Here is a 109,901-nt window from a genome sequence, read left to right as displayed (position 1 = left end):
TCGTACCGGGCAGGTTTCCTGCCGTGGGATCTGACGGGTCACCATGGGTCAGTCACGGTGAAACAGGGGGTCCATCCTGCCCGGATCGGGTTGCCCCTGCTTGTCCAGCAGATCCCTGGCCAGCCAGCGGCGGGTATCGAGGCCAGGGGCCTGATCCGGCGCCCACTCCCCCGCGAGACGGGCGAGCTGGCCGAGGCCGAGACCGGACTCGAAACAGGAGGAGACGATCACCTTGAGCTTCAGTTCGCGAGCGCGGGCCACCAGGGCTTCGCTGTTGGCCAGGGCGCCGAGCAGGGTCGGCTTGAGCACCAGGGCGCGTAGTTGCGGGATGGGCTCCCAGGGCTTGCCCTGGGCCAGCAGTTCGTCCAGCGCCACCGGCATGCCGGTGCGGCTGGCGACGAAGGCGATGTCCTCGAAGTCGGCGCACAGATCTTCGAGGTATTCGATGCGATTCGGATCCAGGTGGCCGCAGAAGGCCCAGGCCTCCTCGCGGGTCCAGCCCTGGTTGGCGTCCAGGACCAGTTTGAGATTGGGGCGCCGATCGAGCAGCAGCCGGATCAGCGCCAGCTCGTCGCGCATGGGGTAGCGGGCTACCTTCAGCTTGGCCTTGAGGGGGGTCTCGTGCAGCCACTGCTTCCAGTTCTTGAGCAGCTCCTGGGGGGAGCCCTGGATCAGCGGATAGGGCTCGGGCAGGGGGGCACCCTGCTCGGGCCAGCTACGACGGGCGCAGTCGAGCCCGAACTGCACCGAGGGCAGCTGTGGTGTCGGGGTCTGTCCCCGCGCCAGCTGCGCCAGACAGTCGAGGGCCTCGGCCTGGGCGTCGGCCAGGGTCTCTGTGGAAAATCCTGGCAGGGGGGCTATCTCCCCCCAGCCATCATCGATGCGTACCAGCAGGCCCTCGCGCGCTACCTGCAACTGACCATGAAAGGCCAGGGGCTGGGTAAAGGGCAGTTGGTAGCGGTAGAGGGCGAGTGTCATCAGGGATTCCGCTTGTATTTGGAGAAGTCGGGACGGCGTTTCTCGTTGAATGCGTTGCGCCCTTCCTGACCCTCTTCGGTCATGTAGAACAGCATGGTGGCATTGCCTGCCAGCTCCTGCAAACCGGCCTGGCCGTCGCAGTCGGCGTTGAGGGCCGCCTTCAGGCAGCGCAGGGCCATGGGGCTGTGTTGCAGCATCTCGCGGCACCAGCGCACGGTTTCACGCTCCAGCTCGGCCAGGGGCACGACGGTGTTGACCAGCCCCATGTCGAGGGCCTGTTTGGCGTCGTAGAGGCGGCAGAGGAACCAGATCTCCCGAGCCTTCTTCTGGCCGACGATGCGGGCCATGTAGGAGGCGCCCCAGCCGCCGTCGAAGGAGCCCACCTTGGGGCCGGTCTGGCCGAACTGGGCGTTGTCGGCGGCGATGGTCAGGTCGCACATCATGTGCAGCACGTGGCCGCCACCGACGGCGTAGCCAGCCACCATGGCCACCACGGGTTTGGGGCAGGTACGGATGTCACGCTGGAAGTCGAGCACGTTGAGGTGATGGGTGCCTTCATCGTCCTTGTAGCCACCGTAGTCGCCGCGGATCTTCTGGTCGCCGCCGGCGCAGAAGGCCTTCTCGCCAAAGCCGGTGAGGATGATGGAGCCGACCTTGTCGTCGTAGCGGGCATCGGCCAGGGCTTGCAGCATCTCTTTCACGGTGCGGGGGCGGAAGGCGTTGCGCACCTGGGGACGGTTGATGGTGATCTTGGCAATGCCCTCTGGGGACTTGTGATAGAGGATGTCCTCGTAACCGGCGGAGCAGTCGTGCCACTCGACAGGGGCATAGAGCTCGGCTTCCGTCATTGCTTCAATCATGGATCTTCTCTTCTGGTTGGTGAGCCCACTCCCGCAGGAGCCGGGCAAAGGTATCGGGCTGGCTTGTGTGCAGATTGTGTCCGCCATCCAGAGCCAAGTGTTTGATATTGCAGCCTTGCTTTACCAACTGGCAAGCGAGGGCATGGAATTTGTGATCCCGGTTGCCTGAGATCCACTGCACCGGCAGCCGGGTATCCCGAAGCCAGGGGGCGAGATCCGGCTGCCGCCCCAGGGACGTGGCCCTCAGCATGGCGGCCACGGCCTTGCCGTCGTTGCCAAGGCGGCGTGCGGCCTGGCGGGTGCGGGCATCGTCGTCCAGGTCGGCGAAGACGCCCTGGCGGTACCAGTCGGCAAGCACCCAGGTCAGGGGCTCGCACTCGAAACGCCGGGCCCAGGCTTCATCGTGAGCGATGCGGGCCGGACGTTCACCGGCAGGCAGCCCGGGGTGGCAGTTCTCCAGCAGCAGGGCCTGCAACCCCGCCGGGGTGTGGCTGGCGTGATGAAGCGCGAGCCGCCCCCCCAGCGAATACCCCACCAGCCGGTAGTGGGCGATATCCCGTGCGGCCAGCTCGGCGCAGAGCCAGCGATGGGCCTCGTCAAAGCCGCTCACCCGCAGTGCCCGGTTGCGGCCGTGGCCCGGCAGATCCAGGGCATGGCACGGGACGCCGGGCAGGGCCTGGATAACAGGTCGCCAGTCGTCGGCGTCCCCCAGCAGGCCGTGCAGCAGCACCAGTGGTACGGCGGGATCAGAGACCACGGATAGCGGCTCCCAGTGCCTTGAGATCCTCGGCGACTTCACTGCTCGGTACCTTGATTTCAATCAGGGTTACCCCGTTTTTCAGGGCTGCGGCATAGTCCTGCTCAAATGCGTCGAGGGTGGTGGGGGCCCGGTAGTGCAGGCCGAACATGGCGGCGGCGTGCTCGAAGTGCAGGCCGTGGGGCAGGCAGTAGTAGGTCTCCAGCAGGGCGTCCTGGGTGGGCACAGGCAGCATGCGGAAGATGCTGCCGCCGTCGTTGTTGAGCAGGATCACCACCAGGGGGCGGCTCCCCTTGCCGAGCAGCGCCAGGCTGTTGAGGTCGTGCAGGGCGCTGAGATCCCCGAGCAGCAGGGTGGTGGGCTCGCGACTGTCAGGCGGGACCGACTGTGCGAAGCCGTATGCGGTGGCGATAAGGCCATCGATGCCGGAGGCGCCGCGGTTGGTCATCACCCGGCTGGGGCCCTTGCCCACCTCGCCCAGCATGTCCATCAGCCGGGCCGGCATGCTGTTGCCGACGAACAACTGACCCTGGATGAGCTGATTCAGGCGGTGGCACACCCCGAGCTCCGAGAAGCGATCACAGGCGGTGCGGATCTGCTGGCTGATAGCCTGCTGGCGCGCGGCCAACTGGTGCCAGGGCTGCTGCGAATGGGGGATTGGATGGGTAGCCGCAAAGGCGGCGGGGTCGCACACCAGGCGACGGCGCAGCCGGTAGTCGGGGTCGAGGCGTGCCGGCTGCGGGTCCACCAGCCAGTAATCCTGCCAGGGGTGTTGTTTGATGAACTGGCCGAGGCGCTTGGAGATGAGGCGGGCGCCGAATTGCAGCAGTACCTCGGCGCGGGCCAGCTCGGCCACGAAGTCGCTGTGTTGCAGGGCGAGATCCGTGTGGACGAGGTTGCGATCATCGAAGCGGATCTGGCTTTGCAGATCCGCCAGCAGGGGCCAGCCGAGGCGGTCGGCCAGCTCGGCCACCGCCTTGCCTTGCACCGGATCCTGGATGCGTCCGGCGACGATGACACCGCGCTTGCCCTTCAGCTCCTCCCAGTCCGGCTGGGCGGGGCAGCCCGGCTCGCCCGCCAGCCAGGGGCTCCAGGGCTTGGCCGAGTGCAGCCAGTCGCCGAGAGGCGCCAGGTAGTCGGCAAAGTCCAGATAGTGGTCGCCGGGGTAGAGGGGCTCGGGGTACATGCAGTTGAAGTGCACCGGCCCCGGGGTGTGCGCCTGTCGGGCCAGGGCCTGATCCACCGAGCTCAGCACGAAGGCCGCCGGAATGGTGGGAGTGGGGCTCGGCAGATTTTGCTGATAGACGGGGTAGCGACCGAAGATCCCCGGCTGATCGATGGCCTGGTTGGCCCCGTTGTCGATGAGCTCGGGTGGCCTGTCGGCAGAGAGAATGATGAGCGGGACCCCGGTGAGCTGGGCTTCCGCCACCGCGGGCCAGAGGTTGGCCACCGCGGTGCCCGAGGTCATGATGACCGCCACCGGGCGGCCGCTCCCCTTGGCCAGCCCCAGCGCCATGAAGCCCAGACCCCGCTCGTCGAAGTGCAGGTGGCGGCGAAAGCCCGGGTGGGCTGCGGCGGCCATGGTGAGCGGCGCCGAGCGGGATCCGGAGGCCAGGGCGATGTCACGCACGCCGAGGCGAAAGAGCTCTTCCAGCAAGAGGGAGGACCAGACATGGTTGAAGGTGGCGTGATGGCTGGCAAAGGCGTGATGCGCGGACACGTGGCTGGCGGACATGAAGCTCTCGCAGTGAGGAGTCGGTAAGAAACGCTATCCCAGCAGGGAGAGCACGTTGGCGATCTTGTTGTCGAGTTCGGCCCACTCGGCGGCGGGCTCCGATCCCGCCACTATGCCGGCACCGGCGAACAGGCTGATGCGCGGGCCCCTGATCCGGGCGCTGCGAATGGCGACGGAGAACTCCGAGGTCTCCCGGCTCAGCATGCCACAGGCACCGGCATACCAGCCGCGATCATGGGGCTCGCATTCACGGATGAAGGCGAGCGCCGCCTCGCGGGGGGCGCCCCCCACGGCGGGGGTGGGGTGCAGGGCAGCCAGCAGTTGCCAGTCGCAGACGCCGGGTTTGAGCTCGGCCTCGATGTCGCACTTGAGGTGTTGCAGCAGCCGCAATTTCAGAATGCGCGGCTCTGTCAGGGTGGCATCGGTCGTGAGGGGGGCCAGGCGGCTGAGAATGTCGGCGTGAACCAGCCGGTTCTCCAGCCGGTTCTTGCTGTCGGCCAGCAGCTCGGCGGCCAGGGCCGCGTCGGTCGCCTCATCCCCGGAACGGCGAATGGTGCCTGCCAGCGCCTCGGTAAAGAGGTGGCCCTTCTCCCGGCGGTAGAGGCGCTCGGGGGAGCAGGAGATGAAGCTCTGCTCGGGGGAGAACTGGAAGCCGAAGTGGAAGCACTCCTGGGCGTGGCGAGCCCACTGTGTCAGCAGGGACCAGGGGCAGAGGGGCGCATCGTGCGCCTCGCTCTGGAGCAGGCTCTCCCGGGACAGTACCACCTTGGGGGTGCGGGCCTGGAAGTCGGGGGCCGTGACCTGCTCCACCAGGGTCTGCCACTGGGCAGGGCCCGGCAGGTCCTGGCGCTGCCATGGCCGCTTTTGCAGGGCGGGCAGGGGGGCCTCGGGTTGCAGGGCATCGAGCGCCGCCTCGGCGGCGCAGAGTTCGGCTTCGAATGCGTGACCCTCTTCCCGGGCAGGCAGCCAGAGATTGAGGCAGAGGCTGGTGCACTCCCCCCGGCGTACCAGTTCGATGCGGGGCAGCACGAAGCGGCAGGGGCCAAAACCCTGCCAGCCGGGCAGATCCGGGTCGAACGCCAGACCGCCGTAGTAGCGAGGGCTGTCTTCACTGGCCGTGCCGGCAAGGTCGCAGACCCGCTGGATATCCTCCGGCCGGGTCAGTTCGTGGATGGCGCCAAGCGCCACGTACTCCGGGCTCTGTTGCCCTCTGGCGTGCCAATAGATGCGGGGGTAGAGCGTCTGGGCCGCCAACCAGCCGGGAAAGACGTCGACGTGAGCGGCCACGCGCAGTCGCACGAAACCGCTGACAGTGCTGTGACGCAGGGCGTCCAGTTGTTGCTTGAGGTGGGTCTGAGCCAACATGGATGTCTAGTCTGAGCCGGATAATCGCGATCGCTCCGGGGGAGGATGGCGCAGGTTGATGCCAAAGGGCGACGATTTCCTATATATTATCTGCCCATTCGTCCATGTAAATTGCCCGGGGGAGCCGACGCCCCCGCGCAGCCAAGTATACCTAAATCCGGTTCGATAACCCTTAACACGATCAATATCTGATTGTTTGGCCATCACAATATGACAAATACCTTCTCTGTTTGGTTGCTGGCGGCGCGTTTGCGAACACTGCCCCTGGCGTGCTCCTCCATCTTGCTGGGCTCGGGGCTGGCAGCCAGCCGGGGAGCGTTTGACGGCACCATCATGGGGCTCTCCCTGCTGACCGCCATCCTGCTGCAAATTCTCTCCAATCTGGCCAACGACTATGGCGATGCGGTCTCCGGAGCCGACAACGGGGAGCGGATCGGTCCCCAGCGCGCCGTGGTTTCCGGCCTCATCACCCGGCACCAGATGTGTGTGGCCATGGGGCTGACCGCCCTGGCGGCCGTGGTGAGCGGCCTCTCCCTGCTGGTCTGCGCCTTCGGGGAGGCGTGGCAGCAGATCCTGACGTTCATCCTGCTGGGGGGAGCGGCCATCGTCGCGGCCATCACCTACACGGTGGGCAAGAGCCCCTACGGCTATCGCGGCTTCGGGGACATCTCGGTGTTCCTGTTCTTCGGCCTGCTGGGGGTGCTCGGCTCCTACTACCTCTTCACCCATAGCCTGGAGTGGGACCTGTTGCTGCCCGCCACCGCCTGCGGCCTGCTGGCGACTGCCGTGCTCAACATCAACAACGTGCGGGACATCGAGACCGATGCCGCCAGCGGCAAGATCACCCTGGCGGTGCGCCTTGGCCGCAACCGTGCCATCGCCTATCACTGGGTCTTGCTGGGGGCGGCGCTGCTGGCGACCATCGCCTTCCTGCTGACTCAGCCTGCGAGCCTCTGGCCCTGGATCTTCCTGCCCGCCATGAAGCCCCTCACCGATGCCGCCTGCACCCTGCGAGAGAGTTTCGATGGCGAGGTGCTGACCGGCGCCCTCAAGAAGACCGCCATCAGCGCATTTCTGTTCAGCCTGCTGCTCTCTGCCGGGCTGGCGCTCACCTGAGGCCGACGCGTTTGGCAATGAAAAGGGCTCCCGAACGGGAGCCCTTTTTGCTGATGTGTCGATGCGTTGTTGTTTCATCAGACCGATGTGATGATCGCCAGGGGAGGAGCATGCCGCCAGGCGAAGGATGGTGCCAGGTGATGCAGACGACGAGGGCCCCCGACAGGGAGCCCTCGTGTGCATGAGGCGTGCTTGCCCCTGGATCAACTTGCCTGGGCCACGGCCGTGCGGCGAGAGAAGAAGAGACTGTCCAGCAGCCAGATGACGACCATGGAGGCCCCCACCAGCGGGAAGCAGATCCCGAGCACGACCAGCACCGCGATGGCACCGCCCATGGGAGGCAGCTTGGCGGGCAGGGGCGGGGCGGCGAGGCGACCACTGGGACGGCGGCTCCACCAGATCCAGAGCCCGCTCACCGAGCTTGCCAGAATCATCAGGCAGATGAGCAGCATGACGAGCTGGTGCGGCCAGCCGTAGAGCTTGCCCATGTGCAGCATGACGCCGGTTTCCACCGTCTTGGCGACCGGGCCGTAATCCTGCCAGCGCACGTCGACCAGCACCTTGCCGCTGTATTGGTCGATGTGCAGGGTGGCGTCGTTGCGGGGATCATCGGCAAAGATGGCGATGGTATAGACGCCGGTTTCACCGACCGGGGGGGTGATGCTGTAACCCGGGCTGACCCCACGCTCGCTGGCGATGTCGACCACCTGTTGCAGCGGAATGCGATGGCTGGCCATGACCATGCCCTCGTGTCCGCCGCCATGGGTCATGGCGCTGTGATCATGGCTCTCTGCCGTGGGTTGGGAGCTCGGCATGGGCAGGGTCTCGGCCCCCCAGGAGACGGTCTGTTCGTGAGCCTGGTTGAGGCTGCGGGTGAGGGGGGCCGACTTGGGCACCTCGTTCCACATGGCCGCAGGGAAGCGGTTCCAGACGTCGGCGAACTGGCCGCCCCAGAAACCGGTCCAGGTCATGCCCGTCAGCAGCAGCAGCAGCAGGAAACCTGCGCCCCAGAAGCCGACCACGGCGTGCAGATCACGCCACCAGAGACGGCCGCGCTGGTGCATTCTCGGCCAGAGGATGCCTCCCACACCCGGTCCCTTGCGGGGCCACCAGAGATAGAGTCCGCTGACGAGGAGCACGATTCCCCAGCCTGCGGCCAGCTCGATCAGGCGATCACCCGTGGTGCCAAGCATCAGCTCCGCATGGAGAGCACGCGCCACCGCCTGCAGGTTCCACTTGTTGTCCATGGTGCCGAGCAGGGCGCCGTTCGCGGGATCCATGAAGAGGGTCAGCTCCTGCCCTTCACGCATCACGACTATCTGGGCGCTCGCGTCCGCTGCCACCGGGGGCAGGTATTTGCGCAGGCTGGCGTCCGGCATGGCGATGGTTGCCTTGGCCAGCAGCTGGTCGGCACTCAGGGTCTGGGTGGCGGGCGTCACCTTCATCAGCTGGGGGTAGAGCAGGTTGTCCAGCTGCGGCTTGAACAGGTAGACGATGCCGGTGAGGGAGAGCAGGATCAGGAAGGGGGCGACGAAGAGACCAGCATAGAAATGCCAGCGCCAGATCCGTTGGTAATAACTTGCGTCTTGTTGCTTCATCGTTGTTCCCTGGGTGAACGCCAAAAGGTTTCAGTAGGTGGAATGTTTTGAGTGGCGCGGATAATAGCAGCAACGTTTTGTTAACTGCAACAGAACATGTCGAAGAAATGTACATTCCGCCACCGGGGTAAAAACGGGGGTTGAATGGAGCTTTCCGTTCACAATGCGGGGAGCTTCATGGACTTTTCGGGGATAAATTCTTACTTTGTGGCAACACAGGGCATATCAGCCGCAGCGAAGGACTCAAGGCAGGAGGTGAACGTGCAAGCACACGGCCATTTTGAGATGCAGCGACAAGGGCAACTGCTGATCTGTCGGCCGAGCGGCCCTTTCAACCTGGCAGGCGCCATGGCCTATGAGGGCAAGTTCAGCCAGCAGATAAGCCGTTTGCAGGGAGCCCCCTGGGGCATCGTCGAGGTCGCGACCGAGTTCGAGGCCGCCGGCCCCGAGGTGCTGGCCCGTTTTCGTCGCCAGTTCAACTGGTGCGCCACCCATGGCTGCGCCTTTCTGGCGGTGGTCATGATCGGGGATTTCAAACGTTATCTGGCGGATCACGTCTTCAGCGAGCTTCCCTTTCAGGAGGTGCGCTATTTCGAGGAGGAAGCACAGGCCATCCACTGGCTGACACAGCGCCTCGAGGGGCTGCAAGGCAAGGAGATCCACGTCAGCACGGGTTGAACTTCCCGTTCATTCTAGCCTGATGAACCACTTGTCCCGCTCGTCGAGGCAGTCGGGCTCCCCCATCTCGAATTCACGGCAGATAAGCGGCCGCACCTCGTAGATGCGACACATCATGGTGTTGCGGTCGAGGGCGGCGCACCAGCCATCTTCCAGTCTGTGCATCACGGGCACTTCTCCTTCCCGTTCCTCGATATAGCGGTCCGGCACGCCGGTGTCGGTGAAGAGCATCACCTCGAGGCGGCAGCAGCAGGCTTCGCAGTTCTGGCAGCTCACATCGCTCTGGATTGCTTGGGTCATGTCACCTGTCTTGCCGCATGGCGGCGAATGATATGAAACAGGCGCCTGTCAGGCGCCTGTGGTCTGGCCGGGCGTGTGAAATACCTTAGCCCAGTTTGCGGGCACGGTAGCTGCGCCCCTTGATCTTGCCTTCCTGCAACCGCTTGAGGGCGGCGCTCGCCACCTGGCGCTTCACCGCCACGTAGGAGTACTGCTCGGAAATCTGGATTTTGCCCACATCGGCCCCGGCAATGCCGCCTTCGCCGGTCAGGGCGCCGAGGATGTCACCGGCACGCACCTTGCTCTTGCGGCCCGCATCGATGGAGAGGGTCACCATCTGCGGCGCGATCGGCTTGATGTCGCGGCCGATCCCGGCCAGGTCGCCCTGGGGAATGGGGGCCTGCTGGTACTCCTCGATGAAGTTGACGCGCTGGGCCTCGTTCGGCTGGTAGAGGCTCAGGGCCAGGCCCTGCTGGCCGGCGCGGCCGGTACGGCCGATGCGGTGCACATGCACCTCGGGGTCGTAGGTGAGCTCGTAGTTGATGACGGCGCCCAGCTCCTTGATGTCGAGGCCGCGGGCCGCCACGTCGGTGGCGACCAGTATGGTGGCGCTGCCGTTGGCGAAGCGCACCAGCACCTGATCCCGCTCACGCTGCTCCAGATCGCCATTCAGCGCCAGCGCCGAGAAGCCCTTGGCGGCCAGGTGATCAGCCACGTCGTTGCAGGCGCGCTTGGTGTTGCAGAACACCACGCAGGAGCCCGGTTGGTAGTGGCTGAGCAGCCAGGTGAGGGCATCGAGGCGCTGGCCGGCCGGCACTTCATACAGCTTCTGTTCGATGGCGCTCTCTTCATGCAGGGACTCCACGCTCACCTCCACCGGGTTGCGTTGCACGCCGCGGCTCATCTGGGCGATCCCTTCCGGATAGGTGGCGGAGAACAGCAGGGTCTGGCGATCCCGCGGGGCGTGGCTGATGACGCGGTTGATGTCTTCGCCAAAGCCCATGTCCAGCATGCGATCCGCTTCGTCCAGCACCAGCGTCTTGAGGTCGTCGAGCTCAAGGGTGCCCTGCTCCAGGTGCTTGAGGATCCGGCCCGGGGTGCCGACGGCGATGTGGGCGCCAAATCCCAGGGTGGCGGATTGCGGTGCGGTCGGGGTGCCGCCGCACAGGGTCACCAGCTTGACGTTGGGCAGGGTGCGGGCAAGACGGCGGATCTCGGTGGCCACCTGATCCGCCAGCTCGCGGGTCGGACAGAGCACCAGCGCCTGCACGGCCAGCCGGTTGACGTCCAGCTTGGCCAGCAGACCCAGGCCGAAGGCCGCGGTCTTGCCGCTGCCGGTTTTCGCCTTGGCGATCAAATCTTTGCCGTCGAGCACCAGGGGCAGGCTCTGGGCCTGGATCGGGGTCATCTGCAGATAGCCCAGGCTGGCGAGGTTGTCCTGCAGGGCGGAGGAGAGGTTCAGGCTGCTAAATTCGCTGTTGTTCACAAAAGGACTCTATGTCGGAAAATCAGAAATGGGGGTGCGCGGTGCGCAAGGGGGCGCATCATACCAGAATGTGCCGCCGGATGCGGTGAATATTTGAACGGTTGGTGTCATGGGTTGCCGATGGAGGCTTCTGTCTGCGTTGGCGGGCTTGCGGTATGTAAAAAGAGCACAATGGAACAGGGTGGTCATGGCCAGATCATGATGAATGGCGAGAAAACGTTTTTAATTAAACATGTCCTGGTGATGATAAGTCATCGGAGGATGCCATATGGGATATAGCCGTTATGAAATATATATACGAATGAGGAATAAAATTAATGAAATAGCATAACTTATTGTTTTTGATTTATTTTTAAGCTTTCTCAATGACGATTAATAATCATGTGTCTTGGCAATTAATTTAAAAACGTTTGTATTATTTCGCATGCATATTTTTACCGCGGATTGTGATGATTCTCTGATTTTTAAATATGCAGTTCTTTATGATGGCGCCGGTCAAAAATAACAATTCAATGGGTGCTACTGGTATGGAATACGTTCATTTCTTGCTCGGACTCGTGATGGTCCTGGCATTGGCGTTGCTGGCAAACCGCCGCAACTGGAAACAGATCAAGCTGCGTTACATCGGCCAGCTGCTGGTGGTCGAGCTGGCGCTCGCCTGGTTCATGCTCAACTCCGAAGTGGGTCTGGCGGTGGTGGGTGGCTTTGCCGCCGGCTTCACCAAGCTGATGGAGTTTGCCAAGCAGGGGACCGACTTCGTGTTCGGCGGTCTGGTCAACGAAGGGGCCTTCTCCTTCTTCCTGATGGTGCTGATGCCCATCGTCTTCATCTCCGTGTTGATCGGCATTTTGCAGTACATCCGTCTGCTGCCCATCGTCATTCGTGGCATCGGCACCGTGCTGGCCAGGATCAACGGTATGGGCAAGCTGGAGTCCTTCAACGCCATCAGCTCCATGATCGTCGGTCAGTCCGAGAACTTCATCGCCCTCAAGAACATACTGCCGCACCTGAACGAGAAGCAGATGTACACCCTGGCGGCGACAGCCATGTCCACCGTCTCCATGTCCATCGTCGGTGCCTACATGCAGCTGATCGAACCGCGCTACGTGGTGGCCGCACTGGTACTCAACATGTTCAGCACCTTCGTGGTGCTCTCCCTCATCAACCCCTACGAGCCCGACAACACCGTGACCGATGCCAAGGCGCTGGCCGAGGGTGACGAGCACCACACGCCGAAGAAGGAGAACTTCTTCGAGATGCTGGGGGAGTACATCATGGCCGGTTTCACCGTGGCGGTGATCGTCGGTGCCATGCTGGTGGGCTTCATCGCCCTGATCGCTCTCATCAACTACCTGTTCGAGGCGGCGTTTGGCGTCAACTTCCAGCACGTCATGGGCTACATCTTCTATCCCGTTGCCTGGATCCTGGGCATCCCGGGCAGTGAAGCGCTGCAGGCCGGCTCCATCATGGCGACCAAGCTGGTGACCAACGAGTTCGTGGCCATGATGGATCTGGGCAAGATTGCCGCCGAGCTCTCCCCGCGCACCGTCGGCATCCTCTCCATCTTCATGGTGTCGTTCGCCAACTTCAGCTCCATCGGCATCATTGCCGGTGCGGTGAAGGCGCTCAACGAAGAGAAGGGCAACATGGTTTCCCGCTTCGGTTTGAAGCTGGTCTATGGCTCCACCCTGGTGAGCCTGCTCTCCGCCGTGATTGCCGGTGTGATGATCTAGGTCCTCCCCCCGCGCTGCTCATGACGACCCCCTGCCTTGGCAGGGGGTCTTTTTTTGGGCAGATGAGCGGGTGAACAGAGGAGGGGACTGGTCGGCAGCCCGGCCATCAAGCGCGGGGGTCTTCCACCTTGATGTTGGCGGGGACCCGCTTTTTGCCCAGCACCATGGCGCGGACCAAATCGCTGCGGGTGAGGCGATCGGTCAGGAGTACCACTGCCGCATGGACGCCAACGGCGGCCATCAGGGTGTTGGCGATGATGCCGTGCAGCTCCTCCAGCCACTCCTCGCCCCAGAAGGCATCCCAGGTGGTGAGCCAGCCGGTGACGACGGTCCCGACCAGGGACAGCAGCAGCAACCAGATCATCAGGGAGCCGACCGGATTGTGGCCGAGGTAGTAGGGGTGGCGCCCCTGGGCGAGCTGACGCAGGTAGTAGCGGACCCGGGCAGGAGTTGGCCACCACTGGCCGAAGCGGGCGTAATAGGGGCCGACCAGCCCCCACAGCAGGCGGATGATGAGCAGGATGCCCACCGCGTAGCCAGCATATCTGTGGGGTTTGCTGCCCTCTTCCAGCACGAAGAAGTTGAGCAGGCAGAGGGTGACGGTCGCCCAGTGAAACACCCGGATGAGGGGATCCCAGACTTTCACTTCAGAGGCAGGTGTCATGGCAAGGCTCCATGGTGGGGGCCGGGGGAAGACCGGCCCGGGGCGGCGTTACTCGTCGATCTCTTCTTTCACCTTTTTCAGGTCGGTCGGGTCGAAGTAGATCTCGACCTTGCGCTTCTCCTTGTCCCAGCCGTAGATCTCGTAGCAGCCGGTCTTGGTGGCCTTGAACTTCTTGATGTCGTAGCCCATCGCCTTGATCTGCTGCTGGGCGTCGGCTTCGCTCATCCACTTGCTCTTGTCGGCCTGGGTGCATTGGGGGTCGGCCAGGGCTGCGCCGCTCAACAGGGGGATCAGTAACAACAGGGGGGTCAGTTTCATTGCTTGCTCCTTGCGGGTGGTTGGGTCAACAGTCGCAAGGCTAATCAAGGAGCATTAAGGAAGAATTAAGGGAAAAGGGAAATGAATGGCTCTCCCCGGCAGGGGGCCGGGGAGAGGGTGATCAGCTCAGCTTGCCCCTGACCAGCCACTTGTCCAGCGCATTGGCGAAGCGCTGCTTGTCGGCGGCGTTGAAGGGCGCAGGGCCACCGGTCTGGACGCCGGCAGAGCGCAGCTCCTCCATGAAGTTGCGCATCCCGAGCCGTGCCTGGATGGTCTCCCGGGTGTAGATCTCACCCCGGGGATTGAGCGCCTCGCCCCCGGCGTCGATGACCCAGGAGGCGAGGGGAATGTCGCCGGTGATCACCAGGTCGCCTGGCTTGACCTGCTGGGCGATGACATGATCTGCCACATCGAAGCCCTTTTCCACCTGCTGGGTCTTGATGAAGGGGGAGGGGGGGACTCTGAGCCCCTGGTTGGCCACTAGCGTGGTCACCACCTGGGCGCGGTGGGCGGCGCGGTAGAGGATCTCCTTGACCGGGATGGGGCAGGCATCGGCATCAACCCAGATGGGCATGGCATGGCTTCCTGTGTCTGGAACGGGTGGCGCATCTTAGCATGGCTGGTGCGGGGCGGCTGCCCCGGGGCTGAGTCGTCCCCGCCTTTGGTGTAAGCTGGGGCCTGCACATGAAACGAGAAGGAGACGAGATGGATCGGGTGCCCGGTGACGTGATTTATGGCCTGACCCTGGACGGCAAGGGGGGCATGACCCCGCTGGCCGAAGGTAGCGAGATCCCCTGTACCCAGCCCGGCTGGCTGCATCTGGACTACGGCAACCCGGAGTCGGCGCGCTGGCTGCTGCAGACGCCGCTGCTGGGGGAGGCGGCCCGGGAGGCCTTGCTCGGCCAGAGCAATCGTCCCAAGCTGGTGCGGATGGGGGAGACGGTGCTGCTGATCCTGCGCGGCATCAACCACAACAAGGATCACAGGCCTGAAGAGATGGTGGCCCTGCGGATCTTCATCACGCCGGATCTCATCATCAGCAGCCGACGTCGTCCGCTGCTCTCCGAGAAAGATGTGTTCGAGCAGCTGTCGCTGGGGGGCGGTGCCGACACACCCGCCGACTGGCTGGTGGAGATATGCGACGCCCTGACCGACCGGGCCGGGGAGTTCGTCGAGGAGCTGCACGACCAGATCCTGGATCTGGAGGAGATGGTGCTGATGCGCGACCTGCCCGCCAACGGTCGGCTTGCGCGCATCCGCAAGCAGCTCATCATGATCCGTCGCTACCTCTCCCCCCAGCGGGATCTGGTGGCGCGCCTGGCCAACGAGAAGATCAGCTGGCTGGACGAAGATGACAGGCGACGCCTGCTCGACATCGCCGACCGCTTGCGGCGCTGGCTCGACGATCTGGATGCCGGGGTGGCGCGCACCGCCGTGCTGGCGGACGAGATCAACAACCTGATGGCGGAGGCGACCAACCGCCGTGCCTACCAGATGTCGGTGATGGCGCTGCTGTTCCTGCCCGCCAGCTTCCTGACCGGCCTGTTCGGCATCAACCTGGGGGGGATCCCCGGGGCCGAGAGTCCGACCGCCTTCTGGGTGTTCTGTGGCTTCCTGCTGGTGCTGGCGACCGGACTGGCGGTCTGGCTCAAGCACAGGCGCTGGTGGTAAGGGGTGAACATGACGACATGGGAATCTTTTGGCGTGACCCTGCTGCTGTTGCTGGGGCACACCCTGGTGCGCGGCCTCATTCACAAGAGCCTGATGGCCCTTGGCCAGAGCCGGCAGGTGAGCGAGAACCGGGTACTCTACGTGGAGCACGTATTCCACTTCCTGCTGGGCTGCGCCACCCTGCTGATCCTGGCCGGGGTCTGGGGGCTCGACTTCTCCCGGCTGGTGGTGCTCGCCTCCTCCTTCTTCGCGGTACTGGGGGTCGCCATGGTGGCCCAGTGGTCGATCCTCTCCAACATCACCGCCAGCATCACCATCTTCTTCGCCTTCCCCTACAAGATTGGCGATCGCATCCGCATCCTCGACAAGGATGACTCCGTCACCGGCATCATCACCGAGATCGGCCTCTTCTACGTGCGGGTGCGGGATGACAACGGCGATCTGGTCACCTATCCGGCGAACCTTATTCTGCAAAAGCCGGTGAGGCGGCTGGAGGGAAAGGAGGCTGAGTCCACGCAGCCGGAATGAGAAAAGGCTCCCTCGGGAGCCTTTTTCGATGGCTGTTCAGCGTTCGAAGAAGCGGTAGAGGTGCTCGACCTGGACGGGGCAGTCGGCCACCAGGTGGATGTGGTCCCGTGCCTCCTCGGTGGACGAGAAACTCATGGGGCACCCCAGGGTGTCCGTCATCACGTAGAGGTGGCCGTCCTGCCCCCTGAACTCCACGATCCAGCCGGGGGAGACGATGTCGTGCATGATCTCCGCCTCCTTGAACCTGTGCTGCTGGTGAAGCGCGCGCAATTCACTGACTGTCATGACATCCTCCTATGACTCATGGCGCCACCCTCAAGTCTAGTTCTCCTTCCCGTTGGCGCCGTCATCGGATCAGGGCCCCGTCGCCCCCTCACGGGGCGGTTGCAGGGCGATCAGCAGCTCCCCGGGCAGCGGCGTGACAGGGCCGGTGACCACCCTGGGTCTGGCCTTGGCATCCAGCACGAACAGAGGAATGGCGCCGGGATTGGCCTCCTGATACTGGTCCCAGTCGAAGGTGTCGCTCAGGCGGGTCGCCTTGATCTGCCCGCCCCGGCTCAGCAGGCCGCTCAGCCTGGCGAAGTTGATGTCGGCGCCGAACAGGTTCTGGCGGGCACGGAAGGTGGCGCTCTCCCGGTTGGCCTTGCCGTGCTGTTCGCTGGAACGCAGGGAGTGGACCTTCTCCTCCCCGTAGAGGTGGGCGAAGTGCAGCACCCCGAGGGCGTTGTTGTGGCGGCTGGGAGAGAGCGCCAGCACGGTGCTGATGCTGGTGAGGGGCAGGTGCCGCTCGGCGTGCTCCGACTGGGGGTTGCCGAAGTAGCAGGGCAGGCCGCTCATGCGGGCCAGCTTGCAGTGCTCCCAGGCAGGATCGGAGAGCTGCACCGGGATCCCCTGATCCGCCAGCGCCTTGCCGATGGCCCGGGCAACCGAGTTGGCGCCGATGAGCAGCCAGACATTGGGGGCGCTCTGGCGCATGTCGAGCAATCTGGCCAATGGCGTGGCCGTCAGGCTCTGCAGCACCACGGTGAAGATGATGACCGCAAACACCAGGGGCACCAGCTTGTCGGCATCCTCGATGCCGGCCTCATGCATGCTGATGGCGAAGGAGGCGCTGACCGCCGCCGCCACTATGCCCCGGGGGGCTATCCAGGCGAGCAGGGCGCGGGCGCGCCAGGGCAGGTCCGACCCCCGGGTCGAGACCAGGATGCAGAGCGGACGGGCCACGAACTGCACCACGCACAGCAGGGCCAGAACCATGGGGCCGAGCTGCCAGAGCTGGGCCAGATCGAGGCGGGCCGCCAGCAGGATGAAGAGGGAGGAGATGAGAATGACGGCGAGATCCTCCTTGAAGGCCAGCACCTCCTCCAGATCCAGCCCCTCCTGGTTGGCGAGCCAGATGCCGAACACCGTCACCGCCAGCAGGCCGGATTCGTGACTGAGCCAGTCAGACAGGGTGAAGGTCACCAGCACCAGCGCCAGTACCCCGAACTTGTGCAGGCTGACCGGCAGCCAGTCCTTGCGGATGAGCAGGGTGGTGAGCCAGCCGGCACCGACCCCGATGAGCGACCCCACTCCCACCGTCTTGGCCAGGGCCAGCAGGGTATGACCGACCAGATCTCCCTGGCTGCCGAGGCGCACCGCCTCGAACACCAGTACCGCGAACAGGGCGCCGATGGGGTCGATGACGATCCCCTCCCAGCGCAGGATCTTGTCCACCTCCCGGACCGGGCGGATCACGTTGAGCATGGGGGCGATCACCGTGGGGCCGGTCACTACCAGCACGGCGCCGAGCACCATGGCGACCCGCCAGTCCAGCCCAAGCAGGAAGTAGCTGGCGGCGCCGATGACGGCAAAGCTGGTCACCATGCCGGTGGAGCAGAGGTTGCGTACCACCTTGCCGATCCCCTTGAGTTCGGTCAGGTGCAGGGTCAGCGCTCCTTCAAACAGGATGATGGCGACCGAGAGGGAAACCAGGGGAAACAGCAGATCCCCCAGCAACTGATCGGGATCGAGCAGACCGGTCACCGGGCCGAGCAAGAGGCCGCTCAGCAGCAGGAACAAAATGGCGGGAACGCGCACGGACCAGGCAAGCCATTGGGCGAGCAGGGAGATGAGGGCTATTCCGGCGAGGGAGAGAGCAATCATGCCAACCTCGTACAGGTGATGGGGTTGGACCTAGTGTAGCGGGGAAGGGGGGCAAGATGACACCCGCCAGGCGTGCAGGGGAGAGCCACTCAGATCAGATGGGGCTCTCTTTGTGGAGTTCGGTGACGCAATCGGTCACCGCCAGCACCAGGGCGGAGCGCACCATCTGATCGAGCCGGTTGAGCTGCATCTGGTAGAGGGGCCAGTCCTCCTCGTTGGCCGGGGGATCCTGCGGCATCATGCTGCCCTGCTGGATGGCATTCAGGCGCTCGAGCAGATCGCGGACCGGCTTGTCGCTGAAGCGGTAATCCTTGGGGTCGCGTACCAGAAAGTCGCGGATCTTCAGGTATGCCTCGAGATCCTGATAGCGCTCGAGGGAGATGAGGCCGAGGGCGAAGATGAGCTTGAGGCGCACCTCCAGCTGGCCGAGGGGTCCGCTCTGGTTGAGCAGGGGTTCGATGGCGTATTTGACGGCATACTCCTCCTGACGAAAGGCTCGCCGCATCAGGGAGTCGACCGCCTCTTCCAGGATGGTCACGACCTCGAGAAAGAAGCCGCGGGGGCCATCCTGCTCGTTCAGTCGCTCCAGTACTTCATCTTCCTGGTGTGTGGTCATAAGTGCTTCGGGTCCGGCTGACAGGGGGAGAGCAGGCCCTCCCCCGGTTTGTATCGTATGGGGTCCGTCACGGGCGGTGTGACGCCACCCCATCAGGTCACTTCAAGTTGTTGTAACGGGCGACGATGGTGCGTACCACATCGCTGTGCTCATCCAGGCCGGTGACGCGGGCCAGTGTCCGTGCCGGACCAAGTTCCGCCAGCATGGCCTGCAGCTCCACCGCCTGGGGATCGTCCTCATTGCGGTAATGCAGTGCGGCGGCGATGCCCTCCTGCAGGTGATCGCTCGGCAGGCCGTACTCCAGGGTGCCGAGCAGCGGCTTCACCAGCCTGTCCCCCGCCGCCAGCTTGCGCAGCGGCTGGCGACCGACCCGGTCAATCTCGTCCACCAGGTAGGGGTTGGCGAAGCGGGAGAGGATCTTCTCGATGTAGGCGGCGTGCAGGCGCGGGTCGAAGCCGTAACGTTTCACCAGCACGGCCCCGCTCTCCTCCATGGCGCGGCGTACCTTGCTGCGGATCAGCGGATCCTCGATCGCCTCGCGCACGGTGTGATAGCCCCTGAGCTTGCCGAGGTAGGCGGTGACGATGTGGCCGGTGTTGAGGGTGAACAGCTTGCGCTCGACGAAGGCCATCAGGTTGTCGGTGGGCTCCATGCCTGCCACCTGGGGCAACTCCCCCTTGAACTGGGTCCGATCGACGATCCACTCGCTGAAGCTCTCCACCGTCACCTCCAGGGGATCGTCGTTCGCCGCGGCGGGCGGAACGATGCGATCCACCGCCGAGTCGACGAAGCCGACGCACTGCTCGAGGGTGGCATGATACGCGACCGGCAGGTACTTGAGTACCTCCTCCTTGAGGTGACTGGTGCCGCGCACCATGTTCTCGCAGGCGATGACGTTGAGGGGAGTCAGGTTGCCGGCATCGAAGCGGGCCTGCAGCCCCTTGGCCAGGGTGCTGGCAATCTTGTCCAGGATGTTGGGGCCGACCGCCGTGGTGACCAGATCGGCGGTGATGATACGGGCGATCACCTCGTGTCCGGCCGAGCTGACGGCGGCAACGTTGCGCACCACGTCCAGCTTCTGATCCGTGCCCACCACGTGCACCTTGTACTCCTGGCGGTGGTTGAGCTGGTCGATCAGGGTCTCGTTGACGTCGGCGAAGGTGACCTGATGGCTGGCGTCAGCCAGCAGTTTCCCGATGAAGCCCCGACCGATGTTGCCGGCACCAAAATGCAATGTTTTCATGATATTAACCTCTACAACCAAAGACGATGACGGATGATAACGCGGCCTGCTCGGCCCCCAGCAGATCCAGGAACTCCTGGGGATCCTGGGTGCTGGCCAGACGGTCGACGAGACCGGGCTCATCCAGTGCATTGGTCAGGCGGGTTATGACCTGTATGTGTTCATCGTTGCGGGCGGCAATGCCGATGACCAGGCGCGCTACCTCATCGGCGCCCTCGCCGAAGGCGACTCCGGCCGGGTACTGGCAGATGACGATGCCGGTACGCTTCACGTGCTCCTTGGCGGCGATGGTGCCGTGGGGCACGGCGATGGATTCGCCGAGGTAGGTGGAGACCAGCTGTTCGCGCTCCAGCATGGCGTCGACGTAGTCCGGTGCCACATAGCCTCGCTCGGCCAGCAGCTTGCCGGCGGTCACGATGGCCGCTTCCTTGCTCTCGGCCTTGAGGCCCAGGTGCACGTCCTGCAGGCTCAGGGTGAAAACTTCCGGCTCCTGCGGCTCGTAGCTGTCGTCGTTGGCCGCCACCAGCAGTTGCGGGTTGGCGACGTCATCGTTGGCCGCGTTGGCCAGGCTGAGGTTCTGCACCAGCTCCTGATAGAGGGCGTTGTCGAGGAAGTTGGTCAGCGAAATGTGCTGTGCATGCGGCGCATGGCGACGGGCACGGTCGGTGAGATCCTTGTGGGTGATGACCAGATCCACCTGATCGTCCAGGTTGTTGATGGCACGGTTGGTCACGCTGATGTCGAGACCGGCGGCCTGCACCCGCTTGCGCAGCATGCCGGCGCCCATGGCGCTGGAGCCCATGCCCGCATCGCAGGCGACGACGATGTTGCGCACTGCGGTCAGCTCGGTTTCCGGCTTCTTGGCGGCGGTGGTCTCGGGCTTGGCACCCTTCATGGCTTTCATCTTGCGGGTGGCTTCACCCAGGGCATCGGCCTCGTCGGCTTCCGGCTGCTGGGCACGGACGAACACGGCAGCGACCAGGAAGGAGACGGTGGCGGAGGCGACGATGGAGAGCAGCACCCCGATGAGGGAGGCTTTCGGCGTCATCAGCAGCACGGCGAAGATGGAGCCCGGGGAGGCGGGGGAGACCAGACCGGCGTTGAACAGGGTCAGGGTGAAGACCCCGGTCATGCCGCCTGCGATCACCGCCAGGATGAGGCGCGGGTTCATCAGCACGTACGGGAAGTAGATTTCGTGGATGCCGCCGAAGAAGTGGATGATGGACGCACCGGCTGCGGACTGCTTGGCGGCGCCACGGCCGAACACCATGTAGGCCAGCAGCACGCCCATGCCCGGACCCGGGTTCGCTTCGATCAGGAAGAAGATGGAGCGGCCCTGTTCGGTGGCTTGCTGGATCCCGAGCGGCGAGAAGATGCCGTGGTTGATGGCGTTGTTCAGGAACAGGATCTTGGCCGGCTCGACGAAAATGGAGGTCAGCGGCAGCAGGCTGTGGGCGACCAGGAAGTCGACACCACCGGCCAGGGCGCCGGAGAGCACCTTGACGAAGGGACCGATGACGAAGAAGGCGAGAATGGCGAGCAACATGCCGATGATGCCGGCGGAGAAGTTGTTCACCAGCATCTCGAAGCCGCTCTTGACGCGACCTTCCATCGCCTTGTCGAAGCGCTTGATGGCCCAGCCACCCAGCGGGCCGACCATCATGGCGCCCATGAACATGGGGATGTCGGTCCCCACGATGACGCCCATGGTGGTGATGGCACCGACCACGCCGCCGCGCTCACCACCCATCAGCTTGCCGCCGGTATAGCCGATGAGCAGCGGCAGCAGGTAGGTGATCATGGGACCGACCAGCTTGGCCAAGGTTTCATTGGGCAGCCAGCCAGTGGGGATGAAGAGGGCGGTGATGAAGCCCCAGGCGATGAAGGCGCCTATGTTGGGCATGACCATATTGGACAGGAAGCGTCCAAAATTCTGTATCTTGACTTTGGTATCCGGTGATAACATGTCGGGACCCCGTTTTAAGCCTGTGTGATTAAAAGTGGTAGTCGGGATGACGAGTTTTGCCGAACTCCCATCCCAGTCGTCTAAGCAACTTCAATCTACCAGCTTGTGATCAAATTAGGCTGAAAACGGGGTGTCTTGTGACCTGGATCTCAAATACCCCGACCTCCCCCCTCCCAACATAGTGATGACGATCACAGTCAGTCGCTGTATTTCGGCTACATTTCGATCTTCTCGCCTCTGGGTGTCAATTTTTTGTGATTTACGTCTCGTTTTGTGGTTTGCGCAAATACGGTGTCAACGTGACTATCGTCACAAAACCAAACTTTGCACTCAAATGAGTCATGGTTTGTCGCCTCGTATTCGCAAGTAATGACGATGGATATGCCGCAGTTCATCGTTAATCACCAATGAATCATTTATTTTGTAACCCACTTTCAGTTTTTCCCCCGAGAGGATCGGTTCTGAAAGGGCCTCTTGTGACGCCCGGGTGGCGGATCCTGATCCGCTCCCGTCTCGCTCCTCCCTGCCGGTCGCGACGCAGGCAGGGGCCTGCGAGCGGGTCTCCCATCCCGTCTGCCCGCGGAGCGCAGCCATAAAAAAAGCCCGCAGGATGCGGGCTTTTGCAGAGCAGACAAGCAGGGGGATCACTGCGCCTTGGGGGCCTCGTCGGCAGGCGCGGCATCGGCCTCGCTGGTCGGGGCGACCGGTGCCGGACCCGGCACCAGATCCACCGCCGGCTTGGCGATGAGGGAGCGGGTCTCTTCCACCGCCTCGGTCAGCTTCACCTCGATGATCTGGCCGAGCTCGTAGACCACCTCGGTCTTGTCCAGATAGACGCGACCGTTGTCCCAGTTGCACTCCAGCCGATCCTTGTTGTCCAGGATATGGCGGGCGGGCATGAACACCACGGCGCCGTTCTCCTGCAGGCGCAGCTTGAGGCCGGCGCGCATCACGTCGATGATCTCGGCGTTGAACACCTTGTCGGTGCCCGCATCGGCCTTGAGGTAGCGCACATAGAGCCAGTCGCCGATGTCGCGCTCCACCATGCGGTGCAGGCGGCGGCAGGCGGTCAGGTGCTCGGTCAGCTCCAGGCTGGGGCGCTCACCCGGGGTCTTGCCGGCGATGACCGCCTTGAGCAGGCGATGGTTGACCATGTCGCCGTATTTGCGGATGGGGGAGGTCCAGGTGGCGTAGGCATCCAGACCCAGGCCGTAGTGGGCGCCCGGTTCGGCGGACATCAGGGCATAGCTCTGGAAGCGGCGGATCTTGCCGTCCAGCCAGCGGGTGTCCAGGTTGTCTATCCAGCGGCGCAGGGCGCAGAAGCCGGAGAGACTCGCGATCTCTTCCTTCTCGAACGGGGCCTCGGCGGTCTTGAGCAGCTCGATGGCGCCGTCCAGGGACTCCTCGTCAAAGCCGGTGTGGACGTTGAAGATGCCGTAGCCGACCTCTTTGCCCAGCACGCGGCCAGCGCAGATGTTGGCGGCGATCATCGACTCTTCCACCATGCGGTTGGCGATGCGGCGCGGCTCCACGTGGATGGCCAGCACTTCGCCGTCTTCACCCAGCTCGAAGTCGTAGTCGGGTCTGTCCGGGAACACCAGGGCGTGCTCGGTACGCCACTTGATGCGGGCCTCCGTCATCGCCTTCATCAGGGGCAGCTGGGCCAGGACGCCGGCGTCGATATCCAGCGCTTTGCCGTGCTCGGCCCAGTCGGAGACGTCGTCATAGCTGAGACGGGCATGGGAATTGATGCGGGCGGCGAAGAACTCGGTCTCCTCCAGCAGCAGGCCATCCTCGGCGATGAGCAGACGGGCGCACAGGGTGTTGCGCTCCTCGCCCTCTTTCAGGGAGCAGAGCTCGTCGGAGAGGGTGCGCGGGATCATGGGTACGTTGCGTCCCGGCATGTAGACGGTGAAGGCGCGCTGGGCGGCCTCCTTGTCCAGCTCGCTCCCCTCGGCCACATAGGCGGTCGGGTCGGCGATGGCCACCAGCAGCTCCCAGCCGTTCTCCAGCTTGGTGATGGCCAGGGCATCGTCCATGTCCTTGGTCTTGGCACCGTCGATGGTGAAGAAGGGAACCTGGGTCAGATCCCGGCGGGGCAGCTCTTCCTCTTCGATCACCTTCCACTCCGGCAGGTCCGCCGGTTCAATCTGGGCCAGGTTGTGGCGTGCCAGCACCACCCACCAGGGCACGTTGTGATCTTCCTGGGTGGCGATGAGCTGGGTGATCTCGGCGGAGAAGTTGCCGTCCACCAGGGCATGGCGCTTGAGGGTGGCGACCACCCAGTCCCCTTCCTTGAAGGATTTCTCGTCCAGACCCTTCTTGGCGCGGGCCTTGATGGCGTCCTTGATGAGGGGGTGGTCGGGCACCACGTTGAGGCGGTCGCGGAACATCTTGACGCGGCCGACGAAGCGGGTGACGGCCTGCTCCAGCAGGGCATCCGGCTCGGCCACCTCTTTCTCTTTTTCAGTGCGGATCAGGGCGCTCACCCGGTCACCGTGCATCACCTTCTTCATGTAGGGAGGCGGCACGAAATAGCTGGTCTTCTCATCGACCTCCAGGAAGCCGAAGCCCCGATCGGAGGCGCGGATCACACCCTCTTTCTTGGGGATGTTTTCGCGGATTTGTTGCTTGAGCTGGGCCAGCAGCGGATTGTCTTGGAACATAAATGGGGAACCTGAGTGGAGACCTGATGGTTAATCGCCCAGCACTATACGTTTTTACCCCCCCAAAGCCAAGGTGAATGGCCCCCTCAACGGGGTTGCAGTGCCCGTCGCCCCTGCTGGATCAGGCGCTGGGATATCTGCTTGTGCAGCCCCCGCTCCAGCACCCAGCGGTGCCAGTAGAGCTGCTCGACCAGGTGGTGATCCGGGTTGAGATCGAGCAGGCGCCCCTCTTCCAGTTGCTGGCGGATCTGCAATTCCGGGATGAGGCAGCAGGCCAGCCCCTGCTCCGCCATGGCGACGAAGGCCTCGGAGGATCGCACCGTGTGGCAGGGGTAGCCACCGGGGGGGAGGGCGAAATGACGGGCCATGTAGCTGATGTGCATGTCGTCGCGCTGATCGAAGGCCACCGCCGGCGCCTTGGCCAGGGCCGCCGCCGTGAGGCCGTTCGGGAAGTGGCGGGCGACGAAGGCGGGGCTGGCGGTGAGCAGATAGCGCATCTCGCCGAGTTCGTCGACGCAGCAGCCCGCCAGCGGCTGGGGTTGCAGGCTGACGGCGCCGAACGCCTGCCCCTCGCGCACCCGGTCCAGGGTGCGGCTCTCGTCATCCACCAGCAGGTTCAGCTCGATGGGGTATTGCTCCAGCAGTGGCGCAAGGGCGGGCAGGAACCAGGTGGCCAGGCTGTCGGCATTGACGGCGATGCTGACCCGGATGGGGGCCCTGGGCTCGTCGGGGGAGAGCTCGCCGGCCAGCTCCAGCTCCAGCTGGCGCACCTGGCGATAGTGGGCCAGCAGCTTCTGGCCGAGCCCCGTGGCCTGCAGCGGCTGGCTGCGGATGATGAGCGGCTCCGCAAACTGCTGCTCCAGCTGCTTGATGCGCTGGGAGATGGCGGACTGGGTGATGTGCAGGCGCTGGGCGGCACGCTCGAAGTTTTGCTCCCGGATCACCGCGTCCAGGGCCAGCAGCAGCTTGTAGTCCAGCGTCTTCATCAGCATTCCTTATGAAAAAAGGGAGTTCAGCAAGAATGCTACTCAAGGGAGCGCCAGAGGACAACCTGACCGCCCCCATGGAGGGGGCCCGTGCCCGGGGCCGCCCCTGTGAGATGTGACAGTAGTCCTGGTATGAGATTCATAAGATACTCATCCGGTCCGTTTTTGCATGGGGTGGAAACGGACCATAGCGAGCGTCTTGAATCCCGGGCCGGTCCCGGGACTTTTTTTGCTCAGATGACGGCGAGCAGTGCATCCCCCGCCGGCCGGTAATGGCCCTGCAGGGGGCGATGCACGGCGCGGTCGAAACGCTCGTCCAGGTGGAAGCGGATGCCGACCCCGCGCACGGCCCCCAGATCCACCGCCTGGCGATGGCCGAGGCGCTCGATGGGCAGGCCGAGGCGGCGGAAGATGCGCTCCACCGGCAGGCTGACCACGGCCACCAGCTCGCGGATCCCCTGCTCCCTGGCGAAGGCCAGCACCTCGCGGAAGATGACGCAGGTGAGTTCGCTGATGCCGTTCTCCAGGCGAGGGGCCCGGTCGGCGTCGATGGCGAGGCGGGTCAGCTCCCACACGTCGTTGCCGCGCGGCGGGGCTTCGCCAGCGAGGGCGGTGGGGAAGATGCTGGGCAGCATGTAATCCTGGGCGCAGCTGAGCAGGCGGATGCAGCCGCACAGCCCCTGCTTGTCTTCAATCAGCACCCAGTGGGTGTCGGGCTTGTCGAAGTTGTCCCGCTCCAGGCCACGGCGGGATTCCACGTCCCAACCGAGTCGATCGGAGAAGACGCGGTTGCGAAATCGGTAGAGCTCGTTTTCGACCTCCCATCTGGGGTGTTCTTTCAATTTTCCTTTGAAAACAAGCATTCATGTCTCTCCATTTCATGGTTAGGCGCTATAATCCAAGGCCTTGGCCAGGGGAGGCTTGCCTATGACACGCGACCAACTGCTTGAGTACCTGGAACATTTCACGCTGGTGACCGATGGCAACCGGTTGTCCGAGCTCATCGGCCGCTTCACCCTGGGAATGGGTTACGACTACTACCGCTTCGCCCTCATCCTGCCCATGTCGATGCAAAGGCCCAAGGTGGTGCTGTTCAACCAGTGCCCCGACTCCTGGGTACAGGCCTACACCCTGAACAACATGCTGGCCTGCGATCCCATCATCCAGCTCGCCCGCAGGCAGACCCTGCCCATCTACTGGAACCGGCTGGACGAGAAGGCGCGCTTCCTGCAAGAGGGGAGCATGGATGTGATGGGGCTGGCGGCGGAATTCGGGTTGCGCAACGGCATCTCGTTCCCGCTGCACGGGGCGGCGGGGGAGAACGGCATACTCTCTTTCATCACCCGGGAGCGGGCGTCGAGCGATCTGATGCTGGAGTCCTCGCCCATCCTCTCCTGGATGTCCAACTACATCTTCGAGGCGGCGATCCGGATCGTGCGCCAGAGCATGAGGGAGGACGATCCCCAGGAGCCCCTGACGGAGCGGGAGACCGAGTGCCTGTTCTGGGCCAGCGAAGGGAAGACATCGGGGGAGATCGCCTGCATCCTCGGCATCACGGAGCGCACCGTGAACTACCACCTCAATCAGGTCACCCGCAAGACGGGGTCGATGAACCGCTACCAGGCCATCGCCAAGGGGGTGAGCAGCGGCATCCTGCTGCCGAACCTGGAGCAGGTGGTGGTCACCAACTTCCCCTCCCTGCTGCAGTGAATACAGGCCCGGCGGCACCGGCTCGTCGCCTGGCATCCCCTCTGTCGCCATCACCGCTGTCCTGCGCCGTCCCATCCTGCCGCCGATTCTCGGGGCGGGGCTGTGACCCCACAATTGTCAGATCCTGCAATTGACAACCTTCTTTGTGTGGTTTCGGCCCGGTTTTCATCAGTTTTATGAATGCATCAGAAAATGAATGAATTTCTCTGATTACCCGCGCCCCCTTATAGTGCGTTTCTCTCTTTCACAGGAACGCATCCCCATGTTCGCCACCACCCTGCAAGGCTTTACCCTCGGTCTTGCCATGATCATCCCCATCGGGGCCCAGAATGCCTTCGTGCTGAGCCGGGGCATTCACCGCAATCACCACCTGCTGACGGCGACCCTCTGCTGCCTGTGCGATCTCGTGCTGATCGGCATCGGGGTGTTCGGCGGGGCCAACCTGCTGGCGGCCAGCCCGATCGGCCTGGCCCTGCTGACCTGGGGCGGCGTGCTCTTCCTCGGCTGGTTCGGGGTGCGCTCCCTGCGCAGTGCCTGGCGCGGCCAGGAGGCGGCCCTGGCGGACTCGCCCCGGTTGATGGGGGTGAAGAGCGTGCTGGCCATGACCCTCGGAGTGACCCTGCTCAATCCCCACGTCTACCTGGATACCCTGATGCTGCTTGGCTCCTTCGGCAGCCAGTTTGCCGAGGAGCTCAGACCCGCCTTCGCGGCGGGGGCCATGCTGGCTTCTCTGGTCTGGTTCTACGGACTGGCGTTCGGGGCGGCGGCACTCTCCCCCTGGCTTGCCAGGGGCCGGGTGCAGCAAGCCATTGATCTTGTTGTAGGTCTCATCATGCTGGTGCTGGCGGTCAAGCTGGCATTGGGTGCCATACCGGCCTCATGAGGCTATTTTTGTGCCGGGCTTCATAAAAATGAGTCCCGGTGCCATCTGCTGACATATTCGTCTGTTAAATTCCCGGCGCTGGTAAAGCGTTACTCATAATAAAAGGGAAAAAACAGTGAATAACACCATGAAGCTGGGGGCTATTGCCGCCATCGTGCTGCTGTCTGCCTGCAGCAACGAGAATGACAGCAAGGCGCAGCCGGGGACCGTCTCCCTGCGCCTGATCCAGACCTCTGATATCCACTCCAACGTGCTGGGGTACGACTACTACCAGAACAAGGAGGATCGCAAGTTCGGCCTCTCCCGCACCGCCCTGCTGATCCGCGCCGCCCGCGCCGAGAACCCCAACAACCTGCTGCTCGACAACGGTGACCTCATTCAGGGCACGCCGCTGGCGGACTACATCTTCGAGCAATCCGGTGCCGGCTATCTCGAGAAGCAGGCGCACCCGGTGTTCAAGGCGATGAACGAGCTGGGCTACGACGCGGGCAACCTGGGCAACCACGAGTTCAACTACGGCCTGGACTACCTTGGCAAGGTACTGGCGGGAGCCGACTTCCCCTATGTGAACGCCAACGTGTTCGAGGCGGGGGCCTTCAAGCGCGATGCCAAGGGACAGATTGACTGGAGCGGCAACAAGTTCACCCCCTATCTGCTGCTGGAGCGCGAGGTGACCGATGACAAGGGCCAGCGCCAGCGCGTCAAGGTGGGCATCCTGGGTCTGACCCCGCCCCAGGTGCTGCAGTGGGACAAGCGTCATCTGGAGGGCAAGGTGGTGGTGGCCGACATGGTCGAGACCGCCAATCACTATGTGCCCGAGCTGCGCGCCAAGGGCGCCGACATCGTGGTGGTGGTGGCCCACACCGGCATCAATGCCAGCAGCTACGAGGCCATGATGGAGAACTCCGCCTGGCATCTGGCCAAGGTGAAGGGGGTGGACGCCCTGATGCTGGGCCACGCCCACAAGAACTTCCCCGGGGACTTCCCGGATCTGCCGGAGGTGGACAACCAGGCCGGTACCCTCAGCGGCATCCCCACCGTGATGCCCGGTTACTGGGGCAACCACCTCGGCATCATCGACCTCAAGCTGGAACAGGTGGACGGCAAGTGGCAGGTGAAGCAGAGCCAGGCCAGCCTGCGCAAGATAGACGCCAGCGAGGGCAGTGCGGTGGATCAGCGGGTGGTGGACCTGGTGCAGGCGGATCACGACGCCACCAACCAGTGGCTGGACGAGCCGCTCGGCAAGATCACCTCCCCCATCCACAGCTTCTTCGCCCTGGTGCAGGACGACCCCTCGGTGCAGCTGGTGAGCGATGCCCAGCGCCGCCACGCGGAGCAGTTGCAACAAGACGGCCTGCTCAAGGAGTCCTACCCCATCCTGTCGGTGGCGGCCCCCTTCCGTGGCGGTCGCAACGGCATCAACGACTTTACCTACGTGGCCCAGGGTGACATCTCCCTGCGCAACGTCTCCGACCTTTACATCTATCCGAACACCCTGCAGGTGGTCGAGGTGAACGGGGCCACCGTCAAGGAGTGGCTGGAGATGAGCGCTGGCCAGTTCAACCAGATCGACACCGGCAAGACCGGGGTGCAGTGGCTGGTGAACGAGAGCTTCCCCACCTACAACTTCGATGTGATTGACGGGGTCAACTACGAGGTGGACATCACCCAGCCGGCCCGCTATAGCAAGGACGGGGTCAAGGTGAGCGACGGCCAGCGCATCAGCGGCCTCACCTTCAACGGCCAGCCCGTGGACCCGGCCCAGAAGTTCTACGTGGTGACCAACAACTACCGCGCCAGCGGCGGCGGCCACTTCCCGGGCATCGACGGCAGCAACATCGTCCATGAAGATCCCTTCGAGACGCGGGAGATCATCGCCCAGTACCTGAAGGCCCAGTCTGCGGACAACCCGGCTGGCTTCAGCCCGGCGGCCAACAACAACTGGCACATGAAGGCCCTGCCCGCCAACGTGGACGTGCGCCTCTACTCCTCGCCGACCGACGAGGCCAAGGCCCTGGCGGGGGTGGATCTGTCGTACCAGTCCACCCTGCCGATGGATGACGCCAAGCACCCCGGCTACGCCATCTACCGCCTGATCCGCCAGTAAGGCAGACGCTGGCAGCCAACAAAAAAGCCCTCGCAGTGCGAGGGCTTTTTCATGGGGCGCGGTGCCATCCTGCCCTGTCGTCTGGACTTGCCCGGTCGACGGGGCGGGAGGGCATCAGTAGTAGCCGGGATCGTCCGGATTGGGGCGGGTCTTGAAGCGGCGGTGCAGCCACATGTACTGCTCCGGCGCCTTGCGCACGGCGGCTTCAATTTCGCGGTTGGCGCGGCTGGCATCCGCCATGTCGTCACCGCTCGGGTAGTCCGCGAGCGGGGCCCCGATATGCAGGGTGTAGCCCTCCCGGGTGCGGATGTTGTAGCAGGGCAGGGTGACGGTGTTCTTCACCCGGGCCAGGGTGGCGGTACCCGTGATGGTGGCGGCCTGCTCCACCGCGAAGTAGGGCACGAAGACGCTGGCATGGCTGCCGTAGTCGTGATCCGGTGCATACCAGAGGGCGTCGCCGTTGCGCAGCGCCTTGATCATCCCCTTCACGTCCATCCGGTCCACCAGGTATTTGTTGGAGGCGCAGCGACCGTGGTACTGGGCGTACTCCAGCACCGGATTGGTGTTGGGGCGATAGACACCGACCCCGGGGCGCACCAGGCCGAAGCAGCGGGCATTGAGCTCAAGGGTGAGGAAGTGGCAGGAGAGCAGCAGCATCCCCTGGCCCTTCTCCATGGCGTTGATGACGTGCTCTTCCCCTTCCACCTTCATCAGGCGGCGCATCCGCCAGTCTGGCCAGAACCAGGCCATGCCCACCTCGAAGATGGCGCAACCCACGCTCTCGAAGTTCTGCACCAGGAGGGCTTCGCGCTCATCCCGGCTGAGCTCGGGCATCGCCAGCTCCAGGTTGCGGCGGGCAATCTTGACGCGGGATTTCAGCAGTTTGCGGGCCAGGGTGCCGAGCTGGCGGCCCAGCCACATCTGGCTGCGCCAGGGCAGCAACACCAGCAGCCAGAGCAGGGAGAGGCCCAGCCAGCTCCCCCAGTAACGGGGATGGAACAGACGGGGTTCGAGGCGGGGAGCGTGTTCTTGGGCCATGAAGAGTCTCTTGTTCGCAAAGGCAAAGGGGGGAGTCCGACCGAACCGGGGGGCCTGTGTGGGGTGGCCCGGCGCGGATGCGGTCACTCGCATGTCGAGGATTCTATCCGAAAAGCGGGGGCGGGCGCGAATCGCCGTCATCTGGTCAGAGGGGGCATCAGGGCGCAGGGCCGTGCTTTTTTCACGCCCCGGAAAAGAGTGTGATAAAATCGGCCGCTGAATTTTTCAGGTTTTGAGAGCCGATACAGATGAAAATCACCCTGCCCGAGTTTGAAAAAGCCCGCATCCTGGTCGTTGGCGATGTCATGTTGGATCGCTACTGGCATGGCCCTACCGGCCGGATCTCCCCCGAGGCGCCGGTCCCCGTGGTCAAGGTCGAGCACATCGAGGAGCGTCCGGGTGGCGCCGCCAACGTGGCGCTCAACTCCGCCGCCCTCGGCGCCCAGGCCGTGCTGCTGGGCCTGACCGGTCAGGATGAAGCCGCCGATGCCCTCGCCAGCCAGATGGCCGGGGTCAAGGTGGCCTGTGATTTCGTGCGCCTGACCGACTATCCGACCATCACCAAGCTGCGGGTGCTGTCCCGCAACCAGCAACTGCTGCGCCTCGACTTCGAAGAGGCCTTCCACGACGTGGATGCCAGCCTGCTGATGGGCAAGGTGGAGCAGGCGCTGCCCCAGGCGGACGTGATGATCCTCTCCGACTACGGCAAGGGCGCCCTCAACGATGTGCCCGGCATGATCCGGCGTGCCCGCGCCGCCGGTATCCCCGTGCTGGTTGACCCCAAGGGGACCGATTTCGAGAAGTACCGCGGTGCCACCCTGCTGACCCCCAACATGTCCGAGTTCGAGGCCGTGGTGGGCAAGGTGAAGGGGGAAGAAGACCTGGTCGCCAGGGGGCTGGAGCTGGTCAAGCGCTTCGAGCTGGACGCCCTGCTGGTCACCCGTTCCGAGAACGGCATGACCCTGATCCGCGAAGGGCAGCCCGAGCTGCACCTGCCGGCCCAGGCCCACGAGGTCTATGACGTCACCGGTGCCGGTGACACCGTCATCTCCACCCTGGCGACTTCCCTTGCCGCAGGCAAGAGTCTGGATGAGGCCTGCGCCTTGGCCAACACCGCCGCCGGCATCGTGGTCGGCAAGCTGGGGACCTCCACCGTGAGCCCGGTGGAGCTGGCCAACGCCCTCTACACCGAGCAGGAGACCGGTTTTGGCGTCATGTCCGAGGCCCAGCTCAAGGTGGCCGTCCAGGCCGCCCGTCTGCGCGGCGAGAAGGTGGTGATGACCAACGGCTGCTTCGACATTCTGCACGCGGGTCATGTCTCCTATCTGGCCAATGCGGGCAAGCTGGGGGATCGCCTGATCGTGGCGGTGAACACCGACGAGTCCGTGCGTCGCCTCAAGGGGCCGGGTCGCCCGGTCAACCCGACCGAGCGCCGTATGACGGTGCTGGCGGCCCTGGGTGCCGTGGACTGGGTGGTCCCCTTCAGCGAAGACACTCCCCAGCGCCTGATCTCCGAGATCCTGCCAGACCTCCTGGTCAAGGGGGGCGACTACAAGCCCGAAGAGATCGCCGGTTACGCCGAGGTGACAGCCAATGGCGGCGAGGTGCGGGTGCTGAACTTCGAGGACGGCTGCTCCACCACCGACATCATCAAGACCATCCGCGAGCGCGGATAAGCGTAAAACCCGGCCAAGGCCGGGTTTTTTGATGGGGCTGCCGGGTCGGTGACATGGCCGCTGCCTGGCAGGCCCCGACCAACGCACTTCCAGCGGCGAACAGAGATGAAAAAGGCGACCCCGGGGTCGCCTTTTCTCATGGTGTGCGCCTGACTCAGGACTTCTTGGTGACCTGGGCGGCGGGCATCAGACCCTGGTTCACCTCTTCCAGATCCTTCTGCTCCAGGATGCCGGCGGCCTGCTTGAGGGAGAGGATGCTGAGGATGTAGTTGTAGCGGGCCTCGGAGAGCTTCTGCTTGGCCTGATACAGCTTGCGGGTGGAGTCCAGCACGTCGACGATGGTGCGGGTACCGACCTCGTAACCGGCTTCGGTCGCTTTCAGGGCGCTGTCGGCGGAGATGACGGACTGGCTGTAGGCGCGGACCGAGCCGATGCTGGCGTTCACGTTGTTGTAGGAGGAGCGGACCGTGCTCTGCACCGAGCGGAAGCTGCGCTCGAGCTGTTCGCTGGCGGCCACGTAGTTGAACTGTGCCTGCTTGACCTGGGAGGTGGTGGCCCCGCCGGTGTAGATGGGCAGCTTGAAGTTCAGGCCGATGTTGCCCTGATTGCTGTTGCTCTCGGGGTTGCGGATCTCGTCCTTGTAATCGTTGTAACCGGCGTTCAGGCCGGCGCCCAGATCCAGGGTCGGTTCATGACCGGTCTTGGCCAGATCGATCTGCTCCTTGGCGATGTCCTTGCCGATGCGGGCGCTGTGCAGCTCCAGGTTCTTGTCCAGGGCCAGTTCCAGCCACTTGTCGGAGTTGAACGCGGTCTTCTGCGGGCTGAAGCGATCGGTGTTGAGCACGTCCAGTTGACGGTGGTCGATACCGGTCAGCTCGCGCAGGCTCTCGTAGCTGTTGTCCAGGGTGTTCTCGGCATTGATCTCGTCCGCCAGCGCCTGATCACGCTCGGCCTCGGCCTCGTGCACGTCGGTGATGGCGGTCAGGCCCACTTCGAAGCGCTGCTGGGTCTGTTCAAGCTGACGCTCGACCGCGGTCTTGTTGGCACGCACGAATTCCAGGGTATCCATGGCCTTGAGCACGTCGAAGTAGGCCTGGGCGGTACGCAGCATCAGGTTCTGGTACTCGAGGTTGTAGGCCACGTCGGACTGGGTGGCGCTCTTCTCGGTCAGATCCAGGTTGACCCAGTTGCTGCGACGGTAGATGGATTGATCCAGGGTCACGGAGCCGGTAGCGCCCGTGTTGGTCATGGTGTCGTTCTTGTTTTGCAGGTAGTTCAGGCCGGCGCCCAGGTTGATCTGGGGCAGCAGGGCTGCACGGGATTCGTTGATCTTCTCGAAGGCCTGGTCCCGCTTGGCCTTGGATTCCAGCAGCTGGGTGTCCTTGATCTGGGCCTGTTGGTAAATATCGAGCAGGTTTTCGGCATGAGCGGCGCCGCTCACACCCAGCATCACCATGACTGACAAGAGTGTTCTTTTCATATGATAGTTTTAACCTTTTGTATCAACCCAAAGCTGTCCGCTGGATGAAGGGGGGATTGTCACCGACCAAGCTTGATTTCAGCTTAACCACTCTACTATAAGCAGATTTCATTGCGAACTGTCTCTTTTCCAGCTGCGGAAACGTCAAGGTCCGGGGCGAGTTTTCTCGGCAACGCGCCTAGCCAAATGCCCTGTGGCTGCTAAAATCCTTCCCTCATCGTCGGCGAGAGCGAGTGAATGAATGTTCATTCATGCCCCCGAATATTATGGTCAAACCAAGCCAAGTCAAGCTGGCAGGAGTCTCGAATGTCACAGCAAGCCTTGCCTCAAACCTGCCACTACTCCAGCGATGATGTGAAAATCATTGAAAAATCAGCTGGATATAATGGCTTCTTCAAGGTGAATGTCTACCGCCTGCAACACAGGCTGTTTGCCGGTGGCTGGAACGCCCCCATCGTCCGGGAACTGTTCGAACGTGGCCATGCCGCCGCCCTGCTGCCTTATGATCCGGTGCGGGACGAGATCGTGCTGGTGGAGCAGTTTCGCATCGGCGCCATGGAGACCAGCGCCACCCCCTGGCTGCTGGAGCTGGTGGCCGGCATCATCGATGAAGGGGAGACCGCCGAAGCAGTGGTGCGGCGCGAAGCGGTGGAAGAGGCAGGGATCGAGGTGGGACGCTGCGAACACGCCATCAGCTATCTGGTGAGCCCGGGTGGCAGCACCGAGCGCATCGAGGTGTTCGTGGGCGAGGTGGATTCCAGTCAGGCCAAGGGGATCCACGGTCTGGCGGAAGAGGGGGAAGACATCCGGGTCCACGTGGTGAGCCGCGAGCAGGCCTATGCCTGGCTCAAAGAGGGGCGCATCGACAATGCCGCCTCCGTCATCGCCCTGCAGTGGCTGGCCCTGAATCACGGCGAGCTGCGGGCACGCTGGCTGGCGGGGCGCTGAGGTGACGCTCGTTCAGACCCGGGTCAGGTGCCCTGTGTCCGACTGGAACACTGTGCAGTGGGTCCACCCTTCATGGACCCTGATTGAGGGAGCCGCGACATGTCATTAGTCCAGAGCCCGATGAAGCGCTATGTGCCTGATTTGATGTCCTTGCAGCGTACCTGCGAGGTCAATTACATGGCGCTGATGAAACTGTTGCCGCCCGGCGGCAGCGTGGGTGCCGAGCGCCGCTATCAGGTCGGCAACGGCCTGCAGTTCCAGCTCACGGTGACCGAGGAGAGCCGCTTCACCAGCCAGGTGATCCTGGCCCAGCACAACCCCGAATTGCCGAGCTACTTGCAAGCCCGGATAGAGATTCGTTTGTATCATGATGTGCGAATGGCGGAAGTGTGTGCGGCGCAACAGATTTCAATGTTGCAACCACGTTATGATTATCCCAATCAAAAAATGCATCACAGGGATGAAAAGGAGCAGGTAAATCTATTCTTGGCCGATTGGTTGAGATTTTGTCTCAAACACGGCACCAGCCTGATTAACATCCTCTAGTCGAACCCATAAAAAAGAAGCGTGATTTTGGAAACAGAGCTACCTCAGGCGCCGGACGGCAGTGTGCGCCTGTTACAGATTACCGATACCCATCTCTTCGCCAGTGCCGAGGGGCGGCTGCTGGCCGTGCCCACGGCGCAGAGTCTGGCCGCCGTGCTGGAGCGGGTGCAGGCCAACGAGCACCCGTTCGATCTCATCCTCGCCACCGGGGATCTCTCCCAGGATCACAGCCCGGAGTCCTACCAGCGCTTCGCCTCCATGATGGCGCCCCTGGCTCGCCCCATCTACTGGTTGCCCGGCAACCACGACGACGGCCCCCTGATGACCGAATACCTCCATGCGGCCGGCATCAGCGAGGCCAAGCAACTGGTGGGGGATCACTGGCAGGTGATCCTGCTGGACACCCAGGTGCGCGGCAAACCCCACGGGGTGCTGGGGGATCACCAGCTGGCGGCCCTGGATCAGGCCCTGCGCCAGCATCCCGAGCGCCACGCCCTGATCGCCCTGCACCATCAGGCGGTGCCGGTGGGCTGCGCCTGGCTGGATCAGCACAACCTCAAGAATGCCGACGACCTGTTCGCCGTGCTGGCCCGCCACCCGCAGCAGAAGACCATCCTGTTCGGCCACGTCCATCAGGAGTTTGACGAGGTGCACCACGGAGTGCGGCTCATCGCCAGCCCCTCTACCTGCATCCAGTTCAAGCCGCTCTCCGACGGTTTCGCACTGGACGAATCCGGCCCGGGCTGGCGCTATCTCACCCTGCACCCGGATGGCCGGGTGGCGAGTCAGGTGTGGCGCCTGCCGCTGGGGCAGTTCGTGCCCGACCCCAATGCCACCGGTTACTGAGGCGTTGCCATGAAGCCCGTCCTGCTCTATCTGCACGGTTTCAATTCATCCCCCGGCTCGGCCAAGGCGCAGCAGATGGCGGCCTGGGTGGCAGAGAACAGGCCCGATATCGAGGTGGTGATCCCGGCCCAGCCCAACACCCCGGCGGCCGCCTGGGCTGCCATCGAGCAGGCCATCGCCGACCTGAAGGCCCGCCACGGCAGCGCCCTGCGACTGGGCGCCGTGGGCAGCTCCCTCGGTGGCTTTATGGCAACGCGAGTGAGCGAGCGATACGGTTGCCGCGCCGCCCTCATCAACCCGGCGGTGCGCCCCCACGAGCTGCTCTGCGACTACCTCGGCCCCCAGACCAACCCCTACAGTGGCGAACGCTATGAACTGTTGCCCGGACACATGGACGAGCTGAGAGCGCTGGCGGTGCCGGTGACTGCTCCCGAGCGGCTCTGGGTGCTGCAACAGCAGGAGGACGAGGTGCTCGACTATCGCAAGGCGCTGGACGAATACCGCTTTGCCCGTCTCTCCCTGGAGTGCGGCGGCGATCACGCCTTCACAGGCTTCGAGCGCTACCCCGCCCAGATCGTCCGTTTCCTCGGGCTCTAGCCGTGCAGCCGCCGTTGGCCGCCTTCCTCGAACAGGTGCTGGCCACGGCCCAGGCGGGGCTCACCTATTCCCGCGATCCCTTCGACATCGCCCGCTTCGAGGCGCTGCGAGCGGCCACGGTGACGCTCATCGCCAGCCAGAGCGAGCTGGCCCCCGACGCCATCGGCGACTGGATTGCCCTCGACAGCGGCTATCCCACCCCCAAGCTCGATGTGCGGGCCTTCATTCAGAACGATGCGGGCCATGTCCTGCTGGTGCAGGAGCGCAGCGACGGCTGCTGGACTCTGCCCGGTGGCTGGTGTGATGTCGGCGATTCGCCGGCGGGGGCCGTGGTGCGGGAAGTGAGCGAGGAGACCGGCCTCGCCTGTCGGGCGGTGCAACTGCTGGCCCTGTTCGACAAGCTAAAGCACCCCCATCCCCCGCAGTTGCCCCACGCCCACAAGGCCTTCTTCCTGTGCGAGGTGACGGGGGGCGCTCTGCTTACCGACACCGATGAAACCAAAGGGGCGGGGTACTTCCCCATCGACGCCTTGCCCGAACTCTCCCGCCACCGGGTGGTGGCGTCCCAGTTGCGCACCCTGCATGACCATCTGTCGCAGGGGCGGGGGGATACCCTGTTCGATTAACCGGTTCGCAGCCTGACACTGCGGCAAGGAGGCAGCATGATCACACGCATCGGCAATACCCCCATCCAGAAGAAACACAAGGCGAGCTGCCACTGCGGCGCCGTGGTGCTGGAGCTGACCCTGCCGGATGGCGTGGTGGATCCGCGCCGCTGCGACTGCTCCTTCTGTCGGCGGCGTGGGGCCATCGTCGCCTCGGTGCCGCTGTCCGGCATCCGCATCCTGCAAGGGGAGGCGGCGCTTCGCTGCTACCAGTTCAACACCCGCACCGCGAAACACTACTTCTGCAGCGTCTGCGGCATCTACACCCATCACCAGCGCCGATCCAATCCGGCGGAATATGGCTACAACCTCGCCTGTCTGGAGGGGGTCAACCCGTTCGATCTGGGAGAGGTGCCGACCCGGGACGGGGTGCATCACCCGGCAGATACCGTAACCGATTGAACGCGAGGTGACTGCCCCGACGGGTGGCGGGAGGACGGGCGAGGCGTTGTCGTGCCACTCCCGTGACGACGCCTCAGGGGGTCATCTGCTGGTGTAGCCCCCGCCATGGCTGTGTTAACCTTGCCCTGTCCGTCTCCCGGCGGACCCCGGCCTCTCTCTTCATTTCATCTCTGCCAACAGGGGGCACACCCGTGACGACTGCTTCAGCGCTGCCGGATCTGATCCTCGGGGCCTCGCTCTACTTTCCGCCCCTGTTCAAGGCCGTGCTGCTCGGCCTGCTGGGCTGGCTGCCGCTGCACCATCTGCTGCGGGACTGGCTCTACGGCGGCGAGGTCTGGCACCCCCTGCTGATGGATCTCTCCCTCTTCATCCTCGCCGTCAGCGGCGCCCTATGGATATTGCTACATGGCTAAATCACCCCTTGCGACCCTCAAATACTTCTCCACCCTGCTGGTCTTTGCCCTGGCGCTGGTGTCGCTCTGGTGGCTGTGGAACGACTACATGCAGGGGCCCTGGACCCGGGATGGCAAGGTGCGGGCCGAGCTGGTCAGCATCACGCCCCAGGTGTCGGGCAAGATCGTCAGGATAGGGGTCAAGGACAACCAGCTGGTGAAGGCGGGGGACCTGCTCTTCACCCTGGATCCCGAGCCCTATCGCATCGCGCTGGACAACGCCAGCGCGGCCCTGGCCAAGGCCAGGTCGGATCTCGACAAGGCGGAGCACGAGGCGAACCGTCGCCAGAGCCTCTCCCGCACCGTCATCTCCGCCGAGGCGGTGGATGAATCCAGGCTCAATGCCCAGGCGATGAAGGCGGCCTATGAGGTGGCCCAAGCCAATCTGGAGCAGGCCAGATGGTCCCTTGCCCGGACCGAGGTCCATGCTGCGAGCGACGGCTACATCACCAACCTGCAGGCCAGGGTCGGCAACTACGCCACCGCCGGGGTGCCCCTGGTGGCCCTGATAGACACCCACTCCTTCTATGTGCAGGGCTATTTCGAAGAGACCAAGCTCAGGCACATCGCCCCCGGCAAACCGGCCGAGGTGGTGCTCTACAGCGGGGATCGGGTACTCAGGGGGGAGGTGGAAAGCATAGGGCGCGCCATTCACGATCAGAGCCTGGAAGGCAGCGAGGGGCTGCTGCTCGACGTCAAGCCGAACGTGCCCTGGGTGCGCCTGGCCCAGCGGGTGCCGGTGCGGATCAGGCTGCTGGCGATTCCCCCGGATCTGGTCTTGATCGCGGGCACGACCTGTACCATCACCATAGGGGACTAGAGTGATCCCCTCGCTCTGGCGCCAGACCCCCTGGGGCAAGGCCAACGGCGGCCAGTGGCGCTACGCCCTGCGCAATGCCCTGGCCATGTGCCTGTCGCTCTGGCTGGCGTTCGTGCTGCAACTCGACTCTCCCTACTGGGCCATGACCTCCGCCGCCGTGGTGAGCTTTCCCACCGTGGGGGGCGTCATCAGCAAGAGCCTGGGGCGGGTGGTGGGCAGCCTCATCGGCGCCATGGCGGCGGTGATGATCACCGGCCTTGGCATCGGTGATCCCTGGCTCTTCAGCCTGCTTATCGCCCTCTGGCTGGGGGGTTGCACCTACATCTCCAACCACCATCAGAACAACGTCTCCTACGGTTTCGCCCTGGCGGGCTATACCGCCGCCATCATCGCCTTCTCCTGCGTCAACCTGACCGACCCGCAACATATCTTCGACATCGCCCAGGCCCGGGTGAGCGAGGTGATCGTCGGCATCCTCTGCGGCGGCCTGATGATGATGATCCTGCCGAGTTTCTCCGATGGCGAGACCCTGCTGGACTCCCTTGGCAAGAGCCAGACCCGGCTGCTGGAACATGCCCAGCTGCTCTGGCTCGGGGAGACGGGCGCCGATGTGCGCACCGCCCACGAGGGGGTGATCGGTCAGATCCTCACCCTGAACGTGCTGCGCATCCAGGCAGTCTGGAGCCACCACCGCCTGCGCCGCCACAACCAGTTGCTGAACTATCTGCTCCATCGCCAGCTGAGGATGGTCAGCCTCATCTCGGGGCTGCGCCGCATGCTGCAACACTGGCCAGAGGACGCCGTCGACCCGGCCCCCATGCTGGCCGCCGTGCTGCGGGAGCTGGGACAGGGGGGCTGCGACAAGCTGCGCATTGCCCGCCTGATGGCGCCCTTCGTGGCCCGTTCGGGGGATGATTATCGCTGTCAGGCCTTCTGGCTGCGGCTGCGCCACTTCTGCTGGAGCTACCTGGAGTGTCAGCGCTGGCTGGAAAGGCTGGCCCGCCACGATGGCCAGGAGTGGCCGGCGCCGCCGCGCCACAGCTCTCTGACCAGCCACACCGACGGCCTGGAGGCGGCCTACAACGGGGGGCGTACCTTCCTCTGCGTGATGCTGGGCTGCACCTTCTGGATCCACAGCCAGTGGGATGCGGGCGCTGCGGCCCTGACCCTGCTCGCCATCTGCTGCGTGCTCTATTCCGCCACCCCGGCCCCGGCGAAGGGGGCCCAGACCATGCTCAAGGCCATCGTGCTGCTCAGCTTTATCTGCTTCGGGGTCAAGTTCGGGCTGATGATCCGCATCGACGACTTCTGGATCTTCTGCGCCCTGCTGTTCCCCGCTCTCATCACCCTGCAACTGCTGAAATTGCAGCGACCCCAGGGGGCGGCGCTCTGGGGCCAGCTCATCGTGCTGCTCGGCTCCTTCCTCGCCATCACCAATCCGCCGAGCTACGACTACCTCGCCTTCGTCAACAGCAGCCTCGCGCAGGCATTGGGGGTGATGAGTGCCGGACTGGCGTTCCAGCTCCTGAGGCCCAGCTCGGATCGGCGCAAGAGCCGCCGCCTGATGCATCGTCTGCGGCGGGATTTCGTGGACCAGCTGGCCCCGGCCCCGCATCAGAGCGAGGGGGAGTTTGAATCCCGGGTCTATCACGCGGTGAGCCAGCTCAGCCAGAGTCAGGATCAGGGGGCCCGGCTCTGGGTGCTGCGCTGGGGCGTGGTGCTGCTCAATTGCAGCCATATCGTCTGGCAGCTCAGGCTTTGGCGCAGCCGGGATCCGGCCCTCTATCTGGTGCGGGACGGCTGTCTGCGCTGCCTGAAAGGCATTCTGACCGAAGGGGGCGTGCAGCACGAGACCCTGGGGCGCACCCTGGCGGAGCTGGACCGCATCAGCCAGGGGCTGGGGGAACATGCAGACCCGGCGGCCCGGGCTCTGGCGGGGCTGGTGTGGCGACTCCACTGCTCCCTCTCCCAGCTTGTGCAGGCCCTGCCCGGGGAACCCGCCTGATCCCGGGCGGGGAGGCCGGAGCCCCTCTGGATCACCCTTTGCGAGCGCCCCATTTGTCCCGGGCCCTCCCAGCGAGTAAGATTCCCCCCAAACGTCAATTCGCAAGGCCCTCCATGTCCACTCAATACAATGCGGATGCCATTGAGGTCCTCAATGGCCTTGAACCGGTGCGTCGCCGCCCCGGCATGTACACCGACACCACCCGGCCCAATCACCTCGGCCAGGAGGTCATCGACAACAGCGTCGACGAGGCGCTGGCGGGTCACGCCCGCAATCTGGAGGTGATCCTGCACGAGGATCAGTCCCTCGAGGTGATCGACGACGGTCGCGGCATGCCGGTGGACATCCACCCGGAGGAAGGGGTCTCCGGCGTGGAGCTGATCCTCTGCAAGCTGCACGCGGGGGGCAAGTTCTCCAACAAGAACTACCAGTTCTCCGGCGGCTTGCACGGGGTGGGGATCTCCGTGGTGAACGCCCTCTCCGATCGGGTCGAGGTGACGGTGCGCCGGGACGGCCAGGTCTATGACATCGCCTTCGAGCGGGGCGACAAGGTGTCTGATCTGACCATCACCGGCACCTGCGGACGCCGCAACACTGGCACCCGGGTGCGCTTCTGGCCAGAGGCGCGCTACTTCGATTCGCCGCGCTTCTCGGTCTCCAAGCTGGAGCACCTGCTCAAAGCGAAAGCCGTGCTCTGCCCGGGCCTCACCATCAAGTTCCTCGACAAGAACACCGGCATCAAGCTGGAGTGGTGCTACGAAGACGGCCTCAAGGATTACCTCATCGATGCGGTCAAGCAGTTCACCTGCCTGCCGGAGCAGCCCTTCGTCGGCTCTTTCAGCTCCGAGCAGTCGGCGGTGGACTGGGCCCTGTGCTGGTTGCCGGAAGGGGGCGAGTGCCTCGCCGAATCCTATGTGAACCTCATTCCCACCGCGCTCGGTGGCACCCATGTCAACGGCCTGCGCCAGGGGCTGCTCGACGCCATGCGCGAGTTCTGCGAGTTCCGCAACCTCTTGCCCCGCGGGGTCAAGCTGACCCCGGAAGACATCTGGGATCGCTGCGCCTACATCCTCTCCATCAAGATGCAGGACCCGCAGTTTGCCGGCCAGACCAAGGAGCGTCTGTCGTCCCGCCAGAGCTCGGCGTTCGTCTCCGGCGTGGTGAAGGATGCCTTCAGCCTTTACTTGAACAGCAACACCGAGCTGGCCGAACAGCTGGCGGAGCTCTGCATCTCGAGCGCCCAGCGCCGGATGCGCGCCGCCAAGACGGTAGTGCGCAAGAAGATAACCCAAGGCCCGGCCCTGCCCGGCAAGCTGACCGACTGCGGCTGCGCCGACCCCATGCAGGGGGAGCTCTTCCTGGTGGAGGGTGACTCCGCGGGCGGCAGTGCCAAGCAGGCGCGGGATCGCGAATTCCAGGCCATCATGCCGCTTCGCGGCAAGATCCTGAACACCTGGGAGGTGGAGGCCGGTCAGGTGCTCGCCTCGCAAGAAGTACACGACATCTCGGTGGCGATCGGGCTCGACCCGGATTCCGACGACCTCAGTGGCCTGCGCTACGGCAAGGTGTGCATCCTCGCGGATGCGGACTCGGACGGTCTGCACATCGCCACCCTGCTCTGCGCCCTCTTTGTGAAGCACTTCCGCACGCTGGTGGAGAAGGGCCATGTCTATGTGGCCATGCCGCCCCTCTATCGTATCGACATCGGCAAGGAGGTCTTCTACGCCCTCGACGAGGACGAGAAGAACGGCGTGCTGCAACGGGTCGAAGCCGAGAAGAAGAAGGGCAAGGTGATGGTGACCCGATTCAAGGGGCTGGGTGAGATGAACCCCAAGCAGTTGCGGGAAACCACCATGGATCCCAACACCCGCCGCCTGGTGCAGCTCACCATGGGCGCGGAAGGAGGGGCAGAAGGGGAAGATGGGGACGAGACCCTGCAACTGATGGACATGCTGCTGGCCAAGAAGCGCGCCGGTGATCGCCGCGAATGGCTGGAAGAGAAGGGCAACCTCGCCATCATCTAAAGCGAGTCGCAAGTACCCCGGCCCTCCCCTTCGCAAGGGGAGGGGGCCAAGCCTCTCCTCCCCCTCATGGAGGGGGAGGTTGGGAGGGGGTCTTGTGATTCACCGTCGGCCCCCTGCCGACCCGCATTTCCGGCGCGCCCTCTGAGGGCGTGCCATAGCAAGAGAACAACCTTATGAGTGATGCTATCGAGCTCAGTCTGTTGGATGAAGTAGAGCGCCAACCAGCTCCCGAACCGAAAGAGAAAATCACATGAGTGATGCCATCGAGCTCAGTCTGGACGGGGTCGAGCGCCAGCCAATGCGCACCTTTACCGAACAGGCTTACTTGAACTACTCCATGTACGTCATCATGGATCGGGCCCTGCCGCATATCGGCGACGGCCTCAAGCCCGTGCAGCGGCGCATCATCTACGCCATGAGCGAGCTGGGTCTGTCGGCCCTCTCCAAGCACAAGAAATCCGCCCGTACCGTGGGTGACGTGCTGGGTAAATATCACCCCCACGGCGACAGCGCCTGTTACGAAGCCATGGTGCTGATGGCCCAGCCCTTCTCCTACCGCTACCCGCTGGTGGACGGTCAGGGCAACTGGGGGGCGCCGGACGATCCCAAATCCTTCGCCGCCATGCGTTATACCGAGGCGCGCCTGTCACGCTTCTCCGAGCTGCTGCTCTCCGAGCTCGGCCAGGGCACGGTGGAGTGGACGCCGAACTTCGACGGCACCATGAAAGAGCCCGTGGTGCTGCCCGCCCGCCTGCCCCACATCCTGCTCAACGGGGTGACCGGTATCGCGGTGGGCATGGCGACCGACATCCCGCCCCACAACGCGCGGGAAGTGGCCCACGCCTGTGTGGAGCTGCTGGATAATCCCAACGCCGGTTTGAACGATCTGATGGCCCATGTGCAGGGGCCGGATTACCCGACCAATGCCGAGATCATCACGCCGCGCGACGACATCCGCAAAATCTACGAGACCGGCAAGGGCTCCATCAAGCAGCGGGCGGTGTGGAGCGAGGAAGATGGCGACATCGTCATCACGGCGCTGCCTCATCAGGCCTCCGGCGCCAAGATCATGGAGCAGATTGCCGCCCAGATGGTGGCCAAGAAGCTGCCGATGGTGACCGATCTGCGGGATGAATCGGACCACGAGAACCCGACCCGTCTGGTGATCGTGCCGCGCTCCAACCGGGTGGACGTGGAGGGGCTGATGGCCCACCTGTTCGCCACCACGGACTTGGAGAAGAACTACCGGGTCAACCTCAACATCCTGGGTCTGGACAACCGGCCCCAGGTGAAAGACCTCAAGACCATCCTCACCGAGTGGCTGAGTTTTCGCCGCGAGACGGTGCGCCGCCGCCTGCAGTATCGCCTCGACAAGGTGCTGGCTCGCCTGCACATCCTCGAAGGCTTGCTCATTGCCTACCTCAACATCGACGAGGTGATCGAGATCATCCGCACCGAGGAGGAGCCGGGCCGGGTGATGATGGAGCGTTTCAATATCAGCGAGACCCAGGCCGAGGCGATCCTCGAGCTCAAACTGCGCCACCTGGCCAAGCTCGAAGAGTTCAAGCTGCGTGCCGAGCAGAATGAACTGGCGGAAGAGCGCGACAAGCTGGAACTGATCCTGGGTTCCGAGCGCCGTCTCAGCACATTGCTCAAGAAAGAGATCCTGGCGGATGCCGAGAAGTACGGCGACGATCGCCGCACCCCGCTGGTGGAGCGCGCCACCGCCGTGGCCCTGACCGAGAAGGAGCTCACCCCGAGCGAGCCGGTGACCGTGATCCTCTCCGACAAGGGGTGGGTGCGCGCCGCCAAGGGCCACGACGTGGACGTGGAGGGCCTCTCCTACAAGGCGGGGGACGGTTATCTGGCCCACGCCCATGGCCGCAGCAACCAGCAGGCGGTGTTCCTCTCCACCCTGGGGAGAACCTACTCGCTGGAGGCCCACACCCTGCCCTCTGCCCGCAGTCAGGGCGAGCCGCTCACCGGTCGCTTCGCGCTGGGGGCCGGTGAAGAGGTGCGCCATCTGGTGATGGGTAACGAGGGCGAGCCGTACCTCGTTTGCTCCGACGCCGGTTACGGCTTCGTCTGCCAATACGATGACCTGACGGCCAAGAACAAGAACGGCAAGGCGCTGCTGACCGTGCCGGAAGGGGGCTTGGTGATGGCGCCCCAGAGGATAGGCGCGCCGGACACGGATCTCTGCATGGCCATCTCCAACGAGGGTCGCATGCTGCTGTTCCCGCTCAATACCCTGCCGGTACTCGGCAAGGGCAAGGGCAACAAGCTCATCAGCATCCCGTCGGCGCGGGTCAAGGCGCGGGAGGAGTTTATGGTGATGGCGGCCATTATCCCGCAGGGCCAGTCGGTCACCCTGTTTGCCGGCAAGCGCAAGCTCACCCTCAAACCGTCTGACCTTGACTACTACCGTGGCGAGCGCGGCCGACGTGGCGCCAAGCTGCCCCGTGGCTTGCAGCGGGTGGATCGCATCGAGATTGAACCCGTCGCCGGCGCAGAACCGGTAGCCGGGGAAAATCAGGAAGGGTAATTAATAAAGAAGGGCGCGAAAGCGCCCTTCTTATTAATGAGCGCTTAAATAAATGGTAGATATTATTCTTCGTTGGCAGCTGATTTCTCTACAGTCTTCTCTTTCACTATTCCGTCATCAGTTTTAGGTGTAGGTATTTTCTTGTTTAGCTTGGTGCTTTCAGCGAAACGGCCAGCCTCTTTTGCAAGGGATGGAACCATGTCGATAGCTTTTTTAAAAGCTTCTGAATCTATGAATTCATGCCATGGACTATTGTAGTCTTTTCCTGACACCAATCTCAGTGGCATCTCATCAAAACGATCTAATGTAGAGTTGAAAAGTCGCTCGCTTGTTTCTTGATTGAAGTCTTCGGATATTTTCCTAAAGCCAGTAAATGCTTTTGCAACAGTTGCTTTATAAGAGTAATCTTCTGATAATTTAAATCTGTGGTTGATTTGTTGTGTTGAAATCCAAGCAAGCCACAGTGGACCGCCAATAGAGAATATCGAAATAATAGTATGTAATATCGCTTGACCAGCCGTTAAATCGCCCTTTAATGCCTCTGTAAAATCAGCAACTCGACTTGAGCCGATGCCAATGCCAAAAGCAAGGGCAACTAAAAGACCAATAATCCAAACCCAGATAGATTTTTGAAGCTCCTTTGCTTTTTGATCGAAACCAGCAGCAAGCCCCTGAGTTGTTGTTATCTGTAATGCATCATCACACTGTTCAACTAGGCTAGATGCACTTTGGGCATAAGCATTAGTGTTTGCTAATAATGTTTTTATTTTATCACGCATGGATATAGACTCTGATTGAGCCACGCCAATATATGCTTTGATTTCACTTATCTCATTTTTATATTTATTAATGTCATCTCTAGTTTCTTTTATTGTGGATGTTAGTTTTTCTCTGGCATCATTCAGATCTTGAATTACAGCCGGTAATGATTCTGCAGCTTCATAAGCACTATTTATAGTTTTAACCTTAACGTCAATTTCACTACAGTCGCTATTTAGGTCATTAAGCTGTGAATCTAAGGCTCTAAGTCTGTTTTTAAGGTTTTTAGGGACGAGTTTATTACTGTTTATGCTATCCCATGAAAATAATTCAGTTTCGATTTCGTTATTTACTATCTGTAAGAGAAATAAAATCGATGGAACTATGGCGGAAATTCTTCCTGCATCATCCAGAAGGTATGATGTAACATCGTCAGTCTGTTTGTTTATACTTTCCGTTAGTTCTCCAATTGTTTTACTTAATCCTTCTGGAATTTCTGATGCTGCATATTGATTGAGCCTCTTTATTATGTTTGAAATTGTGTTTGTTATATCTACAGGGGGAATGTGAAGGTAATTCCAACCATATTTTGTATCAAAAGTTTGGTCTGGTAGATTGCATTGAGATATAGAGGTTGATAAATTTCCAAGCGACGTTATCAATGCTGAAATTTTAATGTGCATTCATTGTCCTTAATAAATGAAACGGTTCTGGAACTATATGAAGCCAAATAATGAAAGCGAAACTATATAGTTCGTCAGACAGATTAGCTGCGTTTAACGAAGCCCAACAATTTAAAAAATCCATACAACAAGCAGCTTAACAGAACTGGATCGCTATTTATTGTGATTCGAGCCAGTTTTTACCAACGTGGTTGTGTGATGGTATTTACCGGTAGGGCCGTAGGTCTGATTAGCGAAGCGTCATCAGACGTTCGCGAAAACAGGCTGCCGCCATGCTGCGGGCACGCCTACGGCTCTCTCTATCCATGGCCAGCCTGTGTATTGCGTGCATCAGGTGCCTGTGTGGCTGCCAAGCAGCATCAGGCTAAACAGCAGCCAGTCATTGATGATGTGTGAGCCGGTCGATACCCAGATGTTTTTGGTGATGATGTAGCCACTGAGCAGCACGATGCGGGCCGTGCCGATCACCAGAAAACATTGCAGAAAATTCCAGTCATAAGTGGGCAGGTGCAGGGCTCCGAAGATTAGAGCCGTCGATAGCCAGGCGATGAGGATGGCGGACTTGCGGGGCAGGCCGAGCTTCTGGTGACAACACCAGAGGATGGCCAGAAAAGGCAGGATGGAGATCACCTCCTCGCCGAAGAGCTGGGGCGCCGTCTTGAGATAAAAGAGGATGCGCGCCGTATTGGACGCCTCTGCCAGCATGGCGTTGACCGGGTTTGCATTCAGCTGGAACAGGTGCTGCATGGCCATGGCAACGGCGATTGAGACCAGTATGTTGATGCCGGTAATCGCCAGCATCAAGAGACAATCCCGCCGCGTCGGCGTTCGAAACAGTGAGCGCCACCCTGTTCCCGCCACCATGGCGAGCACGGCCAGAGGAATGAGAGGAAACAGGAGGGCGGGCACAAAGCCCCCTGAGGTGGTCTTGAAAAAGTCGATGGGGGCGGAGAGTGCCGCAAACCCCAGGATGACCCCCAGCAGGATGAGAGCCCAGCCACGGGCAGACGGGGTGTGAGGATCCTGGCGATAGAGGGGGAAATCCCCGGCGCTCTTGCGCTCGAGCCCGAGGCGCTCACTGTCATTCAATACCGGCATTGCTGTAGGTTGATGCTCACCCATGGTGATCCTCGGGATGTCTATCCGTTGCTGTGCAGACAACCCTACACCAGAAAGGGGGGAAAGGGGCGCCGCTGGGTACAACACGCCAGGGGAATGGCAACGCCGCCAATCAGTTGTCGAAGTTCCACTCGATGGGCAGCTCAAGATCGAAAACGAGCTGATCCCCGTCGAGGGTGAAGGCCACGCTGGTCTGGTGCTGGTCGTATTCGTCGATAAGGCGGCAGCTCTCGGAAAAGTTGGATTCGTAGCCGAGGCGGGCAGTGCCGCCGGTGCGAGCCTCGTCGAGTTCCACCCCCAGCACCCGCAGGGGATCCTTCTGGCTGAGCTTGACCCGGCTGTCACCCACATCCACCAGCCGCTCCAGCAGGGGGAAGAAGTCCTGCTTGTTGGCCTCGATGGCCCGGGCGATGACCTGCTCCAGTTCGGTGGCGCTGGCAAGGGCGGGATCCAGCGTGTAGCGGGTCTGGATGCTTTCCTGAGTCATATTGTGCTCCTTGGGGCAATGAACCTGCGTCGGCCATCAGCACGATAGGCGGTGAACAAGGTGTGCTTAGCCATTAAATAAGGTGGTGATTCATTCTGGTGGATAAAACCATCATAAAAAACCGATGAAGGCAGCATATTGCTTCTCGTCAGGCGGGAATGCGGCCATTGCGCACCAGGGCCCGGCGGATATTTTTGCACATCTTGCCGAAGCGGTTGAGCTCGTCGAAGCTGGGCGGGATGCCGCGATCGATCTGATATTGCCAGTAGCAGAGGTCCGTATCCACCAGCTCCATCAGCTTCTTGGGGCAGCCGATGCAGGTGTTGTCCGGCCCGCATTTGAAGGTATCCGGTTGATAGAGCGGAAATTCCGCCTTCACGGCGTCGATGATCTGCTGCATGGCTGTCATGCGGTCCGGCTTTCTGCTCACGGCTCGTTCCCCGGCGGCTTGTATGGGGGAGTCATTATATCCTTGACAAAATGTGGGCCAATGACGCTTAGGAGGTAGTCCGCCTTGCGTGCACGCCACCGCACCCCGGATCCTGCGCCTGCTTTCCCCCTGGTGGCCTCTTCTGTCTGGCGCCGTTTCGGGTCATGATGAAAGCCCCGAACGAACCACTTTTTGACTGACCCCTCTGGAGGTGCGATGAGACCCTGTGCCCTGCTGTTGCTTTTTCCACTGGTGTGCCAGGCCGAGGCCAGTCCGAGTGAACCCGTGCAGGAAGGTACCCTGGCCAATCAGCAGCTGATCAGGGATGCCATGGTGGGGGTCGCATCCTGGGTGGCCACCAAGGGGTGTGACGCGCCGGAGCGCTTCGTGCCCGTGGTGTTGCAACTTCCCGAGGGGGAGCCGGGCAGTCGCCACTGGCAGGAGCGCTGGACGGTGACGGGCTGTGACAACGTCTATCCCGTGGTGATCGATTTTCGGGAGACCGGGATGCAGAGCGCCATGTGGACCATTGCCAGATAGGGTCGGCGCCGCCATCTGCGAGCTGCAAAAATGACAACGCCCGGCAAGCCGGGCGTTGGAACAGCGTGAAGGGGAAAGCCCGTCATCAGAAGTCGTGGTAGAGGGGCCAGCCGAGCAGGGGGTGGCGGATCCCGGCGCGCATCTCCATGTTGTCGAGCTTCTCCGGCGAGGCGTCCTCTTTTTGCAACTGCTGGTACTGGCGCACAAAGCCGAGGGTGTGGAGGAGGTTGGGCACAAAGCCCGGGCTCAGCTCCTGACGCAGGGCGGTGGCCATGTCGGCGGGCAACGCGCTCAGCATCAGGGTGAGCTGGGCGGCGAGGTAGTCGGTGTCGTACCAGCGCTCGTCGAGCTCAATCTCCCGCGCCAGCTTGCGCTTGAGATCCTGCTTCACCTTGAGGGGGGCGGCGCCACTGCCCTTGCCGCAGAGGATGCGGTAGAGCAGCGCTTCGGCCAGCTTGTCCTCCATGGTGGGGTGGTCGCTCTCGCAGGCGAAGAAGTGCTGGTCGATGAGCTCCATCAGGCGGCTCTTGTTGTGCTCGGTCAGCGCCTTCTCGTACTCCTGCCACCCTTGCCACTCCTCCACATCGGGGGGGCTGGAGATCTTGTCCAAGAGCCGCGCATCCACGTCACCGTAGAGGCTGTTGCCAGCCTGCTTGGGGCTGACAGTGATGAGCATGGACCAGCCCTTCTGGAACGGCTTGATGGGGCCTTCCGGTGCCTGCAACAGGGCCAGGGCCTTGGCCGGATCCCGTTGGGATAGCTCCTGCAGACCGAGGCTCACCACGCCGATGACGTCGTGGGCCGCCTGCTCCAGCAGGTGCATCTTGTACTTGTTGTAGTACTTGTCGGCGAATTTGAGGCTCATCAGCACCGCCTTGCCCTTGATGGCGGCGAGCTGTTGCTCGGTCAAACGTTCATTGTCGCGGCCAAAGCGCAGCACCTGGGTCAGAAAGGGGCCCTGGTTGGCATCGCGAATGACTAACTGCATGAATGGGCTCCTTAATCCAGAAAGCTGAACATGTCGTCGACGTCACCGTACTCGTCTTCCTCGACCTTGTTCTTCTCTTTGGCCTGCATCACCAGCTCGGCGGCAAACTTGTTGATGATGCCGTCCCAGGTGGAGTGCTCGTTGCGCAGCAGCGACTTGATGGATTTTTCCACCTCGGGGGCCAGCTCGCGAATGAGCATCAAGAGGCTGCGCGGGTCGTCCAGCGCATAGTCGTGGCTGTCTTCGGCCTGCTGGCGCTCGCTGTAGCGCAGGGACTCTTCGAGATCTTCCTCTTCGGCGTGCAGCACGTCGCGATAGCCCTCGTCCTCTTCATAGCGATCGCCGCGATAAAACTCGATAAAGGGGATGGCGAGGTAGAAGAGGCCGGCCGGATCCTCGGCCACGCACTCGAGGATCTCCCGCTGCTTGGTCTCGCTCTCCTGGGTGCGGATCAGGTAGTTGAGGAAGTCGAAGGTGTGCTGTTGCAGTTCGTCGGCGTTGTTCTTGATCGCCTCTTCCCAGTAGAGGGGCTGCTGGCAGACGATGTCGCGGATCCGCTCCGGGGTCATCAGCTCGGAGATGATGGAGGGGAAGGAGATGTCGTGCTGGCCGTTGATCTGGGTCAGGGTAACGATATCAATATTTTCAATCACTTCTGCCAACTGGTCGTCAGACATGGTCTTGGCGATCAGCTCGAACTTCTCGCTGGCCTGCTTCGGCTCGATGACGGCCAGCTCTTTGATCTCGATGGCGGTAATTTCTATCAGACTGTTGCTCATGCCTTGCCCCAATTAGAAACGGACTTCGTCGTACATATCCTGATCGCCGTCGTCATCACCATAGCGGTCACTGCCGCCGTGGTAGTCGGCGTCGGCATCTTCCCCGTCTTCCTCTTCTTCGTCCCGCAGCTCATAGTCGTCATCACCGCGGTGGCTGCCGCGCGGCAGCGGGTTGTCGAGCAAGAACAGCACGGCGCAGGCTTCCATCAGCTGATCTTCGCTCTGGGCCCGCACCGCCTTGACCAGCGGCAGGATGGCGTTGTTGAAACCGACGCTCACCTTGAACTCGTCCCAGGAGGGCTGCTCGCCGCTGGCGAGCCACTTGTTCCACTGCGACTTGGCCTTGGGCGGGAACTGCACCCGGCCATAGAGGGCAAGCGGCAGGTATTCGGGCATGAACTCCAGCATGCTCATGTCGGCCAGCAGCAGGGTCTTCATCTGGTCGGTGAACTGCTCGAGACCCTTGGGGTCGTCCTGATCCCGGTAGGATTCGATGTTCTCGCTGGCATCGCTTTGCAGGGCCTTGAGCCGTGCCTGGTCCCATTTTTTTTGCATAGTCGCTCTTCTTGCCTGGTGGCTCAGGGGTAGAACTGGTCCCACATCTCCTGCATGGCAGCAGCGGGATCGGTCACGATGACGTTGTTGAAATCCTTGATAAAGGCGGCCCGCTGTTTCGGATCGGACAGCACTTCATAAGCCTGCTTTACCTGGTGCAGCCGGGCGGCTGCCTGCTCTTTCTCTTCTTCGCTCGCCCCGTGCAGCTTGTCGGGGTGGTACTGGTTCGACAGCCGTCGATAGGCTTTTTTGATGTCGTTTTCACTGGCGTTGGACTTGACGCCCAGCACCCGGAAGTAGTTGTTCATGACGGATCCTGCCTCACTGGCATGGTGGAATTCATCCTGTGTCGACCTGGTGGCGCAACGTCGGCAAACCAGGCTCGGCAAAAACCGGAGATTTTAACGGAAAGCCGGCGCCTCTGCCATGAAAGTGCGGTCTTTCTGTACGAAAAGAGCGGGCGGTGCGAGATGGCGGCGGGGCTACACTGGCAGAGGGGGGCGGCAGGCCCCGGCGTTGCCCGACCCCCTCTTGTCCGAACCATCCGGATTCTGCCGTCACAAGGAGTCATCGCCATGGTCAAGTCCGCGTTTTTCGTGCTCGCGCTGGCAGGCAGTGCCGCCTCTGCCAGCGACATATTGCCCGTCTCGCCGCTGATGGGGGATGTCACCAGGGCCCAGTTCATGGAGCGCGCCGCCCAGCGCTTTGCCCTGCAAGACAAAAACGGTGACGGCGTGCTGTCGGTTGCCGAGAAAGAGGCCAACCTGGCAAAGCTGGCTGGTGTGATGCAACAGGCTGGCAAGCCGGTCCCGGAGCGGATGAGCCAGCTCAAGCCGTCGCGGGAGACCACCAGGGCCCAGTTCATGGCGCGGCAGGAGGCGCTCTTCTCTCGCCTGGACAAGAACGGTGACGGGGTGATCGGAGAGTCTGAGCGTCTCGACATCAAGGCCAATCTGGAGAAGCGGGCGATGGAGGCCGCCCAATAGGACGGGTTGTCAGCCCTCTGATGAAAAAGAGCCCGGTAGCGATACCGGGCTCTTTGCATCTCTGGCATGAAGGGGACTACCAGCTTGCCCAGAGCAGCCGCAACCTGAGCCCCCAGGCGCTGCTCCAGCCGGTGGTGCTGCTCACCAGAGCCCCATCCTTGATGACGAGGAAGGTTGGTGTCACCCCCACCTGCCAGCGGGCGGCCAGATCCCCGGACTCGTCGTTGTGGGTGGGGAAGGTCAGCCCCTTCTTCGCCATCCCGGCGCGCAACGGCTCATCGCTGCCGGAGCGCAGGGCCACCGTCAGCACATTTTCGCCCTCCTGCCAGAGCTGCTCCACCGTGGGAGTGGTGAAGCGGCACACCCCGCACCAGCTGGCCCAGTAGTAGACCAGCAGGGGCTTGCCGCGGCTCTGCTCGGCCAGCGTGGTGGTGGTGCCGTCCTGCAGGGTGAAGGGGGCCTCCATGGCCCCCGCCGGCAGCGTGGGGCTGCGCCACAGATCCACCAGGGTGGTGATGACGAGCGCCATCAGCAGCAGCCAGAGCGCCTCCTTGCCCCAGCGGCGCCAGCGGGGGGCCTTTATGCCTGCATCCTCGGCCATGGCTTAGCTCCGCTTGGCCAGCTCGGCTTTGACCAGCTGCTCCAGCTCGTCATAGGGAATGGCACCCGGCACCAGCTGGTTGCCGATAAGGGTCGCCGGGGTGCCTTGCACGCCGAGCAGGGTGCCGATGCGCAGGCTGTTGCGCAGCTCTTCGGTGGCCTTGCCTGCGGGCTTGAGGGTCAGGTTGTCGGTGGCGGCCAGCGCCTTGTTGATGTCCGTCTCGGTCAGCATCCCCTGCTTGCTCATGAGCTTGTCGTGCAGGGGGAGGAAGCGGGCAGGATCCTGTTGCCACAGGGTCAGGCTGTACTGGGCCGCCTTGGCGGAGGTCTGCCCCTTGAACGGCAGCAGCTTGATCACCAGCCCCAGATCGTCCGGATAGGCCGCGAGCAGCTTGGCGACCGCCGGGTCGAACTGCTTGCAGTAGGGGCAGTTGTAGTCGGTGAACAGCACCAGGGTCAGCTTGGGATGCTTGGCGCCGAGGCGCGGGCTGGTGGGGCTGTTGAACAGCACATCCTGGTTGCCCTTGATGAAGTCACCCATCTGGGCCTGCTGGGTCGCGGCGTTCTGTTTCTCCCAGGATTCGGCTGCCTCGTCGAGGATCCCGGGGTTGGCGATCAGGGTCTCGCGAATGAGCTCCTTGATGCGGGCCTCCTGCTCCGGGGTGAAGGGGGCGGCGTGCAGCGTGGGGGTGCTCAGGGTGGCGGCGACCAGGGCAGTGCAGAGGGTCAGGGTTCGCAGTCTCATGGCATTCTCCTTAGAAATGGGTGGCATCGGCCTGAACGAGGCCGGCCTTGTGCAAGCTGTCGAGCAAGTCGGCCTTGTCCAGCAGGGGAGAGAGGACCTCCCCTTCCGGCAGGCCGGGCCCGTAGATCTGGTTGAAGGGAACGGCGGCGGCGCCACGCTGGCGCAGGAAGGCGGAGATGGCATCGCTCGGCCGGCTCCAGTCGCCGCGAAGGGCTAACACGTCCGGGGCCGACAGGGCGCGCTGCACCTCGTCACGCAGCAGCACGTTGTATTTGTTGGCCTTGCAGGTGACGCACCAGTCGGCGGTCACATCCACGAAGACCCGCTTGTTCTGGGCCAGGGCGTCGGCGATGGCCTGCTCGGAGAGGGGCTGCCAGGCGATGCGATCGACGCTGCCACTCCCTTTCACCGTGAGGGCGCCCCCCAGCAGCAGGGCGCCGCCGATGAGTGCCGAGAGGGAGAGGGCCAGGGTGAAACCGCGCAGACCATAACGCCAGAGGATGCCCATCAGCAGCGCCAGCACCATGGCGGCCATCAGCCAGCCGGTGGCCGTGGTGCCCAGATGGTTGCCAAGCAGGCTCGCCAGCCAGAGGCTGGAGCCCAGCATCATCAGCCCGAGCAGGATGCGCAGTTGCCCCATCCAGCGCCCCGGTTTGGGCAGCCAGAGGGCGAGGCGCGGCAGGGCCGCCACCAGCAGCCAGGGCAGGCTCATGCCAATGCCGAGGGCCGTGAAGATGAGCCAGAGCTGGCCGAGCGGCGCCGCCAGGGCAAAGGCCACCGCGGTGCCGAGGAAGGGGGCCGAGCAGGGAGTGGCCAGCAGGGTGGCGAAGCTCCCCTGCAGGAAGTGACCGCCGAGCCCCTCGCCGCCGCGGGTGGCGAGGCGAGTGTTGAGATCGCTGGGCAACCTTATCTCGAACAAGCCCAGCAGGTTGGCGCAAAACAGCAGGGTGACCAGCACCATGAAGCCGATGAAACCGGCGCCCTGGAACTGGATCCCCCAGCCGACCGCCCCTTGTGTGGCGCGCAGCAGGCTGCTCATGGCCGCCAGCACCCAGAAGGAGGTGATTATCCCGGCGCTGGCGGCGAGGAACTGTTTGCGCACGCCTCCTTGTTCGCTCTCTTGCTGCTGCAACACGGTGCCGAGTTTCAGGGCCAGCACCGGCAGCACGCAGGGCATCAGGTTGAGGATGAGACCGCCGAGCAGTGCCGCCCCCAGCAGCCAGAGAAGTGGCTGCCCCGGGGCCGGCAGGGCGAGGGGATCGGCGATGGTGGCGCGGGTCTGCCAGGCCTGCTCGCCATTGGTGAGCAGCAGGCCGAGGGATTGGCCGCGCAAGTCAGGGGCATCCCCCTGCCAGCCGTCGCTGACCGGCACCCGGGCGATCAGGGTGGTGCCGCTTACCTCGAGCGCGGGCTTGCCGAACTCGGCCCCCTCCAGCGCATCGATGAAGAGCGCAGGTTCCTGCCAGCCTTCTGCCCGCTCGGCCCGCAGTTGCAGCTGGTTGTGCTGGTAGCCGAGCTCGACCCGGGTGTCGGCGGGCAGCGTCTGTGGCAGGGTGCTCATGGCCCGGGCCCAGGCGAAGTCGAAACCGGTCGGCGCCTGCCCATCCGCCGCCAGGGTGAAGGGGTAGTCGGTCAGGATGCAGACATTGCTGCAGGTGGAGAGGCGCAAGGTGCCCTTGAGCGGCTGCCCGGCCGGGTAGCCCAGGCTCAGGGGGAAGCGTACCTGCTCCTGATAGCCCTGGGTGCTGAGCCCGGCCACCTCGAAGGGGCGCGGCGTGGGCCAGTGCCACTGGAAGTCGCCGACCGGCTCATCCCACAGGATCTGGGGCGCTATGCCCCCTTCACCCGGGCTGTGCCAGTAGGTCTTCCAGCCTGACGCCAGCTGGACATCGAGCAGGATGCGGGTCTGATCCGGGACGCTGCGGTCGGCTTGTAGCCTGACCTTGGCGTGACTGTTCTGGGGGCGGGTGAGCCACCCCGTATCGCTGGCCAATCCGCTGGATTGCCACAGCAGGCTGCCCAGTAGCAGGGCCGCCTTGAAGAGATTCGACATGTGTTGGGTCTCGCAAAAAATGAGTGACAGCAGGCTGAAAAAGCGCGGCTGAACTCATTCCCGCCAGACGCAGAGGGTGAGGTGCAGTCGCCGCTCCGGCGGCGAGACATTGATGGGGGGAGGCAGTGCCGGTGCGCGCCGTGACAGGGGCACCAGCAGGGCAATCACGAAGGCGATGGCGAAGAAGAGTTGCTCCACGCACAGCAGACTGGCGGCGCTCAGCCACTTGCCGTTGAGCTGGCAGCTATTGGGCTGCACACTGGCGGGCGTGCTCTTGTCGGCCTGGTCGTCGGCCGAGGCGAACTGGGGCTGGGTCTGGCAACTCACGGCGTGATCGAGCAGGGCCAGCCGGGCCAGCGGCTGGGCCGCGCAATTGAGCACCAGCAGGCAGACCAGCAGCAGGAGTCGTGTCGCCGCGCGTTGTTGCAAAATCATGCTCGCCCCGTTCATCAAGATGGCCACATCCTAGCGGGCAATGGCGGGTGGGGCAAGCCGGGGTGGCCGGTGGCGTCCGGGGCTGGTCGGTTCTGTCTGGCGAACGCTTGTTCGCTAAAAGGGGGACCAGTATACTGCGCCGAGTCAAATTCCGAGGTGTTCGATGCTCAAACTTGCCCGTGTGCTGCTGCTGGCACTGCTGCTCGTATTCTGGTTCCTGTTCGGCCTGTTGCTTTGTCTGGTGCGCCCGCGCCACCCGAACAACGTCTATGTCTTCGCCCGCATGTATCATGCGGTCTGCCCGCTGATCGGCCTCAAGGTCCGGGTGACGGTGGCCGACGAGGTCAAATCGGTGGGGCCTGCGGTCTATGTCTGCAATCACCAGAGCAACTACGACATCTTCACCGTGACCGGCGCCGTGCAGCCCGGCGTGGTGGCGGTGGGCAAGAAGAGCCTGCTGTGGCTCCCCTTCTTCGGCCTCATCTTCTGGCTCTCCGGCAACGTGCTGATCGACCGCTCCAACCGCTCCCGCGCCATCGGCACCATCGGCCAGGTGGTGGATCGCATCAAGCATCGCGGCACCTCCATCTGGATGTTCCCGGAGGGGACCCGCTCCCAGGGGCGCGGTCTGCTGCCGTTCAAGGCGGGGGCCTTCCACACTGCCGTCCAGGCCGAGGTGCCCGTGGTGCCCATCGTCTGCTCCAGCTACTTCGGTCAGGTCGATCTCAACCGCTGGGACAACGGCGAGGTGCTGCTGGAAGTGATGGCCCCGGTGTGCAGCAAGGAGCACGGCGCCGCTGGCATCCGCGAGCTCTCCGACACCTGCCGGGAGAAGATGGAAGCCAAGCTGGCGGAGCTGGATGGCAAGCTTGGCCATCGGCCGGCGGCCTGAGCCCGGTTGCAGAGAAGAGAGGGAGCCGCTGGCTCCCTTTTTTATTGGTGAAAATCACCATCTTGTTGGTTTTTTTCACCACATTGTATCCAATGGACATCCATCGTTAACTTTCATCTAATTGTAAATAAAGGAAAAAATATTCTGGCACGGCTCTTGTAATGTCATGGGAAGAGAGTGACACCCCATCAACAAGGAGCCAGACCATGAGCGTATTCAGCCGCCTGACCGACGTGATCAATGCCAACCTGCACAGCCTGCTCGACAAGAGCGAAGAGCCGGAGAAGATGCTGCGGCTGATGATCGAGGAGATGGAGCAGGTCCAGGTCGAGATGAGAACCCAGGCCGCCCGCGTCATCGCCGAACAGAAACAGTTGGAGCGCCATCAGCAGGCGCTGCGCAACCAGATCCAGGAGTGGGCAGCCAAGGCCGAACTCGCCATCCAGAAGGGCCGCGAAGATCTGGCCCGTGCCGCCCTCACCGAGAAGCTGGCGGAGATGAAGCAGTGCGAGCGGCTGGAAGAGGACAAGGCGCGGGTGGCCGAAGTGCTGGCCCAGCTCACCGCCGACAGCGAGCGACTGGCGGCCAAGCTGACCGAGGCGCGGGAGAAGCAGAAGATGCTGACCCTGCGCGAACAGACCGCCCACAGCCGCATCCGCGCCCGTGCCCAGGTGGACAACCAGCGCATGCACGAGCTGGTGGCCCGCTTCGACGGCTTCCAGAACCGTGTCGATCAGCTGGAGGCCCAGCTGGAGGCGGCGACCCTGGGGCAGAATCCGTCCCTCGAGGCCCAGTTCCGCGAGCTGGAGCTGAACGACGAGATTGAGCGGGAACTGGCCCGGCTCAAGGGTCAGAAGGTGGAGGCATAACATGACACCCTGGCCCAAGGATCTCGCCCATCGCAAGCTGACCGGGGTCTGCGCCGGTCTTGCCAGAGGGCTGGGGGTGTCCAGAGTGACGGTGCGGGTGGTGGCCCTGCTCGCCCTGATCCTGATGCCGCCGCTGGCCCTGGCGCTCTATCTGGTGGGGGTGCTCGTCATGCCTCCCCGCCGTGAACTTCAACGCTGGCTGGGGTGATCTCCGGATCGCCCCGTCGGCAAGTGCAAGCCCGTGAGGAGCACAACATGCTGGAATTTATCGTCTTGATCCTGGTGCTGATCGGCATGGCGCTGACCGGATTCACCGTGCTGGCCATGCTGCTGGTGAGCGGGGTCTTCGTGCTGTTTGGCGCCCTGGCCGGCATGTTTGCCCTCATCATCAAGCTGGCGCCCTGGTTGCTGGTGGTGCTGGTGGTGTGCTGGCTCCTCAGCAACAGGCGCAAGCAGTCGAACACCTACCGTTAAGCCTCCCTGATTTCGCATCCTTCCTTGGCCACTGCTTGCAGTGGCCCTTTTTATGGGGGCGACACAGGGTCGGTGTGCGGGTTGGCAAGCCAGGAAAGGCTCCAGCCGTGCCACAGCGCCGGCTCGTGTACCAGGCGCTCCTTGAACGCCTTGCTCTGCTGCTTGAGGCGGTACTCGAGGCGCAGCGCCTCGCGTTTGCTGGGGACCTCCTGCTGCCATACCAGGGAGAGGGGCCCCTTGCCGCGCAGGGCTCTGGCCCCCTTGCCGCTCTGGTGCTGACGCAGTCGCCGCTCGGGATCCGTGCTGATCCCCGCATAGAGTGCCCCGGTGCCGGTGCGCACCAGATAGACAAACCAGCGGGAGGGAGTGGTGGTGGCGAGGGTCACGAGGTGCGCCACCTGGCCCGCTGGCGCCCAAGCCGGTGCAGGGGCAGCAGGCTCACCAGCAGGCCGGCCCAGACGAAGGCAAAGCCCACGGATTTCACCGGATCCGGGATCTCGCCAAACCAGAAGAGGGCGAGCAGGAAGGCGAGGCTCGGCTCTATGTATTGCAACAGCCCCACCGTGCTCATGGGCGTGCGCGCCACTGCATAGCAGAACAGCCCCACCGGCAGCAGGGTGGCGGGGGCGCTGCCCATCAGCAGCAGTCGCTCGGTCCAGTCACCGGCCATAAACTGGCTGGTGCCCTGCAAGGTCAGCCAGCCGATGATGAGAAGGGCGATGGGCAACTGCACCAGGGACTCCAGATAGAGGCTGGTACCGGCGTCCAGTCTCACCTTCTTCTTAATGAGGCCGTAGAGGGCGAAGTTGGCCCCCATCACGAGGGAGAACCAGGGCAGTTGGCCGTAGGAGAAGAGCATGTAGGCGAGCCCCGCCAGGGCGAGCGCCACCGCCAGGTGTTTTTGCGGGGTGAGCTTCTCTTTGAGGAAGAGCACCGCAAAAGCGATGTTGAAGAGCGGGGTCATGAAGAAGGCGAGGCTGGTGGCCAGCACCTGGCCCGTGGTCAGGCACCAGGTGAACATGCACCAGCTGATGGACATCACGGGGCCCGCCAGCAGCACGAGGCCGAGCTGCCGGGGATCGCCGCGCAGGGCCCCCCAGGGCACCCGCTGGCCGAGGAGCAGAAGCAGGCCTCCCAGCAGCACCACGGACCAGAGCACCCGGTGGGAAAGCAGTTCCCACATGTTGATCTCGGGCATGAACTGGTAATAGAGGGGCAGCATGCCCCACAGCACGAATGAGAGGGCCGCGCTGCCGGTGCCCATCCAGTTCTTCATCTCTCTCCGTTTATTAAACTAAACAATGGCGGCTGCATGATAAGTATCCGCCGCCCCTTTCACAAGCGGGAGCGGGGAGAAAACTCTGGTACTATCGGGCCCATGAACCGACTCGATCCCCTGTTTGAACAGATCCGGGCCTGCCGCCTGTGCGAGGCCCACCTGCCGCTCGGCCCAAGGCCGGTGATCCGCGGCAACGAGCGCGCCCGTCTGCTCATCATCGGCCAGGCCCCCGGCACCCGGGTACACGCCAGCGGCATCCCCTGGGATGATCCCTCCGGCGATCGGCTGCGCTTGTGGCTCGGGGTGGACAAGGCCACCTTTTACGATGAATCCCGCATCGCCATCATGCCCATGGGGCTCTGTTACCCGGGCAGGGGCAAGTCGGGGGATCTGCCGCCGCGCCCGGAATGTGCCCCCACCTGGCACGACAAGGTACTGATGCTGCTGCCCAACATCGAGCTGACTCTGCTCATCGGCCAGTATGCGCAGGCTTACTACCTGAGGGCGGCGGCGAAAGGATCGCTCACCGAGACGGTGCGACACTGGGCGGACTATGGCCCGGCCTGGTTGCCGCTGCCGCACCCGTCCCCGCGCAACACCCTCTGGCTCAGGAAGAACCCCTGGTTCGAGCAGGGGGTGATCCCCCATCTGCAGCAGCGGGTCGCCCCCCTGCTTGACCCGGCAGGCTAGAGCGCCGGCTCGGCCTGGGGCTTGGGCTTGCTGCGGGCCATGGCGACCAGCGGCAGTATGATGCACAGGCACCCCAGCAGCAGCGGCAGCCCTGGCTGTTCGTCAAACAGCCAGACCCCGATGGCGACCGCCATCAGCAGCCCGGTGTACTCCGCCGAGGCGATCTTGCTCGCCTCCGCCTTGCGATAGGCCATCACGCACAATCCTGCATAGACCATGATGAGCGCCGAGGAGCCGAAGGCGGGCCACCACATCTGCCATTGCCACTCGCCCCCTTCCCACCAGGCCAGCGCCAGGATGAAGGGCATGCTCAGCACATTGGTGAAAAACAGGGTCTGGGCGATGGGCTGCTGGAGCGGGATGCGCTTGATCAGCAGGTTGTTGACCGCCAGGGAGAGCGCCACCCCGAGCGCCGCCAGGGCGGCCCAGTTTACCTCGGTCGGGCGCAGCACGATGAGCACTCCGACGAAGCCGAGCAGCGCCGTCAGCACCTTCTGGCGCGAGAGTGCCTCCCCCGCCAGCCAGACCGCGAGCGGCACCATCAGCAGCGGGGCGGCATAGAAGAGGGCGTTGGCGGTGGCGAGCGGCAGCCGGGTGAGGGCGACCACCATCAGGCAGACACCGACGGCCCAGATATGGGCCCGCAGCAGGTGCCACTTGAGGGCTACCGGCGGGTTGCGCCGCCAGGACCAGAGCAGCCAGGGGGCGAGCAGCAGGGCCGCGGAGAGCTGGCGGAAAAAGACAAACTGGAAGATGGGCTGGTCCGGCTCCAGCACCTTGACCAGGGCATCGGAGAAGACCGCCACCATGTTGCCGAGCACCAGATAGAGGATGCCTATTCCGACTGCATTCATACCACCTCCAGATTCAGATGAGGGGAGGGTAGCCCGCGGCCTGTTATCCAGTAAAATGATAAAAAATCATCACGCATGAGAAATTTGGATAATGAAGCTGCCCCCCCTGCGCGCCGTTCAATATTTCGAGGTGGTTGCCCGCCTGCTGAGTTTTTCCCGCGCCGCCCTGGAGCTCAATGTCAGCCAGAGTGCGGTCAGTCACCAGATCCGTCTGCTGGAGGATTTTCTGGGGGAGCGGCTGCTGCTGCGCCAGGGGCGGCTGCTCTCCCTGACGCCCCAGGGGGAGATCTATTTCGAGGGGATCGCCGCCGGGCTGGTCCAGATTGCCCAGAGCAGCGAGCAGTTGCGCGGTGGAGGCGAGATGCGGGTGCGGCTCGCGGTCTACAGCTCGTTTGCGGTGAAGTGGCTGATCCCGCGCCTGGCCGGGCTGCGCCAGCTCTATCCCGAGCTGGATCTCAGCCTGGAGATGGTGGCGGAAGATCCCGAGCTCTCCGACAGGGTGGCGGACGGTTTCATCACCGTCTCCCCCGAAGGGCCGGGCTACATGCACGATCTGCTCTATCGGGAGCGGCTGATGCCGGTATGCAGTCGCCGGATGTGGCAGCAGGTGGAAGGGGAGTGGCCCGCCACCTTGTGGCAGTTGCCGCTGCTCTCCATCCAGGCTATCTACCGCGAGAAGGGGGAAGATTGGCGGCGCTGGGCCGAAATGGGGGGGCTGACCATTCCCCCCGAGGCGAGGGTGCACCATTTCAGCCATATCCTGCTCGCGCTGGAGGCGGCGAACTGGGACCAGGGAATGGCGCTCATCAATGACTACATGTTGCAGCCGGAAGATCCGCGTCTGGTGCGGCTGCCCCTGCACGCCCTCGAGACCGGCGACAACTTCTATTTCGTCTTCAAGCGCTCGCGCGCCCATGAACCCGCCATCAGCCGGTTGCGTCAGTGGCTGTGGCAGGAGTCGCAGGCGAGCCTGAGACCCGGGGAAAACGAGCCTCTCAGGCGCGTCTGAACGGGCTGGGGGCCCTATGCAGAATGGACGGCACAGCCCACGACGCAGGAGTCTGATTCGGGAGGCCTGATGGCACTGGCGAGACCAGGGCCATCAGGAGCGGGTCAGGTGCGCTTGAACTGGCTCAGTACAAAGAGGGTGGTGGCGCAGACTACGACCGAGGGACCGGCCGGGGTGTCCTGATACCAGGAGAGGGCAAGGCCCCCCAGCACGGCGAGACAGCCTGTCAGGGCGGCAAAGCCGGCCATCTGCTCCGGAGTCTGGCTGAAGCGGCGGGCGGTGGCGGCGGGAATGATCAGCAAGGAGGTGATGATGAGCGCCCCGACGAACTTCATGGCCACGGCGATGACCAGGCCTATCAGCAACATCAGCACGCAGCGCAGCACATCCACCCGCACCCCTTCCACCCGGGCCAGCTCTTCCGAGATGGTCATGGAGAGCAGGGGATCCCAGAGTCGCCACAGGGTGAGCAGCACCAGGGCGCCGCCGCCGTAGATCCAGAGCAGGTCCATGGGCTGCACCGAGAGCAGGTCGCCAAACAGGTAGGCCATCAGATCCACCCGCACGTTGTCCATGAAGCTCAGGGTGACCAGACCCAGCGACAGGGCGCTGTGGGCCAGAATGCCGAGCAGGGTGTCGGTGGCCACCTGCTGGTTGCGGCTCATGATGACCAGCAGCATGGCCATGGCGAGGCAGCAGACCACGACCGCCAGGGTGAGGTCCACCTGCAGCAGGATGCCGAGGGCGAGGCCGAAGAGGCAGGCATGGGAGAGGGTGTCGCCAAAATAGGCCATCTTGCGCCACACCACGAAGCTGCCAAGCGGCCCGGCCAGCAGGGCGATGCCGAGTCCGGCCGCGAGGGCGTATAACAGAAAGCTGTCCACGTGAAGATCCTAGTTGTTGCGAGAGGGCAGGCGGATGACGGGGGCCTGCGGTTCATGATGATGGTGTTCGCCATCGCAGTGGTGATGGTGGGTATAGACCGCCAGCACCTCCCGCTCCGGTCGCCCGAACAGGCGGGCAAATTCCGGGTGGCGGGCCACGCTCTCCGGCTCGCCGTGGCAGCAGACGTGGCGATTGAGGCAGATCACCTCGTGAGTGCTGGCCATCACCAGGTGCAGATCGTGGGAGACCATCAGCACGGCGCAGTGGAACTCGGCGGCCAGCTGGCTGATGAGGGCATAGAGCTCGATCTGGCCCGTGATATCTACCCCTTGCACCGGTTCGTCCAGCACCAGCAGCTCGGGTTTGACCAGCAGGGCGCGGGCCAGCAGTACCCGCTGCATCTCGCCACCGGAGAGCTTCTGCATCCGGTTGTCCAAGAGCTCCTGCGCACCGACCCGATTGAGCGCCTCCTCGATGGAGAGGCGGCTGTTCTTGCCAAGTTGCAGGAAGCGGCGCACCGTCAGGGGGAGGGTGGGGTCCAGATAGAGGCGCTGGGGTACATAGCCGACCCGCAGATCGCGGCGGCGAACGATGTCCCCCGAATCTGGGCTGAGCAAGCCCAGCACCAGCTTGCTCAGGGTGCTCTTGCCCGCCCCGTTGGGGCCGACCAGGGTGGTGATTTTGCCTTTGTTCAGGGTAAAGGAGACCTTGTCGAGCACGAGTCGTCCGTCAAATGAGAGACAGACCTCTTTCAGCTCCACCAGTTGGGTCATGACAGCTCCGGGGTTTACAGCCTGTGAGAGTTATAATATAACAGCGACGTTGGTTTGTTATATTATCACACACACACACCCTGACGAGACCTCTATGCGAATTCTTGCTCTGATCACTGCCCTGATGGCGGTGAGTCTGCCTGTCCGTGCCCTCGAGGTGCTGACCACCATCAAACCCCTGGGCTTCATCGCGGCGGCGATCACCGATGGTGTGAGCGAGCCCGGGGTGCTGCTGCCCACCGGTGCGTCGCCCCACGATTTTTCCCTGCGCCCTTCCGACATGCGCAATATCAAGGAGGCCGATCTGGTGGTGTGGGTCGGTCCCGAGCTGGAAGGCTTCATGGCCAAACCCCTGGCCCAGCATCCTCATGTATTGACCCTGACCCAGGTTCCCGGCATGCCGCTGTACAACTATGCGACCCAGGGGGAACATGACGATCATCACCATGATGACAAGGATCATGACCATGCCGCCCACGACCACGGCTCGCACGACGAGGGCCATGAAGGGCACCACCACGAAGGGGTGGATCCCCACATCTGGCTGGGTCCAACCCAGGCCAAGGTGATTGCCGAGGCGATCGCGACCGAACTGGGCAAGCTGGATCCTGCCAACCAGGCGCGCTATGCCGCCAATCTCGCGGCCTTCGAGGGCAAGGTTGACGCCCTGGACAAGGTGATCGCCGTGCAGATGAACGCGGTGGATCAGAAGGGCTACTTCGTGTTCCACGAAGCCTATGGATACTGGGAGCGTCACTACGGCATGAGCTCCAAGGGACACTTCACCGTGAGCCCGGAGCGTCGCCCGGGAGCCAAGACGCTGATTGACATCCGCAAGGCGCTGGAAGAGAAAAAGGCGAGCTGCATCTACGCCGAGCCGCAGTTCTCCCCGGCGGTGATCGAGTCGGTTGCCCGCAATACCGGGGCCAAGGTGCTGCTGCTGGACGAAGTCGGCGAGCAGGTGCCGCTCGGTCCGGACGGTTATCCGCAATTCATGCAGCAGTTGGCGGATGCCTTCGCCCAGTGCCGCTAGGCCTTGCCCGACATTGACGATAGAGGCGGCGCGGCCAACTATACTGACCTCCAGCATCTGATATGGAGTGTCAGTCATGAAATGGTTGCTCGTCTCTGCCTGCACGCTGACCCTGCTGGGATCCGGCATACAGGCATCCGGTCTTTCCGAACACATCGCCAGCCCGGAACTCAGGGCAAAAATGCAGGCGGTCTATGGCGCCAGAGCGATCCAGCGGTCCGAGGCCTTCTCTCGTCTGCTGACGCCAAGAGCCGGAACGACGGACCAGCAGAAGCTGGAGCTGGTGAACAACTACTTCAACAACCTGACCTACAGCGAGGATCCCAGACTGTGGGGGGATGATGATTATTGGGCCAATCCGCTGGAGTTCATCGGGGCGAGAGGAGGGGATTGCGAGGACTACAGCATCGCCAAGTACTATACCCTGATGGAGCTGGGGGTCGACGAGAAGAAGCTGCGGCTGGCCTATGTGAAGGCAATTCGTTACAACCAATTCCACATGGTGACGTTGTACTTCCCGACCATCAAGTCAGATCCCCTGGTGCTGGACAACATCAATGGCCGCATCCTGCCGGGGAGCAAGCGCAATGATCTGCAGCCGGTTTACAGTTTCGATGCCAAAAGCATCTGGATCATGAAATCCCGTCGCGAGGGAACCCTGGCGGGGAGTGCCGATCGCCTGGCCCAGTGGACCTCGATGCAGAGCCGCTTCTCCAGCGAGCATTTGCGCTCCCCCCGTCGCCAGCTATAACTTGCCCGCCGCCTTCAACTCCTCGAAATATTTTCCCGCGCCCGGATGCTGTTCGACACTCAGCACCGGGCCTATTTTGTTGCGCGCCTTGTGAAACAGGTTCGCATAGCCATAGGTCTGTTCGTTGAAACTGGTTTGCTGACTCAGCATGGCCCGGGTCAGCCGATAGACCTCGTCATCGGGAGTGGCGGCATTGGTCACCAGGGTGGCGGCGATGGCGAAGGTGGGGGTTGCCTTGAGGTTGCCCGGGTAGATGCGTGCCGGCACCTGGCTGCGCTGATAATACCTGACCCCCTTGAGCAGCTGGTCCCTTACGGGCCCCTCGATCGCCAGGAAGCGCACGGCGCAGCGCTTGGCGGTGTCCAGCACGATGCGGTTGGGATGACCCATGACAAGGCCATAGGCATCGATCTGTTTATTGCACAACGCTTCGGAGAGATTGGCGACGCTCTTCAAATCGAGATCTTGCTCCTTTGCGCCCAGAACATTGAACAGGGCCAATGCCGTTTGACAAGTCCCTGAACTCTTCAGGCCCATGTCGATGGGGGCCAGCTTGAGCTGCTCCAGGGTGGTGATATCCCCATCGGCTCGCACCACTATGGTGAAAGGTTCGGCGTGGGTGGCAAAGAGCGCCCTCAGCTCGGGTTGTGGCTGGGCAGCGAAAGGCCCGGTGCCCTGGCTGGCCTGATAGAGCCAGTCGGACTGGACGAGCGCATAGGGTACCTCTCCCGTTTTCAGCTGGCGGAGATTTTCGATGGACCCGGAGCTGGCCTGTAGTTTGCAGGGCATCGTGGGGTCACTTTTTTTGGCCAGTCTGCAGAACTCCTTGATGACCTGATAATAGATGCCTTGCTCCCCCCCTGTGCCTATGGTCATGGTGGTCGCGTGCAGGGTCGGTTGCCACAGCAGGGCGAGCAGCAGCAGCGGGATCCTCATGATGCATTCTCCTGAGTGGCATAACCATCGATGCCCCAACTGCGCAGCATGTCCACATCGCTTACGTCGCCGGCTTCCGCCAGCAAGGTGTAGCCGGAAGCATGGAGGCATTGGGAGAGCAGGTTCCAATAAAGGGGGGACTGGGTGAGCTGGCAACTGATGAAGACAGGTCTGATGGGGTCGAGCCTGGCCAGATTGTCGTTGTTCATCGGGATGTTGCTGAATGCCAGCTCAATCCCCTGGGACTGGAGTGCGGTCAGTCGTTCCTCGGCCAGGGGGGGGAAGATCGCCAGATCCCAGCGCCAGTCCAGCGTCTTACCACGAGCGCTGGTCAGCACGGGGGCAAACTGCGCCCAGTCTGGGTGGCCGAGCAGGCTGAGAGGCAGCTGGAGCCCTTCCGCCTTCTGAGTCAGCCAGTCGTTGAGCAGCCCCCGAATTTCATCCGGCGAACTGTCCGTGGTGGGGGGGTGCTTGGGTAGCAGGCGGCTGTAGAGCCTGATACTCCCCTGAGTGGAGAAGAAATGCTGCTGATAGGTGTTGCCATCGGTGTCGACCAGCCCAACGAGCTTCTGGTGGGTCGGGAGAGCGTCGTGCTTGCCAAGCTGGGTGATCTTGAGCCGCTGTTGCAGCAGGTCCCGCTTGCGTTCAGAGACCAGCTGGTTGATGGAGACAACGACTTCCTGCAATTCGCGAAGCCACGGGGTTGGCAGGTTGCCGCTGAACTGGCGTTTGCGGATCCGGGCCAGTTGCAGACTGATCTGTTCGAGGGGGCGCAGCAGGCGGCGGCACACCCAGGTGATCACCAGGCTGAACACCAGCAGGCCGGCGAGCAGCGCAAGTCCGGTACGACTGATGGCGTTCCACAGATGCTGGTAGGCGTAACCCTTGTGTCCCTCGAGCGTGAGGGTACCGAGAATGCGCCAGCCGTCGGTCAACTCCTGCTCAATCTTGACCGGTGGCATGTCGATAACTGAGGGGAGCCAGCCTGGAACATTTTGCTGTGCGGTGTGGAACACCTTCTGGAACAGCACCTGGCCATCCGGATCCAGCAGAACGACGGAGTTGACGAAGCCTCCGTCGAACATGGCGTTCACTATGGTCTCGGCAAGGACCTTGTCATCGTTGAGCAGAGTGCCCTGCAGCACCAGCCCCAGTGCGGTGATGGCGGTTTCAAGGTTGGCCGACATCTGGTCGAGAATAGACTGTCGTACCGTGGTGATCTCCAGCACGAGCAGCAGCGCGGCGCCGATGGTGAAGAGGATTAGGATGATTACATTTAACAATTTTGCCAATGACATACCCACTCCATGGAGATGTTTTTGCAACATTTTCTGGGCCGGAGAGCACCACAACCGGACTTGGTTCTTAAAAATAGAAAAAAATGGCTGAAAATGACGATCATTTCTGCCCATGCTGGAAGGTTATGCATAAAATGTGAGTTTCGTGCATGGAGCTATGAACTTTTTGTAAGTATTTAGGTCTAAAAGCCAGATATTCGGTTTTCATAATAAAAACTCATAAAAACAGACCCACAACCACCACCCTTAGATCTAATAACAGGATAGCGGATGAAACGTCTCCGTCCCTTGGTAGCCCAGGCTGCCAATTGGGAACCCCCGGTTCCCCGCAAGCATTTCTATGCCATGCTATTGCTCACGGCCATGACGCTGTCAGCGGTAGCCGTATTGCCAGCTCCCGGTGACATCCTGGAGCGGCCACTGCGTCTGGAGTTGCCGATCGCCACCACGGGCACCGCAACCAACGAAGACAACACCGACTTCAACGACATTCCGGATCACGAGCTGGTCGAGTCAGCCGCTCCCGAAGACGACATCCCGGCCGATGCCACGCCTCAATGGCAAGATTACCGGGTTCGCAACGGCGAGAACCTGACCACCATCTTCAACAACCTGGGGCTGTCCACCACCACCCTCTACAAGGTGCTGGATGCGGATGCCAAGAACAACCTGGCGCGTCTCAAACCCGGTCAGACCATCGAGTTGCTGATCGATCAGGACAACATTCTGCAGCAGTTGAAGATCCGCCTGAACATCAAGCAGACCCTGGTGCTGGAGCGTACCGACGACACCTATAGCGCCAACATGCTCAATGAAGAGGTAGAGTGGCAGCAGAAGAGCTATGACGGTGTCATCAACGGCAGCTTCTACGTCAGCGCCCGCAATGCCGGTATCCCGGCCAACCATATCCAGAAGATTGCCAACCTGTTCCAGTGGCGCCTCAACTTCGCCAAGGATTTGAAAAAGGGTGACAAGTTCAAGGTGCTGGTCCGTCAGGAGACGGTCGACGGCAAGAGTACGGGCAATACCCAGTTGCTGGGGGTCGAGGTGTTCAGCCAGGGCAAGGCCGTGTCAGCCTGGTTGTCGGAAGATGGCAACTATTATGACGGTCAGGCAAACAGCCTGGAGCGCGGCTTCCGCCGTTATCCGACTCACAGCCGTTACCGGGTCAGCTCCAGTTTCAACCCGAATCGCCGTCATCCCATTACCGGGCAGGTCCGGCCCCATGAGGGAACCGACTTTGCCTTGCCGGTAGGCACGCCCATCATGGCGACCGGTGACGGTGTGGTCCTCAAGGCAACCAGCCACCCGCTGGCAGGCACCTATGTCGTGATCAAGCACGGCCGTACCCTGATGACCCGTTATCTGCACCTGAGCAAGCTGCTGGTCAAGCCGGGCCAGAAGGTGAAGATGGGTGACAAGATTGCCCTCTCCGGCAACACGGGCCGCTCCACCGGTGCTCACCTGCACTACGAAGTACGCATCAACAACCGCCCGGTGGATCCCATGAAGATCAAGCTGCCGATGGCGGAGCCGCTCTCCGGCAAGGACAAGCGTCAGTTCCTCGCCAAGGTGAAGAGCTACCGCAAAGAGATGGAGGCGGGCTGAACGGCTCCCTCCTGACGAAAAAGGCCCCGCCAACTGGCGGGGCCTTTTCATTGCAGAACGGCTTCAATAACCCTTGTCAAAGTCGATCCTGCCGTCCAGCTGCTGACCATCGATGAAGCGGATGTAGTTGCGGATGAAGATCTGGGCCACATCTTCCGGGAAGCTGTAGGCGCTGTTGTGGGGCGTCACGATGAGATTGGGTTGGTGCCAGAGCGGGCTGTCAGCGGGCAGGGGTTCCTGCTCGAACACATCGAGCACCGCCATGGCGGGCTTGCCGGCTTGCAGTGCCGCCAGCAGATCCCCCTCATGGACGGCATTGCCTCTACCGACGTTGAAGAAGATGGCGCCCGGTTTGCAGTGGCCGAAGCGTTCGGCGGTGAAGAGGTGGCGAGTCTCGCGGGTGGCGGGCAGCACGCTGACGATGACATCGGCCTGGGCCAGCATCTTGTTGAGAGCCGGCAACTGGTACACCTGATCGAACCCGGCACGCTCACGGCCACTGTGGCTGATGCCGAGCACCCTCATGCCAAAATGCTTTCCGGTGTGGGCGATATGCTGCCCTATGCTGCCGGTACCGAGCAGCAGCAGCGTCTTTCCCTTCAAGCCCTGATAGGGATGGCTCTGCCAGACGCCCTGCTGCTGCTGCTCGCGATAGAGTGGCAACTGGCGGGTCAGGCTGAGCAGATGGCCGAACACATACTCGCTCATCAAGGGGCCGAAGATGCCGCGGACATTGGTGAGCAGGTAGTCGCGGCGGCAACTGGCGTCCAGCAGCACGTCGACCCCGGCATAAGTGGACTGGAGCCAGCTGAGCTTGCCGGCCTTGGCCAGCAGCGGCTTGGCCCGGGCAGGCTCGGCCATCAGGATATGAGCGTCACCGATAAGCTGTTCGGCCTCGGCCTGATTGTCGGCCCGAAGAATGTGCAGATGGGGAAGATGGGCCGCCTTGAGCAGGCGTTCATAGTGGCTGTTGTCCTGACTCAACAGCAGCAGGGTACGTTGGCTCATACTCTTGTTCCTTATCGTGTTTATGGCAAGGCGAGAGGGATGCTGTCTCCATCTTACCCCAGTTGATCGGGCAAGATAGTCGAGCAGGGCGCTTTTTCATTTTTAGACGGGGCCCTCGTGGGCTACAATCTGCCCCACATTTTGCAAAGGATCCGACTCCAGTGTTTGGTGACAAGTTTTATAAGCGACTGGCCGAGCTGCAGCCCTGGCAGCAAACCGTCTATACCCTGGCGCTGGCAGAGCGCATGTACCCCAACTATGTGCTCTTTACCCAGGCTTCCGGTTTCGGGGATGCGAGGGCATTCCGTCACGCGCTGGATCAGATGTGGAACTACCTGACGGTCAAGGGATCCCGCGTCAATCTTGGTGCCATTCTGGAAGCGTTTGAAGTCTACATTCCCGATCCCCGCAAGTTTGAATCCTACGGCGCCTATCCGGCACTGGACGCCTGCGTGGCGCTGGGCTGTGCCTACAACTCGGTGATCTGCCGGGTGGGGGAAGAGGCCAACGACGCCAGCCATGCGTCTGTCGGCACGGTCGCCGGCTTCATCGAGATGCTGGAAGAGCGGGATCTCAGCGATGAGGAGCTCTATGAGCACGAGTACATGGAAGCGGAGCTGGAGTTCCAGGTCGAACTGCTCAAACGGGTGGCCCATGAACGGGACAGCGACCGCATCCTTGCCATCCGCGCCTTCGCGGCCCAGGACGGCGTCTCCAACATCGGCATCAGCCTGGAGGCGTAACGCCATCGCGTACTGCCCATAAAAAAAGCTCCCGGTCGGGAGTTTTTTTTATCTCTGAGCGTTCATTTTTTTGGTGTGTGAGAAAGCATTTATGCATTTTTTTCAAATGGTTAACTTTTTTTCTCCTGATTCTTAGGGGCCATTCGTTGCTGTTGTAAGCTCGCTTCTATTGGTTGCACTTGACAGAGAATCACCGACGAGAACATCTCCATTACTGAGGTCATCTATGAATGCAACAGAGCTTTGGCAGCTTTCCCCCGAGCAATTCAACGAGTGGCGGCGTGAGAACGATTATCCCCGTATCTGGGCGCTGCTGGTGGCGTCGCTGCCCCATTTCGACGACTGGATGGCGGAGCAGAAGATAGAAAAAAGCGTGATCTTCCAGATCGGCATCGCCCGCTTCATCAGCTCCCGCTGCGTGCTGAGCCTTTGTGTCTACATGAGCGACGACAAGGTCCGCCTGTATGAGAGCGCCTCGAGTGCACTGGAATCCCTGCGCAAGAGCGGCCTCATTCGCTCGGAGACCCGTTTCGAGCCTTACAGCATGTGGCTGGCGGGAAAACATGGCAATGACGAGGTGAAACGGGTGCAAAGCCTGCTTTCGGTCTCGGAGAACAACAAGGGGGAGGCCCAGGTGCTGGGCAAGCATCGTCTGCTCAACATCGGCGGTGTTACCCTCAAAAGCCCCATCATCTCCGGCCGGTTGCTCGATTTTACCTGTCTCGACGAGCTCTCTCTCGATGGGGCCGTCAACAACTCCAAGGTTTATCTGTGGCACTGCTCGGCCAAGGGGGTCAGGGTCAATGGCGGGGTGATCGGGCTCGATCTGTTCGACTCCCTGCTGTGGGACCACAGGGCCTGGGCCAAGAAGCGGGAGCTGGCGCTGGAGGACGGGGTCTTTCAGGACTTCACCATAGAGTGCGAGGAGATCCGCTTCCACTCCTCCCGGGCGGTGCTGAAAAACTTCAGCGTCAGCGCCAAGAACTTCGATGCCACCATGGAGCACACCAACCTGGACAAGGTGGAGGTGGTCTACAACGACAATGGGCGGATCGACCACAACGAGGCGAGCAAACTCTATCGCAATGCCAAGCGTCTCTTCTCCAGCGTGGGTGACACCGTCGACGCCGGCGAGTGCTACTACAAGGAGAAGCTGCACGAGATGAAGTCCCTGGCGAGCCCGCGGGAGCTGTTCCGGGAGCGCTGGTTGCGCAGCGGTCCGATGACGAAGTGCTGGCTCTCCCTGTTGTGCTATCTCAAGTGCGCGGGCAAGTTCATCAGCTTCATCACCTGGGGGTTTGGGGAGCGTCCCATCAGAAGCCTGCTGATGTCGATGGGGGTGATCCTGCTGGCGACCCTGACCTATTTCCTGGCACCGGAGTCTGCAACCCACGGCCATCTGGGGCGCTCCCTCTATTTCAGCATCGTCACCTTCGTGACCCTGGGTTATGGGGACATCTCCCAGACCTCCTCGCCGCTGCAACTGCTGTCGGCCATCGAAGCCTTCTGCGGCATGTTCCTGACCGGTCTCTTCCTCGCGGGTTTTGCCTCGAAAACCAAGCAGTATTGACGGGAGTGCCGGCGGCGGGTGCCATCAGTGCCCGCCTCCGGTGCCCTCCTGCTGTCTTCCCATCCCTCCCGGCTGGCTCGGCGACCCTGCTTGACGCAGCGGCGGTGGAGCGACTTTATTTAAAGTCATCGCATGCCATGGCAAGCGATGGCGCCACCAGCGCCCGGACATGACGCAATCAGAGGAGAAAGCCCGGTATCGATCCGCCAACCACCGATGTAGAGAAGGAATAACGCTATGATATTGAATCACTTATGGGGATTGTATGCCCATCCCCACACCGAATGGCATACCATAGACGAGCGGCACGACAGCTTCAGAAACAGTCTGACTCACATCCTGCTCGTGGCCCTTATCCCTCCCATCTGCGCCTACTATTCCGCCGTTCACATCGGCTGGAGCATCGGGGTCGGCGATCCCATCACCCTGACCGCCAACAGCGCATTCAAGCTGTCGGTCGCCATGTACGTGACCCTTATCATCGGCGTGCTGGCACTCTCCTATCTGGTGCACTGGATGGGGCATACCTTCGGCTCGGATCCCAGCTACACGACCTCGCTGGAGCTGGCGGCCTACACCTCCACGCCACTCTTCATGGTGGGCTTCTCCGCTTTCTTCCCGCATCTCTGGTTCGTGATGCTCATCGGTCTGGTCGGGCTGACCTATTCCGTCTACCTGCTCTATATCGGCGTGCCCATCCTGATGCACATCACCAAGGAGCAGGGATTCATCTACGCCAGCTCAGTGGTGACGGTCGGCCTGGTGTTGCTGGTCTGCGTGCTGGCTGCCACGGCCATCCTGTGGGGATCCGGCTTCGGTCCCGTCTTCACCCAGTAGCCGTGCGTGCCGACGGCAACGACGACAAGGGCGCCTTGATGGCGCCCTTGTCGTTGATCTCTCGCCTGGTCGGCGTGTCTTTGCCAGACCCGGGAGGGAAGTCGTCTGCGTTGATCAGCGGGGATTGCCGCTGCCGATGCCGAACGGGATGCGGTAATCGCTGCTCTGATCGCCGAGGCTGACGGTCAGGTTGCCCTGGGCGCGGCTCGGGATCTGTACCTGTTGGGTACCCATCAGGTTGGCGTGGACGGAGGCCACCAGATCACCGGATTCATCGCGCACCTCCAGCATGGGGTTGGCCTTGCCAGCCATGGCGGCGCTGGCATGCCAGTTCACGAACAGCACACCCGGGGTGGCGTTGAAGTCGGCGGGGACGGAAGCCTGGGCAACACCGGCACTCATCAGGCCTGCAACGGCCAGCATCTTGATCACGTTTTTCATGTTCATTCACTCTCTTGGTTTTTATGTCATTGGCAAGGCCTGACAGGCCTGCATCAATGCATCCTTGCAAGAGGTCATTCAAATGGTGTGTTGTTTTGTCACGGATGTTTGTCACCCATGTGTATGGGGGACTGCCATGAACGACCAGTTGTTTTGCGGCTTGGCGCTCCTGCCTAAGCGATGTGTGAATATTAAGCGCCTCACCCGGTCATTGTTAGCGAGATAAACTGGCCTACACGTTCAAAAAATATGAATGATTTTTTTGTGGGGGGACATAGACGGGTTGGAGGGTGTTCACCCTTCCGGAGAGAGGTGCATGTCCCAGACCTGACACCGGATTGTCACATCCGGTGCGTACTGTGCGGCTTCATTTTCACACTGGTTCAAGGATGACTATGTTTCGCGTCTCTTCCCTTGCCGCCTGCGTGGCGGCCACCCTGCTGAGCGGCTGCAATTCGGGCAACGACTCCTCCTCGCCCGCCGTCGGCGACTATCAATACAGCACCAAGGCGGTCTATGCCGCCCGTCAGGCAATGAACAGCTATGAGGTTGCCCCTGAAGGCTTTAGTCCCGTCTTCACCGAACTGGTGGCACGCCATGGCTCCCGCTCGTTGTCGAGCCCCAAATACGATGTGCTGACCAAGCTGGTGTGGGAGGAGGCCGCAAGACAGGGGGCCTTGACCGAGCTGGGCCAACGGCTCGGCGCCAAGGTGGACGCCGTCACGGCCGCCAACCAGACCCTCGGCTATGGCCTGCTGAGTGCGCTCGGCAAGGAGGAGCACGCCAACCTGGCGACCCGGCTCGCCGAACGGCTGCCCACCCTGCTGACCACTGAATCGACTCCCCTCTGCCTCAAGGTCGAGACATCGGGCAAGGATCGCGCCAACGAAAGCGCCTACTTCTTCATGCAGAGCCTGGCCAAACGGGTCTCTCTGGTGACGGACAGCCCCGACTGTTACGTCAGCCAGGAGAACCCTTCCGAGATCGACAAGGGGCTGCGCAACAAGTTCGAGCTCTACTTCCACAAGACCGAGCCACAGGGGGAGTACACCCGGTATCTGCCCACCTTCCAGGCCTATCAGGCCTTTGTCGGGGACGAAGACAACGGGGTGGCTCCTGCTCCCGAGCTGACCGAGGTCCTCGATGCGCTCAAGGCCCTGCCCAGGACCCGGGTGATGGCCCGCGAGATGCTCGAGCGTCTCTACAGCAAGGCTTTCGTCGACGAGCTGGCCGCCGGGGTGGATTATGTGGCGGTGAACCCGGAAGACGGCGGCAAGACCCATGTGCGTGACGAGGTGGACGCCGCCCTCATGCTCTACAACCTCTTCATCATCGGCCCGGGGATGATCCGGGAGGCGCAGGCACAAGGCGGGTCCTGGGATCTCGAGCAGTTCATCACGCCAGAGGAGTCTGCCTGGTTCTCCTACCTCTCCGATGCCGAGGACTTCTACGAGAAGGGGCCGAGTCTTGCCAGCCAGAGCGCCACCTACGCCGTGGCCCAGCCCCTGCTTGACGGCCTCTTCAACGAGGTACAGACCCAGGTGGTGGAAGAGGCGGGCGAGCATGTCGCCAAGCTGCGCTTCGCCCATGCGGAGACCCTGATCCCGCTGGCGGCCCTGATGAAGCTGGAAGGGAGTCGTCAGAGCGCCCAGCCCGGCGTGCTGATGAGCCAGGAAAACAACGAATGGCGTGGCGGCTGGGTCTCTCCCTATGCGGCCAATATCCAGTGGGATGTCTACCGCAACGAGGCCGGCCGGGTGCTGGTGAAGATGCTTTACAACGAGAAGGAGCTCGCCTTCAAGGCAGGTTGCGCCCCCATTGCGGTGGGCAGCTTCTTCTATGACTTCGGCGAGCTCAAACGCTGTTACGACTACTCGTCCTGACGCGCTCGTGCCATCCCCGGGGCCGGTCATCGCCGGCCCCGATTTTTTTGGTTCAGGCGGAGCCCGCTTGTCGACGACCCGCCTGCCAGGTGGTGCCCATGGAGGCGGCGATGATGGCGGTTATCCCGAGCCATTGGGACGGGGGCAATTGTTCGCCCAGCCATACCAGTCCCATCAAGGCTCCCATGGCCGGTTCACCGCTGGTGAGAATGCCGTAGCTCTTGAGGGGAAGGCGGCGCAGGGCAAACATCTCGAGAGAGTAGGGGATGGCGCTCGAGAGCAGCCCCACCCCGATGATGGTGAGGATCACGGGGACGGTGAATGACGCCTCGATCGCACCCTCCAGCCCGAAGGGCAATACCAGCAGGGTGCCCACCCACATGCCCAGCGCCGGAGCCTGTGCGCCCAGCAAGGCTCCTGCCCGCTTTCCGGTGAGCATATAGAGCCCCCAGAAGAGGCCAGCCCCGAGAGCCAGTGCGGCCCCCAGGGGATCGATGGCCTGCTGTGTTGCCCGCAGGGGCAAGAGCAGCAGCAGCCCGGCGATGGCCAGTATCAGCCAGATGAAGTCTGCCCGGTGGCGTGAGGAGAGCAGGGCCACCGTCAGGGGGCCGATGAACTCGATGGCCAGGGCTACGCCGAGGGGAATGCGTGCGATGGCCAGATAGAAGAGCAGGTTCATTGCCCCAAGCGACAGGCCGTAGGGGATGGCGCCAAGCAGGGTGCGTCGGTCGAGGGGGGCACGCCAGATGCGAAACACCAGGGAGAGGAGGAGGGCGGCGCACCCCAGCCGGAACAGGGTCGTACCTGCGGCACCCAGCAAGGGAAACAGGGATTTGGCCAGGGAGGCGCCGAGGGTGATCGACAGCATGGCGAGCAGGACGGCCAGAAGAGAGGAGAGGGCATTGGGATTGGGTTGCATGGTGTTCATACCGGGCAGGACGATGAGCAATAAAATATATCTGGATACTTGGGTAAAACCGGTCTAATACTGGCCTTGTGCGATAATTTTTATCTAATGAACCCCATGACCGACAAATTTGATCTGCTCATCCTTGCCGAGCTGCAACAGGATGCCCGTCTGCCCACGCCGGAGCTGGCCCACAGGGTCGGTCTTTCCGCCCCAGCCTGCTACCGCCGCGTCCGCGCCTTGCGGGAGTCCGGTCTCATCGAGCGGGAAGTGGCGCTGGTGGCACCGTCCACCATGGGCTGGCCCATCACCATGCTGGTGCTGGTGACCCTGGAACGGGATCATGGCCGCATCGTCGATGAGATGATCGCCAGCCTGCAGCGGGAACCCGAGGTGATGGATCTCTGGTATGTGACGGGGGAGCAGGACTTCGTGCTGCAAGTGGCCGCCAGGGACATGCAAAGTTACGAGCAGTTCACCCGTCGGGTGCTCCATGCCAGGGATCAGGTGCGCAGTTTCAAGACTCTGGTGGTCATGGGACAGCACAAGCGTTGCGGCGCCTTGCTGCCCGGGTAAAGAGGGGGCTGCGCCGAAGCCTTGGCGGCATTGCGGGAGCGCCGTCAGGGAAACGAACAGGGGCAGGTACGGCCTGCCCCTTCTGTGTCAGCCAGGTGCCCCGGGCGCCAGCTCCTCTGCCGTCATGGGGCGCAAGACCCGGCAGGGATTGCCGACCGCCACCACGCCTGCCGGAATGTCTCTGGTGACAACGGACCCCGCCCCGATGACGCTGTTGTCCCCTATGGTGACGCCCGGGCAGATGACGACGCTGCCCCCAATCCAGACGTTGTTGCCGATGCGCACCGGCTTGCCGAACTCCACCCCCTTGATGCGAGGCGCTACCGCCACCGGGTGGGTAGCGGTGTAGATCTGCACTCCGGGGGCCAGCAGCACGTTGTCGCCTATGTGTACCTCGCACACATCCAGGATGGTGCAGTTGAAATTGGCGTAGAAATTCTCGCCGACAAAGATGTTGGTGCCATAGTCGCAGAAGAAGGGGGGCGTGATGAAACAGCGTTCTGCGCGGCCACCCAGCAGGCGGGTGAGGCGCTCATCCCAGCCAGGGGCATCGGTTCGCTCCCGGTTCAGTTCTCCCAGCAGGGCGCGGCACTGCTCCCGCGCAGCCCGCAGTTCGGGGTCCCCTGCATCATAGGGCGCTCCCGCCACCATCTTCTGCCACTCGGGGCCACGCACGGCGGGCCGCTGCACTGTTGTTGCGTCAGTCATCATTGCTCCATCAGCCAGATCAGGGATTCGTAAGGGCGCAGCTTGCAGGATTGCGGGCGGGCCGGGCTATCCGGGTAGTTGCCAAGCAGCAGTCGCCCCTCCCCGCTTTGCAGCTCGGCAGGCAAGGCAAACTCCACCGGCTCGCCGTAGAAGTTGCTCGCCACCAGCAGGGTCTGACCGTGGGCGCGGCGGGCATAGGCCCAGATCTGCGGGTGCCCGGTCAGCAGCTCCTGATAATCCCCCTGAGTGAAGATGGGGTGCGCCTTGCGAAGGGCGATGAGATCCCGATAGTGCCAGAACACCGAGTGCTGGTCGGCGAGCGCCGCCTCGGCATTGATCTCGGGGTAGTTGGCGGCAGGCTTGAGCCAGGGCGTCCCGCTGGTGAAACCGGCGTTGGGGGCGGCACTCCACTGCATCGGGGTGCGCGAGTTGTCCCGGGACTTGGCGCCGAGAATGGCGAGGATCTCGGCCTCGCTCATCCCTTCAGCCTGCTTGATGGCGAAGATGTTGCGGCTCTCCACATCCTGATAGTCGTCGATGTGCTGATAGCCGGGGTTGGTCATGCCGATCTCCTCCCCCTGATAGATGTAGGGGGTGCCTTGCAGGCCGTGCAGCGTGCTGGCCAGCATCTTGGCGGCGACCACCCTGTGCTGACCCTCATCGCCGAAACGGGAGACGATGCGCGGCTGATCGTGGTTGCACCAGAAGAGCGCCGACCACCCCTTGCCGTGCATGCCGCACTGCCAGTGGTTGAAGATGCGCTTGAGTTCGAGGAAATCGAACGGTGCCTTGGTCCACTTGTCGCCGCCCGGGTAATCCACCTTGAGGTGATGGAAGTTGAACACCATGGAGAGCTCGGAGCCATCCAGCGCGCCATAGCGCTGGCAGTGCTCCAGGCTGGTGGAAGACATCTCGCCCACCGTCATGGCCCCCACGGGGGCGAAGACGTCGCGGCTCACATCCTGCAAAAATTCGTGGATGCGCGGCCCGTCGGTGTAGAAGCGGCGGCCATCCCCCACCTCGTCGTCAGGGAATGCCTGATCCTTGGAGATGAGGTTGATGACGTCGAGCCGGAAACCGTCCACCCCCTTCTTGGCCCAGAAGTGGATGATGTTTTTCACCTCGGCACGTACCGCCGGGTTTTCCCAGTTGAGATCCGCCTGCTCGCGGGCAAAGAGGTGCAGGTAGTACTGACCGGTGGCCGGGTCCAGCTCCCAGGCACTGCCGCCAAACTTGGATTGCCAGTTGTTGGGCACGCCGCCGTCCACCGGATCTTTCCAGATGTAATAGTCGCGATAGGGGCTGTTCTTGTCTCCCAGCGCCGACTTGAACCAGGCGTGCTCGGTGGAGGTGTGATTCACCACTATGTCCATCACGATGCGGATGCCGCGCGCATGGGCGGCGCCCAGCAGGGCCTCGAAGTCGGTCATGGTGCCGTAGGCGGGATCTATGTTGAGGTAATCGGCGATGTCGTAGCCGTTGTCCACCTGGGGGGAGACGTAGACCGGGGTCAGCCAGAGGGCATCGACGCCGAGGGTCTTGAGGTAGTCGAGGCGGGCCATGATCCCCTTGAGATCACCGGTGCCACGGGCGCCGGAATCCTGAAAGCTTTTGGGGTAGATCTGGTAAATCACGGCGCTTTGCCACCAGGGTGTCTGTGTCATGGTTGGTTCGCTCATTGGTTGAAACCGGATTAGTTGGAACAGGGCAACGATAAAAGGCGGAGCCAGGGCTCCGCCGAGGTTGTGTGGATCAGGCCGTGGCCAGATCCAGCTTGCCGGCAGCCTGCTGGCGCTTGTAGACCAGCAGGGTCAGCAGGGCGGGGACCACGATGGCCACCAGCATGGCGATGGCGTAGATGCCCCAGTATTGCGGCTGGATGGAGAGGATGCCCGGCAGGCCGCCCACCCCGATGCCGTTGGCCATCACACCGGCGAAGCCGCAGATGAGAGCCGCACAGCTTGAGCCCACCATGGCGCACAGCATGGGGAACTTGTACTTGAGGTTGATGCCGTACATGGCCGGCTCGGTCACCCCGAGATAGGCGGAGATGGCGGCCGGGACCGAGATCTCCCGCTCGTTCTCCTTGCGGCTGATCAGGATGATGCCGACGACCGCAGACGCCTGGGCGATGTTGGAGAGGGCGATCAGCGGCCAGATGGGGGTGCCGCCCATGCTCTGCATCAGTTGCAGGTCCACCGCGTTGGTGGTGTGGTGGATGCCGGTGATGACCAGGGGCGCATAGAGGAAGCCGAACAGGGCGGCGCCGATGGGGGCAAACGAACCCGTCATGGCCGCCTTGGCGGCAAAGCCGACGCCGTCACCAATCCAGCGGCCGAACGGACCGATCAGGGCGTGTGCCACGATCACCGCCAGCAGCAGGGAGATGAAGGGCACAATCACCAGGTAGAGATAGGCCGGGATGATGCGCTTGAGGCTGGTCTCCACCCATGCGAGGAAGACACCCGCCAGCAGGGCCGGAATGACCTGGGCCTGATACCCCACCTTCTGGATGACGAAGAGGCCGAAGTCCCACACTTCCGGGGTCTGCTGGCCGATGCCATAGGCGTTCATCAGTTGCGGCGACACCAGCGTGATACCCAGCACGATGCCGAGGATCTCGGAGCCGCCCATCTTCTTCACCGCAGACCAGCAGACACCCACCGGCAGGAAGTGGAAGATGGCTTCACCCAGCAGCCAGAGGAAGGCGTGCACCTGGGCCCAGAACTGGCTGATCTCGGTGAGGGTGTGGGTGCCGTCGTCGAACATCTTGATATCGCCGATGACGTTGCGAAAACCCAGGATCAGGCCGCCGGTGATGATGGCGGGCAGCAGGGGCACGAAGATCTCCGCCAGGTGGGAGATGCCGCGCTCCAGCGGATTCATGTTGTGGCGGGCGGCCTGTTTGGCGGCCTCCTTGCTGCCGCCGCTCACGCCGATCTCCTGGGTGAGCGCCTTGTACCACTGATCCACCTCGTTGCCGATCACCACCTGGAATTGGCCGCCCTGGGTGAAGCTTCCCTTCACCGAAGGGATGGTCTCGATGGCCTTGGGATCGGCCTTGGCCGGATCGGCCAGCACGAACCTGAGCCGGGTCAGGCAGTGGCTGACAGTGGTGATGTTCTCTTTGCCGCCGATCCGCTCGATCAACTGCGCCAGATGCTGTGTGTTGACTTTTGACATGAGCCTTCCCTCTGTGACTCCATGAATAATGGTCGTGTCTTTACCGGCTGGCCAAGGACCGCCCGTTTATTGGTATCGTTCCCAATCAGCATGAAGCCAGTGGCTGGCATCGGCAATGGGAACGTTCCCAATTCGTGGCGCTGGTCACAAAAAGCGCAAAACGCCGGGAATGGAGGAAAAGATAGACTACAGGGGCTGACAGGGGGCGATGGTAGCTCTGGGGGGCTGCCCCTCTTCAATCTGATCGAGCAGCTGTCTGGCGGCCAGTATACCGGCATCCTTGTAGCCGAAATCCAGGCTGAGGGTGTTGGCAAAGAGGAAAGTCAGCATGGGATTGCTGCCAAGGCCGCTCACCAGGATGTCGGTGCGACCCTGCTCCTGCAGGTATTTGGCGGCGCCGATGGCCAGGGTGTCGCTGGCACAGACCATGGCCTGGGTGGTGGGGGTGAGCAGCTCGGCCGCGAGCCGATAGCCGCTTTGCAGACCGAGATCCCCGAGGGCGCTGCGGGGCGTGCGCCCCTGTTCCCGACAGTAGTCGAGGTAAGCCTGATGCCGACGCAGCCCCGTGGTGAGATCGCTGCGTTCCACCCCGAGATAGGCGACCTCGGTCAGGCCACGCTCCCCGAGGTGGGCGAGCACGGCGCGCACCGCCCCGTCATCGTCGAAGCAGACCGACGAGAAGCCGGGGCGCTCGCGGGCCATCAGCACCAATTTCTCCCTGAGCGGCGCCATGGCGGCATAGTCCAGATCGTTGAAGGCAAACAGGATGATGCCGTCCACCCCGCGCCGCTCCAGCACCGCCAGGTGCTCGCTCACCTTGGCGGGGGAGAACTTGCTCTCCATCAGCACGGCGTCGTAGCCACGCTGGTAGAGGGTCTCCAGCATGCCGCGCACCGCCTGGTTCTCGGAGCTGGAGTCGAGGCGCGACACCACGATGCCGACCACCTGCTGGCTCTGGCTGCGCATGGCCCGCGCCGATTTGCTCGGCACGAAACCGTGCTGGGCGATCACCGATTCGACCCTGGCCCTGGTCTGGGCATTGACCTTGGGATCCTGATTGAGCACCCGGGAGACGGTCGACTTGCCGACCCCGCTGAGGCGAGCGATATCGAGGATGGTCAGTTTCTTTTCCATGGGGGATCCGTGACAGGGGAGGGCGACAATCGGGATGCAGACATTGTTGTGATTAACTCCTGTGAATACAAGCCCATGGCGTTAGAATGCCCTTTCCCAGGCGACTTTCTTCGCCGTTGCACAGGACGCGCATCATGGATCTGTTGGCAAGTCTGCACTTCTCTCTCTCCATCACGGGCCCCATCTGTCTGGTGCTGGTACTCGGCATCTGGCTCAAGCGGCTGGGTCTCTTGCCCGACAGCTTCGTCGAGTCCGCCTCCCGTCTGGTGTTCCAGGTCACCCTGCCAGCGCTCTTGTTTCTCAGCATGGTGCGCACCGATTTTTCCACCATGCCGAGCCCCTGGCTCATCCTCTACGGCCTGCTCGGCACCCTCGCCGGTTTCCTGGTGCTGGAGGTGCTGGCGGCCCGCTTCATCAGCGAGCAGAAATTGCGGGGCATCTTCGTGCAGGGCAGCTTTCGCGGCAACATGGGGATCATGGGGCTGGCCTATGTGCAAAACGCCTACGGCCCGGAGGGGATAGGGGCCGCCGCCCTGCTGGTGGGCTCCATCACTGTGCTCTACAACGTGCTCGCGGTGATCACCCTGACCCGCAGCCTGGGGGGCGGAAAGGGGCTCGCCCCCATACTCAAGGGGATCGTCAAAAACCCCCTCATCATCGCCATTCTGGCGGCCCTGCCCTTCGGTCTGCTCGGCATCGAACTGCCCCAGCTGGTCATCACCACGGGCAACTATTTCGCCAACATGACCCTGCCGCTGGCCCTGCTGTGCACCGGCGCCAGCCTCAACCTCAAGGCCCTGCGCGGCGGCGCCATGCTGACCGGCTGGGCCACGGTCAACCGGTTGTGCTGCATCCCCGTGCTGCTGGTGCTGGGGGCCTGGGCGCTCGGCTTCAGCCCGCAGGCCCTCGGCATCCTGTTTCTCATCAGCTCAACCCCCACCGCCGCCGCCAGCTATGTGATGACCCGCGCCATGGGCGGTGACAGTGCCCTCGCGGCCAACATCATCGCCACCACCACCCTGGGCTCGCTCGTCACCACCAGCCTGGGGGCCGCCCTGATGAACTACCTGAGACTGATGGGGTGATGGGGCGCCGCCATGATGCACGACCCGGGGTTGACGGGATCGGCATTCACCCTTGACCTTGCCGGAGGCGGCAGCTTTAGGCTGATGTCACATCCACAGAGGAGAGAGCCCATGACCATCGAACTCACCGTTACCGGCATGTCCTGCGGCGGTTGCGCTGCCAGCCTGCAAAAGGCCCTGCTGGCCCAGCCAGCAGTCCGCACCGCCACGGTCGACTTTGCCAGCCGCAAGGCAGCCATCGAGAGCGAGCTGAGCAAAGCCGAGTTGATCGCCCTGATCGAGGCGAGAGGCTTTCAGGTAGAGTGGATTATCACTTAATTGGTATAAATCAGACTAATATTCTGTTTACTTCTTTTTATTGGTGAGAATGATCACTTAAATCCCGTTTAAAAAGAATAAAAATGCTGCAATTCCCTCATCCAAAAGGATTGCAGCATGACCCTTCCCATTCGCAAGACCCTGATCGCCGCCGTACTCGGCCTGACCCTCTCCCCCATGGCCATGGCGCTGCCCAGCGTGCACATTCTGGCCACCGGCGGCACCATCGCCGGGGCGGGCCAGTCTGCCACACAGTCCAACTACGAGGCCGGCAAGGTGGCCATCGAGACGCTGATCGCCGCCGTGCCCGAGATGAAAAACGTGGCCGACGTGCAGGGTGAGCAGGTGGTCAAGATCGGCTCCCAGGACATGAACGACGAGGTGTGGCTCACGCTCGCCAAGCGGGTCAACGCGCTGCTGGCCAGGGATGACGTGGACGGCATCGTCATCACCCATGGCACCGACACCATGGAGGAGACCGCCTACTTCCTCAATCTGACCGTCAAGAGCGACAAGCCGGTGGTGCTGGTGGGCGCCATGCGCCCCTCCACCGCCATGAGCGCCGACGGCCCCATGAACCTCTACAACGCCGTGGTGACTGCCTCCGACCCCGCCTCCAAGGGGCGTGGCGTCATGGTGGCGATGAACGACACCGTGCTGGATGCCCGCGACGTCACCAAGACCAACACCACAGGAGTGCAGACCTTCGCCTCCCCCAACTTCGGCCCGCTCGGCTACATCCACAACGGCAAGATCGACTACCAGCGCAGCCCGGCCCGTCTGCATACCAGCAAGACCCCGTTCGACGTGAGCAAGCTCGACAAGCTGCCCCAGGTCGGCATCGTCTACAGCTACGCCAACGCCTCGGACCTGCCGGCCAAGGCCCTGGTGGATGCCAAGTTTGACGGCATCGTCAGCGCCGGGGTGGGCAACGGCAACCTCTACCACACCCTGTTCGACACCCTGGCCAAGGCGAGCAAGGACGGCATTCGCGTGGTGCGTTCCGCCCGCGTGCCGACCGGTTCCACCACCCTGGATGCCGAGATCGATGACGCCAAGTACGGCTTCGTCGCCGCCGAGACCCTCAACCCGCAGAAGGCGCGGGTGCTGCTGATGCTCGCCCTGACCCAGAGCAAGGATCCGGCCCAGATCCAGCGCTGGTTCCAGCAGTTCTGAGACCTCGGATCGGTCTGATTGACACTACCCCGTGAGATGAAGGGCAGGATAGGATCCTGCCCTTTCTTGTTGCGCCAGAGGCAGAGGTCGGTCCTCAGCTCATCATCAGCCAGCCGCAGAAACCCAGGTAAACCAGTCCCACCAGGGCGAGCCTGCCCGCCGTCATCCGCTCCCGACTGAACCCCCACCACAGCAGCGTGACCGCCAGCAGCGTCACCAGGGAGGAGGCCATCATGGTGCTGTCCAGCAGCCAGGGGGTGAACAGCAGGCAGAACGCCTTGGGAATGGTGCCCTGGATCATCATGGCCCCCGAGATATTGGCCAGCGCCAGCCGGTGTTTGCCCTGCCGCACCCAGATAAGCACGTTCATCAGCTCGGGCATTTCGGTGGCCACCGGGCTCAGCAGCAGGGCCGCCAGCACCGGAGAGAGACCGAACAGCTCGCCCATGTTCTCCAGCTGGTGAACGAACAGCTGGGCCGCCAGCGCCACCACACCGAGCGCCACCAGGGTTTGCAGCAGCACCTTGCCGAGCGCCGGGATCCTGGCGTGCGGATCCAGCTTGAGGGGGGAGGGCAATTCGGCCTCGTGGCTGTCGGTCTGTTTCAGCTCACGTCGCACATAGAGGAGGTAGATCAGCACGAACAGGGGGGCCAGCCAGGTTTTACCGGTGAAGACCACCATGCCAAGCAGCACGGCCAGCAGGAAGATGCCGGCAAACCAGGCCTGATCGCGGCCTATCTCCCGCTGCACCTCGCCATTGATGGATCTGTGCTCCCGGCTCATGCACAGCAGCAGGGTCACGCCGACGGCAGCATAGCCTATGGTAGCCAGCACCAGCGGGCCGCCGAGGGCCGCACCTATGCCTATCTGCTGCTGGGCGGGGGCATCCCCCATCAGCAGGGCGGTCAGGGTGACGATGCATTCGGGCAGGGCCGTGCCGAGGGCAGCCAGCAGAGAACCGGTGGCGCTTTGGGACAGTTTGAAATGATGGCCGGTCCATTCGATGCCGTTGACGAAGTATTCGCAGGCCAGATAGATGGTGACGGCAGAGATCAGAAATAACAGCAGGGTGATCAGCATGATGAGTAACCGCCAGGCGAGCAGAACAACCGATGGACCCGATACGGCTCGCCCGGCTGGCGTGCATATCGAGGCCAAAGGTCTTGCAGGACGATAGGTGCTATCGCCGCCCATGCCATGGATCTGTGGATCCAAGAGTGTTGACATGGGCCCTGCCCGGATTTCGGGCGGGTTGCTACTCCTCAGTGACAGTGCGGGCTTTTTACCAAGTGGTTCGGTGAGGCGCAAGGCCAACAGGGGATGATCCGCGCGACAAGTTGTAAAAGGATGTGACAACCCCTCGACTCTCCCGTCCGGGATCCTGATCTTTTTACGGGGATCCTTGTGCTGGCACAGCGATTGCTACGAGTTGGCTACTGTCCACATTGACTTGGGAAGGGTGAACGATGAAACGGTGGATCCAACATTTTTACCAGCTTAATCGCCTCAACTGGCTGATGGTCTGGCTGCTGCTTTGCTGCAGCATCATCCTGCTGTTTCCGGCCGGATTGATGAAAGGCGCCGTGAGCCAGTGGGCCACGGCTCATGCGGCCTGGCTTGGGGTCGGCATGTTGATCGCCATCTCCTATTTCTGCAGTCAGGGCTTCCTGATCGCCTGGGAGTGGGCCTGTGACGAGTGGCAGTCCCGCCGCCAGCAGGATCAACTGGCCCAGATGATTGGCTTCCTCGACTTCAACGAGAAGGCGGTGCTGCGGGAGTTCGTACTGCAACGGAAAAGCGTCATAAACCTGCCGATCACCGAACCCGCCGTCAAAAACCTGATGGATGCCGGCGTGCTCACCTACGCCTACGGCAAGCCGGCGCGAGAGAAGGAAGACGAGAACCAGATCCGCGCCCTGATGATCGCCCTGCCGGCGCGCCCTCTGCTGACCTACAAGGTTCTGGGACTGTCGCGGGGCAAGATGAGCGACGAGCAGGTGGAGCAGATCATGAATGCCAGGCCCAAATTCGCGCAGAAAAGCCTCCAGCGCTGACCTTCTCCCCCCATGAAAGAAAAGAGCCGGACATCTGTTCCGGCTCTTTGCTGTCTGGCGTTGCTTATTCGGTTCTGGCTTTGAGGTAGCCGGCGTAGTCGGGCACCTGGACGCTGAATGCCTGCTGCATGTGCGGGCTGTCCATGATGAAGTCCGCCGTCGCCTCGTTGGTGGCGACCGGGATGTTCCAGACGGCCGCGAGGCGCAGCAGGGCCTTGACGTCAGGATCGTGGGCGGCGGGATTGAGGGGATCCCAGAAGAAGATCATCACGTCTATCTTCCCTTCGGCGATGAGGGCGCCGAGCTGCTGATCCCCTCCCATGGGGCCGGAGAAGAGGCAGGTAATGGGCAGCTGCGCCTTCTTGCCGAGCAGGGTGCCCGTGGTGCCGGTCGCATAGAGATGGTGGAGCTTGAGCTCCTCCTTGCGCCGCAGCACCCAGTTCAGCAGAGGGGCTTTCATGTTGTCGTGAGCCACCAGGGCAACCCGTTTGTGGGGCGCCATCTCGCGTGCAATCAGTTCCATGGAGGTCATCCGTAGCAAAATGATGGGAATGGGGTCGTATCCTAATCGAAAGCGGCGCCTGCCGCTGCCCCATGCATCGTAACTGTGATCCCGGAGGCGGTTCAATCCGGCGCCTGCCATCCTGACAGCCTCTGGCCTGCCTTGTCAGCAACCAGGTTGGCTACCGTATCGTTCGGCAAGATCTCTGCCGCTGGTGCCATGAAAAAACCCGCCTGGGCGGGTTGGGATTGTCTCTTGATGTCATCGCGATTCAGGATGACTCGGCATGGAGCTGGGATTGCTGGTAGTTTTCCAGACCGATACGGGCGATGAGATCGAGTTGGGTTTCCAGCCAGTCCACATGGTCCTCTTCATCTTCCAGGATCTCCTGGAACAGGTCGCGGCTGACGTAGTCCTGCACAGACTCGGCATAGGTGATGGCGACTTTCAGGTCGGGGATGGCGTCCATCTCCAGAGACAAGTCACAGCGCAGCATCTCTTCCACCGTCTCACCGATGCGCAGCTTGCCCAGATCCTGCAAGTTGGGCAGCCCTTCCAGAAACAGCACCCGCTTGACCAGCTCGTCGGCATGTTTCATCTCATCGATGGATTCGTGATACTCCTTGTGCCCCAGCCCCTTGAGGCCCCAGTCATCATAGATGCGGGCATGCAGGAAGTATTGGTTGATGGCAACCAGCTCATTGGCCAGCACCTTGTTGAGGTGGGCAATGATTTTGGGATCTCCTTTCATCGACATTACTCCTCGTTTTCGAGCCTAGGCAACGATCACTAGAGCTTAGTCCAGAAACATGACCATAACGTGATGGGGAAAGTCGTCCTCTGGAGGGCAGAAGGAGAGATGAAGATGAGAAGTCGGCGGTTTTACGCCACTTCGTAATAGAGCGGTGCTTGCTCTGACTCCATCTTGTCGATTTCGGTAGCGATGATCTCCATCGCCATGCGCACACATTTACCACATTGGGCACCGACTTCCAGCGACTGTTTCAACTGTCGGAATTCAGTCTTGCCTGCCTGTACCGCCTTGCGGATCTGGTTATCTGTGATGCCGCGGCACAAACACACGTACATAATCTGGACCTCATGCTGGAATGAGATGAAATCTAAATGAGAATGGTTCGTAGTGCAAAGAACGAATGGTAATAAGATCCCGTGCTTGCCAGTGATTCCACCCTTGGGGAGAATGCCTTTATCAGAGAGGATGCGAACATGTTCAAAAAACTATTCAATGCCCTGTTCAAGGGAGAGATCGCCCAGAGCCCCGAGGTTGAGCCCATCGAATACATGGGCTATCTCATCTATCCCGAGCCCATGGCGGAAGGGGGGCAATACAGGCTGGCAGGTCGCATCACCAGGGAGATAGACGGGCAATTACAGACCCATCGCTTCATCCGCTCCGATCTCTTTGCCAACCCGGCGGATGCCGAGCGCTTCATGGTGCAAAAGGCCCATACCTTCATCGACCAGATGGGGGAGCGCATGTTTGAACCCCGTGTGAAGCCAGACGCCAGCCCAGCTCCATGATGTCAGCCGAGCTGCTCGCCTTGCGCCACGCTATCGCTCATGCCGGCGAGCGGCGTCTGATCTGGCTGGAAGGGGAGCAGGATGACTGCATCGTTCGTGCCGAATCCTTGCTGTGGGGGGCGGTGTTCTGGCTGGGGCAGGGTCCTGAGCGTCATGCTCCGCAGCCTGCCGCCAAGGCGCTTCAACGGCTCGGTCAGGAGTGCGACACCCTGGTATTCAATGCCTTCAGCGGTTTTCACCCCGATGCATTCGGTGCCTTGGCGGGGACATTGAGGGCTGGGGGGCTCTTGCTTCTGCTGACCCCGCCGCGGGAGGTATGGCCGACCTACCCAGACCCTGATCGTCAGAGGCTGGTCGCCCAGCCAGAGGAGGCCGATCGTGCCGGGCAGGGTTTCATCTCCCGGCTGGTACGGTTGCTGGCAGAAGATCCGGCGCGAGATCTGACGCCAGCCTCTTGTGATATTACCTGGCAGCCTCTCGACGGGAGCCGACCGCTGAGCGCGGATCAGGCCCGTGCGCTGCCCGCCATCCACAACGTGTTGCACGGCCATCGCCGCCGCCCCCTGGTGCTGAGCGCCGATCGCGGTCGTGGCAAGAGCGCCGTGCTGGGGCTGGCGAGCGCCGACTTGCTGAGTCGGGATCCGGCCTTGACGATAGCGGTGACGGCCCCTTCCCACGCTACAGTGGCGACACTTTTTGCCCATGCAGAGCGCGCGCTGGCAGAGATGCCTGAGCGGCTGGCCGGTCTGAGCTATGTGTCCCCTGATCGGGTGGCTCAAGGAGACGTGCTGGCGGATCTGCTGCTGGTAGATGAAGCCGCCGCCATCCCGACCCCACTGCTGGAGGCCATGCTGGCCCGCCACAGTCGTATTGTCTTCGCTACAACGGAGCACGGCTATGAGGGGACGGGGCGCGGCTTTCATCTGCGCTTCAAGCGGATACTCGATGAGCAAACCCCGGATTGGCAGGAGCTGCGCCTGGTGGAGCCCATTCGCTGGAGCCTGAGCGATCCGCTGGAGCCTCTGATCTTCCGGCTCCTTGGTCTGAATGCTGACATATCGGCACCTCATCCCCCGACATCACCGACCTGGCGCCTGGTCGGACAAGATGAGCTGGCCCGTGATGACGCGCTGCTCAATCGGGTGTTCGGCCTGCTCGTGCTGGCTCACTACCAGACCAGCCCCAGTGATCTGCGGTATTTGCTGGAGGGGCCGGATCTCGACATTCATCTGATGGAGCAGGGACAGGAGTTGCTCGGGGTGGCGCTGGTCGCGCGGGAGGGCAATATACCCCCTGATCTGGCGCACGCGATCTGGGCCGGACGAAGGCGCCCTCGTGGACATCTGCTGCCCCAGTCGCTGCTGGCCCACGCCGGTTTCGTGACGGCGGGGGAGCGCTCTTATGCCAGGGTGATGCGCATCGCCATCCATCCTGCCCTTCATCGTCTCGGGCTGGGGTCCCGGTTGCTGGACAAGCTGGTATCACATTATCGGGCATTACGGGTCGATTATCTGGGATCTGCCTTCTCCGCCAGTCCAGATCTGCTGCCATTCTGGCTCAAGGCGGGATTGAAGGTGCTGCGTCTTGGTCTGCAGCGCGATGCGGCCAGCGGCAGTCATGCAGCTTTGCTGCTGATGCCGTTGCAATCGGAATATCACGCCGAGCTGGCGCAATGGCGACAGCGTTTCATGAGCCAGTTGCCGGCCCTGCTGGCGGGTGAACTCAAGAGGCTGGATACCGAACTGGTCTGGCTATCCCTCAGAGGCGGACCTGTCACTCATGTGCCGGATCTGGATGAATTCGAGCATCGGGAACTCGATTGCTTTGCCCACCATCACAAGCCATTCGAATTGTGCCAGGCGACACTGCAACGCTGGCTACTCCGGCGAGTGATGATGCTGGATGCGTTAAGTCAGGATGAACGACGGTTGCTGATCGCCACCATCTGGCAATATGCGTCCTGGTCCGAGCTGGCTGCCCGACAGGGTGTCGCGGGCAAACCCGCCCTGATAAAAGCACTGCGCTCCCTGCTGGCCAGACTGCTGGCTCAGCAAGCACCAGCGGGCTGACCCCCGCCTCTGGCACGGCAGAAAACCACGGAGCCCGGGAGGACCCCATGGCCCCTCCCGGGTTCTGCACATCGATTCGACTCACCATGGCTAAAGCTCTCCCCGTTCAAGACGTGGCCACCCCGGGACCCGTTTCTCCCTCTTCCCTGCTCGCGTTTTGCCCATTGCCACTGCTCTGATGAGCCTGGTCAGGGCTGTCTGCATTTTGGTTTTTTCTGAATATGGACTAATACTTGAATGTGAAATGAATTTTAATAAATGCATTATTTTCAGATGGTTAGCGTCGGGTGTATTGAATGCAGGCCATCTTCTCCAACGTGCACAGGGAGTGCAATGTGAGAAACGATGCAGCTCAGGCAGGTGCCGGAATGATGATGTGGTTCATCAGCAGCAGCGCTTTTGCCAATGAGATCCGGTTCAACATGACGCGCGGGGCGACCGCCATCAGCCAGCAGGTCTATGACCTGCACATGACGATTTTCTATATCTGTTGCGTCATCGGTCTGCTCGTCTTCGGCATCATGTTCTGGTCCATCGTGCACCATCGAAAATCGCGCGGTGCCAAAGCCGCCCAGTTTCACGAAAGCACCCGCATCGAGTTGCTGTGGACGGCCATCCCCGTGTTGATACTGATCGCGATGGCGGCACCGGCAACCTCGACCCTGTTGAAGATGGAGGATACCTCCAAGGCCGATCTCACCGTCCTCGTCACGGGCTCGCAATGGAAATGGCATTACAAATACCTCGAGTATCCAGTGGCGTTTTATTCCCTGCTGGCGACCAGCAAACAGCAGATCTCCGGTGATGCCCCCAAGGGCGGCAATTATCTGCTGGAGGTGGATAACCCTCTGGTATTGCCGGTCGGCAAGAAGATCCGTTTCCTGATGACCTCGGACGATGTCATTCACTCCTGGTGGGTTCCCGCCTTCGCCGTGAAAAAAGACGCCAATCCTGGCTACATCAACGAGTCCTGGACCCGGATCGACAAGCCGGGCACCTATCGTGGGCAGTGCGCCGAGCTGTGCGGCAAGGATCACGGTTTCATGCCTGTGGTTGTGGTGGCCAAATCCGCAGAGGAGTTCGAGAAGTGGATTGCCAGAAAGGGAGACGAGCAGGCAACTGCCAAGGCACAGCAACAGGCGCAGGCAGCGGAGACCATGACGTTGCCACAAGCCATGGCACAGGGGGAGAAAGTCTATCTGGGGCACTGCGCTGCCTGTCATCAGCCCGCGGGTACCGGATTGCCCGGCATCTTCCCGGCGCTCAATGGCAGCAAGGTGACCACACAGGCGGAACATCGGGCCCAGCATCTGGACATCGTCCTGCATGGCAAGAGCGGCACGGCGATGCAGCCTTTTGGCAAACAGTTGACGGCGCAGGAACTGGCCGCCGTCATCACCTATGAACGCAATGCCTGGGATAACAAGACCGGCGACCTTGTGCAGCCAGCCGAGGTGCAGTCCCTTCTCAACCCGGCCAATCCGGACAAGGACAAGTGAGGCGTCGGCATGAGTGATGGAATCACGGATACCCCGCACAGCGAACATGTCCACCAGCCAGCGGCCGGTCTGAGGCGCTGGCTCTACACCACCAATCACAAGGACATCGGTACCCTCTATCTTTGCTTTGCCCTCACCATGTTCTTTACCGGTGGCGCCATGGCCATGGTGATCCGGGCAGAACTGTTCCAGCCCGGACTGCAACTGGTGGAACCCCTGTTTTTCAACCAGATGACCACGGTACACGGCCTCATCATGGTCTTTGGTGCCGTCATGCCCGCCTTCACCGGCCTCGCCAACTGGCTGATCCCCATCATGATTGGGGCTCCTGACATGGCGCTGCCCCGCATGAACAACTGGAGCTTCTGGATCCTGCCGTTTGCTTTCCTCATCCTCCTGTCGAGCCTGTTTATGGAGGGAGGCGGCCCCAGTTCTGGCTGGACCTTCTATGCCCCCCTGTCCACCCAGTACAGCGGCAACAGCACGGCCCTGTTCGTCTTTGCCATTCACATCATGGGGATCTCCTCCATCATGGGGGCCATCAACGTCATCGTGACCATCTTCAACCTGCGGGCGCCGGGCATGGGCTGGATGCAGATGCCGCTGTTTGTCTGGACCTGGCTCATCACGGCGTTTCTGCTCATCGCTGTCATGCCGGTGCTGGCGGCTGCGGTGACCATGGTGCTGACGGACAAGTATTTCGGGACCAGTTTCTTCGATGCGGCCGGTGGGGGGGATCCTGTCCTGTTTCAGCACATTTTCTGGTTCTTCGGGCACCCGGAAGTCTACATCATGATATTGCCGGCTTTCGGCATCGTCTCCAGCATCATTCCGACCTTCTCCCGCAAGAAGCTGTTCGGTTATCGCTCCATGGTCTATGCCACCAGCAGCATCGCCTTGCTCTCCTTCATGGTCTGGGCTCACCACATGTTCACCACCGGATTGCCCGTGGTGGCGGAGCTGTTCTTCATGTACACCACCATGTTGATCGCGGTGCCGACAGGGGTAAAGGTATTCAACTGGCTTGCTACCATGTGGCGTGGTTCTCTGACATTCGAGACCCCCATGCTGTTTGCCATCGCCTTCATCACCCTGTTCACCATTGGCGGTTTCTCCGGGCTGATGCTGGCCATGACGCCAGCTGATTTTCAGTATCACGACACCTATTTCGTAGTGGCCCATTTCCACTATGTGCTGGTGAACGGTGCCGTCTTCTCGATCCTGGCTGCGGCCTACTACTGGTTGCCGAAATGGACGGGGCACATGTATGACGAGCGGCTCGGCCAATGGCACTTCTGGTGTTCGCTCGTCTCGGTCAATGTGCTGTTTTTCCCCATGCATTTTGTCGGGCTGGCGGGCATGCCTCGCCGCATTCCCGATTACGCCCTGCAATTTGCCGACTTCAACATGCTGATCAGCCTGGGGGGCTTTGCCTTCGGCCTGTCCCAGCTGCTGTTTGTCTGGGGTGTGATCAAATGCATCAGAGGCGGAGCCAAGGCGAGCGATCGGGTATGGGAGGGGGCCGAGGGGCTGGAATGGACGCTCTCTTCTCCCCCTCCCTATCACAGTTTCCAGACTCCACCGGATATCCGGTCGGAAGAGCGTTAGGGAGGTCATATGACCAAGGTCAGTCATGCCCCCTTGCTCAGAAAACTGGCTCTGGTCGTGCTCGTCATGTTTGGTTTTGCCTTTGCGCTGGTGCCGCTTTATGACGTCTTCTGCCGGATCACCGGCCTCAATGGCAAGACGTCTGATCAAGCGGCCAGTACGGAGCGGGCGGTGATCGACAGCAAGCGGAGCATCCAGATCGAGTTTCTTGCTCATGCGGATACCCGGATGCCGTGGGAGTTCAGCGGTGAGACGGCTCGGCTGTCGGTGCGGCCGGGGGAGGTGAAGATGGTCAACTTTCGGGTGTTCAATCCCACGGAGCGGACCATGGTGGGTCAGGCGGTCCCGTCGGTCTCTCCCGGTCCCGCCGCGGCCTATCTGAAGAAAGTGGAGTGTTTCTGTTTCAATCGCCAGGAGCTGAGGGCAGGGCAGAGCAAGCTGATGCCGCTCAAGTTCTATATCGATCCGGCACTACCGGACAGCATCAATACCATCACGCTCTCCTACTCGCTCTATGACATCACGGCGTCCGTACCGGTACCGGCACTCGCACAGAGGAAATGACCATGGCCAAGGTGAACCAGACCTATTATGTCCCGGACCAGAGTCGCTGGCCCATCATTGGTGCCATTGCACTGTTTTTCCTGGCGTTGGGGGCGGGACATCTGGTCAATGAAGTGGCGAGTGGGCAGACCGGTTTCGGCCGGTATCTGATGATGGCCGGTGTCGCCCTGCTGGCATTCATGTTGTTTGGCTGGTTCCGTCACATCATCCGGGAGTCCATGACCGGGCTCTACAGCGCCCAGATGGACAGATCCTTCAGGCAGGGCATGGTCTGGTTCATCTTCTCCGAAGTGATGTTCTTTCTGGCTTTTTTCGGAGTGCTGTTCTATGCCCGCCAGCTTGCGGTGCCCTGGCTGGATGGTGCGGGCCACAGGGTGATGACGGGCCAGCTGCTGTGGCCGGATTTCACCGCTCACTGGCCCCTGCTCAAGACGCCCGGCGGGGCCACGACCCAGGCCATGCCCTGGCAGGGGATCCCCCTCATCAATACCCTGATCCTGCTCGGCTCCTCCGTGACCCTGCTGTTTGCACACATGAGTCTGGAAAACGGCAGACGCATGCGGCTCAAGGGGATGTTGCTGGCCACTGTGGTGCTCGGGCTGATATTCCTGTGGTTTCAAGGCTATGAGTATCTGCATGCCTATCGGGATCTCGGGCTGCGGCTGGATTCCGGCATCTATGGCAATACCTTCTTCATTCTGACCGGGTTCCATGGACTGCACGTGCTGCTGGGCACCCTTTTCCTGACCATCATCTGGCTGCGCATCATGTTGAGGGATCATTTCACCCCACAGCGTCATTTCGCTTTCCAGGCTGCGGCCTGGTACTGGCACTTCGTCGATGTGGTCTGGCTCTGTCTGTTCGTCTTTGTCTACCTGCTTTGATGCCGTGCTCAGTAGGGACGCGGGTTGGGCTCCAGCCAGCCCATCGCGAGAGAGAGCAGCAGTATGATGACCACCAGCAGGGAGAAGAAGACGCGCCGGCCCAGAGGTACCGACATCTTTTGCGTATTGCCTGCACTGAGCATCAGCCAGAGGGCGTGAAACAGCTGGCCGATGATGAGCAGCAGCATGAGTATCAGAACGACCTTGATCAACATCTTGGGATCCTCCTCGATATGCGCGATTCGGCTGCACGAGACAAGCGACGACCATGGCATCACAGACGCTGGTTCGTCTTGTTGTTCACTCTGGTGGTGACGGCCGGTTTGTGCAAGCTGGCGTTCTGGCAGTGGCAGCGCGGAATGGAAAAAACGGCCTGGCTGGCGCAGATGGCAAAGATGCAGCAGGCCGGGCCAAGGACATTGGCCCAGATCGACTGGCAACACCCGGAGTCACTGGATGGCCAGCCTCTGCAAGGGAAAGTCGAGTGGATCAGCCCTTATGTCTGGTTGCTGGACAACCAGATCGTCAACGGGGAGGTTGGCTATGACGTGCTCATCCCGGTACGCGCAGAGGGGGGATCCTCACTGTTGCTGGTCAACCTGGGATGGGTGCCCGCGCCATCCGACAGGTCGCAATTGCCCAATCCCGCCATCCCCGCCGCAATGACCCTTGAAGGTGTGCTGCGCATGGCTCCCGGCGGCTTCCTGTTGGGACAGAACATAGAACCAGGCCCCTACCCGAACCGGCTGCAATCCATCAGGGTCGAGACCCTGCGACAGGCAATCGGAGCCCCGCTTGCAGACGCCGTGTTGTATCAAAGACGAACCCCATTCCTCTATCACTACCAGCACAATGTCATGCCGCCCGAAAAACACCGGGCCTATGCGGTGCAATGGCTCGGCTTGGCGCTGGTGGTTCTGTCAGGGGGGGTCATGCTGACAAGGAGGTGCTCCCCATGAGCGGATGGCGACGCTGGCGGGTACCAGTGCTCTTTGCTGCGGTGATCCTGCTGCCTGTGGTGCTGGCGGCTCTGACTCTTCACCAGGGCTGGTATGAGCCCGGCACGCGTAGCAAGGGGCACTGGCTGCACCAGGAGATCTACCTGTTGCAACCGCTTCCTGCCCATCAGCACCAATGGCGACTGGTCTATCTGGTGGCCTCTCGCTGCGAGGGGCAATGCCGGCAGGTCCCCGCGCTGATGGCACGTATCCAGGCCGCACTTGGCCGTAATCTGGACAAGCTGGAGCTGGTCCAGTTGACGCCATCTCACGAGGCAAACAGTGAAATGAGGGAGGGGGATATACTGCTGGTGGACGCCCGCGGGCTGGCCATCTTGCGTTACGAGGTACCCGGCAGCACGACGACCTGGCCATTGCTTGGCAAGGCGGTACTGTCGGATCTGCAGCAACTGCTCAAATATCAGCGTGGGGTGCAGTGACGATGCCGCCGGCATGGAACTCGCATCTTCTGGTGACTGCACGGTCAACGAGGCGGCATATGAAGATGCACAAGAGGCTGGCATCCGTGGCCATTGCGCTGGCAGTTCTTGTCATCGCGCTCGGTGCTTATACCCGGTTGACGGATGCCGGGTTGGCTTGCCCCGATTGGCCTGGTTGCTATGGTTCCCTGGCCATTCCCCGCGCCGAGCATGCGGAACTGGCGGCACAGCGCTATCCGGCCAGCCCGCTTGTTCCTCACAAGGCGCGCAGCGAGATGGTGCATCGCTACTTCGCCGGGGTGCTGGGAGGCGTGATTGTGCTCCTGTCCGGCTTGGGCTGGCGTGCAGGCGGCCGACTGCGCCACCTCTCGCTCATCTTGCTGGTGCTGGTTGCGGGTCAGGCGGCACTGGGTATGTGGACGGTGACCCTGGCCCTGCATCCCCTGGTGGTGACCACTCATCTGCTGGGCGGCTTCGCCATCCTGACCTTGCTTTGGCTCTATCGGGCCGAATTGGCTGGTTTCCCTTCACCCCCGCCCGTACACCAGGGGGTGTCCTGGCTTGGCAGCATGGCCTGTGGCGTGTTGCTGCTGCAGATCGCGCTGGGGGGCTGGACGTCGGCGAACTATGCGGCCATGGCGTGTGTGGAGTTTCCCTTGTGCCAGGGCAACTGGCAGGCAGAGCTGAATTGGGCGCAAGCCTTTCATCTCCCTCTGGGGCACGCCAGCTATGAGTTCGGCGTGCTGGGCAAGGAGGCGCGCCAGACCATTCACATCGCCCATCGCCTGGGAGCGCTGACCACGGCCTTGCTGGTGGGAGCTTTCGCCCTCGCGCTGCTCTGCCAGCGGCCCCCCTTGAGAGGGTTTGGCTGGTTGTTGCTGGGTCTGCTGACCGTGCAGATTGCCTTGGGATTGGCGAACGTCCATCTGGCCCTGCCGCTGGCCAACGCCCTTGCACACAATCTGGTGGCCGCCCACCTGCTGGCCTGTTGTGTGCTGGCGCGCGGGAGCCTCTCTTTGCATCATCACGACCCCTTGGCATCCCCTGGGATGGTCAGGAGCCGGACATGAATGGGAGAGGGCGGGTGCAGCGCTTCGCCCTCCGCCGGGTGCACGATTATTGTCAGTTGACCAAACCAAAGGTGGTCGCCCTGCTGCTCCTGACCGCCTGGGTGGGCATGCTGCTGGCCGAGCCGACACGCGCCTCTCTGGACGAGATGATACTGGGCCTGGCGGGGATTGGACTGCTCGCTGCCGGGGCGGCGGCCATGAACCACTCTCTGGATAGCGGCATCGATGCCCGGATGCGCAGAACGCGCTGGCGCCCGGTCGCCATGGGACGGATCACGCCGGGGCAGGCGATGAGTTTCGCGATCTGTCTGGCGCTGTCGGGGTTTGTTCTGCTCCATTGGGGCGTGAATCCCCTGACTGCCTGGCTAACCCTGGCCAGCCTGTTCGGCTATGCGGTTGTCTATACCCTGCTGCTGAAGCGGGCCACGCCGCAGAATATTGTTATCGGCGGATTGGCGGGAGCCATGCCACCGCTCTTGGGCTGGACCAGCATCACGGGGCAGCTTTCGGCCGAGCCCTGGCTGCTGGTGATGATCATTTTTACCTGGACGCCGCCCCATTTCTGGTCTTTGGCCATCCACCGGCGCGATGACTATGCCGGTGCCGACATTCCCATGCTGCCGGTCACCCACGGCACCGATTTCACCAAGACCGCCATCCTGCTCTATCTGCTGATCCTGACGCTCGTCTGTCTGCTGCCCTATCTGATCGGCATGTCGGGGCTTGTCTACCTGGTCGGCAGCCTTGGGTTGAACCTCGGATTCTGCTGGCATGGTTGGCTGTTGAAGTACGGGGATCGGCCCGGCCAGGCGATGCGCACCTTCCGTTTCTCCATCTATCACCTGATGCTGCTGTTTGGTCTGCTTATTCTGGATCACCACTGGTTGTGGCGGTTGTCATGACGTTGATGCGGGTCGCGGTCGGGTGAATGGTGACGCTGCGTCGGTGCACTGCAGGGATGCACAGACCTGATGCAAAACAAGATGGCCCCAAGGGACCATCTTGTTTTCAGGGGGACGGAGTGGAGCCTAGAGCTTGACCATGATATGGCGCGGCACCGTGTAGTCCTCCAGCGCGTAGAGGGAGAGATCCTTGCCGTAGCCGGACATCTTCATGCCGCCGTGGGGCATCTCGGAGGTGAGCATGAAGTGGGTGTTGATCCAAGTGCAGCCGTACTGCAGGTGGCTGGCTACCTTGCTGGCAAGGCCGAGATCCCGGGTCCAGACCGAGCTGGCGAGGCCGTAGTCCGAGTCGTTGGCCCACTGCACCACCTGCTCGGCGTCGCCAAAGCGGGTCACCGACACCACCGGGCCGAACACCTCCCGGCGCACGATTTCATCTTCCTGACGGGCGTGGGCGATCAGGGTCGGTTCGAAGAAGAAACCGTTGCCGGGGCGGATCTTGCCTCCCGCCGTCACCTCCACGTGACCGCTGCTCTGGGCCCGCTCCACGAAGCTGGCCACCCGGTTGCGCTGCCGGTCCGAGATGAGCGGCCCCATCTCCACCCCCTCCTCGCGCGGACCGCCCACCTTGATGGAGGCAACCGCCTCGGTCATGGCGGCGACGAACTTGTCGTAGATCTTGCCCTGGGCATAGATGCGGCAAGCGGCTGTGCAATCCTGGCCGGCGTTGTAGAAGCCGAAGGTGCGAATGCCGGCCACCACGGCCTCCAAGTCTGCATCGTCAAAGATGATGACCGGCGCCTTGCCGCCAAGCTCCAGATGGGTGCGCTTCATGGTGCGGGCGGCGCTCTGCAGGATCTTCTGGCCAGTGGCGATGTCACCGGTCAGCGACACCATGCGCACCAGCGGGTGCTCCACCAGCGGTGCCCCCACGCTCTCGCCCCGGCCGCAGACGATGTTGATGACGCCGCGGGGGAAGAGCTCGCTGGCCAGCTCCGCCAGGCGCAGGGCGGTGAGCGGGGTCTGCTCGGAGGGCTTGAGCACCACCGTATTGCCGGCGGCGAGCACGGGGGCCATCTTCCAGGCCGCCATCATCAACGGATAGTTCCAGGGGGCGATACTGCCCACCACCCCGATGGGATCGCGGCGGATCATGCTGGTGTGCCCCTCGATGTACTCCCCCGCCAGCGGCCCCTGCAGGCAGCGAGCCGCGCCGGCGAAGAAGCGGAAGCAGTCCACTACCGCCGGCAGCTCGTCATTGAGCACCGCCAGATAGGGCTTGCCGCAGTTGAGGGATTCGAGCGCCGCAAACTCCTCGGCGTGGCGCTCGATGGCATCAGCCAGGCGCAGCAGCAGCGTGCTGCGTTGGGCCGGGGTGGTGCGGCTCCACTGGGCGAAGGCGCGTTGGGCGCCGTTCACCGCCCGGTTCACCTGCTCGAACGAGGCTTCTGGCACGGAGGCTATGAGCTCCCCGGTGGCCGGGTTGAGGATGGGCTCGGCCTGGCCGTCACCGGTGACGAACTGACCGTCGATCAAAAGTTGGGTAGAGAGTTTCATGGTTGCATCCTTGCGCACGCGTTGAGTCGTTATTTGCCACTGCCGGCAACGTCTTGGCCGTCGCGGGTGAGGTAGTAGGCAAGCAGAATGGGAATGGTGGTGAAGGCCACTATGATGAGCGCCACCACGTTGGTGACCGGCCTGTCCCGTGGCCGGATCAGCTCCTGATACATCCAGATCGGCAGCGTGGTCTGCTGGCCAGCGGTGAAGGTGGTGACGATCACCTCGTCAAAGCTGAGCGCGAACGCCAGCATGCCCCCCGCCAGCAGGGCGGTGGCGAGGTTGGGCAGGATCACGTAGCGCAGGGTCTGGAAGCCGTCGGCACCGAGATCCATCGACGCCTCGATGAGGCTCTGGTTGGTGCGGCGAAAGCGGGCCAGGGCATTGTTGTAGACCACCACTACGCAGAAGGTGGCGTGACCGATGACGATGGTCCAGAAGCTGAAAGGGATCTCCATCACCCCGTAGGCTGAGCGCAGCGCGATGCCGGTGACGATGCCGGGCAGGGCGATGGGCAGCACCAGCAAGAGCGACACCACCTCCTGGCCGAAGAAGCGGCTGCGGGCGATGGCCCCCGCCGCCAGGGTGCCGAGCACCATGGCGGCCAGCGTCGCCAGCCCCGCTACCTCCAGCGACAGCTGGATGGCGCGCCACACGTCGGGGCGGTTGAGGGTCACCTCGAACCACTTGAGGGTGAGCCCGGGCGGTGGGAACTGGTAGCTCTTGCTCTCGCTGGTGAAGGCGTAGAGGAAGATGAACAGGATCGGAAAGTGCAGGAACAGGAGACCGCCGATGGCCGCGTACTTGAGCAGGCCGGAGGGCTGGCTGCCATGGTCCCGCTTCATGGAAGTATTAGAGCGCATCGAAGGCCCCCAAGCGTTTCGCTGTCGTCAGGTGAATAGCCATGATCAGGATGGGCACCTGCGAACGTGTGTGGATGAGTGACATATGGGTATCAAAGCGCATCGAAGGCCCCCAGACGTTTCGCGATGGTCAGGTAGATGGCGATGATGAGGATCGGCACCAGCGAGAAGGCGGCGGCGAAGGGCAGGTTGCCCGCCGTGCCCTGCTGCATGTAGACCACCTGACCTATGTACATGGTGGAGTTGCCTATGATGCCGGGGATGATGTAGTCCCCCAGCGTCAGGGAGAAAGTGAAGATGGAGCCCGCCACCACGCCGGGCAGGGCCAGCGGCAGGATCAGGGTGCGAAAGGTCTGGGCCGGGGTGGCGCCGAGATCGCCGCTCGCCTCCAGCAAGGAGCGCGGGATCCGCACCACCGCAGCCTGGATGGGCAGGATCATGAAGGGCAGCCAGACGTAGACGAACACGATGAAGGTGCCGATGCGCGAGAACGACAACGACGGCCCCCCGATCACCGGCAGCGAGAGGATGGCGTCCAGCAGCCAGTCCAGCCCCAGGGTGTCTGCCAGCCAGCTGATGACCCCCTCCTTGGCCAGGATCAGCTTCCAGGCGTAGACCCGCACCAGATAGCTGGACCAGAGCGGCAGCATGATGCCGACGTAGAACAGGGCCCGGGTCTTGCCGCTGGTATAGCGCGCCATGTAGTAGGCGATCGGAAAACCGAGCAGGGCACAGGCCAGGGTCACCAGCAGCGACATGCCGACGGTGCGCAGGATCACGTCCAGGTTCTCCGCCCGCAGCAGGGCGACGAAGTTCTGCAGCCCCAGCTCGTGGCGGATCTGGCCGCTGAATTCGTCCAGCCCGAAGAAGGCGTTGGAGAGCAGCATCAGCAGGGAGCCGACATAGATGATGCCGAGCCAGATCAGGGGGGGCCCGAGCAGGATGGCCAGCAACAGACCTGGCCGCCCGTAGAGCAGGGTGGAGAGGCGCCGCAGCGGCCGATAGGAGAGGGGGGCAGTGGGTTGGCTCATGGCAAGGCTCGCACAGTGGGGGGCGCTCATGGTTGAGCTCCCAGAGGGGCGGTGTGCAGGCGATGGATCGCCTGCTCCGGCCAGCTGAGGTTGACCCGGGCGCCACGGGGCAGACGGGCCTGGCCCTCGTTGGGGTGGTTGACGATAAGCTCGAGCTGCTCGCCAAGATCGACCCGGTAGCGCCCGAAGGGGCCGAGGTACTCCACTTCGCGCACCTCCCCTGACCAGCCCGGTGTGCCGGCCTCGGCGAGGCGGATCCGCTCCGGGCGCACCATCATCTGCTGAGCATCGCCGCACAGACGGCGGGCCTGCTCCCCCTCGAACAGGTTGACGGTGCCGACGAAGCGGGCGACGAAGGGGGTGGCGGGGGCGTCGTAGATGGTATCCGGCGCGGCAATCTGCTCGATCTTGCCCTGATTGAAGATGCAGATGCGGTCGCTCATGGAGAGCGCCTCCTGCTGATCGTGGGTGACGAAGATGAAGGTGATGCCGAGTTGGCGCTGCAAGGCTTTCAGTTCGAGCTGCATCTGCTCGCGCAGCTTGAGGTCGAGGGCCCCGAGCGGCTCGTCCAGCAGCAGGATGCGCGGCTGGTTGATCAGTGCCCGGGCGATGGCGATGCGCTGGCGCTGGCCGCCGGAGAGCTGGCCCGGCTTGCGGTTGCCGACGCCGGGCAGGCGCACCAGTTCCAGCATCTCGTCCACCTTGCGGTAACGCTCCGCCTTGGCGACGCCCTTGAGCATCAGGCCGTAGCCGATGTTGTCGCGCACATCCATGTTGGGAAACAGGGCATAGTCCTGAAACACGGTATTGAGGTTGCGATCGTAGGGGGGCACGGTGGAGCAGGGCTCGCCAAACAGCTGGATCTCCCCCTCGCTCGGGTATTCGAAGCCCGCGATCATCCGCAGGCAGGTAGTCTTGCCGGAACCGCTCGGCCCCAGCAGGGTGAAAAACTCGCCGGCCGGGATCTGGAAGGAGATGTCGTCGACCGCCTTCACCTCGCCATAGTGGCGGCTGACCCGGTCAAATTGTACGGCATTCATGGGACGTCCTTGTCTGTGTGGGAAGCGGGCCGGACTCCTGTCCGGCCCCATCTGGTTATCCGGTCTTAGCGGCCACCCAGGATGGCGATATAGTCCGAAACCCAGCGATAGTAGGGCACGCAGGTTCCCTGCCGCTGGGATATGGCCTTGTTCTACCAGCATCAGCGGCCACCCAGAATAGCGATATAGTCCGAGACCCAGCGGTAGTAGGGCACGCAGGTTCCCTGGCTCTTGCACTGGGAGACAGGGGTACGCCAGAAGTGAACCCGATCGAAGTTGTCGATGCCGTTGGTCTTGCACCCCTCTTTCCCGAGCAGGGCATTGCCCTCGCAGGCGGCCGGTACCACGGGCACGGAGCCGAACCAGGAGGCGAGATCCCCCTGCAGCTTGTTGTTGAGGGAGTGCTCCAGCCACTGATAGGCACAGGTGAGGTTCTTCGCCTCGCTGTGCACCATGCTGGTATCGGCCCAGCCGGTGACGCCCTCCTTGGGCACCGTCGTGGCGATGGGCTGCTTGTCGGCGATCAGGGTATTGGCCTGGAACGGCCAGGAGCCGGAGGCCACCACCCCCTCGTTCTTGAAGTCGTCGATCTGGACGAAGGCATCGTGCCAGTAGCGCCCGACCAGCTTGCGCTGCTGGCGCAGGAGGTCGAGGGCGGCCTTGTACTGATCCTCGTTCAGCTCGTAGGGATCCTTGATGCCGAGCGCCGGCTGGTGGCTCATCAGATAGAGGGCCGCATCGGCGATGTGAATGGGGCCGTCAAATGCCTGCACCCGCCCCTTGTTGGACTTGCCGTCCGGCAGGGTCTGCTCCTCGAACACCACGCTCCAGGAGTCGGGCGCCTTGGGGAACACCTTGGTGTTGTACATCAAGATGTTGCCGCCCCACTGGTAGGGCACGCCGTAGTGCTTGCCGTCTACCGTGTGCCAGGGGGCATTCTGCAGGCGGGGGTCTATCTTGCCGTAGCTCGGGATGAGCGCCAGGTTGAGCACCTGCACCTTGCCGCCGGCGATGAGGCGCAGGCTGGCGTCGCCGGAGGCGGTCACCAGATCGAAGCCTCCCTCGTTCATCAGCGCCACCATCTCGTCCGAGGTGGCGGCCGTCTTGACGTTGACCTTGCAGCCGGTCTCTTTCTCGAAGCCGGTGACCCAGTCGTAGTTCTTGTCGGTCTCGCCGCGCTCCACGTAGCCGGCCCAGGCCACGATGTTGAGCTGGCCTTCACCCTTGCCGAGGGTGGTGGGGGCAGCCTGGACCTGGCCTGCCAGCAGCACCGGGATCAGGGCCAGGGTCAGAGGGGTCAATTTCATCTTGCTCTCCTTGCATGATTGGCAACCGTGGCGGCGCCACAGTAGGCATTAACATCCTGTTAACCAGCCATGAGCGTAGGAGAAGCCGGGAGCAATGAGAATTTCAATTTTTAACGGCTTTGGTATCTGCAAAATCGATATCGAGTGCAGATGAATCTGTTTTTTTGCCGGAGTCACGGCTGTTCAGGCTCAGTCCTAGCGGGGGAGGTGCTGGCGGGCCCGCAGCCGGCTCTGATCTCTGGCGATGTCGATGAACTCGCGTGCGGCCCAGTCAAGGCGCGAGCCGCGCCGCCACACCAGGCCAATGTCGATGGCGGGAATGGGCTCCTTGATGGCGCGGGCCTCGACCCGCTCCTGCTCCAGCGACCAGGGGCGGTAGGCAAAGTCCGGCAGCAGGGCGAGTCCGAGCTGGCTCGCCACCAGGCTGCGTACCGCCTCCACCGAGGCGGTACGCAGCACGATGCGCGGCGAGATGCCGTAGCGGCGCAGGCCGCCGCCGATGATCTGGTCCAGCTGGTCGGCGGTCAGCGAGATCATGGGCTCCTCGCCGAGCGCCTTGAGGGAGAGGGTCGACTCGGCGCAGAGGGGGTGGTTGGCGGCGAGCCAGACCCGCAGCGGCGAGCGGGTCAGCAACTCGGTATCGAACGCCTCCTGGCGGATGGTGCGGTTGGTCATCAGGATCCCCACGTCCACCTCGCCGTTGACGATCTGGTGTTCGAGATAGGGCTGCTCATCCTCCTTCACCTCGATCTGTACCGCCGGGAAGGCGCGGCGAAAACGGCCGAGAGCCTCCGACAGATAGTAGCCTGCCACCAGCGTGGTTACGCCTATGGTAAGCCGCCCCTGATCCTGCTGGGCCACCGCCTTGAGGGACTGGCCGGCTTCGGTCATGGCGCTTAGGATGCGACGGGCGTGCAGCAGAAACTGGTGGCCCTGGGTGGTGAGGCTGACGCCGCGCGGGTTGCGCTCGAACAGGGCGCGCCGAGCTCGGTCTCCAGCTCGCGGATGGCGCTGGTGACCGCCGACTGGGAGATGTGCAGCTCGGCGGCTGCCCGGCTCACCGAGAAGCTGTCGGCCACCGCCACGAAATAGCGGATCTGGCGAAAGGTGAAGTTCATCTGGGCGTCCTGCCACGTGGGATCAAGGTGGGTGCCAGCTTAACCTCGAATCGCACCCAGACAAAAGGCGCTGTGATGGCGCCTTTGTCGTTGTTTTTACGGAAATTAGCGGGTTGTCACCGCCTCTGTGACCGGTACACGGTTCACTCCCTTGCCCAGATAGGCGAGGGTGATGGTCACTATGATGCAGGTGAAGCTGAGCCACATGTAGGGCAGGTAGTCGAGGGTCGCTACCCCGAGGACCCCTGCCATGAAGATGCCGTTGTCGCTCCAGGGCACCATGCCGCAGGTGAGGGTGCCGCCAAACTCGGCGTTGCGGGAGAGGTTCTTGCGCGCAAGCCCCAGTCTGTCGTAGTTCTTGGCCATGATCTTGGGGGTCAGGATCAGCGATACATACATAGCGGAACCGAACACGTTGGCCAGGAAGGCGGTGCCGATGGTGTGGCTGGTCAGGCTGCCGGCGCTGTTGATGCGCTTCTCGAAGGCACTGGCGATGACGGAGAGGATGCCGACCTTCTCCAGCAGACCGCCGAAGCCCAAGCCGAAGATGATGACGGCCACGGAACCCAGCATGGACTCCATGCCGCCACGGCCCAGGATGTTGTCGATGAAATCGACGCCTGAGGTGATGGCAAACGGGCTGTAGGCGGAGTGCATCGCCTTCACCGGATCCATGTCCTGGAAGACGATGGCCCAGACAAGACCCAGCAAGGCGCCGAAGCTGATCACCGGGAAGGCGGGCTTGCGGTTGGCCAACAGGCCCAGCACCAGCACCACGGGCACTATGGCCATGGGGGTGATGTTGAACTGCTTGTCGAGGGCGTCCATCACCAGATTGACCTGCTCCAGGCTGACGTTGCCGGAGTACTGCATGCCGACCACGGTGAACAGGGCGGCGGTGATGACGTAGGAGAACAGGCTGATGGGCAGCATCCCCTTGATGTGTTCCATCACGTCGACGTTGGACATGGTCGAGGCCAGCACCACGGAGTCGGAGAGCGGGGAGAGCTTGTCACCGAAGTAGACGCCGGAGAGCACGGCACCGGCTACCAGCGGCGCGGGTACCCCCAGGCTGTGGCCTATACCCATCATGGCGATGCCGGCGGTGGCCGCCGAGCCCCAGGAGGTGCCGGTGGCCAGCGAGGTGAGAGAGCAGATGATCAGGGTCGCCAGCAGGAAGATGGAGGGGTGTATCACCTTGAGGCCGAAGTAGATGATGCTGGGGACGATGCCGCCGGCAATCCAGGTGCCCACCAGGGCACCGACGGAGATCAGTATCAGGATGGCCCCCATCCCCTTGGCGACGCCGTCGACTGCCGCCTGTTCCAGGGATTTGTAATCATGGCCGAGCTTGATGCCGAGCCCCATGATGACGAACCAGGCGATGAACAGTGCCAGCTGGATTGGCAGATCCAGCACGCTGGTGAAGGAGAAGGCCAGGGCCAGGAAAATGGCCAGGCAGGCAAATACTTGCGACATGCCCGGCAATCGGATGTGGTGTTGTTGGTTTTGCATAGACGCTCCCTAAACTCTTGCTCGCCAAGGTCAGCCCCTCTCGTCCTGCGGATGTGTCGATCCCGAGAGGCTTACCAAAAGAGGGCGCAATCTACCATAAAGCGGAGGTGTAAAATCCCTGCTCATTCGGAAAAACAGCTTTAAAATTTTAAAATCCCACAAAATAGTTGATCTAATCGGCATTTTTCACTGTTCAATCGACACCGTTTGATAGCCGGAGATCCATAGGCAAGTTCGATTGCAGATGGCAACACCAAATATGATAATGGTTATCATTAATCTTTTTTCGGACCAATGCCAATGAACTGGATAGCACGCGCTCTGCTCTTGGCCGCCCTTCTGGTGGTGCTGGTCTGGGGTCAGGAGAAGGAATACGGGTTCTGGAGCCTGGGGTTCTTGCTGGCTGCCTGGGTCATGCTGGAACCCAGGCTGAGACCGGTGTTGATCCTGCTGCCGGTTGCGGGAATGACAGGGGTCGTCACTCTGCTCTGGCAGCAGGGCTGGCATTAAGCCTGGCGAGTGGGGACGGCCTGGATCTTGTCGTAGGCCTGGCGCAGGGAGGCGATGACCTTCTTCTCCATCTCGCTGCGTTCGGCGTCTGTCGTGAAGTAGATCATGTCGACATCGTGACGGATGTAGTGTGAGGGAAGCTGGTTGAGTGTCAGGCAGCAGAGGTCTGCCAGCTGATAGGGGGTCAATGTTCGAGCCAACCCCTGCTTTTCTATCTCCTTGAGCACCAGATGCTCATAGAAGTTGTGAATATCGGTATCCAGGATCATGGGAAAACCCCCGTGGTGGCGCAGCATCTTCAACAGCATAGCCATGGGGCATGAAAACACAAAAGGCCCGTTACTCTCGTAACGGGCCTTTGCAGAATGATGGTGCGAAGAGAGGGACTCGAACCCTCACATCCGTGGGACACTAACACCTGAAGCTAGCGCGTCTACCAATTCCGCCACCTTCGCACACTGATTTTCTCCAGCTGGTTTTTAAATGCGGTTGGAGCGCATTTTCTGCGTTTTACATGCCAGAAGCATGGTGCGAAGAGAGGGACTCGAACCCTCACACCCGGGGGGCACTAACACCTGAAGCTAGCGCGTCTACCAATTCCGCCACCTTCGCACAT

At 62.4% G+C, this 109,901-nt stretch carries 111 protein-coding genes, 2 tRNA genes, 1 pseudogene and 1 riboswitch (1 of these 115 running past the window's edge); of the genes and pseudogenes, 51 read left to right on the top strand and 63 right to left on the bottom strand.

Annotation, left to right across the window (positions count from 1 at the left end; genetic code table 11):
• The 6 genes in view from menE to AB5Y70_RS00905 are tightly spaced (at most 33 nt apart) and all read right to left on the bottom strand, a layout consistent with a single transcriptional unit that may run on beyond the window.
• A protein-coding gene (menE, locus tag AB5Y70_RS00930; protein ID WP_043154016.1) for an o-succinylbenzoate--CoA ligase crosses the window boundary here: on the bottom strand, nt 1-45 show its beginning. Its footprint begins 1,356 nt before the window's first position; 45 of the gene's 1,401 nt are visible here — the first part of the coding sequence; its start codon is at nt 43-45; the stop codon falls past the left edge of the window.
• 3 nt (nt 46-48) lie between these two features.
• Nucleotides 49-978, bottom strand: coding sequence for an o-succinylbenzoate synthase (menC, locus tag AB5Y70_RS00925; RefSeq protein WP_043154014.1), 930 nt, complete (start codon nt 976-978; stop codon nt 49-51).
• Nucleotides 978-1,826: a 1,4-dihydroxy-2-naphthoyl-CoA synthase gene (gene menB, locus AB5Y70_RS00920; protein WP_010672740.1), complete on the bottom strand. Its 849-nt coding sequence runs from the start codon at nt 1,824-1,826 to the stop codon at nt 978-980. The genes menC and menB overlap by 1 nt, the downstream gene beginning before the upstream one ends.
• A 4-nt stretch (nt 1,827-1,830) precedes the next feature.
• Nucleotides 1,831-2,595, bottom strand: a complete 765-nt coding sequence (gene menH / locus AB5Y70_RS00915; protein WP_043154011.1) for a 2-succinyl-6-hydroxy-2,4-cyclohexadiene-1-carboxylate synthase — start codon at nt 2,593-2,595, stop codon at nt 1,831-1,833.
• Nucleotides 2,585-4,330, bottom strand: coding sequence for a 2-succinyl-5-enolpyruvyl-6-hydroxy-3-cyclohexene-1-carboxylic-acid synthase (gene menD / locus AB5Y70_RS00910; RefSeq protein WP_043154009.1), 1,746 nt, complete (start codon nt 4,328-4,330; stop codon nt 2,585-2,587). Before menD ends, menH begins: the two co-directional genes overlap by 11 nt.
• A gap of 33 nt (nt 4,331-4,363) precedes the next feature.
• The gene (locus AB5Y70_RS00905) at nt 4,364-5,695 is read right to left on the bottom strand and encodes an isochorismate synthase MenF (RefSeq protein WP_043154006.1); all 1,332 of its coding nucleotides are present in this window, start codon (nt 5,693-5,695) and stop codon (nt 4,364-4,366) included.
• 210 nt (nt 5,696-5,905) lie between these two features.
• On the opposite strand from AB5Y70_RS00905, the gene AB5Y70_RS00900 reads away from it, so the two are divergent.
• Nucleotides 5,906-6,811, top strand: coding sequence for a 1,4-dihydroxy-2-naphthoate polyprenyltransferase (locus tag AB5Y70_RS00900; RefSeq protein ID WP_043154004.1), 906 nt, complete (start codon nt 5,906-5,908; stop codon nt 6,809-6,811).
• A 203-nt stretch (nt 6,812-7,014) separates the two neighbouring features.
• On the opposite strand, the gene AB5Y70_RS00895 is transcribed toward AB5Y70_RS00900, so the two are convergent.
• A complete protein-coding gene (locus tag AB5Y70_RS00895) occupies nt 7,015-8,409 on the bottom strand; it encodes a PepSY domain-containing protein (RefSeq protein ID WP_043154002.1) in 1,395 nt (464 codons plus the stop codon).
• A gap of 255 nt (nt 8,410-8,664) precedes the next feature.
• Here AB5Y70_RS00895 and AB5Y70_RS00890 point away from each other — a divergent pair, with 255 nt between their 5' ends.
• On the top strand, nt 8,665-9,087 hold the full coding sequence (locus AB5Y70_RS00890) for a hypothetical protein (RefSeq protein WP_039039773.1): 423 nt from the start codon (nt 8,665-8,667) through the stop codon (nt 9,085-9,087).
• Nucleotides 9,088-9,096: 9 nt separating this feature from the next.
• On the opposite strand, the gene AB5Y70_RS00885 is transcribed toward AB5Y70_RS00890, so the two are convergent.
• Nucleotides 9,097-9,387: a YkgJ family cysteine cluster protein gene (locus AB5Y70_RS00885; RefSeq protein WP_039039772.1), complete on the bottom strand. Its 291-nt coding sequence runs from the start codon at nt 9,385-9,387 to the stop codon at nt 9,097-9,099.
• 85 nt (nt 9,388-9,472) lie between these two features.
• Nucleotides 9,473-10,852: an ATP-dependent RNA helicase DbpA gene (gene dbpA / locus AB5Y70_RS00880; protein ID WP_039039771.1), complete on the bottom strand. Its 1,380-nt coding sequence runs from the start codon at nt 10,850-10,852 to the stop codon at nt 9,473-9,475.
• 527 nt (nt 10,853-11,379) lie between these two features.
• Here dbpA and AB5Y70_RS00875 point away from each other — a divergent pair.
• Entirely contained in the window at nt 11,380-12,585 is a 1,206-nt protein-coding gene (locus AB5Y70_RS00875) for a NupC/NupG family nucleoside CNT transporter (RefSeq protein WP_043154001.1), read from the top strand.
• 106 nt (nt 12,586-12,691) lie between these two features.
• Here AB5Y70_RS00875 and AB5Y70_RS00870 read toward each other — a convergent pair whose 3' ends face one another.
• The 3 genes from AB5Y70_RS00870 to AB5Y70_RS00860 form a co-directional block, all read right to left on the bottom strand.
• Nucleotides 12,692-13,249: a cytochrome b/b6 domain-containing protein gene (locus AB5Y70_RS00870; protein WP_041214375.1), complete on the bottom strand. Its 558-nt coding sequence runs from the start codon at nt 13,247-13,249 to the stop codon at nt 12,692-12,694.
• A gap of 48 nt (nt 13,250-13,297) precedes the next feature.
• Nucleotides 13,298-13,567, bottom strand: coding sequence for a PepSY domain-containing protein (locus tag AB5Y70_RS00865; RefSeq protein WP_010672753.1), 270 nt, complete (start codon nt 13,565-13,567; stop codon nt 13,298-13,300).
• 121 nt (nt 13,568-13,688) lie between these two features.
• Nucleotides 13,689-14,141, bottom strand: coding sequence for a YaiI/YqxD family protein (locus AB5Y70_RS00860; RefSeq protein ID WP_039039769.1), 453 nt, complete (start codon nt 14,139-14,141; stop codon nt 13,689-13,691).
• A 131-nt stretch (nt 14,142-14,272) separates the two neighbouring features.
• On the opposite strand from AB5Y70_RS00860, the gene zntB reads away from it, so the two are divergent.
• Together zntB and AB5Y70_RS00850 are read left to right on the top strand one after the other, a co-directional pair.
• On the top strand, nt 14,273-15,238 hold the full coding sequence (gene zntB / locus AB5Y70_RS00855) for a zinc transporter ZntB (RefSeq protein ID WP_174217498.1): 966 nt from the start codon (nt 14,273-14,275) through the stop codon (nt 15,236-15,238).
• 9 nt (nt 15,239-15,247) lie between these two features.
• On the top strand, nt 15,248-15,766 hold the full coding sequence (locus AB5Y70_RS00850) for a mechanosensitive ion channel domain-containing protein (RefSeq protein ID WP_039039767.1): 519 nt from the start codon (nt 15,248-15,250) through the stop codon (nt 15,764-15,766).
• A 36-nt stretch (nt 15,767-15,802) separates the two neighbouring features.
• Here AB5Y70_RS00850 and AB5Y70_RS00845 read toward each other — a convergent pair whose 3' ends face one another.
• The 8 genes from AB5Y70_RS00845 to AB5Y70_RS00810 all read right to left on the bottom strand — a co-directional run bounded on the left by AB5Y70_RS00845 (nt 15,803) and on the right by AB5Y70_RS00810 (nt 26,251).
• Nucleotides 15,803-16,051, bottom strand: coding sequence for a hypothetical protein (locus AB5Y70_RS00845; protein ID WP_010672757.1), 249 nt, complete (start codon nt 16,049-16,051; stop codon nt 15,803-15,805).
• Nucleotides 16,052-16,120: 69 nt separating this feature from the next.
• Entirely contained in the window at nt 16,121-17,911 is a 1,791-nt protein-coding gene (locus AB5Y70_RS00840; RefSeq protein WP_041214376.1) for a sodium:proton antiporter, read from the bottom strand.
• A 94-nt stretch (nt 17,912-18,005) separates the two neighbouring features.
• A complete protein-coding gene (locus AB5Y70_RS00835) occupies nt 18,006-18,527 on the bottom strand; it encodes an MltR family transcriptional regulator (RefSeq protein WP_010672759.1) in 522 nt (173 codons plus the stop codon).
• 97 nt (nt 18,528-18,624) lie between these two features.
• A complete protein-coding gene (locus AB5Y70_RS00830; protein WP_042015428.1) occupies nt 18,625-19,770 on the bottom strand; it encodes a mannitol-1-phosphate 5-dehydrogenase in 1,146 nt (381 codons plus the stop codon).
• Between the two features lie 4 nt (nt 19,771-19,774).
• Complete coding sequence (locus AB5Y70_RS00825; RefSeq protein ID WP_053288790.1) at nt 19,775-21,736, bottom strand: PTS mannitol transporter subunit IICBA; 1,962 nt, start codon at nt 21,734-21,736, stop codon at nt 19,775-19,777.
• A gap of 644 nt (nt 21,737-22,380) precedes the next feature.
• Complete coding sequence (locus AB5Y70_RS00820; protein WP_049637234.1) at nt 22,381-24,402, bottom strand: exoribonuclease II; 2,022 nt, start codon at nt 24,400-24,402, stop codon at nt 22,381-22,383.
• A gap of 86 nt (nt 24,403-24,488) precedes the next feature.
• Nucleotides 24,489-25,388, bottom strand: a complete 900-nt coding sequence (locus tag AB5Y70_RS00815; RefSeq protein WP_010672764.1) for a LysR family transcriptional regulator ArgP — start codon at nt 25,386-25,388, stop codon at nt 24,489-24,491.
• A 233-nt stretch (nt 25,389-25,621) separates the two neighbouring features.
• The gene (locus AB5Y70_RS00810; protein WP_029313613.1) at nt 25,622-26,251 is read right to left on the bottom strand and encodes an acyl-homoserine-lactone synthase; all 630 of its coding nucleotides are present in this window, start codon (nt 26,249-26,251) and stop codon (nt 25,622-25,624) included.
• Between the two features lie 64 nt (nt 26,252-26,315).
• On the opposite strand from AB5Y70_RS00810, the gene AB5Y70_RS00805 reads away from it, so the two are divergent.
• The 3 genes from AB5Y70_RS00805 (at nt 26,316) to AB5Y70_RS00795 (ending at nt 30,088) form a co-directional block, all read left to right on the top strand.
• On the top strand, nt 26,316-27,098 hold the full coding sequence (locus AB5Y70_RS00805; protein ID WP_010672766.1) for a LuxR family transcriptional regulator: 783 nt from the start codon (nt 26,316-26,318) through the stop codon (nt 27,096-27,098).
• Nucleotides 27,099-27,360: 262 nt separating this feature from the next.
• Nucleotides 27,361-27,981 (top strand): L-lysine exporter, encoded by a 621-nt coding sequence (gene lysE, locus AB5Y70_RS00800; protein WP_049637233.1) that lies wholly within the window; start codon nt 27,361-27,363, stop codon nt 27,979-27,981.
• 127 nt (nt 27,982-28,108) lie between these two features.
• Complete coding sequence (locus AB5Y70_RS00795; protein ID WP_049637232.1) at nt 28,109-30,088, top strand: bifunctional 2',3'-cyclic-nucleotide 2'-phosphodiesterase/3'-nucleotidase; 1,980 nt, start codon at nt 28,109-28,111, stop codon at nt 30,086-30,088.
• Between the two features lie 114 nt (nt 30,089-30,202).
• On the opposite strand, the gene lpxL is transcribed toward AB5Y70_RS00795, so the two are convergent.
• On the bottom strand, nt 30,203-31,126 hold the full coding sequence (gene lpxL, locus AB5Y70_RS00790) for an LpxL/LpxP family Kdo(2)-lipid IV(A) lauroyl/palmitoleoyl acyltransferase (RefSeq protein WP_010672769.1): 924 nt from the start codon (nt 31,124-31,126) through the stop codon (nt 30,203-30,205).
• 248 nt (nt 31,127-31,374) lie between these two features.
• Here lpxL and hldE point away from each other — a divergent pair, with 248 nt between their 5' ends.
• Nucleotides 31,375-32,802 (top strand): bifunctional D-glycero-beta-D-manno-heptose-7-phosphate kinase/D-glycero-beta-D-manno-heptose 1-phosphate adenylyltransferase HldE, encoded by a 1,428-nt coding sequence (gene hldE, locus AB5Y70_RS00785; protein WP_043153992.1) that lies wholly within the window; start codon nt 31,375-31,377, stop codon nt 32,800-32,802.
• Between the two features lie 154 nt (nt 32,803-32,956).
• On the opposite strand, the gene tolC is transcribed toward hldE, so the two are convergent.
• Nucleotides 32,957-34,282 (bottom strand): outer membrane channel protein TolC, encoded by a 1,326-nt coding sequence (tolC, locus tag AB5Y70_RS00780; RefSeq protein ID WP_029313618.1) that lies wholly within the window; start codon nt 34,280-34,282, stop codon nt 32,957-32,959.
• Between the two features lie 306 nt (nt 34,283-34,588).
• Between tolC and nudF the strand changes: the two genes are divergently transcribed.
• The 11 genes from nudF (at nt 34,589) to parC (ending at nt 46,132) form a co-directional block, all read left to right on the top strand.
• Nucleotides 34,589-35,230 (top strand): ADP-ribose diphosphatase, encoded by a 642-nt coding sequence (nudF, locus tag AB5Y70_RS00775; RefSeq protein WP_043153989.1) that lies wholly within the window; start codon nt 34,589-34,591, stop codon nt 35,228-35,230.
• A gap of 99 nt (nt 35,231-35,329) precedes the next feature.
• Complete coding sequence (locus AB5Y70_RS00770) at nt 35,330-35,776, top strand: DUF1249 domain-containing protein (protein ID WP_039039758.1); 447 nt, start codon at nt 35,330-35,332, stop codon at nt 35,774-35,776.
• A 27-nt stretch (nt 35,777-35,803) separates the two neighbouring features.
• Nucleotides 35,804-36,622 carry a 3',5'-cyclic-AMP phosphodiesterase gene (gene cpdA / locus AB5Y70_RS00765; protein ID WP_039039757.1) on the top strand — a complete coding sequence of 273 codons (819 nt, stop codon included), beginning with the start codon at nt 35,804-35,806 and terminating at the stop codon, nt 36,620-36,622.
• Between the two features lie 9 nt (nt 36,623-36,631).
• Entirely contained in the window at nt 36,632-37,219 is a 588-nt protein-coding gene (locus AB5Y70_RS00760) for a YqiA/YcfP family alpha/beta fold hydrolase (RefSeq protein ID WP_041214383.1), read from the top strand.
• Between the two features lie 2 nt (nt 37,220-37,221).
• Complete coding sequence (locus AB5Y70_RS00755; protein ID WP_043153987.1) at nt 37,222-37,845, top strand: NUDIX hydrolase; 624 nt, start codon at nt 37,222-37,224, stop codon at nt 37,843-37,845.
• 36 nt (nt 37,846-37,881) lie between these two features.
• Entirely contained in the window at nt 37,882-38,286 is a 405-nt protein-coding gene (locus AB5Y70_RS00750) for a GFA family protein (RefSeq protein ID WP_043153985.1), read from the top strand.
• Between the two features lie 170 nt (nt 38,287-38,456).
• Nucleotides 38,457-38,699 (top strand): DUF1656 domain-containing protein, encoded by a 243-nt coding sequence (locus AB5Y70_RS00745; RefSeq protein ID WP_039039819.1) that lies wholly within the window; start codon nt 38,457-38,459, stop codon nt 38,697-38,699.
• A complete protein-coding gene (locus AB5Y70_RS00740) occupies nt 38,692-39,558 on the top strand; it encodes an HlyD family secretion protein (protein WP_039039753.1) in 867 nt (288 codons plus the stop codon). The genes AB5Y70_RS00745 and AB5Y70_RS00740 overlap by 8 nt, the downstream gene beginning before the upstream one ends.
• A 1-nt stretch (nt 39,559) precedes the next feature.
• On the top strand, nt 39,560-41,563 hold the full coding sequence (locus tag AB5Y70_RS00735) for an FUSC family protein (RefSeq protein ID WP_043153984.1): 2,004 nt from the start codon (nt 39,560-39,562) through the stop codon (nt 41,561-41,563).
• Nucleotides 41,564-41,676: 113 nt separating this feature from the next.
• On the top strand, nt 41,677-43,587 hold the full coding sequence (parE, locus tag AB5Y70_RS00730) for a DNA topoisomerase IV subunit B (RefSeq protein WP_042015440.1): 1,911 nt from the start codon (nt 41,677-41,679) through the stop codon (nt 43,585-43,587).
• 250 nt (nt 43,588-43,837) lie between these two features.
• On the top strand, nt 43,838-46,132 hold the full coding sequence (gene parC / locus AB5Y70_RS00725) for a DNA topoisomerase IV subunit A (protein WP_043153981.1): 2,295 nt from the start codon (nt 43,838-43,840) through the stop codon (nt 46,130-46,132).
• A 62-nt stretch (nt 46,133-46,194) separates the two neighbouring features.
• On the opposite strand, the gene AB5Y70_RS00720 is transcribed toward parC, so the two are convergent.
• From AB5Y70_RS00720 to AB5Y70_RS00705, 4 genes are all read right to left on the bottom strand, one after another.
• Nucleotides 46,195-47,574, bottom strand: a complete 1,380-nt coding sequence (locus AB5Y70_RS00720) for a hypothetical protein (RefSeq protein ID WP_368175900.1) — start codon at nt 47,572-47,574, stop codon at nt 46,195-46,197.
• Between the two features lie 330 nt (nt 47,575-47,904).
• On the bottom strand, nt 47,905-48,696 hold the full coding sequence (locus AB5Y70_RS00715; RefSeq protein WP_368175899.1) for a CPBP family intramembrane glutamic endopeptidase: 792 nt from the start codon (nt 48,694-48,696) through the stop codon (nt 47,905-47,907).
• Between the two features lie 109 nt (nt 48,697-48,805).
• Nucleotides 48,806-49,180 carry a hypothetical protein gene (locus tag AB5Y70_RS00710; RefSeq protein WP_043152954.1) on the bottom strand — a complete coding sequence of 125 codons (375 nt, stop codon included), beginning with the start codon at nt 49,178-49,180 and terminating at the stop codon, nt 48,806-48,808.
• Between the two features lie 148 nt (nt 49,181-49,328).
• On the bottom strand, nt 49,329-49,580 hold the full coding sequence (locus AB5Y70_RS00705; protein ID WP_039039818.1) for a hypothetical protein: 252 nt from the start codon (nt 49,578-49,580) through the stop codon (nt 49,329-49,331).
• Nucleotides 49,581-49,826: 246 nt separating this feature from the next.
• On the opposite strand from AB5Y70_RS00705, the gene AB5Y70_RS00700 reads away from it, so the two are divergent.
• Entirely contained in the window at nt 49,827-50,150 is a 324-nt protein-coding gene (locus AB5Y70_RS00700; protein WP_049636123.1) for a hypothetical protein, read from the top strand.
• A gap of 85 nt (nt 50,151-50,235) precedes the next feature.
• Here AB5Y70_RS00700 and AB5Y70_RS00695 read toward each other — a convergent pair whose 3' ends face one another.
• Genes AB5Y70_RS00695 through AB5Y70_RS00680 form a run of 4 tightly spaced genes read right to left on the bottom strand, consistent with a single transcriptional unit; the run spans nt 50,236 to nt 52,780 of the window.
• A complete protein-coding gene (locus tag AB5Y70_RS00695) occupies nt 50,236-51,138 on the bottom strand; it encodes a hypothetical protein (RefSeq protein WP_043152952.1) in 903 nt (300 codons plus the stop codon).
• An 11-nt stretch (nt 51,139-51,149) separates the two neighbouring features.
• The gene (locus AB5Y70_RS00690; RefSeq protein WP_200164329.1) at nt 51,150-51,917 is read right to left on the bottom strand and encodes a hypothetical protein; all 768 of its coding nucleotides are present in this window, start codon (nt 51,915-51,917) and stop codon (nt 51,150-51,152) included.
• 12 nt (nt 51,918-51,929) lie between these two features.
• Nucleotides 51,930-52,472, bottom strand: a complete 543-nt coding sequence (locus tag AB5Y70_RS00685; RefSeq protein ID WP_223919972.1) for a hypothetical protein — start codon at nt 52,470-52,472, stop codon at nt 51,930-51,932.
• 23 nt (nt 52,473-52,495) lie between these two features.
• The gene (locus AB5Y70_RS00680) at nt 52,496-52,780 is read right to left on the bottom strand and encodes a DnaJ domain-containing protein (RefSeq protein WP_024943298.1); all 285 of its coding nucleotides are present in this window, start codon (nt 52,778-52,780) and stop codon (nt 52,496-52,498) included.
• A gap of 267 nt (nt 52,781-53,047) precedes the next feature.
• On the opposite strand from AB5Y70_RS00680, the gene AB5Y70_RS00675 reads away from it, so the two are divergent.
• Complete coding sequence (locus AB5Y70_RS00675) at nt 53,048-53,458, top strand: EF-hand domain-containing protein (RefSeq protein ID WP_041212307.1); 411 nt, start codon at nt 53,048-53,050, stop codon at nt 53,456-53,458.
• A gap of 76 nt (nt 53,459-53,534) precedes the next feature.
• On the opposite strand, the gene AB5Y70_RS00670 is transcribed toward AB5Y70_RS00675, so the two are convergent.
• Genes AB5Y70_RS00670 through AB5Y70_RS00655 form a run of 4 tightly spaced genes read right to left on the bottom strand, consistent with a single transcriptional unit; the run spans nt 53,535 to nt 57,291 of the window.
• Nucleotides 53,535-54,059, bottom strand: a complete 525-nt coding sequence (locus AB5Y70_RS00670) for a protein disulfide oxidoreductase (RefSeq protein ID WP_042014965.1) — start codon at nt 54,057-54,059, stop codon at nt 53,535-53,537.
• 3 nt (nt 54,060-54,062) lie between these two features.
• Nucleotides 54,063-54,803, bottom strand: coding sequence for a DsbA family protein (locus AB5Y70_RS00665; RefSeq protein WP_200164331.1), 741 nt, complete (start codon nt 54,801-54,803; stop codon nt 54,063-54,065).
• 10 nt (nt 54,804-54,813) lie between these two features.
• Entirely contained in the window at nt 54,814-56,856 is a 2,043-nt protein-coding gene (locus AB5Y70_RS00660; RefSeq protein ID WP_368175898.1) for a protein-disulfide reductase DsbD family protein, read from the bottom strand.
• A 54-nt stretch (nt 56,857-56,910) separates the two neighbouring features.
• On the bottom strand, nt 56,911-57,291 hold the full coding sequence (locus AB5Y70_RS00655) for a hypothetical protein (RefSeq protein WP_045523195.1): 381 nt from the start codon (nt 57,289-57,291) through the stop codon (nt 56,911-56,913).
• A gap of 163 nt (nt 57,292-57,454) precedes the next feature.
• On the opposite strand from AB5Y70_RS00655, the gene AB5Y70_RS00650 reads away from it, so the two are divergent.
• From AB5Y70_RS00650 to pspG, 4 genes are all read left to right on the top strand, one after another.
• Nucleotides 57,455-58,183, top strand: coding sequence for a 1-acylglycerol-3-phosphate O-acyltransferase (locus AB5Y70_RS00650; protein WP_039039739.1), 729 nt, complete (start codon nt 57,455-57,457; stop codon nt 58,181-58,183).
• Between the two features lie 206 nt (nt 58,184-58,389).
• On the top strand, nt 58,390-59,052 hold the full coding sequence (pspA, locus tag AB5Y70_RS00645) for a phage shock protein PspA (RefSeq protein ID WP_010672795.1): 663 nt from the start codon (nt 58,390-58,392) through the stop codon (nt 59,050-59,052).
• Nucleotide 59,053: 1 nt separating this feature from the next.
• Nucleotides 59,054-59,260, top strand: a complete 207-nt coding sequence (locus AB5Y70_RS00640) for a PspC domain-containing protein (protein WP_010672796.1) — start codon at nt 59,054-59,056, stop codon at nt 59,258-59,260.
• A 47-nt stretch (nt 59,261-59,307) separates the two neighbouring features.
• Nucleotides 59,308-59,526, top strand: coding sequence for an envelope stress response protein PspG (gene pspG, locus AB5Y70_RS00635; protein ID WP_010672797.1), 219 nt, complete (start codon nt 59,308-59,310; stop codon nt 59,524-59,526).
• A 50-nt stretch (nt 59,527-59,576) separates the two neighbouring features.
• Here pspG and AB5Y70_RS00630 read toward each other — a convergent pair whose 3' ends face one another.
• Both AB5Y70_RS00630 and rarD read right to left on the bottom strand, forming a co-directional pair.
• Nucleotides 59,577-59,912 (bottom strand): GIY-YIG nuclease family protein, encoded by a 336-nt coding sequence (locus AB5Y70_RS00630; protein WP_043152939.1) that lies wholly within the window; start codon nt 59,910-59,912, stop codon nt 59,577-59,579.
• Nucleotides 59,909-60,802 (bottom strand): EamA family transporter RarD, encoded by an 894-nt coding sequence (gene rarD / locus AB5Y70_RS00625; RefSeq protein WP_043152937.1) that lies wholly within the window; start codon nt 60,800-60,802, stop codon nt 59,909-59,911. The genes AB5Y70_RS00630 and rarD overlap by 4 nt, the downstream gene beginning before the upstream one ends.
• Nucleotides 60,803-60,904: 102 nt before the next feature.
• On the opposite strand from rarD, the gene AB5Y70_RS00620 reads away from it, so the two are divergent.
• Nucleotides 60,905-61,495 carry a uracil-DNA glycosylase family protein gene (locus tag AB5Y70_RS00620; protein ID WP_041214394.1) on the top strand — a complete coding sequence of 197 codons (591 nt, stop codon included), beginning with the start codon at nt 60,905-60,907 and terminating at the stop codon, nt 61,493-61,495.
• Here AB5Y70_RS00620 and AB5Y70_RS00615 read toward each other — a convergent pair.
• Nucleotides 61,492-62,349 carry a DMT family transporter gene (locus AB5Y70_RS00615; RefSeq protein WP_010672801.1) on the bottom strand — a complete coding sequence of 286 codons (858 nt, stop codon included), beginning with the start codon at nt 62,347-62,349 and terminating at the stop codon, nt 61,492-61,494. The genes AB5Y70_RS00620 and AB5Y70_RS00615 overlap by 4 nt on opposite strands.
• A 91-nt stretch (nt 62,350-62,440) precedes the next feature.
• On the opposite strand from AB5Y70_RS00615, the gene AB5Y70_RS00610 reads away from it, so the two are divergent.
• Nucleotides 62,441-63,358 carry a LysR substrate-binding domain-containing protein gene (locus AB5Y70_RS00610; protein ID WP_042014956.1) on the top strand — a complete coding sequence of 306 codons (918 nt, stop codon included), beginning with the start codon at nt 62,441-62,443 and terminating at the stop codon, nt 63,356-63,358.
• A 104-nt stretch (nt 63,359-63,462) separates the two neighbouring features.
• Here the strand turns inward: AB5Y70_RS00610 and znuB are convergent, their stop codons facing one another.
• Entirely contained in the window at nt 63,463-64,242 is a 780-nt protein-coding gene (znuB, locus tag AB5Y70_RS00605) for a zinc ABC transporter permease subunit ZnuB (RefSeq protein ID WP_043152922.1), read from the bottom strand.
• Nucleotides 64,243-64,251: 9 nt separating this feature from the next.
• Nucleotides 64,252-65,016, bottom strand: coding sequence for a zinc ABC transporter ATP-binding protein ZnuC (gene znuC, locus AB5Y70_RS00600; protein WP_043152919.1), 765 nt, complete (start codon nt 65,014-65,016; stop codon nt 64,252-64,254).
• Nucleotides 65,017-65,110: 94 nt separating this feature from the next.
• Here znuC and znuA point away from each other — a divergent pair, with 94 nt between their 5' ends.
• Together znuA and AB5Y70_RS00590 are read left to right on the top strand one after the other, a co-directional pair.
• Entirely contained in the window at nt 65,111-66,049 is a 939-nt protein-coding gene (gene znuA / locus AB5Y70_RS00595) for a zinc ABC transporter substrate-binding protein ZnuA (RefSeq protein WP_043152916.1), read from the top strand.
• 76 nt (nt 66,050-66,125) lie between these two features.
• The gene (locus AB5Y70_RS00590; RefSeq protein WP_041212317.1) at nt 66,126-66,800 is read left to right on the top strand and encodes a transglutaminase-like cysteine peptidase; all 675 of its coding nucleotides are present in this window, start codon (nt 66,126-66,128) and stop codon (nt 66,798-66,800) included.
• Here the strand turns inward: AB5Y70_RS00590 and AB5Y70_RS00585 are convergent.
• Entirely contained in the window at nt 66,795-67,736 is a 942-nt protein-coding gene (locus tag AB5Y70_RS00585) for a TAXI family TRAP transporter solute-binding subunit (protein WP_368175897.1), read from the bottom strand. The two genes, AB5Y70_RS00590 and AB5Y70_RS00585, sit on opposite strands and share 6 nt — an antisense overlap.
• A complete protein-coding gene (locus AB5Y70_RS00580) occupies nt 67,733-69,034 on the bottom strand; it encodes a LapD/MoxY N-terminal periplasmic domain-containing protein (RefSeq protein WP_043152912.1) in 1,302 nt (433 codons plus the stop codon). Before AB5Y70_RS00580 ends, AB5Y70_RS00585 begins: the two co-directional genes overlap by 4 nt.
• 270 nt (nt 69,035-69,304) lie before the next feature.
• Between AB5Y70_RS00580 and mepM the strand changes: the two genes are divergently transcribed.
• Complete coding sequence (gene mepM, locus AB5Y70_RS00575; protein WP_041212320.1) at nt 69,305-70,642, top strand: murein DD-endopeptidase MepM; 1,338 nt, start codon at nt 69,305-69,307, stop codon at nt 70,640-70,642.
• A 63-nt stretch (nt 70,643-70,705) separates the two neighbouring features.
• Here mepM and AB5Y70_RS00570 read toward each other — a convergent pair whose 3' ends face one another.
• Entirely contained in the window at nt 70,706-71,650 is a 945-nt protein-coding gene (locus tag AB5Y70_RS00570) for a D-2-hydroxyacid dehydrogenase (RefSeq protein ID WP_043152907.1), read from the bottom strand.
• Nucleotides 71,651-71,811: 161 nt separating this feature from the next.
• On the opposite strand from AB5Y70_RS00570, the gene AB5Y70_RS00565 reads away from it, so the two are divergent.
• From AB5Y70_RS00565 to AB5Y70_RS00555, 3 genes are all read left to right on the top strand, one after another.
• Nucleotides 71,812-72,393, top strand: coding sequence for a YjaG family protein (locus tag AB5Y70_RS00565; protein WP_042864483.1), 582 nt, complete (start codon nt 71,812-71,814; stop codon nt 72,391-72,393).
• A 226-nt stretch (nt 72,394-72,619) separates the two neighbouring features.
• Nucleotides 72,620-73,963 carry a potassium channel family protein gene (locus tag AB5Y70_RS00560; protein ID WP_043152903.1) on the top strand — a complete coding sequence of 448 codons (1,344 nt, stop codon included), beginning with the start codon at nt 72,620-72,622 and terminating at the stop codon, nt 73,961-73,963.
• 237 nt (nt 73,964-74,200) lie between these two features.
• Nucleotides 74,201-74,800 carry a Yip1 family protein gene (locus AB5Y70_RS00555; protein WP_029314835.1) on the top strand — a complete coding sequence of 200 codons (600 nt, stop codon included), beginning with the start codon at nt 74,201-74,203 and terminating at the stop codon, nt 74,798-74,800.
• 114 nt (nt 74,801-74,914) lie between these two features.
• Here AB5Y70_RS00555 and AB5Y70_RS00550 read toward each other — a convergent pair whose 3' ends face one another.
• The gene (locus AB5Y70_RS00550; protein ID WP_039039727.1) at nt 74,915-75,247 is read right to left on the bottom strand and encodes a hypothetical protein; all 333 of its coding nucleotides are present in this window, start codon (nt 75,245-75,247) and stop codon (nt 74,915-74,917) included.
• 383 nt (nt 75,248-75,630) lie between these two features.
• Here AB5Y70_RS00550 and AB5Y70_RS00545 point away from each other — a divergent pair, with 383 nt between their 5' ends.
• Nucleotides 75,631-77,124, top strand: a complete 1,494-nt coding sequence (locus tag AB5Y70_RS00545) for a histidine-type phosphatase (RefSeq protein WP_102948912.1) — start codon at nt 75,631-75,633, stop codon at nt 77,122-77,124.
• A 52-nt stretch (nt 77,125-77,176) separates the two neighbouring features.
• Here AB5Y70_RS00545 and AB5Y70_RS00540 read toward each other — a convergent pair whose 3' ends face one another.
• Nucleotides 77,177-78,052, bottom strand: coding sequence for a DMT family transporter (locus AB5Y70_RS00540; RefSeq protein ID WP_102949257.1), 876 nt, complete (start codon nt 78,050-78,052; stop codon nt 77,177-77,179).
• A 96-nt stretch (nt 78,053-78,148) separates the two neighbouring features.
• Between AB5Y70_RS00540 and AB5Y70_RS00535 the strand changes: the two genes are divergently transcribed.
• A complete protein-coding gene (locus tag AB5Y70_RS00535; RefSeq protein WP_039039724.1) occupies nt 78,149-78,607 on the top strand; it encodes an Lrp/AsnC family transcriptional regulator in 459 nt (152 codons plus the stop codon).
• Between the two features lie 87 nt (nt 78,608-78,694).
• On the opposite strand, the gene AB5Y70_RS00530 is transcribed toward AB5Y70_RS00535, so the two are convergent.
• From AB5Y70_RS00530 to treR, 4 genes are all read right to left on the bottom strand, one after another.
• Nucleotides 78,695-79,315 (bottom strand): sugar O-acetyltransferase, encoded by a 621-nt coding sequence (locus tag AB5Y70_RS00530; protein ID WP_039039723.1) that lies wholly within the window; start codon nt 79,313-79,315, stop codon nt 78,695-78,697.
• A complete protein-coding gene (gene treC, locus AB5Y70_RS00525; protein WP_102948911.1) occupies nt 79,315-80,979 on the bottom strand; it encodes an alpha,alpha-phosphotrehalase in 1,665 nt (554 codons plus the stop codon). The genes AB5Y70_RS00530 and treC overlap by 1 nt, the downstream gene beginning before the upstream one ends.
• A gap of 88 nt (nt 80,980-81,067) precedes the next feature.
• Nucleotides 81,068-82,498, bottom strand: coding sequence for a PTS trehalose transporter subunit IIBC (treB, locus tag AB5Y70_RS00520; RefSeq protein ID WP_039039721.1), 1,431 nt, complete (start codon nt 82,496-82,498; stop codon nt 81,068-81,070).
• 186 nt (nt 82,499-82,684) lie between these two features.
• Nucleotides 82,685-83,632, bottom strand: a complete 948-nt coding sequence (treR, locus tag AB5Y70_RS00515; protein ID WP_041211765.1) for a trehalose operon repressor TreR — start codon at nt 83,630-83,632, stop codon at nt 82,685-82,687.
• A gap of 134 nt (nt 83,633-83,766) precedes the next feature.
• On the opposite strand from treR, the gene AB5Y70_RS00510 reads away from it, so the two are divergent.
• The 3 genes from AB5Y70_RS00510 to ansB all read left to right on the top strand — a co-directional run bounded on the left by AB5Y70_RS00510 (nt 83,767) and on the right by ansB (nt 86,211).
• Entirely contained in the window at nt 83,767-84,717 is a 951-nt protein-coding gene (locus tag AB5Y70_RS00510) for an AEC family transporter (protein WP_043152886.1), read from the top strand.
• A gap of 111 nt (nt 84,718-84,828) precedes the next feature.
• Nucleotides 84,829-85,035 carry a heavy-metal-associated domain-containing protein gene (locus AB5Y70_RS00505; protein ID WP_041213975.1) on the top strand — a complete coding sequence of 69 codons (207 nt, stop codon included), beginning with the start codon at nt 84,829-84,831 and terminating at the stop codon, nt 85,033-85,035.
• Nucleotides 85,036-85,152: 117 nt separating this feature from the next.
• Complete coding sequence (ansB, locus tag AB5Y70_RS00500) at nt 85,153-86,211, top strand: L-asparaginase 2 (RefSeq protein ID WP_010675782.1); 1,059 nt, start codon at nt 85,153-85,155, stop codon at nt 86,209-86,211.
• A gap of 94 nt (nt 86,212-86,305) precedes the next feature.
• Here ansB and AB5Y70_RS00495 read toward each other — a convergent pair whose 3' ends face one another.
• Nucleotides 86,306-87,292 carry a sodium:calcium antiporter gene (locus AB5Y70_RS00495; protein WP_043152882.1) on the bottom strand — a complete coding sequence of 329 codons (987 nt, stop codon included), beginning with the start codon at nt 87,290-87,292 and terminating at the stop codon, nt 86,306-86,308.
• Between the two features lie 89 nt (nt 87,293-87,381).
• A riboswitch (yybP-ykoY riboswitch) is annotated at nt 87,382-87,488 on the bottom strand.
• A 190-nt stretch (nt 87,489-87,678) separates the two neighbouring features.
• Here AB5Y70_RS00495 and AB5Y70_RS00490 point away from each other — a divergent pair.
• Entirely contained in the window at nt 87,679-88,266 is a 588-nt protein-coding gene (locus AB5Y70_RS00490; RefSeq protein ID WP_041213974.1) for a superinfection exclusion B family protein, read from the top strand.
• 64 nt (nt 88,267-88,330) lie between these two features.
• On the opposite strand, the gene AB5Y70_RS00485 is transcribed toward AB5Y70_RS00490, so the two are convergent.
• From AB5Y70_RS00485 to AB5Y70_RS00475, 3 genes are all read right to left on the bottom strand, one after another.
• Complete coding sequence (locus AB5Y70_RS00485; RefSeq protein ID WP_041211864.1) at nt 88,331-88,789, bottom strand: methylglyoxal synthase; 459 nt, start codon at nt 88,787-88,789, stop codon at nt 88,331-88,333.
• Nucleotides 88,790-89,039: 250 nt separating this feature from the next.
• Nucleotides 89,040-89,519 carry a bacterioferritin gene (bfr, locus tag AB5Y70_RS00480; RefSeq protein ID WP_042015144.1) on the bottom strand — a complete coding sequence of 160 codons (480 nt, stop codon included), beginning with the start codon at nt 89,517-89,519 and terminating at the stop codon, nt 89,040-89,042.
• A 131-nt stretch (nt 89,520-89,650) separates the two neighbouring features.
• Nucleotides 89,651-89,857 (bottom strand): bacterioferritin-associated ferredoxin, encoded by a 207-nt coding sequence (locus tag AB5Y70_RS00475; protein WP_010675777.1) that lies wholly within the window; start codon nt 89,855-89,857, stop codon nt 89,651-89,653.
• Nucleotides 89,858-89,995: 138 nt separating this feature from the next.
• Here AB5Y70_RS00475 and AB5Y70_RS00470 point away from each other — a divergent pair, with 138 nt between their 5' ends.
• From AB5Y70_RS00470 to AB5Y70_RS00445, 6 genes are all read left to right on the top strand, one after another.
• A complete protein-coding gene (locus AB5Y70_RS00470) occupies nt 89,996-90,310 on the top strand; it encodes an HlyU family transcriptional regulator (RefSeq protein WP_041211748.1) in 315 nt (104 codons plus the stop codon).
• Complete coding sequence (locus tag AB5Y70_RS00465) at nt 90,307-92,379, top strand: tRNA(Met) cytidine acetyltransferase TmcA (RefSeq protein ID WP_043152877.1); 2,073 nt, start codon at nt 90,307-90,309, stop codon at nt 92,377-92,379. The genes AB5Y70_RS00470 and AB5Y70_RS00465 overlap by 4 nt, the downstream gene beginning before the upstream one ends.
• Nucleotides 92,380-92,747: 368 nt before the next feature.
• Nucleotides 92,748-93,878, top strand: coding sequence for a cytochrome c oxidase subunit II (gene coxB, locus AB5Y70_RS00460; RefSeq protein WP_223917946.1), 1,131 nt, complete (start codon nt 92,748-92,750; stop codon nt 93,876-93,878).
• 9 nt (nt 93,879-93,887) lie between these two features.
• The gene (ctaD, locus tag AB5Y70_RS00455; RefSeq protein WP_043152876.1) at nt 93,888-95,486 is read left to right on the top strand and encodes a cytochrome c oxidase subunit I; all 1,599 of its coding nucleotides are present in this window, start codon (nt 93,888-93,890) and stop codon (nt 95,484-95,486) included.
• Between the two features lie 9 nt (nt 95,487-95,495).
• Entirely contained in the window at nt 95,496-96,050 is a 555-nt protein-coding gene (locus AB5Y70_RS00450) for a cytochrome c oxidase assembly protein (protein WP_043152875.1), read from the top strand.
• A gap of 2 nt (nt 96,051-96,052) precedes the next feature.
• Nucleotides 96,053-96,934 (top strand): cytochrome c oxidase subunit 3, encoded by an 882-nt coding sequence (locus AB5Y70_RS00445; RefSeq protein ID WP_043152874.1) that lies wholly within the window; start codon nt 96,053-96,055, stop codon nt 96,932-96,934.
• 8 nt (nt 96,935-96,942) lie between these two features.
• On the opposite strand, the gene AB5Y70_RS00440 is transcribed toward AB5Y70_RS00445, so the two are convergent.
• On the bottom strand, nt 96,943-97,149 hold the full coding sequence (locus tag AB5Y70_RS00440; protein WP_043152873.1) for a DUF2909 family protein: 207 nt from the start codon (nt 97,147-97,149) through the stop codon (nt 96,943-96,945).
• A 78-nt stretch (nt 97,150-97,227) separates the two neighbouring features.
• On the opposite strand from AB5Y70_RS00440, the gene AB5Y70_RS00435 reads away from it, so the two are divergent.
• The 4 genes from AB5Y70_RS00435 to cyoE are packed head-to-tail and all read left to right on the top strand — an operon-like array spanning nt 97,228 to nt 100,344.
• Nucleotides 97,228-97,893: an SURF1 family protein gene (locus AB5Y70_RS00435; RefSeq protein ID WP_223917947.1), complete on the top strand. Its 666-nt coding sequence runs from the start codon at nt 97,228-97,230 to the stop codon at nt 97,891-97,893.
• A complete protein-coding gene (locus AB5Y70_RS00430) occupies nt 97,890-98,372 on the top strand; it encodes a hypothetical protein (RefSeq protein WP_043152870.1) in 483 nt (160 codons plus the stop codon). Before AB5Y70_RS00435 ends, AB5Y70_RS00430 begins: the two co-directional genes overlap by 4 nt.
• Before the next feature lie 59 nt (nt 98,373-98,431).
• Nucleotides 98,432-99,442 (top strand): heme A synthase, encoded by a 1,011-nt coding sequence (locus AB5Y70_RS00425; protein ID WP_043152869.1) that lies wholly within the window; start codon nt 98,432-98,434, stop codon nt 99,440-99,442.
• The gene (gene cyoE, locus AB5Y70_RS00420; RefSeq protein WP_043152868.1) at nt 99,439-100,344 is read left to right on the top strand and encodes a heme o synthase; all 906 of its coding nucleotides are present in this window, start codon (nt 99,439-99,441) and stop codon (nt 100,342-100,344) included. Before AB5Y70_RS00425 ends, cyoE begins: the two co-directional genes overlap by 4 nt.
• A 126-nt stretch (nt 100,345-100,470) precedes the next feature.
• Here cyoE and AB5Y70_RS00415 read toward each other — a convergent pair whose 3' ends face one another.
• The 7 genes and pseudogenes from AB5Y70_RS00415 to nhaC form a co-directional block, all read right to left on the bottom strand.
• On the bottom strand, nt 100,471-101,901 hold the full coding sequence (locus AB5Y70_RS00415) for a gamma-aminobutyraldehyde dehydrogenase (RefSeq protein ID WP_043152867.1): 1,431 nt from the start codon (nt 101,899-101,901) through the stop codon (nt 100,471-100,473).
• A gap of 29 nt (nt 101,902-101,930) precedes the next feature.
• Nucleotides 101,931-102,746 (bottom strand): ABC transporter permease, encoded by an 816-nt coding sequence (locus tag AB5Y70_RS00410; protein ID WP_019840685.1) that lies wholly within the window; start codon nt 102,744-102,746, stop codon nt 101,931-101,933.
• 110 nt (nt 102,747-102,856) lie between these two features.
• Nucleotides 102,857-103,825 (bottom strand): ABC transporter permease, encoded by a 969-nt coding sequence (locus tag AB5Y70_RS00405; RefSeq protein ID WP_043152865.1) that lies wholly within the window; start codon nt 103,823-103,825, stop codon nt 102,857-102,859.
• Complete coding sequence (locus AB5Y70_RS00400) at nt 103,822-104,835, bottom strand: ABC transporter ATP-binding protein (protein ID WP_043152864.1); 1,014 nt, start codon at nt 104,833-104,835, stop codon at nt 103,822-103,824. The genes AB5Y70_RS00405 and AB5Y70_RS00400 overlap by 4 nt, the downstream gene beginning before the upstream one ends.
• Nucleotides 104,836-104,996: 161 nt before the next feature.
• Entirely contained in the window at nt 104,997-106,142 is a 1,146-nt protein-coding gene (locus AB5Y70_RS00395; RefSeq protein WP_043152863.1) for an ABC transporter substrate-binding protein, read from the bottom strand.
• Nucleotides 106,143-106,337: 195 nt separating this feature from the next.
• Nucleotides 106,338-107,260: pseudogene (locus AB5Y70_RS00390) on the bottom strand (LysR family transcriptional regulator).
• 105 nt (nt 107,261-107,365) lie between these two features.
• Complete coding sequence (nhaC, locus tag AB5Y70_RS00385) at nt 107,366-108,775, bottom strand: Na+/H+ antiporter NhaC (RefSeq protein ID WP_103243757.1); 1,410 nt, start codon at nt 108,773-108,775, stop codon at nt 107,366-107,368.
• A gap of 300 nt (nt 108,776-109,075) precedes the next feature.
• On the opposite strand from nhaC, the gene AB5Y70_RS00380 reads away from it, so the two are divergent.
• Complete coding sequence (locus AB5Y70_RS00380; RefSeq protein ID WP_171865440.1) at nt 109,076-109,285, top strand: hypothetical protein; 210 nt, start codon at nt 109,076-109,078, stop codon at nt 109,283-109,285.
• On the opposite strand, the gene AB5Y70_RS00375 is transcribed toward AB5Y70_RS00380, so the two are convergent.
• From AB5Y70_RS00375 to AB5Y70_RS00365, 3 genes are all read right to left on the bottom strand, one after another.
• On the bottom strand, nt 109,282-109,554 hold the full coding sequence (locus AB5Y70_RS00375; protein WP_029314828.1) for a late competence development ComFB family protein: 273 nt from the start codon (nt 109,552-109,554) through the stop codon (nt 109,282-109,284). The genes AB5Y70_RS00380 and AB5Y70_RS00375 overlap by 4 nt on opposite strands.
• Nucleotides 109,555-109,654: 100 nt before the next feature.
• Nucleotides 109,655-109,740 (bottom strand) — tRNA-Leu (locus AB5Y70_RS00370).
• 71 nt (nt 109,741-109,811) lie between these two features.
• Nucleotides 109,812-109,897: transfer RNA gene (locus AB5Y70_RS00365), tRNA-Leu, on the bottom strand.
• Nucleotides 109,898-109,901: the final 4 nt, after the last annotated feature.

This window comes from Aeromonas sp. s1(2024), assembly GCF_040908005.1.
In the GTDB taxonomy this organism is placed as follows: domain Bacteria; phylum Pseudomonadota; class Gammaproteobacteria; order Enterobacterales; family Aeromonadaceae; genus Aeromonas; species Aeromonas caviae.
The sequence above is the reverse complement of the archived record's forward strand: the minus strand, read 5'-3'. Positions and strand labels throughout refer to the sequence as shown.

Excerpts from the sequence above, each read along its gene's own strand:
- cyoE (WP_043152868.1), top strand. The coding sequence starts at position 99,439 with ATGAATGGGAGAGGGCGGGTGCAGCGCTTCGCCCTCCGCCGGGTGCAC.
- mepM (WP_041212320.1), top strand. The coding sequence starts at position 69,305 with ATGAAACGTCTCCGTCCCTTGGTAGCCCAGGCTGCCAATTGGGAACCC.
- menB (WP_010672740.1), bottom strand. The coding sequence starts at position 1,826 with ATGACGGAAGCCGAGCTCTATGCCCCTGTCGAGTGGCACGACTGCTCC.
- AB5Y70_RS00590 (WP_041212317.1), top strand. The coding sequence starts at position 66,126 with ATGAAATGGTTGCTCGTCTCTGCCTGCACGCTGACCCTGCTGGGATCC.
- zntB (WP_174217498.1), top strand. The coding sequence starts at position 14,273 with ATGGATCGGGTGCCCGGTGACGTGATTTATGGCCTGACCCTGGACGGC.
- AB5Y70_RS00415 (WP_043152867.1), bottom strand. The coding sequence starts at position 101,901 with ATGAAACTCTCTACCCAACTTTTGATCGACGGTCAGTTCGTCACCGGT.
- AB5Y70_RS00700 (WP_049636123.1), top strand. The coding sequence starts at position 49,827 with ATGAGACCCTGTGCCCTGCTGTTGCTTTTTCCACTGGTGTGCCAGGCC.
- AB5Y70_RS00830 (WP_042015428.1), bottom strand. The coding sequence starts at position 19,770 with ATGAAAACATTGCATTTTGGTGCCGGCAACATCGGTCGGGGCTTCATC.
- AB5Y70_RS00530 (WP_039039723.1), bottom strand. The coding sequence starts at position 79,315 with ATGACTGACGCAACAACAGTGCAGCGGCCCGCCGTGCGTGGCCCCGAG.
- AB5Y70_RS00860 (WP_039039769.1), bottom strand. The coding sequence starts at position 14,141 with ATGCCCATCTGGGTTGATGCCGATGCCTGCCCCATCCCGGTCAAGGAG.
- AB5Y70_RS00680 (WP_024943298.1), bottom strand. The coding sequence starts at position 52,780 with ATGAACAACTACTTCCGGGTGCTGGGCGTCAAGTCCAACGCCAGTGAA.
- ctaD (WP_043152876.1), top strand. The coding sequence starts at position 93,888 with ATGAGTGATGGAATCACGGATACCCCGCACAGCGAACATGTCCACCAG.
- AB5Y70_RS00685 (WP_223919972.1), bottom strand. The coding sequence starts at position 52,472 with ATGCAAAAAAAATGGGACCAGGCACGGCTCAAGGCCCTGCAAAGCGAT.
- AB5Y70_RS00440 (WP_043152873.1), bottom strand. The coding sequence starts at position 97,149 with ATGTTGATCAAGGTCGTTCTGATACTCATGCTGCTGCTCATCATCGGC.
- AB5Y70_RS00805 (WP_010672766.1), top strand. The coding sequence starts at position 26,316 with ATGACACGCGACCAACTGCTTGAGTACCTGGAACATTTCACGCTGGTG.
- AB5Y70_RS00740 (WP_039039753.1), top strand. The coding sequence starts at position 38,692 with ATGGCTAAATCACCCCTTGCGACCCTCAAATACTTCTCCACCCTGCTG.
- AB5Y70_RS00475 (WP_010675777.1), bottom strand. The coding sequence starts at position 89,857 with ATGTACGTGTGTTTGTGCCGCGGCATCACAGATAACCAGATCCGCAAG.
- AB5Y70_RS00895 (WP_043154002.1), bottom strand. The coding sequence starts at position 8,409 with ATGAAGCAACAAGACGCAAGTTATTACCAACGGATCTGGCGCTGGCAT.
- AB5Y70_RS00620 (WP_041214394.1), top strand. The coding sequence starts at position 60,905 with ATGAACCGACTCGATCCCCTGTTTGAACAGATCCGGGCCTGCCGCCTG.
- menC (WP_043154014.1), bottom strand. The coding sequence starts at position 978 with ATGACACTCGCCCTCTACCGCTACCAACTGCCCTTTACCCAGCCCCTG.
- AB5Y70_RS00690 (WP_200164329.1), bottom strand. The coding sequence starts at position 51,917 with ATGAGCAACAGTCTGATAGAAATTACCGCCATCGAGATCAAAGAGCTG.
- AB5Y70_RS00695 (WP_043152952.1), bottom strand. The coding sequence starts at position 51,138 with ATGCAGTTAGTCATTCGCGATGCCAACCAGGGCCCCTTTCTGACCCAG.
- AB5Y70_RS00720 (WP_368175900.1), bottom strand. The coding sequence starts at position 47,574 with ATGCACATTAAAATTTCAGCATTGATAACGTCGCTTGGAAATTTATCA.
- parC (WP_043153981.1), top strand. The coding sequence starts at position 43,838 with ATGAGTGATGCCATCGAGCTCAGTCTGGACGGGGTCGAGCGCCAGCCA.
- rarD (WP_043152937.1), bottom strand. The coding sequence starts at position 60,802 with ATGAAGAACTGGATGGGCACCGGCAGCGCGGCCCTCTCATTCGTGCTG.
- AB5Y70_RS00905 (WP_043154006.1), bottom strand. The coding sequence starts at position 5,695 with ATGTTGGCTCAGACCCACCTCAAGCAACAACTGGACGCCCTGCGTCAC.
- AB5Y70_RS00560 (WP_043152903.1), top strand. The coding sequence starts at position 72,620 with ATGAATGCAACAGAGCTTTGGCAGCTTTCCCCCGAGCAATTCAACGAG.
- AB5Y70_RS00810 (WP_029313613.1), bottom strand. The coding sequence starts at position 26,251 with ATGCTTGTTTTCAAAGGAAAATTGAAAGAACACCCCAGATGGGAGGTC.
- AB5Y70_RS00675 (WP_041212307.1), top strand. The coding sequence starts at position 53,048 with ATGGTCAAGTCCGCGTTTTTCGTGCTCGCGCTGGCAGGCAGTGCCGCC.
- AB5Y70_RS00820 (WP_049637234.1), bottom strand. The coding sequence starts at position 24,402 with ATGTTCCAAGACAATCCGCTGCTGGCCCAGCTCAAGCAACAAATCCGC.
- AB5Y70_RS00495 (WP_043152882.1), bottom strand. The coding sequence starts at position 87,292 with ATGCTGATCACCCTGCTGTTATTTCTGATCTCTGCCGTCACCATCTAT.
- AB5Y70_RS00540 (WP_102949257.1), bottom strand. The coding sequence starts at position 78,052 with ATGAACACCATGCAACCCAATCCCAATGCCCTCTCCTCTCTTCTGGCC.
- AB5Y70_RS00655 (WP_045523195.1), bottom strand. The coding sequence starts at position 57,291 with ATGATTTTGCAACAACGCGCGGCGACACGACTCCTGCTGCTGGTCTGC.
- AB5Y70_RS00470 (WP_041211748.1), top strand. The coding sequence starts at position 89,996 with ATGTTCAAAAAACTATTCAATGCCCTGTTCAAGGGAGAGATCGCCCAG.
- nhaC (WP_103243757.1), bottom strand. The coding sequence starts at position 108,775 with ATGCAAAACCAACAACACCACATCCGATTGCCGGGCATGTCGCAAGTA.
- AB5Y70_RS00375 (WP_029314828.1), bottom strand. The coding sequence starts at position 109,554 with ATGATCCTGGATACCGATATTCACAACTTCTATGAGCATCTGGTGCTC.
- AB5Y70_RS00865 (WP_010672753.1), bottom strand. The coding sequence starts at position 13,567 with ATGAAACTGACCCCCCTGTTGTTACTGATCCCCCTGTTGAGCGGCGCA.
- AB5Y70_RS00665 (WP_200164331.1), bottom strand. The coding sequence starts at position 54,803 with ATGAGACTGCGAACCCTGACCCTCTGCACTGCCCTGGTCGCCGCCACC.
- AB5Y70_RS00610 (WP_042014956.1), top strand. The coding sequence starts at position 62,441 with ATGAAGCTGCCCCCCCTGCGCGCCGTTCAATATTTCGAGGTGGTTGCC.
- AB5Y70_RS00405 (WP_043152865.1), bottom strand. The coding sequence starts at position 103,825 with ATGAGCGCCCCCCACTGTGCGAGCCTTGCCATGAGCCAACCCACTGCC.
- AB5Y70_RS00585 (WP_368175897.1), bottom strand. The coding sequence starts at position 67,736 with ATGAGGATCCCGCTGCTGCTGCTCGCCCTGCTGTGGCAACCGACCCTG.
- treC (WP_102948911.1), bottom strand. The coding sequence starts at position 80,979 with ATGACACAGACACCCTGGTGGCAAAGCGCCGTGATTTACCAGATCTAC.
- AB5Y70_RS00885 (WP_039039772.1), bottom strand. The coding sequence starts at position 9,387 with ATGACCCAAGCAATCCAGAGCGATGTGAGCTGCCAGAACTGCGAAGCC.
- AB5Y70_RS00555 (WP_029314835.1), top strand. The coding sequence starts at position 74,201 with ATGATATTGAATCACTTATGGGGATTGTATGCCCATCCCCACACCGAA.
- znuA (WP_043152916.1), top strand. The coding sequence starts at position 65,111 with ATGCGAATTCTTGCTCTGATCACTGCCCTGATGGCGGTGAGTCTGCCT.
- AB5Y70_RS00825 (WP_053288790.1), bottom strand. The coding sequence starts at position 21,736 with ATGTTATCACCGGATACCAAAGTCAAGATACAGAATTTTGGACGCTTC.
- nudF (WP_043153989.1), top strand. The coding sequence starts at position 34,589 with ATGTCACAGCAAGCCTTGCCTCAAACCTGCCACTACTCCAGCGATGAT.
- AB5Y70_RS00550 (WP_039039727.1), bottom strand. The coding sequence starts at position 75,247 with ATGAACATGAAAAACGTGATCAAGATGCTGGCCGTTGCAGGCCTGATG.
- AB5Y70_RS00615 (WP_010672801.1), bottom strand. The coding sequence starts at position 62,349 with ATGAATGCAGTCGGAATAGGCATCCTCTATCTGGTGCTCGGCAACATG.
- AB5Y70_RS00395 (WP_043152863.1), bottom strand. The coding sequence starts at position 106,142 with ATGAAATTGACCCCTCTGACCCTGGCCCTGATCCCGGTGCTGCTGGCA.
- treB (WP_039039721.1), bottom strand. The coding sequence starts at position 82,498 with ATGTCAAAAGTCAACACACAGCATCTGGCGCAGTTGATCGAGCGGATC.
- pspA (WP_010672795.1), top strand. The coding sequence starts at position 58,390 with ATGAGCGTATTCAGCCGCCTGACCGACGTGATCAATGCCAACCTGCAC.
- AB5Y70_RS00545 (WP_102948912.1), top strand. The coding sequence starts at position 75,631 with ATGACTATGTTTCGCGTCTCTTCCCTTGCCGCCTGCGTGGCGGCCACC.
- pspG (WP_010672797.1), top strand. The coding sequence starts at position 59,308 with ATGCTGGAATTTATCGTCTTGATCCTGGTGCTGATCGGCATGGCGCTG.
- AB5Y70_RS00875 (WP_043154001.1), top strand. The coding sequence starts at position 11,380 with ATGGAATACGTTCATTTCTTGCTCGGACTCGTGATGGTCCTGGCATTG.
- AB5Y70_RS00750 (WP_043153985.1), top strand. The coding sequence starts at position 37,882 with ATGATCACACGCATCGGCAATACCCCCATCCAGAAGAAACACAAGGCG.
- bfr (WP_042015144.1), bottom strand. The coding sequence starts at position 89,519 with ATGAAAGGAGATCCCAAAATCATTGCCCACCTCAACAAGGTGCTGGCC.
- AB5Y70_RS00510 (WP_043152886.1), top strand. The coding sequence starts at position 83,767 with ATGGATCTGTTGGCAAGTCTGCACTTCTCTCTCTCCATCACGGGCCCC.
- AB5Y70_RS00490 (WP_041213974.1), top strand. The coding sequence starts at position 87,679 with ATGAAACGGTGGATCCAACATTTTTACCAGCTTAATCGCCTCAACTGG.
- AB5Y70_RS00535 (WP_039039724.1), top strand. The coding sequence starts at position 78,149 with ATGACCGACAAATTTGATCTGCTCATCCTTGCCGAGCTGCAACAGGAT.
- AB5Y70_RS00715 (WP_368175899.1), bottom strand. The coding sequence starts at position 48,696 with ATGGGTGAGCATCAACCTACAGCAATGCCGGTATTGAATGACAGTGAG.
- AB5Y70_RS00840 (WP_041214376.1), bottom strand. The coding sequence starts at position 17,911 with ATGATTGCTCTCTCCCTCGCCGGAATAGCCCTCATCTCCCTGCTCGCC.
- AB5Y70_RS00505 (WP_041213975.1), top strand. The coding sequence starts at position 84,829 with ATGACCATCGAACTCACCGTTACCGGCATGTCCTGCGGCGGTTGCGCT.
- AB5Y70_RS00670 (WP_042014965.1), bottom strand. The coding sequence starts at position 54,059 with ATGGCCGAGGATGCAGGCATAAAGGCCCCCCGCTGGCGCCGCTGGGGC.
- znuC (WP_043152919.1), bottom strand. The coding sequence starts at position 65,016 with ATGACCCAACTGGTGGAGCTGAAAGAGGTCTGTCTCTCATTTGACGGA.
- AB5Y70_RS00795 (WP_049637232.1), top strand. The coding sequence starts at position 28,109 with ATGAAGCTGGGGGCTATTGCCGCCATCGTGCTGCTGTCTGCCTGCAGC.
- parE (WP_042015440.1), top strand. The coding sequence starts at position 41,677 with ATGTCCACTCAATACAATGCGGATGCCATTGAGGTCCTCAATGGCCTT.
- AB5Y70_RS00570 (WP_043152907.1), bottom strand. The coding sequence starts at position 71,650 with ATGAGCCAACGTACCCTGCTGCTGTTGAGTCAGGACAACAGCCACTAT.
- AB5Y70_RS00430 (WP_043152870.1), top strand. The coding sequence starts at position 97,890 with ATGAGCGGATGGCGACGCTGGCGGGTACCAGTGCTCTTTGCTGCGGTG.
- AB5Y70_RS00835 (WP_010672759.1), bottom strand. The coding sequence starts at position 18,527 with ATGACCACACACCAGGAAGATGAAGTACTGGAGCGACTGAACGAGCAG.
- AB5Y70_RS00770 (WP_039039758.1), top strand. The coding sequence starts at position 35,330 with ATGTCATTAGTCCAGAGCCCGATGAAGCGCTATGTGCCTGATTTGATG.
- AB5Y70_RS00850 (WP_039039767.1), top strand. The coding sequence starts at position 15,248 with ATGACGACATGGGAATCTTTTGGCGTGACCCTGCTGCTGTTGCTGGGG.
- AB5Y70_RS00410 (WP_019840685.1), bottom strand. The coding sequence starts at position 102,746 with ATGAAGCGGGACCATGGCAGCCAGCCCTCCGGCCTGCTCAAGTACGCG.
- AB5Y70_RS00760 (WP_041214383.1), top strand. The coding sequence starts at position 36,632 with ATGAAGCCCGTCCTGCTCTATCTGCACGGTTTCAATTCATCCCCCGGC.
- treR (WP_041211765.1), bottom strand. The coding sequence starts at position 83,632 with ATGGAAAAGAAACTGACCATCCTCGATATCGCTCGCCTCAGCGGGGTC.
- AB5Y70_RS00450 (WP_043152875.1), top strand. The coding sequence starts at position 95,496 with ATGACCAAGGTCAGTCATGCCCCCTTGCTCAGAAAACTGGCTCTGGTC.
- AB5Y70_RS00710 (WP_043152954.1), bottom strand. The coding sequence starts at position 49,180 with ATGACTCAGGAAAGCATCCAGACCCGCTACACGCTGGATCCCGCCCTT.
- tolC (WP_029313618.1), bottom strand. The coding sequence starts at position 34,282 with ATGAAAAGAACACTCTTGTCAGTCATGGTGATGCTGGGTGTGAGCGGC.
- AB5Y70_RS00660 (WP_368175898.1), bottom strand. The coding sequence starts at position 56,856 with ATGTCGAATCTCTTCAAGGCGGCCCTGCTACTGGGCAGCCTGCTGTGG.
- AB5Y70_RS00380 (WP_171865440.1), top strand. The coding sequence starts at position 109,076 with ATGAACTGGATAGCACGCGCTCTGCTCTTGGCCGCCCTTCTGGTGGTG.
- AB5Y70_RS00580 (WP_043152912.1), bottom strand. The coding sequence starts at position 69,034 with ATGTCATTGGCAAAATTGTTAAATGTAATCATCCTAATCCTCTTCACC.
- ansB (WP_010675782.1), top strand. The coding sequence starts at position 85,153 with ATGACCCTTCCCATTCGCAAGACCCTGATCGCCGCCGTACTCGGCCTG.
- AB5Y70_RS00465 (WP_043152877.1), top strand. The coding sequence starts at position 90,307 with ATGATGTCAGCCGAGCTGCTCGCCTTGCGCCACGCTATCGCTCATGCC.
- menD (WP_043154009.1), bottom strand. The coding sequence starts at position 4,330 with ATGTCCGCCAGCCACGTGTCCGCGCATCACGCCTTTGCCAGCCATCAC.
- lysE (WP_049637233.1), top strand. The coding sequence starts at position 27,361 with ATGTTCGCCACCACCCTGCAAGGCTTTACCCTCGGTCTTGCCATGATC.
- AB5Y70_RS00650 (WP_039039739.1), top strand. The coding sequence starts at position 57,455 with ATGCTCAAACTTGCCCGTGTGCTGCTGCTGGCACTGCTGCTCGTATTC.
- AB5Y70_RS00815 (WP_010672764.1), bottom strand. The coding sequence starts at position 25,388 with ATGAAGACGCTGGACTACAAGCTGCTGCTGGCCCTGGACGCGGTGATC.
- AB5Y70_RS00900 (WP_043154004.1), top strand. The coding sequence starts at position 5,906 with ATGACAAATACCTTCTCTGTTTGGTTGCTGGCGGCGCGTTTGCGAACA.
- AB5Y70_RS00640 (WP_010672796.1), top strand. The coding sequence starts at position 59,054 with ATGACACCCTGGCCCAAGGATCTCGCCCATCGCAAGCTGACCGGGGTC.
- AB5Y70_RS00400 (WP_043152864.1), bottom strand. The coding sequence starts at position 104,835 with ATGAATGCCGTACAATTTGACCGGGTCAGCCGCCACTATGGCGAGGTG.
- AB5Y70_RS00870 (WP_041214375.1), bottom strand. The coding sequence starts at position 13,249 with ATGACACCTGCCTCTGAAGTGAAAGTCTGGGATCCCCTCATCCGGGTG.
- AB5Y70_RS00425 (WP_043152869.1), top strand. The coding sequence starts at position 98,432 with ATGAAGATGCACAAGAGGCTGGCATCCGTGGCCATTGCGCTGGCAGTT.
- AB5Y70_RS00845 (WP_010672757.1), bottom strand. The coding sequence starts at position 16,051 with ATGACAGTCAGTGAATTGCGCGCGCTTCACCAGCAGCACAGGTTCAAG.
- AB5Y70_RS00445 (WP_043152874.1), top strand. The coding sequence starts at position 96,053 with ATGGCCAAGGTGAACCAGACCTATTATGTCCCGGACCAGAGTCGCTGG.
- hldE (WP_043153992.1), top strand. The coding sequence starts at position 31,375 with ATGAAAATCACCCTGCCCGAGTTTGAAAAAGCCCGCATCCTGGTCGTT.
- AB5Y70_RS00705 (WP_039039818.1), bottom strand. The coding sequence starts at position 49,580 with ATGCAGCAGATCATCGACGCCGTGAAGGCGGAATTTCCGCTCTATCAA.
- coxB (WP_223917946.1), top strand. The coding sequence starts at position 92,748 with ATGATGATGTGGTTCATCAGCAGCAGCGCTTTTGCCAATGAGATCCGG.
- lpxL (WP_010672769.1), bottom strand. The coding sequence starts at position 31,126 with ATGGCCCAAGAACACGCTCCCCGCCTCGAACCCCGTCTGTTCCATCCC.
- AB5Y70_RS00485 (WP_041211864.1), bottom strand. The coding sequence starts at position 88,789 with ATGGAACTGATTGCACGCGAGATGGCGCCCCACAAACGGGTTGCCCTG.